Consider the following 115343-nt stretch of genomic DNA (forward strand, 5'->3'; position numbering starts at 1 on the left):
CCTGTTGCTCGGGCGTGATGCCGAGACGGCGAAACAGCTCGGCTGTCGCCTGGTGCGACGGCAGTGGATGACGACCGCCCACGCCGTCCTCGCGCACGGGCGCGGAAAGATCACGTTCCATATCGACATGGATGGCCCCTGGCAGGTGCCCTTCACGCCACATCCGCTCGCCCGCCTCGCCATCCTCGAGGCGAGCGCGGCAATCCAGTACCACGGGGGACTTGAGCCCTGCCATCGCCAGCTGGGTCACCAGCTGACTGGCGTCGATCAAGGGTGCCTGCCGCTGGTCCGGGGCCAGCAACGATGAGGTGGAGACGGAGGCTGCCGCCAGTGCGGCAGGATCGGGATACTGGGCCATGGGAACTCCTTTCCAGGGCTTGCTCTGTTGCTCGGCCCTGGGCCTGGGCGAGGCCTCAAGCGTCGGCGGCGTGATGCCATGACGTACCAACGGCAGGCGCGCCAGATAGGCCTCGCCAAGGGCTGGCGCGCTCACGCGCAGGGTCTCGGTATTTTCAGAGGACGCCTCGCGACTGGGTGCGTCGCCCTCACCGACCTGCTGGCGAGCGAGCTTGGCACGCTTGCCCGCACCGTGAATCCAGTCACCGAGGCGGGAGCAGTCCTCCACGCACAGTTCCGCCAGGAAGCGACTCGGCGCATGGGTCCCGCCATCCCGCCACAGATGCAGCTGTTCACGAGCACGGGTCACGCCGACATAGCACAGACGTCGCTCTTCCTCGAGGCGCTCCGGCGACAGCGGGTTGTCGCGCGAGTAGGCCGGGAAGTCCTCTTCGTTCATGCCCCAGAGGCCTACCAGCGGCCATTCCAGCCCCTTGGCGCCATGGACCGTGGTGATCAGCACGCCATCGGCGGCATCCTCGACCGGATTGCGCAGCAGGTTGACGAAGGCCTCGGGGTCGTTGGCAAGCTCCCCCGCCTGCTCGATCAGTACGTCCAGCAGACGCACGTCCTCCTCGCCCTTGTCCCGTCGGGCCGCGGCCCGTCTCAGCACCTTGTCGGCTTCCAGCTCATCGACCACGTGCCGCAGCAGCCGCGCGGGTGCCCAGTCGCCCAGCGAAGGGAGATCACACAACAGCTTCCAGCGCTTGTGCAGGTTGCGGCGCTGCAGCGGCTTGAGCCCTTCGAGCATCGGGTCTTCCTTGCGCGGCCAGCGCTGGCTGTCGGCCAGTTGCTGACACAGACGCTCGAGGCGCTCGCGCGCGACGAAGGCGGTGGGCTGGGTGAACAGCAACATCAGATGCGCCGGGTCACGCAGCCGCGTGGCGTCACGCGCAAGCTCCAGATAGCCTGCCAGCGCCTGCACCAGTGGCAGGCGGAACACGAAGCGATCGCCCTGCCCGAGACGGAAGGGAATCCCGGCCTTCAGCAACTGCAGCTGCACCGGCACCGACAGCGCCCAGCTGCGCACCAGCACGGCGGCCTCGGCACCGCTGCGCCCGGCGTCCCGCCAGGCGGTCAGCGCCGCGACCAGACTGGCGGCCCCCTGCCCTTCGAACAACCGTGTCGGCGGTGTGCCGGGTGCAGCCAGACACAGCTGATCCGGTCGGCGCGCATTGGCGGCAATGGCGTGATTGGCCGCCAATGCCAGACGATGACCATGGCGAAAGGTGTAACTGAGCGGGAAGTCCAGCGGGGACGGGAAACTCTCGGCGAAACGCGTCAGCATGTAATCAGGGCGGGCGCCACGCCACTCATAGATGCACTGGTTGGCGTCACCTACCGCCATGACTTCTGCCACGGTGCTGGATGATTCGCCGGTGACTGCCGGCGAGGAAGCCGCAGTGGACGGCGCACCGGCCAGCAGCGCCAGCATGCGCTGCTGCGCCTCATTGATGTCCTGATACTCATCGATGATGACGTGCTGCAGATGCCCCTGGATGCGCGCACGGGTCTCCGGCTCTTTCTCCAGCTGACGCAGCGGCCGGTAGAGCAGATCGGCATAGGTCATCTGGCCATGCTGCTCGAGCAGCTGCTCAAGCTGGGCGAAGGACTCGACGAAGTGACCGGTGTGCTCACCAAGGTTCATGCGCTCGTACAGCAGCGTCGGTTCGCACATCTCGGCCTTGACCAGATCACAGAACTGGGCAAGCGCTTCGAGACGCTCACCTTCCAGTGCCGCCTCACGATCGGCGCGGTCGGCATCGCCCAGAGCACGCTGGGCGGCCTGCTTGAGCAGCCGCTCCAACGCCCAGTCCTGCTGGATCAGCTCGCGCGGCGCCAGACACCCCCAGCGCACCAGCGTAGTGGTCAGGCGATGACCGATGGAGTGGAAGGTGCGGACATCCGGCAGGCGCGTACCCGGTGGCGCCGACTGCGCCAGCTTGGCGACGAAGTCCTCGCGCGCCGAGCGGTTGAACATCAGCACCAGAATCCGCTGCGCCGGAATGCCTTCCGCCAGCAGACTCAGCACTCGCGCCACCAGCGTGGTGGTCTTGCCAGACCCTGCCACCGCCGCGACCCGTGCGTGTCGTCCGCGATGTGCCACCACGGCACGCTGCTGATCCGTCAGCCGTTGCGTCAGCTGGCCGACGGCGCTGCGCGAGCGGCGAGACCGGGTGGCTCAGGTGTCGAGATCTCGGGCACTCAGTACGCCGAGCATCTGCCAGTGGCCGTCGCTCATGAAGCCCAGTGCCTGATCGCCATTGTCCAGCTCGCGCATCTCGGCCTCTTCCAGCAGACGATAGTAGAGATTGCGATGCAGACGAGCGGCGAGTCCGAAGCGCACCGGCGCTTCCGGCAACCACAGGCCATCCGGTGTCTCGCTGAGCGTCAGGCGGGTATCCCCTTCCAGCCGCACGATATCGCCCTGGTCGGTGACCAGCTGCCAGATGTCCGGCTGAGGCTGAGGCTCAGCCTCTCCGGGTGCTGCCTGTCCAGGCTGTGTCTGACCAGGCTGTGTCTGATCAGGTTCAGACTCGACACGGGAGCAATCCACCGCCAGGAAGGGGCGATCCTCGACCTGAATGGTGACCTTCTCCGCCGGCGTGACCAGGCAGTAGCTGCCATCGGGTTCGCGCCGCATGACCCGCGACAGCATGTGCACCAGCCGTGCACGACCGATCGGCGTGCCTTCATGCACCCAGCGACCATCGGCGCGGATGACGAGATCCATCTCGCCGCAGTGCTCCGGGTGCCAGGTCTCCACCGGTGGCAGTGGCCCATCCTTGCCGGCCCTGTCGCCCAATCGAGTGAGAATGGCGGCTGGATTCATGACATTTCCTCCCTGCCTGGCGTGTCACGCTGCCCGTGGGCGCTCATCCGTCGATGAGCATGCCGCTGCTGGCCAGCGCTTCGCGAACGTTGTCCGGGGCTTCCGGCGCGGCGGCGCGGAACAGACGATAGAAGTTGGCGGTGGTCTGCATCGCCAGCTCATCGACGGTGATGCCGCGCTCGGCGGCGATGCATTCGGCGACCTCGACCACGTTGCCCGGCACGTTGGAGGTGCCGCGGTACGGCACCGGCGCCAGGTAGGGGCTGTCGGTCTCGATCAACAGGCGATCCAGCGGGATGGCGCGCGCCAGCTCGCGGACATGCTCGGCATTGCGGAAGGTGACGATCCCGGAGATGGACACCATGAAACCGTGGCCCACCGCGACACGTGCCATGTCCAGATCTTCCGTGAAGCAGTGCAGCACGCCACCCACGGCGGGGTCGGTATGCTCCTTGATCAGCGCCAGGGTGTCCTCGCGGGCTTCACGGGTGTGGATGATGACCGGCAGCTCCAGCTCGCGCGCGGCAATCAGATGACGCGTGAAGCGCTCGTATTGCAGTTCACGGCTGACGCTCTCGTAGTGATAATCGAGGCCGGTCTCGCCGATGGCCACCGCACCGAAGCGCTCGGCACACTTCTTGATGTCCTCGACCGAGGGCTCCGGGTCTACCTGATGCAGCGGATGCACACCGGCGGAAATCACCACATCGTCATGCTGTCGGGCGATGGCCGAGATCTCGGGCACATCGTCCAGCGTGACCGCGATGGCGAGGAATTGATGCACGTGACGGGCGCGTGCGGCGTCCAGCACGGCGTCAAGGCTGCCGCCATGTTCTTCAAGCTTGAGGCGATCAAGGTGGCAATGCGAATCGACAAACATCCGGAAACTCTCAATAGCGTATAGGTGGCGTGGCCCTTGCCCAGCATGCCGGCCAGATGGTTCTCGATATGATCACGCACCTGGCGGTCCTCTTCACTGAAGTGGATGCCGATGCCTGCGGTACGGCGACCGCCGACACCCGAGGGGGAGATCCAGACCACGCGACCGGTGACCGGAATGCGCTCGGATTCTTCCGGCAACGTCAGCAGCAGGTAGACCTCCTGCCCCATGGTGTAGCGCTCGGTGGTCGGCACGAAGATACCGCCTCGCACGAGAGTCGACATGTAGGCGGCCAGCAATGTCTTCTGGTCGCGAATCGTCAGCGACAGTGCCTTCTGGCCTTGCTGTGGAGCGGTGTGCATCCTTCACCTCCGGCCGGTGATCCGGCGAATTCAGTCTCGTGGCATCACGAACGCAGCAGCGCTGCCCAACGCACCAGCCAGGACTCCAGCACCAGCTGCGGGTTGGGGTTGCCCCCCGCCGCCAGCAGACGGCGCTGCTCACGAGCAAAGTCCAGCAGCTTGAACCAGTCACGGGTGCGGCCATTCTTGACCGCCTGACGCAGCAAGGGCTCAAGACTCGGGTCACGCAGCTGCGCGGTATTGCCAGACAAGCCCATGCGAATCAGATCTTCCAGCCAGGCAATACCGTACCACAGCACCTGCGACAGCGGTTGGCGCTCCAGACGCCAGGCTTCCGCCACCGGCTCTCCCCCGCGCACCAGCGCGTCGAACAGTTCACGCAATGCCTGCCTGAGCTGGCGCTGGTCCGCCTCGCCCAGACGCACCGCCAGCTGCGGCAGGCCTCCTGCCATGCGCAGCAACGATTGGGCATCTTCGCCCAGCTGCTCGCTCAACCACGGCAGACTGTCTTCAGCCGACGGAATCACCAGGGGCCACTGCTGGCAGCGGGAGCGAATGGTCGGCAGCACGCGCGATGGCATGTCACTGAGCAGGATGAACAGGGTGTTGGCGCCGGGCTCCTCGAGACTCTTGAGCAGCGCGTTGGCCGAGGCGATGTTCATCGATTCCGCCGGCTGCAGGCGAATGACACGATAGCCGCCCTGCTGGGCCGTCTGGGCGACGAACCGATTGACGTCGCGGATCGGGTCGATACGGATCATCTTGCCGACGTCCTGAGGTGACACCGCCATCAGGTCAGGATGATGCCCTGCCGCCAGCATGTGGCAACCATGGCAGTCACCGCAGGCGGCAGCGCCGGGTTTGCCCTGTGCGGTGCGACACAGCACACGGGCGATCATCGCATCCGCGAGTTCCTGCTTGCCAAGCCCCGAAGGTCCGCTGAGCATCACCGCGTGCGGCAGGCGACCGCTGTCATGCACGGCGGTGAAGTGCTGCCACAGCGAGTGCTGCCACGGCAGCGGCGAGAAACTCGAGAGTGTCACGCCGCCTGCCAGGCGGCGATGCGGGCCGACAACACGCCGGCGATCTCGGCCTGTACCTCTGCCAGCGACTGATCGGCATTGATGGTGGCAAAGCGCTCGGGGTCTGCATCGCGCCGCTGGTGATAGCCGATTCGCACCGCTTCGAAGAACTGCTCGGCTTCCTGCTCGATGCGATCCGCGCCTTCGCCGGTCTCGGCGCGCCGTGCGGCCAGACGCCCTCGTGCGGCCTCGACCGGCATGTCCAGCAGCAACGTCAGATCCGGCTGCAGCCCTTTCTGCACCAGGGCTTCCAGTGTGGTGATGTCGGCCAGCGGCAAGCCACGCCCGCCGCCCTGATAGGCGAAGGTGGCATCGGTGAAGCGATCACACACCACCCAGGCACCACGTTCCAGCGCCGGGCGAATGGTCGCGGCCAGGTGCTGGGCACGCGCGGCGAACATCAGCAGCAGCTCGGCATCATCGCTCAAGGCCTCCGCGGGGGCCGGGTCCAGCAACAACCGGCGTATGGCTTCCGCCCGCTCACTGCCTCCGGGTTCCCGCGTGCGCACCACCTCGATGCCGTGCGCCTCGAGCTCGGCGACCACGAAGGCGACATTGGTGCTCTTGCCGACACCTTCTCCTCCTTCCAAGGTGATGAAACGCCCCGTCGATGGGCTCACCTCGAGGGGGGGGTGTGGCGAGAAGACGTCGTGCTTGCGGCGCTCGGACGTGAAGACATGAGGTTTCCTGATTCAGACGGCAGATGACTCGCGACGAAGGCCCTTCGCCTCATTCACGGCGTATTACCGGTTGAGAATATAGCGGCGCACGGCGTTGTTGTGCTCTCGCAGAGTGCGCGAGAAGTGGTGCTTGCCCTCGCCCTTGGCGACGAAATAGTAGGTGTCGCCTGGCTTGGGGTGTACCGCGGCTTCCAGAGCGGCACGCCCCGGCATCGCGATGGGTGTCGGCGGCAGGCCGGTGATCACGTAGGTATTCCAGGGGGTCGGCTTGCGCAGATCGGCACGCGACAGCGAGCCATCATAATCCTCCCCCAGCCCGTAGATCACGGTCGGGTCGGTCTGCAGGCGCATGCCACGCTCCATGCGACGCTTGAACACGCCGGCGATCTCGCCACGTTCTTCCGGGGCACCGGTCTCGCGCTCGATCAGCGAGGCCAGAATCAGGGCCTCGTACGCGGTGGTGATCGGCAGGTCGTCGTCACGCCCGGCCCACACGTCCTCCAGCGTCTTGCTCATGCGCGCGTAGGCCTGCTTGTAGAGCGACAGATCGCTCACGCCCTTGTGATAGCGGTAGGTGTCCGGGAAGAAGCGCCCTTCCGGCTTCTCGCCTTCTGCCCCTACGGCCGCCATCAGCTCCTCATCGCTCATGTCGCGAGTCGTGTGCTCAAGCTTGGGTGAGGCGTCCATGGCGGTACGCATCTGGGCGAAGGTCCAGCCTTCCGGCACGGTCAGGGTATAGCTGACGACGTCATCGCTGGACAGCAGTGCCACCAGCTCACGCCCGTTGAGGCCCGGCGTGAGACGGAATTCACCGGCGCGCAGACCATTGACGGCATCAGGCTCCAGACGTGCCCATACCTTGTACGGCCAGCTGGCCTCGATGATGCCTCGGGATTCCAGCTCGCTCACCACCTTGGAGAGACTGGCACCGCGCGGGACCTCGAACAGCTGTTCCTGCTCGATCGCCAGTGGTGACAGCAACTGTGCCTGCCAGTAACGAAAACCCACCATACCCGCAGCCACGGCCACGACGACCAGCATCAGAAGGATCTTGAATACACGCATAATCGGATTTCCAGTCTTCATGGCGAAGAAGGTGTCTGCTCGGGAACGCCCCCGCAGCCTGGACGCCTTCCATCAATACGCGGGCTCGCCCAGCAAGCGCGCGACAATGTCGTTCAGTGACGCAAGCGCCGGATGCCCCTCATCACTCCATTGGGCCAGAGGCTCTCCCGACGCCGCCAGCAAGGTGCGCAGCGGCCAGACGCCCTGCACGGAATTCATCACCACCACCACCTCGGCCGCCCTCAGTGATGACAGTCCTTCGCGCACTCGCATGACGGGGAGCTCGGCCTCTAGCGCCACCAGCAAGGTGCCCTCGACACCGGCGCGATCCAGGCATGGCGTGAACCATTGCCCGTCGCGATACCAGGCGAGGTTCATGCTGGTGGCCTCGACGAGCTCATCGCTTGCCGTCAGCAACAGCCCCTCCCGGATGGCGGGGTCTGTCCACTCACGGCGTGCCAGCACATTCTCGAGCCGGTTGAGATGCTTGAGTCCCGCCAGCGCCGGCTGCTCTGCCACGCGCAATTCGCACACGCGCGCCGTGATGCCCTGACGGGCCTCACGATTGACCACAAAGGGCATTGCGCGTGCCCGCAGACGAGGTTCGGGTGACTCGGGTGCCTTGTAGCCACGACCACCGGACCCGCCGGTGACGACCAGCTTGAGCACCTCCAGCCCCTCGCCCCGGCAGACGTCCAGACACACATCGAGCGCCTGCGACGAGGGCACGGGCAAGCCAAGTCGCCGGCAACCACGGGTCAGTCGCGCCAGGTGCCGTGACCATAGCTGCGGCTGGCCATCGCGCACCAGAATCGTCTCGAACACGCCCTCACCGTAGGCAAGGCCGCGATCCTCCATGGGCAGGCCCGCCGCAAGCGCAGGCAACGCCCCACAGACAGACGCGCCCCCGGATGGGAGCGCGTCAGAGGGGAGATCACGACAGCGTGCGACCTCAGTCCTTGAGCTTGCCGAACACCAACGAGCCGTTGGTGCCACCGAAGCCGAAGGAGTTGGACAGGGTGTACTCGATCTTCATGTCGCGTGCGACATTGGGAACGTAATCGAGATTGCAGCCCTCGGCCGGATTGTCGAGGTTGATGGTCGGCGGGGCGACCTGATCACGCATCGCCAGCACGCAGAACACGGCCTCGACGGCACCGGCGGCACCCAGCAGGTGACCGATCATCGACTTGGTGGAACTGACGGCCACATTGCGCGCCGCGTCGCCCAGCACGGATTCGACGGCCAGGCTCTCGGCCTTGTCGCCGGCATTGGTGGACGTGCCGTGAGCATTGATGTAATCGATCTCGCTCGGGTCCAGCTTGGCATCCCGAATGGCGTTGCGCATCGAGGCGGCCGCGCCACGGCCGTCTTCAGGCGGCGCCGTCATGTGATGCGCATCATCGGACATGCCGAAACCGAGCACCTCGGCGTAGATGGTCGCACCACGTGCCTTGGCGTGCTCATACTCTTCCAGCACCACGACACCGGCACCGTCGGACAGCACGAAGCCATCACGATCACGGTCCCATGGGCGGCTGGCCGCCTGAGGGTCGTCGTTGCGGGTCGAGAGCGCGCGCGCCGCGGAGAAGCCGCCCAGACCCAGCGGTGTGGTCGCCATCTCGGCACCACCGGCCACCATCACGTCAGCATCGCCGTAGGCGATGGTACGAGCGCTGTAACCGATGTTGTGCGTTCCGGTGGTACAGGCGGTGGTGATCGCGATGTTGGGGCCGCGATAACCGAACTGGATCGCCAGGTTGCCGGAGATCATGTTGATGATGGAGCCCGGCACGAAGAACGGCGAGATGCGACGCGCACCGCCTTTCTCCAGCGCCTTGTGATTGTGCTCGATCATCGGCAGACCACCGATACCGGAACCGATGGCAACACCGATGCGATCGGCATTGTCTTCCGTGCACTCGATACCGGAATCGGTGATGGCCTGATGGGCCGCCGCGATACCGTACTGGATGAAGAGGTCCATCTTGCGGGCCTCTTTCGGGTTCAGATACTGACCCACATCGAAATTCTTGATGGAACCGCCAAAACGGGTATTGAAACCGCTGACATCGAAATGCTCGATGGGTGCGATGCCACTCTTGCCCGCCTTGATGTTGCTCCAGCTTTCCTCGACGGTATTCCCTACCGGGGTCACCAGGCCTAGACCTGTCACCACTACCCTTCTGCGAGGCATCGTGTCTCCTCCAAAACTATCGACTTGGCACGCCTGGGCCAGCTGCACCTGGGCGGTAATTGAGCGCATTATACAGAAACCTTGCCAGTGATGGGCAGTCGGTTTTCCTGCGGTTTTCCAGACGCTGTCACAGTGCGGCTCTTGAACGTACAGACGATTGCATCACGACCCTGAGCCACGAAGGGCCCGCTGGTCGCTTCAATCCACCTTACTGGTGGTTGACGATGTAATCGATAGCTTCCTGCACGGTGGTGATCTTCTCTGCTTCTTCGTCAGGAATTTCAGTATCGAATTCCTCTTCCAGAGCCATCACCAGCTCAACGGTGTCCAGGGAGTCGGCGCCCAGGTCTTCAGTGAAAGAGGAAGAGTTCTGGATGTCTTCTTCTTTGGCGTTCAGGCGCTCGGCCACAACCTTCTTGACGCGTTCTTCAATGGTGCTCATTTAACAATCACTCCTAGTGGTACGGAATCCGCAGCTCGAAAAAGCTGGGCGTAGTTTATAGGCCACCCCAAAAGGACGCAACCACGTCCCCGCGCGGGGCTTAGCGCATGTTCATGCCGCCGTTTACCTGCAACGTCTCACCGGTAATGTAGCCTGCTGCATCACTGGTCAGGAAGCCGACTGCCGCAGCAATCTCTTCCGGCTGGCCAAGGCGCGCCAGCGGGATGTTGCCGAGCAGCGCTTCGTGCTGCGCTTCCGGCAATGCTTCGGTCATGTCAGTGGCGATGAAGCCCGGCGCCACTGAATTGACGGTAATGTTGCGCGACGCGACTTCACGCGCCAGCGAGCGGGCAAAGCCTTCCATGCCTGCCTTGGCGGCAGCATAGTTGACCTGACCGAGGTTGCCCATGGTCGCGACCACGGACGAGATGTTGACGATGCGACCGAAGCGCGCCTTGGTCATGCCGCGCAGGCAGCTCTTGCTGACACGGAAGACCGACTTGAGGTTGGTGTCGAGCACCGCATCCCAATCATCTTCCTTGAGGCGCATCAGCAGGTTGTCACGGGTGATGCCGGCGTTGTTGACCAGGATGGTCGGTGCGCCGAAGCGCTCGCCGATTTCCTTGAGCACGGCGTCGACGCTGGCCTGGTCGGTGACGTTGAGCAGCATGCCCGCGCCTTCGATACCGTGCGCCTCGAGGTCAGCGCCGATGGCGGCCGCCCCTTTTTCGCTTGTGGCCGTGCCGATCACGATACGGCCCTGACGGCCGAGTTCACGGGAGATGGCTTGGCCGATGCCACGACTGGCACCGGTTACCAGTGCGATTCTGCGTTCGCTCGTCATCTTGAGTCCTGAGTTGGCTGATCCAAGTCACATGACTGGCCGCGCGGGCCAATCACGAGCTTACTGATTCTGTTCGGCAGCGGTCTCACGGGCAAGTTCCAGCGCCGCTTCCAGGCTGTCCGGGTCGTTCACGGCCAGGCCACGGGCCTGACGCTGGATACGCTTGCCGAGACCGGTCAACACCTTGCCCGGACCGCATTCGATGAAGGTCCGCGCGCCGCTGTCGAACATGGCATTGACGCAATCCGTCCAGCGCACCGGCTGATAGAGCTGCTCGATCAGACGCTGACGCAGTGTCTCGACATCCTCATGGGCCTTGGCATCGACATTCTGGATGACGGTGTAGCGCGGCGCACGGAAGTCGATGTCGTTCATCGCCTCGGCCAGCTTGTCAGCCGCCGGACGCATCAGATCGCAATGCGAAGGCACGGAGACCGGCAGCGGCATGGCACGCTTGGCACCCGCCTCCTGACACGCCGCGATGGCACGCTCGACGGCAGCCGTGCCGCCCGCGATGACCACCTGACCCGGCGCATTGTAGTTGACTGCCGCGACCACTTCACCCTGCGCCGCACTGGCACAGGCAGCTTCGACCTGAGCATTCTCGAGACCGAGAATGGCCGCCATCGCGCCCTGCCCCTGAGGCACGGCAGTCTGCATGGCTTCGCCGCGCAGATTGACCAGCTTGACGCCTTCGGCAAAGCCGATCACGCCGGCGCAGACCATCGCGCTGTATTCGCCCAGGGAGTGACCGGCCATGCGCGCCGGACGCGGACCTTCCAGCTCCTGCCAGACGCGCCAGATGGCAACGCTGGCCGTCAGAAGCGCAGGCTGGGTCAACTCGGTACGATTGAGCTCCTCTGCCGGGCCTTCCTGCGTCAGATGCCAGAGATCGCGCCCCAGCGCGTCAGAGGCTTCTTCGAAGGTAGTGCGGACGACGCTGTAGCGCTCCGCCAGCTCCCGCAGCATGCCGACCTGCTGGGAGCCCTGTCCCGGGAAGATGAGGGCCAGGGAATCTGTCATTGCTGTCACCATTTCCATCTGTTCAGGTGGGACTGACACGGGTAAGGAAACCCGATTTCCGCTGGCCCGCCAGTGAATCCGACCAATTTACGCAATTAACCCGGCAGGCTGCCCTTGAGAGCATGCGCAAGACGCTCCGGCAAGCCTCGACGCGCCTCACTCGCCGCGCGCGAGACAGCATAGGCGAATCCCTCCGCGGCCGCCCCGCCATGACTCTTGACGACCACGCCGGCCACGCCCAGCAGACTGGCACCGTTGTAGCGCACCGGATCCAGCTGACGAGACAGGCGCGTCAATGCCGGACGTGCCAACCAGGCCATCAGGCGCGTACGCCAATCCGCCGCCAATGTCGCCCCCAGCTGTGCCGACAGCATCTGGGCCAGCCCTTCACTGCTCTTGAGCACGACATTGCCGACGAAACCGTCGCAGACCACGACGTCTACCTCTCCTGCGAAGAGGTCGCCCCCTTCAACGAAGCCGAGATAATCGAAATTCGCACCGCTGCCAGCCAGCAAGGCATGCGCTTCCTGCACCTGCGCCGTCCCCTTGCCGGATTCGACACCGACATTGAGCAGCCCCACGCGCGGGTTGGCGACACCTTCCACCAGCTGGCACCGCACGGCACCCATGCGAGCAAATGCCAGCAGATGCTGCGGCGCGACCGCCACATTGGCGCCAAGATCCAGCAGACTGCAGGACCGCTCTCCCTGCGTGGGTACCGCCGCACAGATGGCTGGCCGCTCCACTCCCTCGACCGTTCCCACGTCCCGCATGGCCAACGCCATCAAGGCGCCGGTATTGCCCGCACTGACGCAGGCATCGGCCTGCCCGCTCGCCACCAGGTCGAGCGCACGGGACATGCTGCTGGGCTCGCGACTGCGCACGACACGAGAGGGGCGAGCATCAGACGCGACAATGCCGTCGACAGCGAGTGTCTGAAGGCGATCACGAACACGGGAGAGTGAAACAGGGAGGGAATCAAGCTCGGCATCCAGAAGATGCCCTGGACCCACCAGCGTGGCGCTGAGTCGTGGGTCACGCAACAGTGCACTGGCAGTGCCCCGTAACGTAGCGCGGGGACCGAAGTCCCCGCCCATCGTATCGATGGCGATACGCACGGCGTTACGCCGTGCGCTGCATCAATGCTTTAGGCATCGACGACTTTACGGCCACGGTAGAAACCGTCGGCAGACACGTGGTGACGCAGGTGAACTGTACCGGTTTCCTTGTCCTGGGACAGGGTCGGTGCAGTCAGGGCGTCGTGGCTGCGACGCATGCCACGCTTGGAACGGGTTTTGCGGTTCTGCTGAACTGCCATGGGAATTACTCCAATCTTGTCGACAAATTGAGTTCAGTGCTTGTCCTTCAGGGTGCCAAGCACACTGAATGGATTCACAGCGGGTGCGTCCGAGGCCTCGGGTTCCACACCGCTGGCCAGCTGGTCGCGAGAGACGGCACAATCGGCCTCCTCGTGGTAGACCACCTGCGGCAGGACAAGGAGCACTTCATCCTCGATCACTGACAGGAGATCCAGCTGTTCGTTTTCCACCACTACCGGCTCGTACTCACCGGGCAGCTGCGATGCCAGTGCGTCATTGGTGACCAGTCCCAACAGGAATTCGCTGGAAAGCGGTTCCGGCTCGGTAGGTCCCAGGCAGCGCTGGCACAGCAGACTTGCCTCGAAGGCGATGCTGCCCTCGATGAAGCTGCGACGCTGAGTATCGATGTCAAAGGCCAACGTGATGCTCACGTCACCCTCCTGTGCACCGATCGCTTCAACTACACGGGGCATGTCCGCCAGAGGAATCACGCCTTCAAGGCGTTTTCCCGCTGACGCCAGCCGGTAGGGCTCGACCTTGGTCGGCAGTCTTGTGGTCAACATAGGCGCGCCATAATAGGGATTCCCCCTCCCGGTGTCAAAATGCATGAGCAACTTGTTCATTCTGCCAGCCCATGACACGACTGGTACTGGCTTCCAGCTCCCGCTGGCGCCGAGCCTTGCTTGATCGACTCGGACTCCCCTACACATGGGGGGCGCCTGACATCGATGAAACCCCTCGTCCCACGGAATCTCCCGACGCACTGGTCCATCGCCTGTCCCTGGGCAAGGCCAACGCCCTGGCGGAGGCCTATTCACACCACTTGATCATCGGCAGCGACCAGGTGGCCGTCTTCGAGGGCGAGATCCTCGGCAAGCCACAGGACCTGGCCGCCGCCCGCGCTCAGCTGACACGCTTCTCGGGACGCCGAGTCCGCTTCGTCACCGGCCTGGCGCTGTTGGATACACACAGCGCGCGACACTGGGTCTGCCATGAAAGCTACGACGTGGTGTTTCGCACGCTGAGCGAGCAGGAGATCACGCGTTACGTCGAGCGCGAATGCCCGCTGGACTCGGCCGGCAGCTTTCGCATGGAGGGGTTGGGCATCACGCTCTTCGAGCGTCTCGAGGGACGTGATCCCAACACCCTGATCGGCCTGCCGCTGATTCGCCTGTGCGAACTGTTGCGTGAGGCAGGCCTGGATCCACTGCTGGAGGACTAGGGCAGGCGATAGCTGACCGGCGAGACATTGGCGTCAAGCCCCAACGCGCTGGCCATCACACCGGCAAAGCGCCGCGTGAAGCGCTCGAAGGGATCCTGACGCGGCGTGTAATCATGCACGCCACCCTGCGGTGCCAGCTCGGCGGCCAGCTCCTCAAGCGTTGCGGTGCGATCCACAAGCCCGAGCGCGCGAGCCTGCTCGCCGGTCCAGATCAGTCCGGAGAACAGCGCCGGATCGTCCTTGAGCCGCTCACCGCGCCCGGCCTTGACCGCCGCGATGAACTGCTGGTGAGTCGTGGCCAGCACGTTCTGCCAGAAGTCGCGCTGCTCAGGCGAGATCTCGGAGAAGGGATCGAGAAACGCCTTGTTGTCACCTGCCGTGAACACACGTCGCTCGATTCCCAGCTCTTCCATCGGCCCCTTCAGCCCGAAGCTCGAGGAGATCACCCCGATGGACCCGACCAGACTCGACGGTGCCGCGAGAATCTCGCCGGCGCCAGCTGCCATGTAATAGGCGCCACTCGCCCCGAGATCCTCGATCACGGCGATCACCGGCTTGCCACCCTGCTCCCGCATGCGCATCAACTCGTCATAGACGCGCTGGGACTGCACGGGACTGCCGCCGGGGGAGTTGATATCCAGCACCACCGCCACGGAGGCCGGCGACTCATTGGCCGCTCGCAGACCCTTGATGATGCGCTCGGCATTGGCTTCGCCATCCGCCTCGATCACGCCCTTGACACGCACGACACCGAGGTGCCGTTCACCGGGCAAGGCTGCCGGCTGGCTGCCGAGCGTGAAGAGGGTCACGGATGTCGCGATCGAGGCAATGAACAACAACGCGAACAGGAAGCGAAAGAACAGCTTCCAGCGCCTGGAGCGCCGTTGCTCGGTGACCACGCCCTGCACCCAGCGGTCCATCATCTCGAGCTGCACGGTACGCTCACGCGCCTGCCAGTCCACCTCGCTGCTGGAGGTGGCAGCGCTGTCAGCGCCCTGTCCGCTCGCGCCCGCTCCCCCCTCGTCCTTGCCACCTGGCCCTTCACGCCAGGGATCCTGCGGCCTGTCACTCATCGCTTGCTGCTCCTGTCATGGGCAGGACACCGTCATCATCTGACCGCGCCAAGCCACTCCATCAATTCATCGAAGTGCGAGACGATGCGCTGTGGGGCACAGGCCTCGAGTCGCGGCACGCTGTGCACACCATAGGTGACACCGACACTGTGCATGCCCAGCGCACGCGCCATCTCGAGATCATATTCGGTATCGCCGACCATCAGCGCCTCATGCGCCTCAACGTTCAACTCGGCCAGCAGCTCTTCGAGCATCAGTGGATGCGGCTTGGACAGCGTCATGTCCGCGGTACGCGAGGCGTGGAACCAGTCACCGCAGTCATGGGCGTGGAACATCCGATCAAGCCCGCGACGACTCTTGCCCGTCGCGACGGCCAGCAGCTGCTCCGGGTGAGCTCGCAGACGCTCGATGCCATTTTCCACGCCCGGAAAGAAATCCAGCGGCGTGGTATCGACTGCCACGAAATGCTGCTTGTAGGCCTCGACCAGTGCCTCGCACTGGGCAGCCGAAGCTCCGGGGAACAGCCGCGCCATGGCCTCCGGCAATCCGAGACCGATGATGTCGCGCGCGGCATGCGCCGGAAGCTCTCCCATGCCGACCGCCAGCGAGGCCGCCTGCAGGCAATCGACGATGCGTGCCTCGGAGTCCATCAAGGTACCGTCCCAATCGAAGATGACCAGACGATAGCGAGGTAAAGGCAGTACCGCAGAGGCGTCAGTCATGACGGGCTCCCAATTCTCGGGCATTGGCAAGGACGCGCTTCATGCGCTTGTCCAGCGGCGCACGGACCGTCACGGTCCGCCCGTCGGTGGGGTCCGGGAAGCTGAGCTGAGCGGCATGCAGGAACAGGCGCTCCAGCCCGACCTTCTTCGCCAGCGCATTGCCGCGCTCGGTCCCGTACTTGGTATCGCCGAGCAGCGGGTGACCGGCATGCACGGAGTGCACACGAATCTGGTGGGTACGCCCGGTGATCGGCTCGGCCTCGACCAGCGTCATGCTGGGATAGGCTTCGCGCACCGCATAACGGGTACTGGCCGTCTTGCCGGCCTCGTCGACGCGCACGCGACGCTCCCCGTTGCCGCCGTCGTAACGCTCAAGCGGTGCATTGACGTAATCACGCCGCGAGTCCCAGCGCCCTTCCACCAGCGCCAGATACAGCTTGGTCATCTTGTGGGCCTTGAGGTCCGCATTGAGCTGCAGCAACGCCGCACGCGTCTTGGCCAGCAGGATGCAGCCGGAGGTATCACGATCCAGACGATGGACCAGCTCCAGAAACGGCAGTTCATCACGAATCTGACGCATGGCCTCGATCAGCCCGATCTTGACGCCGCTCCCGCCGTGCACGGCGAGACCGGACGGCTTGTTGATGACCATGAAATCATCGGTCTCGCGCACGATGCAGCCCGCCAGCACCTCACGCAGATTGCCACTGACTTCCTGCACCGCAGCTTCCGGCGACAGGCGCAGTGGCGGTACACGCACCAGGTCTCCCGCCTGCAGGCGATAGTCGACCTTGATGCGCTTCTTGTTCACCCGAACCTCACCCTTGCGCACGATGCGATAGATCAAGGCCTTGGGTGCCCCCTTGAGACGTGTACGCAGGAAATTGTCGATGCGCTGCCCGGCCAGTTCCGGGGCAACCTCGATCCACTGGACTGATTGGCCCTCGGCCATGTCTCGCTCCTTTCCGGCCTCGCCTTCGCGCGGCCTGTTCATCATGTTGCCGTACGCCGGGGCGCACTCAGACTGGCCATTCTACGGTGTCATGCGACCAATGGGGAATCATCCCGCCATCGGAGGGCTCTGGCTGCGCCGCTCAAGGCCGCGAAACCCGGGACGAATGGCGGGCATTCGGGCGAAGCATTTGATATGCCTGCCGAATTGCTGGCCCATACCTTTACTGGTATATTCGGGCCCAGTGAGATGGGCCTTCTCTATATGCCCGATCACCCGCGTCACGACCCCGCCGAGACGGCGAGGTAGACGGTGGGCCAATGACACACTACCGCCCGGGCATGATGCCCGGGCAATCATTCGATATCCGTGCCGAAGGCCGGCGTCGATGAATCGGCGAATGCCAGGTGTTAGGGAAGAGACCGCAGGGCCGGAGGAGTCAACGTTCCCCGCAACACGTCCTGCCTCTTTCCAGTACTCAACATGATCATGCCGCATGTGGCACGTCACGAGACGTGCCTGCATGCGAAAGACGCATCCCACGACATGCGCTGAGCACAACACGAAGCTGAAAACGGTTCCTCGTCGCCGACGCAAATGCGGCTGCCCTTCGGCACGCCCAGTCTAGCGAGACGACATGAAACGGATGCTCATCAACGCGACCCAGCCGGAAGAGCTGCGCGTCGCACTGGTCGACGGACAACGCCTTTACGATCTCGACATCGAGTCTGGTGCCCGCGAGCAGAAGAAAGCCAACATCTACCGCGGCAAGATCACCCGCATCGAGCCCAGCCTGGAAGCCTGCTTCGTCGATTTCGGCGCCGATCGCCACGGCTTCCTGCCGCTCAAGGAAATCTCCCGCGAGTACTTCAGCAAGGACCCGGGCCAAGGCCGCCCCAACATCAAGGAAGTGCTCAAGGAAGGCCAGGAAGTCATCGTCCAGGTCGACAAGGAAGAGCGTGGCAACAAGGGCGCCGCCCTGACCACCTTCATCAGTCTGGCCGGCCGCTTCCTCGTGCTGATGCCCAACAACCCGCGTGCCGGTGGCATCTCCCGCCGCATCGAGGGGGAAGAGCGCGCCCAGCTGAAAGAGGCGATGAACAGCCTCACCCTGCCGGACAAGATGGGCGTCATCGTACGCACCGCCGGTATCGGCAAGAGCGCAGAAGAGCTCCAATGGGACCTCGACTATCTGGCTCAGGTCTGGGATGCCGTCACCAAGGCTGCCGCCAGCCGCCCTGCCCCCTTCCTGATCTATCGTGAATCCAATGTCATCATCCGTGCCATGCGCGACTATCTGCGCAATGACATCGGTGAGGTGCTGATCGATTCCGGTGACGTCCAGGAAGAAGCCCTGTCCTTCGTCCGTCAGGTCATGCCGAGCTATCAGCAGAAGATCAAGCTCTACGAAGACGACGTACCGCTGTTCTCGCGCTTCCAGATCGAATCCCAGATCGAGACCGCCTATCAGCGCGAAGTGAAGCTGCCTTCCGGTGGCGCCATCGTCATCGACCACACCGAAGCTCTCGTCTCCATCGACATCAACTCCGCGCGTGCCACGCGTGGCAGCGATATCGAGGAAACCGCGCTGCAGACCAACCTGGAAGCGGCGGACGAGATCGCGCGCCAGCTGCGTCTGCGTGACATCGGCGGCCTGGTGGTGATCGATTTCATCGACATGACCCCGGCGCGCAATCAGCGTGAAGTCGAGAATCGCGTGCGAGACGCGCTCAAGATCGACCGCGCTCGCGTGCAGATCGGTCGCATCTCACGCTTCGGCCTGATGGAAATGTCGCGTCAGCGCCTGCGTCCGTCACTGGGCGAGACCAGCGGCGTGGTCTGCCCGCGCTGTGACGGCCAGGGCACCATCCGCGACGTGCGCTCCATGGCGCTCTCGATCATGCGCCTGATCGAGGAAGAGGCCATGAAGGAGCGCAGCTCGCAGATCCGCGCCATCCTGCCGGTGCCGGTCGCGACCTACCTGCTCAACGAGAAGCGCGCCACGCTGTTCGACATCGAGCGTCGTCAGGGCGTCAATGTCGTGCTGCTGCCGAACCCGGAACTCGACACGCCGCACTACGAAGTCGTGCGTCTGCGTGATGACCATGTCGATGAAGACGGTGCCGACAAGTCCAGCTTCGAGCTGTCCGTCGAGACCGAAGTCGGCAAGGAGCCGGATCCGAATTTCGACAAGCCACCGGCACGCACCGAAGCGGCGGTCAAGAGCGTGTCCCACACGACGCCTGCCCCCGCCTCCGCACCGGAAGGCGACGACAGCGCCAGCGCGACGCCGGCCAAGTCCAGCGAAGCCCGCAAGGCACTGGAAAAGGCACGCGAACCAACGATGGTCGCAACGATGGTCGCAACGACAGCCAGAGCGACAACCGCTCCGAGGGTCGCAGCAACAACAAGCGTCGTCAGCGCAATGACCGTGGCAATCGTCGCAAGTCCAGCGAGTCGCGTCAGGACAACGCTCAGGACATCGTGACCAACGACAGCAAGCCGCAGGCAGAAGCGACGGAGACGGCCATCTCTCCCAGTACGCGCGGTTCCTGCTCCAGCCAGACCCCGAAGCGCGCATGAACGCTCTCACGCACCTCCTGTGCCAGCGCCAGCAGCTCCGAGACCTGCCCGCCCCCAAAGTGAACCAGCACCAGCGCCTGGCGATCATGCACGCCGACATGACCCCGACGTGCCCCCTTGAGGCCACATTGGTCGATCAGCCAGCCGGCCGCCAGTTTCACGCTGCCATCGGCCTGCGGGTAGTGCGGCAAGGTCGGATGATGCGCCAACAGCTCGCGAGCCTCGTCGGCGGCAAGCTGAGGGTTCTTGAAGAAGCTTCCCGCATTGCCGAGCACCGCAGGGTCCGGCAGCTTTTCACTGCGCGTGGCAATCACGGCATTCGCCACGCTCAATGGCGTGATGGCCACCCCTTGCGGTGTGGCGGCATTGACGCGCTGAGCGAGGTCCCCATAGGCGAGTTGCGGTGTCGCTTCACGCGTCACCACGAACTCCAGGCGAGTGATCAGGACGCGATGCTCAAGCGACCCCTTGAAGAGACTGTCACGGTAGCCGAAGGCGCACTCCTCGCGACTCAGCCAGCGCGTGCTGCCATCCTCCAGCGACATGACTTCCAGTCGCAGCAGATGGTCGGCCAGCTCGACACCATAGGCACCGATGTTCTGGATCGGGGCTGCGCCACAGCAGCCGGGAATCAAGGCCAGATTCTCATAGCCCCACCAGCCAGCTGTCGCCAGCTCCATCACCAGGGCGTGCCAGCGCTTGCCCGCCTCGACACTCACGGTGGCGGTTCTGCCATCCGCTGCCGGCGTGATCGTCATGGCCTCGAAGGCCGGGCGCATCACATGGGCATCCAGCCAGGGCAGCAACACCAGATTGCTGCCCCCACCGATCACCACCAGACGCTCATCGGCCGCACGCGAGTCCAGAATCTGGCGACGCGCCTCGGCCACGCTGCGTGGCTCACTGAAGGTACGTGCGGTGGCGGCAAAGCCCAGGGTATTGCAGGCCGTCAGTGATGCTCTCGGCAGGGCATCGATCAATGCCTCACAGGCGATGTCGATCAGGTCCAGCACCTGCTCGAAGGCCTCAGGCCCCCCGGTATAGGGGTCCGGCACTTCGCGACTGCCTCGCGCCAGAGTCGGCAGCGGCGTCGGCAGCAGGTCCAGCAGACGGCCAAGCAGTGCCGGACTGTCCTGGGGTGCCAGACGCCGCGCGTCACTCAGGTTGGCATCATCCATCACCAGGATCAGATCGACGTCATAAAAGTCCTGCACGCACAGCTGGCGGGCGCGCAGGCCACTGATGTCGTACCCACGCTCAGCCGCATGCGCGATGGCACGTGAATCCGGCGGAGCGCCCACATGCCAGTCACTGGTACCACAGCTGTCGACCTCGATGAGCTCATCCAGCCCATGGCGTGCCAGCGCGGCACGCAGTACGCCTTCCGCGCTGGGGGAGCGACAGATATTGCCCAGACAGACCATCAGAATTCGTCTGACCGGCGGTCTGCGCGCCGCTATCCGCTCAAGCAACTCACTCATCACCGGCCTCTTGCGTCAGCCAGTCACGCACGCGCTCGAGATCTTCCTGGGTATCCACACCGGCAGGATGGGAGGTGCAGGCGATGGCGACCTGAATCGCATGACCATGATGCAGTGCGCGCAATTGCTCGAGCTGCTCGAGCTGCTCCAGCGGCGCCGGCAGCCAATCGACATAATCGCTCAGAAAGCTGGCGCGATAGGCGTAGAGACCGATATGGCGCAACCAGGAGTCGGTGGCCAGCACGGTCGGCGGCGTGGTGAAGTGCTCCCGATCCCACGGCAGCGGTGCGCGCGAGAAGTACAGCGCGCGACCACGCAGATCACGCACCACCTTGACCACATTGGGATTGAACAGGCTATCGACACTGGTGATGGGCTCGGCCAGGGTCGCGATGGAAGCCCCCTCGTCTTCCTCGAGACGCAAGGTGACCTGATCGATCAGCGCGGCAGGCAACAGCGGCTCATCTCCCTGCACGTTGACGACCAGCGTCTCGGGAGCCAGTGCCAGCCGCTCGACCACTTCCGCGAGACGATCGGTGCCACTGGGGTGATCGGCACGAGTCATCACGACCTCGGCACCGAAGCCCTCACAGACGGTGCGGATACGCTCATCGTCCGTGGCGATTACCACACGGCTTGCCTGACTGGCACATGCATTGCGCCAGACATGCTCGATCATCGGCCGACCATGGATGTCCGCCAACGGCTTGCCGGGCAGGCGCGAGGAGTTGAAGCGCGCCGGAATCACCACCACGGCGCCTCGCTCATCAGCCGCGACTCCCCTTGAGCTTCTCGTCGGCATCCATCACGCGCGCTTCTTCTTCCAGCATGACGGGGATGCCGTCACGCACGGGATAGGCCAGCCCATCATAGAAGCACTTGAGCTCGGCATTCGCCGCATCATAGGTCAGCTTGGCCTGACAAAGCGGGCAGACCAGCAGCGCGAGCAATTCCTTGTCCATCGAGACATCTCCGGGATAACAGCTAATAAGAAAGAAACAATCGGTCAGTCGCTCACAGCGCCTCGAGGCGGTTGGCGAGCCAATCCACCAGCGCCTGATCGGGACGCGCCTCGACATCCAGTGCCCAGCAACGCTCGTTGGCGAAGCGGCGACACTTCACGGCATCCTTGGCCGTCATCACCACCGGCAGGTTGTCGGAAAAGCGCAGATCCGTCGGCGTGAAGCGGTGATGGTCCGCCAGGGGATGGGGCTGATGCTCCACCCCCAGATTGGTCAAGGTACGGAAGAAACGCTGTGGATTGCCGATACCGGCCAGTGCATGCACCGAGCCACTGAATGGCTGATGAGTGGCGGGATAACGCACATCATCGATCAGATGGCGCCAATGGACCGGCGTCAGCGCCATGCAATGCGATTCCACCGGCAGGCGGGTGCAGTCGATCACCCCATTGGAGATCACGGCATCGACACTCGCCAGCCGTGACAGCGGCTCCCGCAGGGGACCCGCCGGCAGGCACCGCTGATTGCCGAAGGCGCGCTCGCCATCCACCACCACCAGCTCGATGTCGCGCCCCAGCGCATGGTGCTGCAAGCCGTCATCGGAGAGCAGGATGTCGCACCCCGCCGCGATCAGACGACGCGCGGCACTGGGACGGTCAGGGTCCACCGCCACCGGCAGGCCGGTCTGCTGAGCCAGCATCACCGGCTCATCTCCGGCGTGCTGCGGGTCCGTATCGGCCTGGACATACAGCGGGTAACGCGGCGCGTGGCCACCATAGCCCCGTGAGATGATGCCCGGGCGCCAGCCCTGCTCGCTCAACCAACGGCCGAGCCAGGCCACCAGCGGCGACTTGCCGGTTCCACCGACGGTGATGTTGCCGATCACGATCACCGGCACCGGCGCCTTCCAGACCTCACGCTTGCCAGTGAGATAGGCCTCACGTCGGCGTGCCACCACCCCTTTATAGACATGCTCCAGCGGACGTAACAGATGGAGCCAGGCGGCGCCCCGATACCAGGCGTCTACCAGTCGTTCACTCATGCGTCAGCCGTCTCCCGGAACTGGATGCGATGCAGGGCGGCGTAGGCCCCTTCCTGAGCGATCAACGCTTCATGCGTACCGTCTTCGATGATCTCGCCGTCATCCATCACCAGGATGCGATCCGCCTTCTCGATGGTGGACAGGCGGTGCGCGATGACGAAGGTGGTACGGCCCTGACAGACTTCCTCCAGCGCCCGCTGGATGTAGCGTTCCGACTCGGTGTCCAGTGCCGAGGTGGCCTCATCGAGCACCAGAATCGGCGAATCCTTGTAGATGGCACGCGCGATGGCGATGCGCTGACGCTGCCCCCCGAGAGCATGATGCCGTTGTCACCGACGATGGTGTCATAACCCTGGCTCATGCGTTCGATGAACTCGTGGGCATAGGCGGCGCGCGCCGCCTCCTCGACCCGCTGGACATCCGCTTCCCCGGTGCCGTAGGCGATATTGGCGGTGAGGTTGGCATTGAACAGCGTCACGTTCTGGGAGACCAGCGCGATCTGCTGGCGCATCGGGCGCAGCTTGTAGTCCTCGATGGCCACGTCGTCGATCAGGATGCGGCCCGTGGTAGGCGAGTAGAACCGTGGCAGCAGGCTCATCAGCGTCGACTTGCCGGAACCTGAGCGCCCGACGATGGCCACCATCTGCCCGGCCTCCACTTCCAGATCGATGCCCTTGAGCACATCCGGCTGGTTGTCGGCGTAACGGAAGTGGACGTTGTCGAAGCGCACCCGGCCCGCCAGGCGACCGTCCGGGACCACATTGCCGTTGTCGGGCTCCGCGGGCATGTCGAGCAGCCCGAACAGCTCCTCGGACGCCGCCATGCCCTTCTGGATCTCGCCGTTGACCTCGGTCAGCTGACGCACCGGCTTGGCCATCATCGAGGCCGCGGTGATGAAGCCGACGAATTCACCCGCCGACATGCCAGCCATCAATTCCGGCGCCATCGCCAGCCACACCAGGGTCGCCAGTGCCACGGCGATCAACAGCTGGATCACCGGCGTGGCGGTGGCCTTGGTCAACGCCTCCTTCATCTTCTGCTCGCGGTTGTACTCACTGACCGCAGCGAAGCGCGCCTTCTCGTAATCTTCCGCACCGTGGGTGCGGACCACCCGATGCCCGGACAGCGCCTCGGATGCCACATGTGTGACCTCCCCCATCGAGCCCTGGATACGCTTGGAGAGCTTGCGGAAGCGCTTGCTGGCATAGCTGACCACCCAGCCGATCAGCGGCGTGACCGCGATGAATACCAGCGTGAGTTTCCAGTTGGTCCAGAACAGATAGCTCAGCAGACCCAGCACGAAGAAGCCTTCGCGCATGATGATGGTCAATGCCTTGGTGGCGGCGCCGGTGATCTGCTCCACGTGATAGGTCACGCGGGTGATCAGGTGACCGGTGGAGTTCTCGTCGAAGTAACGTCCCGGCAGATGCAGCATGTGGTTGAACACGGTGGTACGCAGGGTATGCACCACGTTGCGTGCCACGTCGCTCATGCAGTAGGTCCCCAGGAAGGTCCCCACACCGCGTATCGCGAACATGCCGATCACGAACAACGGCAGGAACAATCTGAACTGGGCGTCAGGATTCTGAATGCCATCGATCAGGCGCTTCATCATCTCGGCCAGCGCCGTGCTCGAGGCACCATAGATGACGTAACCCAGCACGGCAGCCAGGAACATCTTCCAGTACGGACGGACATAGCCGAGCAGGCGGCGGTAATGAATCCAGGTGGAGTCGCGACTCACGGGGTCTCCATAGACTTGAGCGGCGCCCTCATGGGGCATCCGGTGGTGATGTATCGGTCCCGGTGCGCGTACTGATGCGCACTCGGGTAATGCCCACTTCGGCGGCAGCGTCCAACGCTTTCACCACCTTCGCATGTGGCGTACGGCCATCGGCTTCGAGGATCAACCCGAAGCGATCAGCCTGGTCCTTGTGTCGTGCAAGCGCAGCCCCCAATGCTGACTCGGTGAGCGAGGTGTCACCGAGCGTGAAATCTCCCTTGGCGCCGATGGTCATGATCAGCGGCGCCTGCTCCACGGCGCTGGCCTGACTGGATTGCGGCAGAATCAGGTCCAGGGCGCGTCGACTGTCAAACGTGGTCGAGACCATGAAGAAGATCAGCAGCAGAAAGACCACGTCGATCAGCGGCGTGAGATTGACCTCGACCGATTCACGCTGGCGACGAGGAAACCTCATGACGGCCTCCCGGAGCCCCACGCCGGATCATCCTCGTCCCGGCGCATGTAGGCCGGCAGGTCTTCCGGCAGACTCTCCCTCGGCGGCGCTGGCCCGTTGCGCTGGCCCGCGCGACGATCGAAGCCGTCATGACTCTCGGCCAGCCCCAGCTCCCCCTGATGGTGCGAGATGTATTCCACCACCTGCCCCGCCTGCTCTTCCATGGTCACGGTGATGTCTTCCACGCGACGCTGGAAATAGCGATGGAACATCAGCGCCGGAATCGCGACCGTCAGACCCGCCGCCGTGGTGACAAGCGCCTGGGAAATCCCGCCGGCCAGCTCCTGGGCACGCTCGGCGGACCCGGCGTCCACGATCACGGCGAAGACATCGATCATGCCGACCACCGTGCCCAGAAGGCCCAGCAGCGGGGTGATGGCCGCGATGGTCCCCAGGGGGCTCAGGAAGCGCTCCATGTCGTGGATTACCGCAACGGCCGATTCCTGAATGCGCGCACGCACCTGTTCATTGCCCAGGCGCGCATTGCGAAGCCCTGCCGCCAGCACCCCCCCAAGGGGCGAATGACTCTCCAACCAGTAGACATTGACCTGTCCCTGACTGATCAGTTCACACACCTGCTGTCCCAGACCGCGCGGCGCGATACGGCGCGTGCGCAACGTCCACAGACGTTCGAGGATGATGGCCAGTGCCACGACCGAACATCCCAGGATCGGGAGCATCAGCAGCCCCCCTGCGTACAAGGCTTCCAACATGTGACCTCTCCCTTGGTCTTGATGCAGCAGGGAGTCGATGCCAGCCAGCCCCCAGCCCAGCATCCCCAACGGCACGACCAGGAGGGTCGCGAGCGGAGCTATGGCGAGGTTCATCGGCATCGCAAGCCATGACAACTGACCACGCCCGACCAGCAGAGCGACCCCCATCACCAGCGTCAACACCCATTGACTGCGCAGCGTGGCGCGACACCAGCCCAGCGCGCCGCGGGGGCGCTCACACCCCTGCCAGGCCAGCAGCAGCGCTGCCACGGCAAGAAACGAATACCAGGTGCCGGGTCGCCACAAGGCCAGCGGATCAAGGCCGATCACCAGCGACAACGCCAGCATCCATATCTGCCAGACGCCCAGGCCGCTGCGCCCGCTGGCCATCCACAACCCAACACTTGTCATCAGCGCCGCTCGCAGCGCCGGCGGTGCCAGCCCCGCCAGTATCGCGAAACTCCAGGCCGCCAGACACGCCAGCCACCAGGGAGCGACGCTGAAACGCCAGTCGGCAGGACGAAGACGGCGCAGGACGCCAAAGCTCACCACCAGCACTAGGCTTGCCATCAGCCCGACATGCAGCCCTGACACCACGGCGAGGTGCGTCAACCCGGTGGCATTCAAGGACTCCCAGTCATCGCGAGTCAGCGCCGAGGCACGCCCCAGCGTCAGCGCCGCCAGCCAGCGGCAGGGCGAATGCGCCCATTGGATCGTTCAAGGAGGCAGATACCGCTCTTCATCAGGCATGACGGGGGCTGGCCTGCGTTCAGCATCATTTCAAGCACACAGGATTGCACGATGCGGGCCGCTTAACTGAGCTCACAGCATGGCAGTCCCGGGGACATGTATGGATAATGGCCGGCGTTGAATGCCAAATGGCCAAGCCATGCCTCGTCGTCTACTCAAGCGGTTCATGCCGGAACCGGATGCCCTCAGGCGCAAGAAATCCCTGCGCTTCATGCATCACCTGATCGCCGACCCCGCGTTGTGGGCGTTGTCGCGTCGAACCGTTGCCAATGCGTGCATGGTGGGCTTCTTCTGTGCCTTGCTGCCGATCCCCTTCCAGATGGTGGTGGCCGCCTTCGGTGCCTGGGCGTTGCGCTGCAACCTTGCGCTCTCGGTAGGTCTGGTATGGATCACCAACCCGTTGACCATGCCCGTGGTCTACTACGCGACCTATCGCGTGGGCGCCTGGATGCTCGATACGCCTGCCCGGGTGATGCCGGACCAGGTCTCCGCGGCCTGGTTCGCCAACCAGCTGGAAGATATCCTGCCGGCACTTGCGCTGGGCTCGCTGGTCAGCGCGGTGGTGGTCGCCCTGCTCGCCAACGTGCTGGTCCGGCTGCTGTGGCGTTATCAGGTCGTGCGCAGCTGGCGCAGTCGCCGCAAGGCGCGTCTGGCCGCCAGGCGTTGCACCAAGGCGCAGCGGTCCGACCAGAACGCTGCCCCGGATACCGACAAGTCCTGAAGGCTGACGACGCCGCCCATGAAAAAGCCCCGCCATCTCTCGATGGCGGGGCTTTTGGCTTTCTGGCATGGCGTGAGGCAGACATCCGCCACTCAGCGGTGGAGCTCAGTCCTCGTGCAGCTTGCCGCCATCCAGGCGCAGCACACGGTGCTGGTGCGCGGCCAGCCCATTGTCGTGGGTCACGATGATGAAGGCGGCCTGCGCTTCCCGAGCGATGTCGTCCATCAGCTCCAGAATGCGCGCCGCCGTGGTCTGATCCAGGTTGCCGGTCGGTTCATCCATCAGCACCAGGCTCGGGTCCGTCACCAGCGCACGCGCGATGGCGACGCGCTGACGTTCTCCCCCGGACAGCTCGCCCGGCTTGTGATCGGCGCGCGGCGCCATGCCGACACGCTCCAGCAGCTTGCGCGCCTTGACGGCGGCCTCGGCACGCTTGTGGCCCCGGATGATCAACGGCATCGCCACATTCTCTTCGGCGCTGAATTCCGCCAGCAGATGATGGAACTGATAGACGAAGCCGATGTGCTGATTGCGGAAGCTGCCAAGCGCCGACTCACTGAGCTCGGACAGGCGCTGGCCGGCCACCTTCACGATGCCCTGACTGGGATGATCCAGCCCGCCGAGCAGATTGAGCAGCGTGGTCTTGCCGGAGCCGGAGCTGCCGACGACGGCGACCCGTTCGCCGGCGTGCACACGCAGCTCCAGTTCGTCCAGAACCTGCACCTTCTGCGGGCCTTCGTCGTAGCTGCGACTCAGGCGCTCACAGATCAACATCGGCTTGCCGTGAGCCAGGTCAGTCGCACGGGTGTCAGAAGCCGGGGTCGGCATGGCGGAGTCTCCAGCAGCAGAGCGGGATGATGCATCGGTCGATGTCGGTAGATCATTCATAGCGCAGCACCTCGGCCGGCTGGATGCGGGAAGCGCGCCAGGCCGGATAGAGTGTCGACAGGAAGCTCAGCACCAGCGCGGAGCCGATGATGACGCCCATGTCGGACAGCTCGAGACGAGACGGCAGATAGCTGATGAAGTAGACGTTGGGATCCAGGAACTGGATACCGAAGGTCGACTGCACCCAGGCGATGATGTCGGAGACGCTCAATGCCAATGCCACCCCGGCGATGGCGCCGATGATGATCCCCATCACGCCGATGGTCAGCCCCTGGACGATGAAGATGCCCATGATGCTGCCGGGCTTGGCCCCGAGGGTGCGCAGGATGGCGATGTCGGCGTGCTTGTCGGTCACCATCATCACCAGCGTCGAGACGATGTTGAAGGCTGCCACGGCGACGATCACCATCAGTAGCAGGCCGATCATGTTCTTCTCCATCTGGATGGCGGCGAACAGGTTGCCGTGGGTACGCTTCCAGTCCATGCCGCGATACTGCGGCCCCAGCTGGCTGATGATGTCACGGGTGACGGCATCGGCACTGAACAGGTCATCGAGTTTCAGGCGTACGCCCTGCACCTCGCCTTCCTTGAAGCGTGCCAGCTTGGCCATGTCCGAGATGTCGGTGTAGGCGAGACTGGCATCCACGTCCGCGCCGACCTTGAAGATGCCGGTCACCGTGAAGCGCTTGAGGCGCGGGAAGATGCCCCCGGGCGTGATGGAGGCCTCGGGCACCAGCAGCGTGACGCGATCCCCGACGCCGACCCCGAGATTGCGTGCCAGCAGCTCCCCCATCACGATGCCCCAGCTGCCCGGCGTGAGGTCTGCCAGACTTCCTTGCACCATGTGCTCACTGATGATCGAGACCTGGTCCTCCGCGGACGGATCGATACCGGTGACCAGCGCGCCCTTGTTGCGACCATTGGTGGTGAACATGCCCTGCTGCTCGATGTAGGGAGCGGCACCGACGACATGCGGCTTCTCGCGCAACATGCCGGCGAGCGTCTCCCAGTCGGTGACGCTGTCGCGCGCCTCGACCCGCACATGCGGCACCATGCCCAGTACGCGGGTACGCAATTCGTGGTCGAAGCCGTTCATGACGGACAGCACCAGAATCAGCACGGCCACGCCCAACGACAGGCCGAGCATCGAGGTCAGGGAAATGAAGGAAATGAAATGGTTACGGCGCTTGGCGCGGGTATAGCGCAGGCCGATCAGAAAGGGTAGGCGATCCAGCAGCATCGAAGTCGATTCCTTGGGTCAGGGTCGCGGGCCATGATACGCATTCCGCAGGCTCGGCGCATGGGGCCACAATCGCGCCCAGTTTGCCAGCCCTCGCATGAGAACAGCATGAACCGCCAGTCTCGAGTGTCTGGCCATATGACGCACGCAGGGGCTAGCGTCGACGCATGGCTCTGCTATCATCGCGCGCCGAGTCCGCGGTATCGCGGCTCGCGGCATTACCGTCACTTCTTCATCAGGGAGATGCCCATGGCCACCCGTCTGCTTGCCGAATGGCACCCGCAGGATGCCATCCAGCTCAGCTGGCCCAGCCCCCACAGCGACTGGAACGAGATGCTCGAGAGCATCGAAGCCACCTGCGAGGCCATGGTGATCGCCATCAGCCGGTATCAGCACGTGCTGATCAGCGTCAGTGACGAGGCCACCCGCGAGCGCCTCACGTCACGCTTCGCCGGTTTCGGCGTGCCGGCCGAGCGTCTGCATCTGCATGTGGCGCCGCTGGATGACACCTGGACGCGTGACCACGGCCCCATCACCGTCGAACGTGATGGCCAGCCGGTACTGCTCGACTACACCTTCACCGGCTGGGGCGGCAAGTTCGAAGCCGCCCGTGACAACGCCCTGACCCGAGCGCTGGCCGCTCAAGGGGTCTATGCAAGCCCGGTGGAAAGTCGCGATTTCATTCTGGAAGGCGGCGGTATCGAGACGGATGGCCTGGGGACGCTGTTGACCACCGAGGCCTGCCTGCTCAACGACAATCGCAATGCCGGGCTGAGCCGCGAGCAGGTCGAGGCACAGCTCACGGCCGATTTCGGTGTCTCACGCATCCTGTGGCTGGCCAATGGCCATCTGGAAGGCGATGACACCGACAGTCATGTCGACACCCTGGCGCGCTTCTGCGACCCGCGTACCATCGCCTACGTGCGTTGCGATGATCGCGACGACCCGCACTACCCGGCGCTCAAGGCGATGGAAGCCGAGCTGGAAGACATGCTGGATGCCAATGGCGATCCGTACTTCCTGGTACCGCTGCCATGGCCAGAGGCCTGCTTCGATCCCGAAGATGGCCATCGCCTGCCGGCGACCTATGCCAACTTCCTGATCATCAACGGCGCGGTGCTGGTGCCGACCTATGCCGATCGTCACGACATGATCGCGCTCAAGGCCCTGGCGGGCGCCTTCCCGGGACGTGACATCATCCCGGTCGACTGCCGCGCCGTGATTCGCCAGCATGGCAGTCTGCACTGCATGACCATGCAACTGCCCAAGGGCACCCTGGCCACCTCGAACCTCACTCAAGGAGCACTGTGATGACCACTTCCCGCCGTACACTCAAGGTCGGTGTCGTCCAGCAGCAGGGCTGGCCCGACAAGGATACGAGCCTGGCGGCCAGCGAGGCGGCCATCCGCCGCCTGGCAGCCGGCGGTGCTGAGCTGGTGATGCTGCAGGAGCTGCATGCCAGCCACTATTTCTGCCAGACGGAAGACACCGCGATCTTCGATCTCGCCGAACCCCTCGAAGGCCCGACCACCCAGCGCCTGGCCAGTCTGGCCGCTGAACTCGGTCTGGTCATCGTCGGCTCCATCTTCGAGCGCCGCGCCGCGGGCGTATATCACAATACCGCCGTGGTGCTCGACAAGGCCGATGGCCTGGTCGGCACCTTCCGCAAGATGCACATCCCGGATGATCCCGGCTTCTACGAGAAGTTCTACTTCACGCCGGGTGATGCGCCCAGCGCACAGTCGCCGCGCCGCGGTTTCGAGCCCATCGATACCTCGGTGGGCCGCCTGGGCGTGCAGGTCTGCTGGGATCAGTGGTACCCGGAAGGCGCGCGGCTGATGGCACTGGCCGGTGCCGAGATGCTGCTCTATCCCACCGCCATCGGCTGGGACCCGCGCGATGATGAAGCCGAGCAGACGCGCCAGAAGGATGCCTGGACCCTGATCCAGCGCAGCCACGGCGTCGCCAATGGCGTGCCGGTGATCGTCGCCAATCGGGTCGGCCATGAAGCGGACCCGACGCCTGCCAGCGAAGGAATCCAGTTCTGGGGAGGCAGCTTCGTGTGCGGACCCCAGGGCGAACTGCTGGCGCATGGCGGCACCGAGCCCGAGGAGTTGCTGGTCGAGGTGGATCTGGCGCGTGGCGAGGACGTGCGCCGCATCTGGCCCTATCTGCGTGACCGCCGCATCGATGCCTATGGGGATCTCACCGAACGCTATCGCGATCGCTAGACGCAATCAGCGCAGCCGAACAGGTCATCACTGCCGTCGCGGAGGAGAATTCGCCGCTGTGGCGGCTGGATGGCGGCCATGCCGATCTCGATTGGCTACGGCTCGCGCTGCAGGATGTGTGGTATCAGGATGGGCAGGATGGGCGTGTCACCCGCCCCTATCTGGGCGTGGTGGCGGCAGGCCCGCAGGTGATCCAGGCGGTCGGCGCCCTCAATCTGGCCAAGGAGCATCTGGCGGGACTGTTTGCCGAACTGCGTGAGGCGTATCCCGATCAACTCGCGGAGCTCAAGGCCATCCTGCCCTTCCGCCACCCCGGCCTCAACCAGCACCTGAAGGGCGATGGCCTCGCTCGTCTGCATCTGAAGCAATGCTGGCGGCGCGTACCGGTCGCGGAAGCAGCGGTGGCGCGAGTGCGTTTCGCTTGGTACAGCTCCGGACGCTCCATTCAGCGCGTCAGTGTGCCGGAGTGCGAGGCGATGCTGATGAAACTGGATACCGAGGCCGATCACGTGCGCCTGCAGCTCAGACTGCTGGCGGGCCTGCCCTCTGACGAGATACTGGCACGCATCCAGCCTCAGGCGCCGCTGATGCGCGCCAATCTCTTCTATCGTGAGCCGGTCTTGCGCGAGGATGGCGAGCTGCGCACTCGCCGCGCGATGAACGTCTCGCTACCGCTGTTCCTGCCCCACGATGACCTGCGCCTTCCGGCGCTCAACCAACCCTCACCGACCCCGCCCGCACAGCGCACACGCGCCAGACGCGGAGATGTGCGCATCGAGGACACGCCCTTTCTCAAGAGCCTGCGCGTGCATCGCTATCGCTGATCTCTAGAGCCGGAGAGCCAGTGAGACAGAGAGACGGAGTGAAGTCGCCTGCTAGAGATCCAGCCCTGATTCCGGCAGGCGCTTGAGGTGCATGCGGCGCGCCAGGCGGATCAACGGCTTGAGCGTCAGCTGCAGCGAGCCGATCACGAACAGCCAGATCCCCAGCGTCATCCACTCATCCCAGAAGAAGCACACGCTGCCGATGGTGAACAACAGACCCAGCACCAGCTCGTTGATGATGCTGGCCAGCTCGTAACGGCGGTGGATGACCAGCTCCTCATGCCCCAGCCTCAGGGTCAGGTCCGTGGTCGGATCATCCTGCAGCGCCCTGCGTGAATGATTGCTTGTCTGCCGAGTGTCGCTTGTCTGCGATCAGAACAGACGATTCAGCCCGTTCATGGCAGCGACCCGATAGGCTTCCGCCATGGTCGGGTAGTTGAAGGTGGTGTTGACGAAGTACTTGAGCGTATTCGCCTCACCTTGCTGCTGCATGATGGCCTGGCCGATGTGCACGATCTCGGATGCCTGATCACCGAAGCAGTGGATGCCGAGGATTTCCAGCGTGTCGCGATGGAACAGGATCTTGAGCATGCCGACGGTGTCGCCGGTGATCTGGGCGCGTGCGGTGTCCTTGAAGAAGGCCTGCCCCACTTCGTAGGGAATGCGCGCTTCGGTCAGTTCGCTCTCGCCACGCCCCACCGAGCTGATCTCGGGGATGGTGTAGATGCCGGTCGGCACCTCATTGACGAACTTGAACTCCTCGCCCAGCAGGTTGGCCGAGGCGAAGCGGCCCTGATCATAGGCAGCAGAGGCCAGGCTCGGCCAGCCGATGACATCGCCCACGGCATAGACGTGGTCCAGCTCGGTGCGGTACTGATCATCGACCGTCAGCTGACCACGGCCATTGGCCTGCAGACCGATGTTCTCGAGCCCGAGGCTGTCGGTGTTGCCGGTGCGCCCATTGGCCCACAGGAAGGCGTCCGCACGCAGCTTCTTGCCGGACTTGAGGTGCACGACCACACCGGACTCATCGCCCTCGATGCGCTCGTATTCCTCATTGTGGCGCACCAGCACGCCGTTGTTGCGCAGGTGGTAGGACAGCGCGTCGGAAATCTCGTTGTCCAGGAACGACAACAGACGATCACGGGTATCGATCAGGTCCACCTTGACGCCCAGCCCCGAGAAGATGGAGGCGTACTCGGACCCGATGACACCGGCACCGTAGATGATCAACGTGCGCGGCGTGTGCGACAGACCCAGGATGGTATCGGAGCAATAGATACGCGGGTGGCGGAAATTGACGTCTGCCGGGCGGTAGGGGCGCGACCCGGTGGCGATCACGACCTTCTCCGCGTGCAGCTCCTCGGTCCCTTCATGGGCATCACGCACCAGCACGGTGTGCTCGTCCTTGAAGCGCGCGGTACCGAAGAACACGTCGATGCGATTGCGAGCATAGAAGCGCGTGCGCATCTCGACCTGCTGCTCGATGGTACGACGCGAACGTTCCAGCACCTTGGGGAAGGAGAACCAGCGCGGCTCACCGATGTCGCGGAACATGCGATTGGTGTTGAACTCGATGATCTGCTTGACCGCGTGACGCAGGGCCTTGGAGGGGATGGTGCCCTTGTGGGTGCAGTTGCCGCCCACGGAGGACTGGGCCTCGATCACGGCCACTCGCTTGCCATGCTTGGCCGCATTGACCGCCGCGCTCTCCCCTGCCGGACCGGTACCGATCACGACCACATCGTAGTTGTAGACTGCCATGAGACTCGCTTTGCTCCTTGGTTGTTCGTAGGCCGGCCCTGACACGCCACACTCTGCTCAGGGAGAGAATGGCATGCCAGGGCCGGCGGCTGGCCTTGCGGCCGGCGGGCTCTGAGTCATCAGAGCAGAAATCAGCGACGCGGGGCTTCGTAGGCCAGATCACTGGCCGGCTTGCCGCCGCTCTCGGCCATCAGACGCTGGCGCTCCTGCTCCTTCTCGCACTCGTCATCCTTGCCGCCACAGATGTCACAGCCATCCTTGAGCCCGAGGTTGTTGAGGCCGCCGCAGGAGCCGGCGATCGGCTTGCGCCCCATCAACACCCCGACAGCCATCGCGCCGATCAACAGCAGCATGGCGGCGAACACCAGTAACCAGATAGTCATGTCATTTCTCCCGGGGCATGGCCCCATGTTGGCCCACTCAGGCTCAGACGCTGGATTCCCCTGCGGGCTTCGTGTCGCCTGTCGCCGGCGCGTCCTTCAGATAGGGCGCGAATGCCGGACTCCAGGACTGCTTGAAGCCATCATCCGTTTTGACAATGAAATAGGCGGCAATGTTCTCGCGTCTTGCGATGGCCATTGCCTTCTCGGCGCCAAGCACGTTGAGTGCCGTGGCCCAGGCGTCCGCACTCGCACAATCTGGCGTGATGACCGTCACCGATGCCAGGGAGTGCTGAATGGGACGACCGGTACGCGGATCGATCGTGTGTGAGTAACGTACGCCGTCCTGCTCGAAATAGTTGCGGTAGTCACCGGAAGTCGCCACGGCAGCATTGCCGGGGTCGATGATCCGCTGCACGGAACGCTCGAAGGACTTCGGCGCTTCGATGGCGATACGCCACGGCTTGTGGCCGGGCTTCTCACCCTTGACGCGGATCTCGCCACCGACCTCGACCAGATAGTTCTCGATGCCATTGGCCTCGAGCACATCGGCGACTCGATCCACCCCATAGCCCTTGGCGATCCCCGACAGGTCGGCATACACCGGCTTGCGCTTGATCACCGTATTGCCATCGAGCTCCAGCGCCAGATGATCGACCTTCTCGAGCGCCTGCGCGATCTGTGCATCACTCGGTGCCTTGTCGAGACGCTCATCCGGGCCAAAGCCCCACAGATTGACGGCCGGGCCGACGGTGATGTCAAAGGCACCCTCGGAGCGCCTGCCGATATCCTGCGATTCGGCCAGCACCTGCGCCAGGCCATCCGACAGCGTGATCGGCGTATCCAGCGGTGCCTGATTGAGCTTCGAGAGCTCCGAGGTGTCCTTGTAGGTCGACATCTGCCAGTCGACCTTGTCCAGCGCCTCGACGCTCGCCTGCTTGAGTGACGCCACCTCATCGACATCCAGATCCCCTGCCACCGTGACATGGAATCCGGTGCCGAAGATGGGACCGGCGAAGCGATGCAACTCAGGGTTGCTGGAATTTTCACAGCCTGCAACCAGCAGGGCCAGCCCCATGAGGGCCGGCCCTGCCAGTCGTCTTGCGACGCGTGACATCATCGATCAACCACCGAAGTCATCGAGCAGGATGTTCTCCGGCTCCACACCCATGTCGGTCAGCATCTTGACGACGGCGGCGTTCATCATGGGCGGCCCGCACATGTAGTACTCGCAGTCCTCAGGGGCCGGGTGGTCCTTGAGGTAGTTTTCGTACAGGACATTATGGATGAAGCCCGTCGGGCCTTCCCAGTTGTCCTCAGGCTGCGGATCAGACAGCGCCAGGTGCCACTCGAAGTTCTCGTTCTCTTCGGCCAGCTGGTCGTATTCCTCGTTGTAGAACGACTCGCGCATGGAGCGCGCACCGTACCAGAACGACATCTTGCGCTTGGAATTCAGACGCTTGAGCTGATCGAAGATATGGCTGCGCATCGGCGCCATGCCGGCACCGCCACCGATGAAGACCATCTCGGCGTCGGTATCCTTGGCGAAGAACTCACCGAACGGCCCCATCACGGTCACCTTGTCACCCGGCTTCAGCGAGAAGACATAGGTGGACATCAGCCCCGGCGGATGCTGGGAATTCGGCGGCGGAGTGGCGATACGGATGTTGAACTTCAGGATGCCGTACTCTTCCGGATAGTTCGCCATGGAGTAGGCGCGGATGACCGGCTCTTCGTTCTTGTGCTGAACGTTGAACAGACCGAACTTCTCCCAGTCACCACGATACTCTTCTTCGATATCGAAGTCGGAGAACTTGATGTCGTAGGCCGGCGCTTCCAGCTGCACGTAACCGCCGGCGCGGAAGTTGACTTCCTCGCCTTCCGGCAGCTGCAGGTTCAGCTCCTTGATGAAGGTCGCGACGTTCGGGTTGGCGGTCACGGTGGTTTCCCACTTCTTCACACCGAAGATCTCTTCCGGCACTTCGATCTTCATGTCCTGCTTGACCGGGACCTGGCATGACAGGCGCCAGCCTTCCTTCTTCTCACCCATGGTGAAGTGGGATTCCTCGGTGGGCAGGATGGAGCCGCCGCCCTCCTCGATCCGACACTTGCACTGGGCACAGGAACCCCCGCCACCACAGGCGGAGGACAGGAAGATGCCATTGGCCGCCAGGGTCTGCAGCAGCTTGCCGCCGGCCTGGGTGGTCAGGGTGTTGGCGGGGTCGCCATTGATCTCGATCTGGACGTCACCGCTCGAGACCAGCTTGCTGCGTGCCGCGAGAATCACGAGCACCAGGCCGATCACGACCACGGTGAACATGACGACGCCGAGCACGATGATGGAGGTATCTACCATTTCGATTTCCTTATGCTCGGTTGCGTTACAGCTGGACGCCGGAGAAGGACATGAAGCCCAGCGACATCAGGCCAACGGTAATGAAGGTAATGCCGAGACCCTGCAGGCCAGCCGGCACGTCAGAGTACTTGAGCTTCTCGCGGATACCGGCCAGTGCGGCGATCGCCAGTGCCCAGCCGAAGCCGGCACCCACGCCATAGATCACGGACTCGCCGAAGCTGTAGTCACGCTGCACCATGAACAGGGCCGCACCGAGAATCGCGCAGTTGACCGTGATCAGCGGCAGGAACACGCCCAGCGCGTTGTAGAGCGCCGGCACGAACTTGTCGAGGAACATCTCGAGGATCTGGACGATCGCCGCGATGACGCCGATGTAGGACAGGTAACCCAGGAAGGACAGGTCGATGCTTTCCGCACCTTTCAGACCGGTCCAGGTCAGCGCGCCTTCACGCAGCAGATAGTTCAGGATCAGGTTGTTGACCGGGACGGTCACCGCCAGCACGACGATGACGGCCACGCCCAGACCGATCGCGGACTGGATCTTCTTGGACACCGCCAGGAAGGTGCACATGCCCAGGAAGAAGGCCAGCGCCATGTTCTCGACGAACACGGCCTTGATGAACAGGCTCAGGTAGTGTTCGAACATGTTACACGGCCTCCTTGATCTTGGTGTTGGCGGTAATCTTGTACTCCGCCTTCTCGACCTGCTCCGGATAGACGCTGCGCAGCACCCAGATGAACAGACCGATGACGAAGAACGCGGACGGCGGCAGCAGCATCAGACCATTCGGGATGTACCAGCCACCGTCGTTGACGGTCTGCAGGATGGTCACGCCGAACAGGGAGCCGGAACCGAACAGCTCACGCACGAAGCCGACCACCAGCAGGATCACGGTGTAGCCGAGACCGTTGCCGATACCGTCGATGAAGCTCATCGCCGGGCCATTCTGCATGGCGTAGGCTTCCGCGCGGCCCATCACGATGCAGTTGGTGATGATCAGACCGACGAAGACCGACAGCTGCTTGGAGGTCTCGAAGGCGAAGGCCTTGAGCGACTGATCGACCACGATGACCAGCGAGGCGATGATCGTCATCTGCACGATGATGCGGATGGACGACGGGATGTGATTGCGGATCAACGAGATGAACAGACTGGAGAACGCCGTCACCAGTGACACCGCGATCCCCATGATCAGGGCGGTGTTCATCGAGTTGGTCACCGCCAGCGCGGAGCAGATACCGAGGATCTGCAGCGCGATGGGGTTGTTCTTGAAGATCGGCGTCGTCAGGACACCTTTAGGAGTTTCGGCTGCCATCATTACGCTCCTTTGACGTCGCGGAACTGGGTCAGGTACTTGGCGAAGCCATTCTCACCCATCCAGAACTGCAGCAGGTTGGTCACGCCGTTGCTGGTGAGGGTAGCACCTGACAGGGCATCAACCTGGTACTTGGCATCCGGAGATGACGGATTGACACCGCCCTTCTTCAGGTGCACTTCCGGGTCCATGCTGTCTTCGGGATAGATCTTCTTGCCATCCCACTGGGCCTTCCACTTCGGGTTGTCGACTTCGCCGCCCAGCCCCGGAGTTTCCCCCTGCTGATAGAAGGACAGACCCACCACGGTGTTGCCGTCACCCTTGAGTGCCAGGTAGCCGTACATCATCGACCACAGGCCGTTGCCACGCACCGGGACGATGATCTCGTCCGGCTGCTCGACATCACCGACCAGATAGACCACCGAGTACTGCTCACGACGCTTGATGCCCGGCAGATCCTCATCACCGGACAGGGTACGTGAGGTGGCCGGGTCCTTGGACATCTTGGCCTGGTCGTACTTTTCCGGATCGATGTCGTCGACGTACTCACCGCTGTTCAGGTCGACGACCTTGGCGGTGACCTTGTCACGGAACTGCTGGCCGACATCCTCGCCCGGCTGCAGCAGCTCGGCGACCGCGAGGATGTTGCTCTTGCGGTCCAGCTCGGCATTGGTCATCTGCATCGGACGCAGCACGACCGCTGCGGTGGATACCACCACCGAGCAGACGATGCACAGCCCGAGCGCGACGCCGAGGGTCTTCTTGATGGAATTGTTGCTGGCCATGTCAGGCGGTCTCCTCGTTCGCGATGCCGGCAGCCTCGCGCTTGACGCGGCGCTTGATGTTGGCCTGCACGACGAAGTGGTCGATCAGCGGGGCGAACAGGTTGGCGAACAGGATCGCCAGCATGATGCCCTCCGGGAAGGCCGGGTTGGCGACACGGATCAACACGGTCATCACGCCGATCAGTGCACCGAAGATCAGCTTGCCCTTGTCGGTCATGGAAGCCGAGACCGGATCGGTGGCCATGAAGACCATGCCGAAGGCGAAGCCGCCGATGACCAGATGCCAGTACCACGGCATCGCGAACATGGCATTGGTGTCACTGCCGATGGCGTTGAACAGCGCCGAGGTCGCGACCATGCCCAGCAACACGCCCAGCATGATTCGCCAGGAGGCGATGCGCGTCCACAGCAGTACCGCCGCGCCGAGGAAGATGGCCAGCGTCGATACCTCACCCAACGAGCCCGGAATGAAGCCCAGGAAGGCATCGGTCCAGCTCATCTGCTGCATCAGGGCGCTCATGCCGTCCTGTGCCGCGGTGGACAGTGCGGTCGCACCGGTATAGCCGTCAGCCGGCACCCACACCGCGTCACCGGAAATGCTGGCCGGATAGGCGAAGTACAGGAAGGCACGACCGGACAGCGCCGGGTTGAGGAAGTTCTTGCCGGTACCGCCGAAGACTTCCTTGCCGATCACCACACCGAAGGTGATGCCGAGCGCGACCTGCCACAGCGGGATGGTGGCCGGCAGCGTCAGCGCGAAGAGCACGGAGGTGACGAAGAAGCCTTCGTTGACCTCGTGACCGCGACGCATCGCGAACAGCACTTCCCAGAAGCCGCCGACCGCGAAGGTCACCAGATAGATGGGCAGGAAGTAGGTGGCCCCCAGGATGAAGTTGGCCCACACGCTGCCCGCATCATGGCTGCCCGCCAGCATCATGACGATGGCTTCACGCCAGCCGCCCAATGCACTGTAACCGCCAGCGATGGCCTCGTTGGCCTGCAGACCGGCGTTGTACATGCCGAAGAACATGGCCGGGAAGGTACACATCCAGACCGTGATCATGATGCGCTTCAGGTCGATACCATCACGCACGTGCGCGGTGGTACGCGTGACACTCGCCGGCGCATAGAAAATCGTGTCCACGGCTTCGTAGAGCGCGTAGAACTTCTCGTACTTGCCACCCTTGTGGAAGTGCGGCTCCAGGTTATCCAGAGTCTGTCGAATACCCATCATCAGACCTCTTTCTCGATCGTGGTGAGGTTGTCACGCAGGATGGGACCGTACTCGTACTTGCCCGGGCACACATAGGTGCACAGTGCGAGGTCCTCTTCATCAAGCTCCAGGCAGCCAAGCTGCATGCCGGTCTCGATATCACCCACGATCAGCGAGCGCAGCAGCTGCGTCGGCAGAATGTCCAGCGGCATGACCTTCTCGTACGCCCCCACCGGCACCATGGCACGCTCGGAGCCATTGGTGGAGGTGTTGGGACGATAGTCACGCAGACCGGTCAGCTTCGACAGGTAGATACCCAGCACCGAGTGACGATTGGCACCGGTGGACAGCCAGCCCATGAAGGCACGCTTGTTGCCTTCTTCCAGCAGACTCACCTGAGTGTGATAGCGGCTGACGAAACGCAGCGCCCCTTCACAGGTCAGACCGGAGAACACGGAACCGGAGATCACACGGGTATCTTCCGGCTGCTCGACTTCCCCCTTGAGCAGTTCTTCAGTGCTCGCGCCCAGACGGGTACGCAGCAGGCGGGGCTTGGTCGCACGCGGGCCACCGACGGCGATGACACGCGTGGTGTCCAGACGCCCTTCCGCCAGCAGGGTACCGATGGCAACGACATCCTGATAACCGACATGCCAGACATGACGCTTCAGGCTGACCGGTGCGAGATGATGGATGTGCGTACCCGGCAGACCTGCCGGGTGCGGGCCCTTGAAGGACTCGCTGACCACGCCGGCCACATCGCCGCCCGGGATATCCGCGCCCGGTGCCTGGCACAGGAACACCTTGCCTTCGGTCAGACGCGTCAATGCGACGAGACCCTGACGGAACGCAACTTCCTGCCCCTTGAGCACCACGGCCGGATCTGCGGCCAGCGGGTGGGTATCGATGGCGGTGACGAAGATGGCTGCCGGGGTGGCATCCAGTGCCGGTACACGCGAGAACGGGCGGGTACGGAATGCCGTCCACAGACCGGAGTCGACCAGCTGGTCGACCACGACCTGACGCTCGAGACCGGCCAGCGCCGCCTCGCCATGCGCGGTGAATTCCACCGCTTCGCCCTGCGCATCGGTCTCGATGACCACGGACAGAAGCTTGCGCTTCTCGCCACGGTTGATCTCGACCACGGTCCCGGCAGCAGGCGCGGTGTAACGGACGCCCGGGGTCTTCTTGTCGGTGAACAGGAGTTGCCCCAGTTTCACCTTGTCCCCTTCACGGACTTCCATCGTCGGCTTCATGCCGACGTAGTCAACACCCAGGATCGCTACGCGACGAACGGGCTGCGCATCCTCGATACGCTGCTCCGGCGCCCCGGCGATGGGGAGATCCAGGCCACGTTTGACTTCGATCATAGACTCGCCCAATTGTCGGATCTGATGTTGTTCAGGAAAGATCACGCATCAATGACACGCCTCGAGGCCGACATACGGCCAGGCAACCTCGCGAGATTCGCGTTTCAGTTGATGTGAATGCTTTTCTTATCAGACGGTTGGAGGTGTAGCCCAGAGATTGGACCGGCCCAAAAAAATCCGCCTCATTATAAAGATGCGAGCCCCGAAAGACCATACGACACTAAAGTGGTGAGGGCATTCAACACGCCAACGCCCCTGCCATCGAGGATGGCAGGGGCGTTGTATTGACAGGCATTTTTTCCTCACCGTGCGTGAATCACGCCAGGGCGCGACCCATTGCCTCAGCGAGTGGGGAAATAGCTGAAACGCACGTTGGACATGTGCTGCAGGATACGCACGACCTGGCAGCTGTAACCGAACTCGTTGTCATACCACACATACACGACGGCCTGCTTGTCGGTGACGATGGTCGCCTGACCATCGACGATGCCGGAATGACGGTTGCCGACGAAGTCGGAAGAGACCACTTCACAGGAATCGACGTAGTCGATCTGCTTCTGCAGTGAAGAGTGCAGAGAGGCCGTGCGCAGGAAGTCATTCATGCGCTCGGCGTCGCTTGCGGTGTCCAGCGTCAGATTGAGAATCGCCATCGAGACGTTGGGCGTCGGCACACGGATCGCGTTGCCGGTCAGCTTGCCGGAAAGCTCCGGCAGCGCCTTGGCGACGGCCTTGGCGGCACCGGTCTCGGTCAGCACCATGTTGAGTGCCGCCGCGCGACCGCGACGGTCCCCGCTGTGGAAGTTGTCGATCAGGTTCTGGTCGTTGGTATAGGAGTGGACCGTCTCCACATGCCCCTGACTGACGCCGTATTCGTCGTGCAGCACCTTCAGTACCGGCACGATGGCGTTGGTGGTGCAGGACGCCGCGGAGATGATGCGATCATCGTCACGGATGTCGGTGTGGTTGACGCCATAGACGATGTTCTTCAGATCGCCCTTGCCCGGAGCGGTGAGCAGCACCTTGGCCACGCCCTTGCACTCGAGGTGCTGCCCAAGGCCGGCCTCGTCGCGCCACTTGCCGGTATTGTCGACCACGATGGCATTGTCGATGCCGTGCGCGGTGTAATCGATCTCGGACGGCGAGTTCGCGTAGATGATCTTGATGTAGTTGCCATTGACGATCAGCGCCGAATTCTCCTGATCGACCGTGATGCTGCCCTCGAAGGGGCCATGCACGGAATCACGACGCAGGAGGCTGGCCCGCTTCTCCAGATCCTCCTTGCTGCCACGCACCACGATGGCGCGCAGACGCAGCAGATTACCGCCACCGGCCTTCTCGATCATGATGCGCGCCAGCAGGCGGCCGATACGCCCGAAGCCATACAGGACGACATCCTTGGGATCGCCGCCCATGCCGCCTTCGACGTAGCCATCGACGATCTCGGCAAGCTCGCGTTTTAGGAAGGCAGTGATGTCCGTCTCGTCGGAGCGCTTGAAGGCCACCGCCAGCTTGCCGATATCGACATGGGCCGGCCCGAGATTCAGCTCGATCATGGCACGCACCAGCGGGAAGGTGTCCTCGACGGACAGCTCCACGCCTTCCGCCTTGCGCACCCAACGGTGGTTCTTGAGGATACGCACCATGGAGCGGTTGATCAGCGAACGCCCATAGATGGAGGGCACGACATTGAAGCGACGATAGAGGTCACCCAGCAGCGGGATCATCTGTTCGGCGAGGGCTTCATTGTCTTGCCACTGCTTGAAACAGGCTTCGAGATTCTCTTTGCTCACGGAGGAATTCGCAGCGTCGGACAAGGCCAGCTGAGTATGCGTAACGGGGGGCGGGGTCACAATGAAAGGATGGTCGCACGGAGGGTAGTAGTGCTACAGAATCAACGATTTGACTACAAGAGCCCTTCCTGCGCCCAAGCCCAGGACACAAGACACCAGAGCCCATGTTCGAGACTCCGCTGACGCCCCCGTTGCCACGCTCTCCCCGTGAGACCACCTACTGGACGCTGCAGGATGGCAGCGCTGCCGCCCTGGCGCTGGCGCGCCTGGCGGACGCCGATGAAGCGCCACTGATGGTGATCACGCCGGACACCGCCAGCGCCCAGCGTCTGGAGGCGGACCTGCACTTCTATACCCGCCACCCGGAGCGCCTGCTGCCATTCCCTGACTGGGAGACACTGCCCTACGACAGTTTCTCGCCCCACCAGGACATCGTCTCGGAGCGCCTGCGCACGCTGCGCACGCTGCAGGCCAGCCGCCGCGCCATCGTGCCGGTGCCGGTCAACACCCTGATGCAGCGCCTGGCGCCGGCGGATTACATCGCCGGCCAGGTCTTCAGTCTCGCCAGGGGAGACACTCTCGACCGCGAGAATTTCCGCTCACGCCTCTCACGTGCCGGATACCGTGCGGTGGAGACCGTCTACGAGCCCGGAGAGTATGCGTTGCGCGGCGCGCTGATCGACCTGTTCCCGATGGGCAGTGAGCAACCGCTGCGAATCGATCTGTTCGATGACGAGATCGACACCCTGCGCGCCTTCGACCCCGACACCCAGCGCAGCGGCGACAAGGTCGAGGCGATCGAGATCCTGCCCGCCCACGAATATCCTCTGACGCGCAGCGCCATCGCCTGTTTCCGCGAGGGCTTCGAGACACTGTTCGATGTCGACCCCCGCCAGTGCATCCTCTACAACGATGCCATCAAGGGCATTCCCTCACCGGGGCTCGAGCAGTATCTGCCGCTGTTCTTCGAGGAGACCGCGACGCTGTTCGATCACATGGGCGACAACCTGCGGATCGCCATGCTGCCGGGAGCTCGCGAAGCGGCCGAACATCATTGGGACGCCATCACCACGCGCTACGCCAATCTCGGCGTGGACCCCACGCGCCCGCTGCTGCCGCCGCATCGCGCCTTCGTGCCGGTCAACGAACTGTTCGCGTTGATCAAGCAGCACGAGCGCATCGAACTGCTGCGCGAGCCCAATGCGCACACCATAGAATTCGGCCAGCAGGCGCTGCCCAGCCTCGCCATCGATGCACGCAGCGCCGACCCCACCCAGGCGCTAGCGAGCTTCCTCAAGCAGCGACTCAACGGCCAGAGCGCACAGCGCATCCTGTTCGTCGCCGAGACCCAGGGTCGCCGGGAAGTCGTCGAGGAGCAGCTCGCTGCGCTGCTGCGCAGCTTCGGGCTACGCAGCCTGGAGGACTTCGCGAGCTTCCAGCACTTCGTCGACAGTCCCGCCGCGGTCGGCCTGACCGTCGGCGGCCTGACGCGTGGTGCCTGGGTAGCGGGTGAGCAGACCTCCCAGGCGCCCTCCCCCGAGCGCGAAGACGCCGCCAAGGGGCTGGTCATCGTCACCGAGACCGAGCTCTATGGCGAGGTAGTCCGCCAGAGCCGTCGTCAGGCGCGTGCCACCGATGACAACGAACTGGCCGTGCGTCATCTCTCGGAGCTGCGCGAAGGCGCACCGGTGGTACACCACACCCACGGGGTCGGTCGCTACCTGGGACTCGAGACCATCGACGCCGGCGGTCAGGAAGCCGAGTTCCTCGCCCTTGAATACGCCGACGGCGCCAAGCTCTATGTGCCGGTGGACAGCCTGCATCTGATCTCACGCTATTCCGGCGCCAGCGATGAGCTGGCACCGCTGCACAAGCTGGGGTCCGAGCAGTGGGAGAAGGCCAAGCGCAAGGCGGCCGAGAAGATTCGCGACACCGCCGCCGAGCTGCTGGATGTCTATGCACGGCGCGAAGCGCGTGTCGGCCATGCCTGCGACTTCCCCGCCGAGGACTACGCCCGTTTCGCGGCCAGCTTCCCCTTCGAGGAGACACCGGACCAGGCGCAGACCATCGGCGCGGTGATCCAGGACATGTGCTCTCCTCAGCCGATGGATCGCGTGGTGTGCGGCGATGTCGGCTTCGGCAAGACCGAGGTCGCGATGCGCGCCGCCTTCCTGGCCGTCAACTCCGGACGCCAGGTGGTGGTGCTGGTACCCACCACCCTGCTGGCCCAGCAGCATTACGACAACTTCCGCGATCGCTTCGCCGACACCGCGGTGGAGATCGCCCTGCTGTCGCGCTTCACCAGCGGCAAGGGCCAGGAAACGTCACTGGAGCGCATCCGCAAGGGGCAGGCGGATATCGTGATCGGCACCCACAAGCTGCTCTCCAAGTCGCTGGAATTGCCCAACATGGGACTGCTGGTCATCGATGAGGAGCACCGCTTCGGGGTCTCCCAGAAGGAGCGACTCAAGAGCCTGCGTGCCGAAGTGGACATCCTGACCCTGACCGCCACGCCGATTCCGCGCACGCTCAACATGGCGATGAGCGGCATTCGCGACCTGTCCATCATCGCCACGCCACCGGCGCGCCGCCTGTCGGTGAAGACCTTCGTCCAGCAGCGTAACGACGGCGTGATCAAGGAAGCCATCCTGCGTGAGCTGCTGCGCGGCGGACAGGCCTACGTGCTGCACAACGAGGTCAAGACCATCGAGGAAAGCGCGGCACGCATCGCGGAACTGGTGCCGGAGGCCATCGTCGGTGTCGCCCACGGGCAGCTGCCGGAGCGTAGCCTGGAGCGGCGCATGTCGGACTTCTACCACAAGCGCTTCAACGTGCTGGTCTGCTCGACCATCATCGAGACCGGCATCGACGTCCCGAGCGCCAACACCATCATCATCGAACGCGCCGACAAGTTCGGCCTCGCGCAGCTGCACCAGCTGCGTGGGCGCGTCGGGCGCTCGCATCACCAGGCCTACGCCTACCTGCTGACCCCGCACCCCAAGGCCATGACCCGCGATGCGGTCAAGCGTCTGGAGGCAATCAGCGAATCGCATGACCTGGGGGCAGGCTTCACCCTGGCCTCCCATGACATGGAGATCCGTGGCGCAGGCGAGCTGTTGGGTGATGAGCAGTCCGGCCAGATGGAAACCATCGGCTACTCGCTGTACATGGAGATGCTGGATCGCGCCGTGAAGGCCATCAAGGCCGGCAAGACGCCCAACATCGAATCGCCGCTGGATGAGGGCGTGGAAGTCGGACTCAATCTGCCGGCGCTGATTCCGGGTGACTACCTCCACGATGTCCAGCAGCGCCTGATGATGTACAAGCGCATCAGCAACGCCGAGAACGCCAGCGATCTCCGGGAATTGCAGGTCGAGATGATCGACCGCTTCGGCCTGTTGCCGGAGCCGGTCAAGACGCTGTTCCGCCAGACCCGGCTGCGCCAGCGCGCCCAGGCACTGGGCATCGTCAAGCTGGAAGCCGGTGCCGCACGCGGTCGCATCATCTTCGGCGCCCAGACGCCTGTCGATCCCTTGACGCTGGTGACACTCATCCAGCGCCAGCCCGATGTCTACAAGCTGGAAGGTGCCGACACACTGCGCTTCACCACCGAGATGGAAGACGCCGAGGCGCGCTTCAGCTTCTGCGAATCCCTGCTTGAGCTGCTCAACGCCAAGACCCAGGCGGCCTGACGCCCCCACTCACCTCTGTGCACGTGAAAATGCGCGGAACATGAAAACGGCCTGCATCGCTGATGCAGGCCGTTTTTCTGGCAGTCAGACCGCCTCACCTCCCAGGGACAAGCGCCTCACGCATGGCGTGCCAGCAGCGCCGCCAGCAAGCGCTGCACCTGCGGCATGCCTGCCTCGATCACCGATTCCGTTCCGGCCCTCGTCGGCTCCTCCTCCCCGACCCCGGCCGCGTGACTGATCACCAGGCACAGGCTGGCGTACTCCATCTCGAGTTCCCGGGCCAGCACGGCCTCGGGCATCCCCGTCATGCCCACCAACGTATTGCCATCGCGCGCCATCAGACGAATCTCGGCCGCGGTTTCCAGTCTCGGCCCCTGCACCACGCCCAGCACTCCGCCTGCCTGGATCACCAGTCCCGCGTCAGACGCCGCCGAATGCAGCTCCTCGCGCCAGACACGGTGATACGGCCAGGCGAATGCCACATGCTGGAACGGCTTGAAACGGCCATCGAAGAACGAGCCCTCGCGCCCCGTCGTGTAATCGATCAACTGATCCGGGACCACCAGCGTGCCCGGCGCAAGCGTCGGGTCGATACCTGACACGCAGTTGACGCCAACGACGTGAGTCGCCCCGGCCTGCTTGAGCGCCCACAGGTTGGCGCGATAATTGATTCGGTGCGGCGGCATCTTGTGGGGTTGACCATGCCGCGCCAGAAACAGGATCGACCTGCCGCCGAGCCGCCCCTGCACCACCCCGCAGGACGCCGCCCCCAAGGGAGTTTCCTGACCACCCCGCTTGAGCACCTCCAGACCCGGCCAATGGCCGAACCCGGTCCCCCCGATGACTGCCAGCATCCCCTGTCTCCTCGCCACCCATGTGCAGGAATCTCTCAAGAGCCGAACGCTTCGGCCCTGAGCGAACGCTACTCCGAGCCAACCGACAACGACAAGCACAATCGTCACGCTCTGCGCCAAGAGACGAGAAAAGGCCCCGAAAACGACACCACCCGCCGCGGTGGCCCGGGCGGGTGGTGATCACATGCAGGCGTGTTACAGCCCCTTGGGCGCGTAGATGCCCGGCGCGTTGCGCCAGTAGCCCTTGTAATCCATGCCGAAACCGAACAGGAAGCGGTCCTCGACATCCAGACCACAGAAGTCGGCCTTGAAGCCCGGATAGGCCTTGCGATCGTGCTTCTTGTCCACCAGCACACAGCTGGACACGCTGCGCGCACCCGCTTCACGGCAGTACTCGATGATGGCCGCCAAGGTGCCACCCTCATCGAGGATGTCATCGACGATGACCACGTCACGACCGGCCATCGGCAGTTCCGGATTGACGCGCCAGAACAGCTCGCCACCGCGCATGGCACCGCGGTAACGCGTCGCGTGCAGATAATCGACTTCCAGCGGGAACTTGAGTCGGGTCAACAGCTGACCTGCGGTAATCAGGCCGCCATTCATCACGCAGTAGAAGATCGGCATGCGATCACCAAGGCTGCGGGTCAACTCCCCGGCCATGCGATCGAGTGCGACCTCCAGCTCTGCCTGGGGAATCAGGCAGTCGGCGTTGTCCATCACGTCTCGCATTTCGGCATGCAGGGCGCTCAGGGAGTCAGGCGTCGGAGTCAGCATCGGGAGTTTCCTGGGTATCACTGGCCTCATCTCCACGTCGGGCGGACGTGGCAGAGGATGTAGCAGCGGAGGATGAAGCAGAACGGCGGCGCGATCAGCATTCGTGTCGCCTTGAGGAGCAGCGCCCTCGAGGGACAGCACGTCAGCGAAGTGCAGGCGCTGCCCCGGCAGGGCCACGCGTGCATCGTGCTCACGGATGATGTCATGGATGCGCAGCAGCACATCCTGCTTGATGGCGTGATACTTCACCCAGTCGGTGGTGCGCGTGAAGACGTACACGAAGAAGTCCAGAGAGTGTTCACCGTAGCTGTTGAAGTTCACGATCTGGGTCCGCGTCTGGTCGATCTCGTCATGCCCTTCCACCATCTCGCGGACCGCGGTGATGATGTCACCGACCCGGGTGGCATCTTCGTAACGCAAGCCGATGGTCTCGAAGATGCGCCGGTTGTACATCCGTGACGGATTCTCCACCGCGATGCTGGTGAAGATGGCGTTGGGGATGTAGAGCGGACGCATGTCGAAGGTGCGGATGCGCGTCAGCCGCCAGCCGATGTCCTCGACGGTGCCCTCGATCTCGCGGTCCGGCGAGCGAATCCAGTCACCGACCTTGAATGGGCGGTCGAGATGGATCATCAGGGCACCGAAGAAGTTGGCCAGCAGATCACGCGCGGCGAAGCCCACCGCGATACCGCCGACCCCACCGAAGGCCATCACGCCGGACAGTGACACACCGAGATTCTGCAGGATGGCCAGACCCACCAGCACGATCACGACGGCACGCAGCAGTTTGCTGATCGCCGAGGCCGTGGTGGCATCCATCGCATTGACGTTGGTGCCGGGCGGTGGCGTGGTACGCAGCGACTCGAAGCGCTTGATCATGCGAATCAACGCCCAGGCCAGCGCCAGCAGGGTGATGATCTGGCGCACCGTGCCCAGATAGGCCTCCAGGCTGCCGGGCGCGAACTGATGGGCAAGAATATCCAGCGCGACCAGCGACCCCATGCTGTAGAGCCACAGAGACAGCGGATGGCGCAGCCCGTGCAGCAGCGCGTCATCCCACAGGTTGCGACTCTTCTCGGCATGCACGGCCAGGCGACTGAGCAGAATGCGCTCGCTCAGATGCAGCACGACCACGGCCACCAGCACCAGGGCGAGGTTGATCCCCCAGAGTGGCAGACCGAAGGTCTGCTCCACCCAGTTGCGCAGCGGCTCGACCCAGTGATTGATCATCTCTTCGGCAGGCGCCGCCAGCTTGTCGGCAGCCGCCTCGGTGGCGGATTTCTCAGCCATGTGGAGTCCTTGGCGGCTGACTGGCCGCCAGCGCCTCGAGACGTGCATGGGTACGCCGCCAGCGAGACAGCCCCGCAAGGCCCTCGAGCGTGGGGCGGGCGCGCCCGTAGCGCAGACGCGCCTGACGCTTGCCGGCATTGCGCTGCTCATCCCCATCGAGGCTGTCGAGCACGGCACGTGCGGCGGCGGGATCATTGCACACCAGCGCCATGTCGCAGCCGGCATCCAGTGCCAGACGAGCGCGCACTTCCGGCTCGCCCTCGGCCACGGCAGCCGCCATGCCCAGGTCATCGGAGAAGATGGCGCCCTTGAAACCGAACTCCTCACGCAGCAGCCCCAGCCAGCTTGGCGAGAAGCCGGCGGGGCGCGCATCGAAATCGGGGTAGATGACATGAGCCGGCATCACGCCACCCAGGCGATCCGCCAGCGCCGCGAAGGGCTTGAGATCATGCTCGCGCAGCTCGCGGAAGGGGCGGGGGTCGATCACGCGCTCGCGGTGGGTATCCGCCGCGATGCCACCATGACCGGGATAATGCTTGCCGACCGCTGCCATGCCAGCTTCGCGCAGGCCCTCGATGAAGGCGGTACCGACGGCAATCACGTCCTCGGGAGTCGTCCCGAAACTGCGGTCGCCGATGATGGTGGAACCCGCGACATCGATATCCAATACCGGCGCGAAGGTGATGTCGCAGCCAATGGCGGCCATCTCCATGCCCAGCAACCAGCCGGCGTCACGGGCAAACCCGAGCCCTGACGACTGGGCATCATCACCGCAGCCGTCACAGTCACGTCCCAGGCAGCAATGTGCCAGGGCGCGCATCGGCGGCAGGCGGGTCACGCCTTCGCGCAGCCGTTGCACCCGTCCGCCTTCCTGATCGATGGCGATCAACAGATGTGGATTGACGCGGCGGATCTCACCGCACAGCGCCAGCACCTGCTCGGGAGAAACACAGTTGCGCGCAAACAGGATGACGCCGCCGACGGCGGGGCGTGCCAGTAGTTCACGTTCGTCAGACGTGAGGGTATGCCCCTCGACGTCGAGCATTACGGAGCCCAATGGCTGTGTCATGACATCCTTCCTGTCCATGGCCTGCTTACGGGGCTCGGCAGCCTGGAAGACAAGCCTCAGGACAGGCGGCCGGCGCGAGGAAAGGCGCAATTCTAGCCGACTGAGCGCGACTCGAACAGTCGCGAGCACCAGCCGCCAGGCAACGCAGCGTCAAAAGGCACAGCAGATCCTCATCGCGCAGACGAATGCACCCATGGGAGGCCGGGGTGCCCATCGGCTCGCTGGTCGGCGTGCCATGGAAGTAGATGTAGCGCCGCAGGCTGTCGACGCGCTGTCCCGCCGCGTTGCGGCCACGGTTGATGCCGGGCTCACGACCGCTGAGCCACAGGATACGCGTCAGGATCCAGTCGCGTTCGGGGTGCTCGGCGGCCAGTCGAGGCGTGAACACCTCTCCCGTGAAGCGCCGCCCACGATAGACGGCACCACGCGGATTGCCCTCCCCGATCGCGGCGCGAACCACATGCCAGCCGGTCGGCGTGCAACCGCTGCCATCGAGCTCGCCGATACCGTTGAGGCCGCTGGAGATCGCACAGGCATGCACCAGCGTGTCAGGGTCAGCCGCGGGGGGCGGCGCATCACGACTGCCACTCGGCGCGTCATTGCGTATCTCAAGACGCTGGCGGGTGAGATCCACCGCCACCCAGCAAGCCATCAGCTGGCCGCCTGGGTGACCGCTTCACCATCTCCGAGCGAGGCCGGCAGCGGAGCCGCCATCGCCGCCACCACCACCGGACGCATGTGCTGGATCAGCTCGCGCACACTGGTGTGATGGCCGTATTCGGCCTCTTCGATATCGCGCAGTGCGTCCAGTCCCGAGAAGGTGAAGATCACGCTGCCGAGCATGAAGTGCAGACGCCAGAAGCGCTCGTTGTCTGGCAGGTCCGGCGTCGCAAGCTTCAGGAGCTCGGCGAAGCGGCTGAAGACCGTGCCGTAATGCTCGCGGATGTAGCGACGCATGTGGCCCTGCCCCTGGGTATAGGCAAGCCCGAGCAGGCGCATGAAGGTACGCAGGCTGTTGCGCTCGGCCGGCACCTCCAGCACCGTGCGCGCCATCACTTCCAGCAGCGTTTCCAGCGGCACCTGACGACCGGCATGCTGCTGCTCGACACTGTCGAGTGCCGCATGGAAACGCTCGCTGAAGGGGTCGAGATAGCGGGCGAACACTGCCTGGATCAATGACTTCTTTGAGCCGAAGTGATAATTGACCGCCGCCAGGTTGACCTTGGCCTTGCTGGTGATATTGCGCAGCGAGGTTTCGGCGAAGCCTCGCTCGGCGAACAGGACCTCGGCGGTATCGAGGATACGGGTAACGGTATCGGTCTGGGCCATGGGCGGATGCCTTGTCAGGTCCACGATGCCTTGCATGACCGCCATGACTGGATACAATGACAGTTGTATGGATGCACACCCCGTGCCGTCAGCTCAGATGCCGCCCAGGCCAAAGGCAATGCCCATGACTCAGCCGCTTACTCCGCGCCAGCAGGATGTCTTCGATTTCATCATCAAGACCATCAAGTCCTCAGGCTATCCGCCAACGCGTGCCGAAATCGCCCAGGCACTGGGCTTTCGCTCACCGAATGCCGCGGAAGAGCATCTGCGTGCCCTGAAGCGCAAGGGAGCCATCGAGATGGTGCCGGGCACCTCGCGGGGCATCCGCGTGCCGTCTCTGGCCGAGGCGGAAGAGGATAGCGAGCAGGGCCTGCCGGTCATCGGGGAAGTGGCCGCTGGCAGCCCTATCCTGGCCAGCCAGCATATCGATCGCCATTGCCCACTGCCCAGTGACTACTTCTCGCCTGCCGCCGACTATCTGCTGCGCGTGCGCGGGGTCTCGATGAAGGATGTCGGCATTCTGGAAGGTGACCTGCTGGCCGTGCACCGCACGAGCAGCGTGCGTGACGGACAGATCGTGGTAGCGCGTCTGGGGGATGAAGTGACGGTGAAGCGCTTCCGTCGCGATGGCCATTACGTATGGCTGGAAGCCGAGAACGAGGACTTCGCTCCCATCAAGGTGGATCTGCGCACGGACAGCCTGGAAATCGAGGGCCTCGGCGTGGGCGTGATCCGCGATGGCGGCCTGCACTGATCTCATGGCTCGCAGTCAGTGCACCATGCCTTCCGACTGCTCGTCCTCATCATCCTCGCCATCCCACAGGCGGGTGCGGGTGATGGCGTGGTCGATCATCTCACGCGCGACCTCGAAGCGATTGTCACGCAGCAGATCGGCAGCTTCATCGGAGATGCGGATACTGAGAAGTGGCTCACCTTCACTCTCGGCGGCACGCAGGATCACTTCCCCATCTTCCATTTGCACGATTTCAAGTACGGCGGGATCGGACACGTCATTCCTCCTGCACGGCATCCTGGTCACTGGCGACAATGCAGAAAAAAGTACGACCACAGCCAGAGCCATGGTCGTACCGGAGAATGCAGGGCTTGCCACAATGCCGCCAGTCTAGCACCCGTCATGCCAGGGCGTCACCTGAATGACAGGTGCGTGACATCTACCACTCCACATTCGACTCGCGAAGGTGTGACAGCAACGCCTTCATGGCGCTGACTGCCGTGGCGAGACGCTCTGCCAGAGGCGCATTGGCCGCCGCGGCGATGATGAGACCATCGCCACGCGCCTGGCCTTCCTCACGCCGGGCAGCACCGCCCTCTTCATGCAGACGCGTGATATCGGCCACTAGCTGGCTCAACCAACTGTCCGGCTGCGCCTGCAGGCTTCGCAACTGCTCGATTTCCGCCACGGGAGTCGGCGGTGTGGCCAGCCGCTCGCGCCAGCTGCCCTCAGGCCAGCGTGCCGACGCGGCGCACTCCTCGATCAACGAGGCCAATGCCAGCTCCATCAACGCCAGCGCCCCTTCCTCACCGGCCATGCGCCGTGCGACGGCATGCTCATCACGCGTCGCGACGGCCGCCTGCTCCAGCAGCAACTCGGCCTGATACAGCAGTTGATTGGTGCGGCCACGCTGGCTCATCAGCTCTTGGCTCCCATGCGCTTGTCCTCGACGACCCAACGGCCGTTGTCGAAGGTCGCCTTCCACCCCGTCGCCTTGCCATCTTCGTCCGTCATCACGAACTGCTCCTTGGCCTTGCGCGAGAAACGAATCTGCGTCGGGCGGCCATCGGGGTCTTTCTCCGGCGCCTTGAGGATGAAGTGATACTTCTCCGGCAGCTCGTCGGCATGCGCCTTGAGCTCGCTGACCAGCGGCGGACGCGTCTCGCGATTCTTGGGGAACTGACTGGCGGCAAGGAACAGGCCACTGGCGCCATCACGCAGCACGTAGTGATCCTCGACCTTCACGCAGGCAAGTTCCGGCATGGGGATCGGGTCCATCTTCGGCGGCGCGACCTCCCCGGACTTGAGCAGCTTGCGGGTGTTCTTGCAATCCTCGTTGGTGCAGCCGAAGTACTTGCCGAAACGCCCGGTCTTGAGCTGCATGTCGGCACCGCACTTGTCGCACTCGATCACCGGCCCATCGTAGCCCTTGATGCGGAACTGACCCTGCTCGACTTCATGTCCCACGCAATCCGGGCTGTTGCCGCAGACGTGCAGCTTGCGCTGCTCGTCGATCAGATAGCTGTCCATGGCCGTGGCGCAGATCGGACAACGGCGCTTGGCACGCAGTGCATCGGTCTCGGCATTCTCATCCGCGTCAGCGGCGACCGCCTCATCCCCCGGCAACAGGTCGATGGTGGTCTTGCAGCGCTCCTTGGGCGGAAGGTTGTAACCGGAGCACCCCAGGAAGACGCCGGTGGAGGCGGTACGGATCTGCATCTCGCGACCACAGGTCGGGCAGGCGATATCGGTCGGCACCGGCTGATTCGGGCGCATGCCCTCTTCTGACTGGGCGTGATCCAGCTCGGCCTTGAACTCGGCGTAGAAGGCATCCAGCAGTTCACGCCAGTTGCGCTGACCGTTGGCCACCTCATCGAGGTAGTCTTCCATGCGCGCGGTGAAGCCGAAGTCCATCAGGTCCTTGAAGGATTCACTGAGACGATCAGTGACGATGTCACCCAGCTTCTCGGCGTAGAAACGCCGATTTTCCAGCGCCACGTAACCACGATCCTGAATGGTCGAGATGATCGCCGCATAGGTCGAAGGACGGCCGATGCCGCGCTTCTCCAGCTCCTTGACCAGACTGGCTTCGGTGTAACGCGCCGTCGGCTTGGTGAAGTGCTGCTGCGGGTCCAGCTCGACCAGCTCCAGCACCTCGCCGATGGCCAGGTCCGGCAGTGACTGGTCCTCTTCCTTCTTGCCCGCCGGCTTCATCACGCGGGTATAACCGTCAAACTTGAGCACCCGGCCCTTGGCGCGCAGCTCGTAGCCATCGACCTCGATGGTCAGGGTCGAGGACAGATACTCCGCCGGCACCATCTGGCAGGCGACGAACTGACGCCAGATCAGCTCATACAGACGCTCCGCGTCACGCTCCATGCCGGTGAGGTCCGTCGCGCGACGCGCCACCTCGGAGGGACGGATCGCTTCGTGAGCTTCCTGAGCGCCTTCCTTGCTGGAGTAGACGTTGGCGGCCTGCGGCAGATAGTTGTCGCCGAATTCCTCAGCGATGAAGTCCCGCGCGGTGGCCACCGCGTCCGCCGACAGATTGGTCGAGTCGGTACGCATGTAAGTGATGTAACCGGCCTCGTAGAGGCGCTGCGCCATCATCATGGTCTTCTTGACCGAGAAGCCGAGACGACTGCTGGCCGCCTGCTGCAGGGTCGAGGTGATGAAGGGGGCATTCGGCTTGGAGCGGGTCGGCTTGTCTTCGCGATTGGAAATCGCGAGCCGAGCGGTACGCAGCGCCGCGATGCGATCCAGCGTTTCCTTCTCGCTGGTCGGACGGAAGGCCTTGCCATCCTGACGCGCCAGCTCGAAACGGATCGCCTCGCCGCTGGTCGCGGCAAGCTCTGCGTGCACATCCCAGAATTCTTCCGGAATGAAGGCACGGATCTCACGCTCACGCTCGACGATCAAGCGCACGGCAACCGACTGCACTCGACCGGCCGACAGCCCACGAGCCACCTTGGCCCACAGCAGCGGCGAGACCATGAAACCGACGACACGATCCAGATAGCGACGCGCCTGCTGAGCATGCACGCGGTCCATCTTCAGATCGCCCGGCTCATCGAAGGCCGCCGTGATCGCCTTCTTGGTGATCTCGTTGAATACCACGCGCTTGTAGCGGGTATCGTCGCCACCGATGGTCTCGCGCAGGTGCCAGGCAATCGCCTCACCTTCGCGGTCCAGATCCGTCGCGAGATAGATGGTGTCGGCCTTCTCGGCCAGGCGCGTCAGCTCGGAGACGACCTTTTCCTTGCCGGGCAGGATCTCGTAATGCGCCTCCCAGCCGTTCTCCGGGTCTACCCCCATGCGACGGATGAGCTGCGTCTTGGCCTTCTTTTCCTTGTGAGCCGCCTTGGCTTCCGGCGACATCTTGCGCGTCTCGGCTGCCTGACGGGCACGCTCCTTGGGATCGGTGGCCTGCTTGCCGCTACCGCTGGTCGGCAGATCGCGGATATGCCCGACACTCGACTTCACCACGAAGTCGTTGCCGAGATACTTGTTGATGGTCTTGGCCTTGGCAGGCGACTCGACGATCACCAGTGACTTGCCCATGGTTGCTCGCATCTCCTGGCCGGCGCTGACTGCACCGGCGAATGACTCGTAGCGCTGGGTTTTATCCCAGCCTAAAAATGCGCCTACCCTACCCCAGCATTTCAGCGCTGACCAGCAATGTTGCCAGCACCACGCCATGTGGGTGGACACCAATCAACCACGACACTCGACAGGCTCCCTTTACGTCGTCAATGTAGTAAAATGACAACACAAACCGCCTGACCCCTCACGCAAGTGTTCAAGGAGTATGTTCTCATGCCGCACGCGTTCAACGGCCCGATCCGCCGCACCAAGATTGTCGCCACACTCGGTCCGGCCAGTGACAAGCCGGGCGTCCTCGACGCGATGATCCGTGCCGGAGTGGATGTGGTTCGCCTCAACTTCTCTCACGGCAGCCCCGAAGACCACCGCATGCGTGCCGAGGCCGTCCGTGCCGCCGCCGCCGCCCAGGGCCGCAGCGTCGCCGTGCTGGGTGATCTGCAGGGTCCGAAGATCCGCATCGCCCGCTTCAAGGACACCGCTGTCCAGCTTCAGGAAGGCCAACCGTTCATCCTGGACATCGGCCTGGGCCGCGATGAAGGTACCGTCGAGCGTGTCGGCTGTGACTATCAGCAACTGGCCGATGACGTGGTCGCCGGCGACGTTCTGCTGCTTGATGACGGTCGCGTGGTGCTTGAGGTCAACGAACTCAAGGGCAACGAGATCCACACCACCGTCAAGGTGGGTGGCAAGCTGTCCAACAACAAGGGCATCAACAAGCAAGGCGGTGGCCTGTCCGCCGAGGCGCTGACCGAGAAGGACAAGGCAGACCTCAAGACCGCCATCGACATCGGCGTGGACTATCTGGCCGTCTCCTTCCCGCGCAGTGGCGCCGACATGCAGCTGGCACGTGAGCTGCTGGGCGAGGAAGGTCGTGACATCGGCCTGATCGCCAAGGTCGAGCGCGCCGAAGCCGTCGCCGACGACGCCGTGCTCGACGGCATCATCCTCGCCAGTGAAGGCGTGATGGTGGCGCGTGGCGATCTGGGCGTGGAGATAGGCGACGCACAGCTGATCGGCGTGCAGAAGCGCATGATCCGCCGTGCCCGCAGCCTCAACCGCGTGGTCATCACCGCGACCCAGATGATGGAGTCGATGATCAGCGCCCCGCTGCCGACCCGCGCCGAAGTCTTCGACGTCGCCAATGCCGTGCTCGACGGCACCGACGCCGTGATGCTGTCGGCCGAGACCGCGGCAGGCGATTTCCCGGTCGAGACCATCGAGACCATGGATCGTGTCTGCCTGGGTGCCGAGCGTGAACGTGCCGCCCAGGAATCCCAGCACCGCATCCACGAAGGCTTCAGCAAGACAGATGAGACCATCGCACTGTCTGCCATGTACGCGGCCAACCACCTGACGGGTGTCGTGGCCATCGTCTGCATGACCGAATCCGGCTATACCCCGCTGATCGCCTCGCGCATCCGCTCGGGTCTGCCGATCGTCGGTCTCGCCCAGGACCAGAAGACCCAGCGCCGCATGGCTCTCTATCGTGGCGTGGTGTCACTGCCCTTCGATTCCAGCGAGCTGCCGGCGCAGGAGATCAACCGTCGCGCCATCGCCGAGCTGGAAGCGCGCGGCATCGCCAACCGTGGTGATCTGGTGATTCTGACCCGGGGCGATCAGATGAATGCCCACGGTGGCACCAACACCATGAAGATCGTCACTGTCGGTGGCACCATCGACTGAGCGACCGGCATGAGCGAGCAACGACCCAAGCGCCAGGCACGACGCACCCTGGCAGAACGCAAGCGGATTGCGCTGGTGGCTCACGATGGCAAGAAGGATGAGATGCTGGCCTGGGCCATGCGCTGGCGCGATGAGCTGTCACGCCACCAGCTGCTGGGCACCGGCACCACGGCCCGACGCATCAGCAAGGAGCTCGGACTTGAGGTCGAAGGCCTGATGAGTGGGCCGCTGGGCGGTGATCAGCAGATCGGTGCGCGCATCGCCGAAGGCAATCTCGACCTGCTCATCTTCCTGTGGGACCCGTTCGCTCCGATGCCGCACGACCCTGACGTCAAGGCGCTGCTGCGCCTGGCGACACTGTGGAACGTGCCGGTGGCCAACAATGTCGCGAGTGCCGACTTCATGTTCCACTCATCACTGATGTCGGAGTCGGTCGAGATCGCGGTCCCCGATGCCAATGACTGGGTCAGCACCCGCGCCTGACACTGGCACATTGCCGATACACGTAAACGCCCGCCCCTCATTTGAGTGGCCTGAGCTGGCTGGCGATGATCGCCCCGCGTGAGGCCATGCAATAGAGCCCGATGTGATGGGCGTCTCGCTGCGGGTGGATGGCGGGCGCAGGCAATCCAAGGGCAGCCACGCTTTCCGCACTCAGATCATAGGTGGCGCAGGCAGGCTCCAGCACCACGATGTCGCTCACCTCGCCCAGCAGACCATGATTGCGTGCAGAGAGAAGCGTCAGCACCAGGTCCATCACGCAGATGTCCGTGCAGATTCCCGCCACTACCAGCGTCTTCAGTCGCTGCCGGCCAACCCACTCCTGCAGCGCATTGACACCGCTTGCCGGGTCGATCGCGCCAATATATCCATTGATGCAATCCTTGCGCACCAGAGTGGCATGCGGATCGCTCTCCAGCCACGCAAGCTCGGCCACCAGCTCATCCTCACCACTACCCTGCTCACAGTGAGCGGGATAGGGCGGCTCCGGGACGCCGGGTGAGTGGGAGTCAATGAAGGCCAGCAGCGGGCGGGCGTGCGCCGAGAAACAGCGCGCCACGTCGTCACTGAGCGCCACCATGCGGGTTACCTGGGCATTGTCGGCCTGCGGGGCCAGAGCGCCTCCTTGCACCTGACAGAAGCCGTTGATCTCATCGACCAGAATCAGTCCGGCACTCGGCAGCGAAGGCGCACTCAGGCGAAACCACCATTGGCGCCGATGACCTGCCCGGTGACCCAGGCGGATTCCTCACCGGCCAACCAGGCCACGACGGCCGCGATATCCGCGGCATCCGCGATACGCCCCAGCGCTGCCATGCCCTTGAGGCGCTCGATGGTCTCCTCGCTCTTGCCATGCCGGAACAGCCCAGTATCCGTCGGGCCCGGCGCCACGGCATTGACGTTAATCCCGCGTGCGCCGACCTCCTTGGCCAGCACGCGAGTGAGCTGGTCCACCGCGGCCTTGGACGCCGCATAGGGACCATAGGTGGCGAACATCTGGCGCGTCACGGAGGTGGAGATATTGATCACGCGGCCCCCATCACGCAGCTTGCGCGAGGCTTCGCGCATCATGTTGAAGCTGCCGGTGAGGTTGACCTGCATCAGACTGGAAAAGTCCTCATCCGTGAACTCGGCCAGCGGCTTGTAGAGGCTCATCCCGGCATTGTTGACCAGAATATCCACTCCGCCATAGTGCTCAGTGGCCACCGTGAACAGCTGACTGGCCATCTTGCTGTCGCCGACATCGCCCTGGACGGCAAGCGCCTGCCCGCCAGCTGCCACTATCTCGGCCACCACCTGATTCGCCCCATCGACATCACTGCGGTAATTGACCACCACCCGGGCGCCGTCCGCCGCCAGACGCTGAGCGATGCCTGCGCCGATGCCGCGCGAGGCTCCGGTCACCACCGCCACCTTGCCGCTCAACTGCTGTGCATTCTCCGACATGGCTGTCTCCCCTTTCGTCATGGGCCATCGATTTCAAGGTCCCTCAATCTCAAGGTCCCTCAATCTCAAGGTCCCTCAATTTACATCGGAGGCCTGCCTCAGGCTTGGCCGTTGGCCTGACGCTCGAAGGTATCGGCACGCAGGATCTCGATCCAGTAGCCGTCGGGATCCTTCACGAAGGCCAGACCCTTCATCTTGCCATCATCGGGGCGCTTGACGAACTCGACACCCAGCGATTCGAAACGCTCGCTGGCGGCGTAGACGTCTGGCACGCTGACCCCGATGTGGCCGAAGCCCTGAGGCTGGGCGTTGCCATCATGATAGGCGAAGTCCGGGTCGTCCTCGGTCCCCCAGTTGTGCGTCAGCTCCAGCATCGCCTCACGCCCGAAGGTGTAAGTGGTGCGCTTGAGATCATCACTCGGCACGTCGCTGGCCTGGTCGTCGTCCAGATAGGCGAGGAAATAGAGGCTGAACTGCATTTCCGGGAAGTCGAGCTTGCGCACCAGGCGCATGCCGAGCACACGGGTATAGAAGTCCAGGCTACGTGTCGGATCCTTGATGCGCAGCATGGTCTGGTTGAAGACATAGCCTCGGGTAGCCGGATCAATCTGCTCACTCAGGCCGGGAACCTGCTCGAAATGTGTTGCCATGATGGTCCTTCCACAGGAAAGGACGGCAGGACATCCACGATGCCCGGCCGTCCCTGGTGATCGAATAGCAGTCAGATGGAGACGGCGAGCGGGTTTTGCAACCTCGCCGGCCGCGGCATCACTCGATTTCGATCAGTACTTCCCCCGGCGTGACGCGATCACCGCGAGCCACGTGGATGGCCTTGACGGTACCGTCGACGCGCGCCGTGATCTCGGTCTCCATCTTCATTGCCTCGCTGATCAGCACCGACTGGCCTGCCGTGACGCTGTCACCCACCGCCACCAGCACCTCGACGATATTGCCCGGCATCGCCGTGGTGACGTGCCCCGGCGCAGACGCACTCGCGCGCCCGCCGCTCTGGCCACCTGCCACGTAATCGTCCTTGGCTTCGAACACCACCTCTTCCGGCATGCCATCCAGAGTCAGATAGACGTGACGCTTGCTGCCCTTGGCACCGCCGACGCCGGTGATCTGCACCGCATAGGACTCGCCGTGAACGTCGATGACGAATTCGGTCGGCACGCCGGAAGACACCGGACGCTCCGCCTCGCCCTGTGGGATGATTTCCGGCGTGAGGGTGCCGGCGCGGCGCTCGCTGAGAAAGTCACGCCCCAGCTCCGGGAACATGGCGAAGGTCAAGACATCCTCAGGGGACTCGGCCAGCTCGCCCAGCTCCTCGGTGAGACGCGCCATTTCCGGGCTCAGCAGGTCTGCCGGACGCGCCGCGCACCGGAGAATCGTGAGGGCCGGCGCCGCCATACCCCTAGCTCACTTCATTGGTGATGCTCTTGTAGCGCTCACCGGTCAGCACGTTGAGCACCGCCTGGGTACCGACGATCTGTGAGGTCGGGGTGACCAGCGGCGGATAGCCCAGATCGGCACGCACACGCGGAATCTCGGCGAACACCTCACGAATGCGCTCCAGCGCATTCTGCTCCTTCAACTGACTGGCCAGGTTGGACATCATGCCGCCGGGAATCTGGCTGATCTGGACCGAGACATCCTCACGGGTGAATTCGCTCTCGAAGGCCGAATACTTGCGGCGCACCTCACTGAAGTAGTCGCCGATCTCACGCAGCGACTCCAGTTCCAGTCCGGTGTCCCAGCGAGTGTCACGCAGCGAGGCGACGAAGGATTCGGTGGCCGGGTGGCTGGTGCCACCGGCGAAGGCCGAGATGCAGGTATCGATGTGGCGGCAGCCCGCCTCGACAGCCTTGATCTGACACTGCGGTGCCAGGCCTGCCGTGGCATGGCTGTGCAGGTGGATCGGCACTTCGACAGCCTCGACCAGCGCACTGACCAGGTCGAAGGTGGCATACGGGGTCAGCAGCCCGGCCATGTCCTTGATCGCGATGGAATCGGCGCCCATCTCGACCAGCTTGCGTGCCTGCTCGACATACATCTCCAGCGTATGCACCGGGCTCACGGTGTAGCAGATGGTGCCCTGGGCGTGCTTGCCGGCCTTCTTGACCGCGCGCATGGCGGTTTCCATGTTGCGCAGGTCATTCAGGGCATCGAACACGCGGAAGATATCGATGCCGCCGGCCGCGGCACGCTCGACGAAGGCCTCCACCACGTCATCGGCATAATGACGATAGCCGAGCAGGTTCTGACCGCGCAGCAGCATCTGCAGCGGCGTGTTGGGCATGGCTTCCTTGAGCGACTTCAGACGCCCCGAGGGGTCTTCCTTCAGAAAGCGCACACAGGCATCGAAGGTCGCACCGCCCCAGACCTCGAGGCTGTAGAAGCCGGCCTGATCGAGACGTGCCGCGATGGGCAGCATATCCTCGGTGCGCATGCGCGTGGCGATCAATGACTGGTGGCCATCACGCAGGACGACTTCGGTGACCTTGACGTCAGAGACCGGCGTGCGCCGCGATCGCCGCCGCGATCGCCAGTGCCGTCTGTTCCGGCAGGCGCTTGACCGAGTACTGGGTCAGCTCCGGATGCGCCGCCACGAAACCGGTATCGAAGCGCGCGTTGCGGAAGTCCGGATGCTTGAGGATTTCCTGATAGTAAGGCGCGGTGGTCTTGACCCCCTGCAGGCGCATGTCATTGAGGGCGCGTGACCCGCGATTGATGACCTCTTCCCATGTCAGCCCCCACACGATGAGCTTCAGGCACATGGAATCGAAATACGGCGGGATGGTGTAGCCGGTATAGATCGCGGTATCGGTTCGCACGCCAGGCCCGCCGGGGGCGTAGTAACGCGTGATGCGCCCGAAGCTGGGCAGGAAATCGTTCTTGGGGTCCTCGGCATTGATGCGGAACTGGATGGCATAGCCATGATGGCGGATGTCTTCTTGACGGAAGGCCAGCTTGTGGCCCCAGGCGATGCGGATCTGCTCGCGCACGATGTCCACGCCGGTGATCGTCTCGCTGATGGTGTGCTCCACCTGGACGCGGGTGTTCATCTCCATGAAGTAGATCTCGTTGCCCTTGACCAGGAACTCCACGGTACCGGCATTGCGATAGCCCACGGCCCGCGCGGCGCGCACCGCCATCTCCCCGACGTAGGAGCGCTGCTCCGGCGTCAGCTGAGGGCTGGGGGCAATCTCGATCAGCTTCTGGTTGCGGCGCTGGATGGAGCAGTCACGCTCGAACAGATGGATCACGTTGTCGTGACTGTCGGCCAGAATCTGGACCTCGATGTGATGCGGGTCGACCACGCAGCGCTCCAGGAAGACATCCGCACTGCCGAAGGCCTTGGTAGCCTCCGAGATCACGCGACCCCAGGCCTGCTTGAGCTGCTGGGCATCATCACAACGCCGGATACCCCGCCCCCCACCACCTGAGGTAGCCTTGAGCATCACCGGATACCCCACCTGCTCCGCCACGCTCAAGGCTTCCTCGACATCGGCCAGATTGCCCTTCGAGCCCGGCGTGACCGGCACGCCAGCCGCTTTCATGGCGGCGCGGGCTTCGGTCTTGTCTCCCATGCGCGCGATGACATCACTGGACGGGCCCACGAAGGCAATGCCCGCCGCTTCGCAGATTCTCGCGAACTCAGCATTCTCGGAAAGGAAACCATAGCCCGGATGAATGGCATCACAGCCTGTCTCGCGGGCCAGATCCACCAGGCGACGGGGGTCCAGGTAGCCGGCCAGCGGATCTTCGCCGATGAAATGCGCTTCATCGGCACGCTTGACGTGAAGCGAGAAACGATCGGCTTCGGTGTAGACCGCGACAGAGCGGATGTCCATCTCGGCACAGGCGCGTACAATGCGCACTGCGATTTCCCCTCGGTTGGCGATCAGCAACTTGCGGAACATGGTGACTCTCCCTGACGGAACGCGCAGGCTTTCCACGCTACCCAGCGAGAGACCAATAGAAAAGTTGATATTTTTTTGCCAATCTATAAGTAAAACCTTATGACTGGGTGTGTCATGTCGCGTCCAAATCTGCTAAACCGATTAACTTTCAGACAGTTACAGGTATTTCAGGCCGTCCATCGCCAGCAGTCCTACTCGCGTGCGGCTGAGCAACTCGGACTGACACAGCCCGCCGTCAGTGCCCAGATTCGCCAATTGGAGCAGGCGCTCGAGCAATCGCTGTTCAAATATGCCGGCAAGACGCTGCATATCCTGCCGGCGGCGGATGCGCTGGCAAGCTCGGTACAGTCGATCTTCGGGGAAGTCTCGAGCCTGCAGATGGAGCTGTCGGAAATCGCCGGCACCATCCGTGGCGAGCTGAATCTGGCGGCCGTGTCCACGGCCCAGTATGTGGTGCCGCACATTCTGGCGCGCTTTCGTGCCCGCTACCCGGAAGTCTCGGTGCGCCTGCGCGTCTGCAATCGCGGCCAGGCACTGGAACGCCTCGCCGAGCGACGCGATGACCTGGTGATCATGGGCATGGTGCCCGATGACGCCAACCTGGCCTTCATGCCGATCCTGGACAACGAGCTGATCCCCATCGTCTGGCCCGGCCACCCGCTGCTGGACGTCAAGGGCGTCACGCTGGAGGATCTCGCCCAGTACTACATGCTGATGCGCGAGCCTGGCTCCGGCACGCGTACCGCCTTCGAGGAATTCGCCGCCCGCGAGCGCGTCTCGCTGCGCCATACGCTGGAGCTGGGCTCCAACGAGGCAATCAAGCAGGGCGTGATGGCGCATCTGGGCGTGGCGATCCTGCCGCGGCTGGCCGTCCAGCTGGAGCTGGCCTCCGGCCTGCTGGCCTCGCCGTCCCTGCCGGGCTTCCCGCTCAGACGCTCCTGGTGCACGGTCTATCCCAAGGATCGCTACCCCACGCCGGTCACCGAGCTGTTCCTGCGTTTCGTGCGCGAGCTGCTGCCGGAGCTCAACGCACACTTCAGCGCGCCGATGGAGCCGATTCCCGGGCACAGCGTCGCCTGCCTGCCGCTGGCCACGGAGCAGTGACAGTCCGGCTTATTTCACTTCCACACCATGCGCCTGCTTGTCGGCGTGATAGGAAGAGCGCACCAGCGGACCGGAGGCGACATGCGAGAAGCCCATCTCGCGCGCCTTCTGACCGAGCCAGTCGAAGGTATCCGGGTGGACCCAACGATCGATCGGCAGGTGGCTGCGTGACGGCTGCATGTACTGCCCGAGGGTCAGCATGTCGACGCCGTGATTGCGCAGGTCCTGCATGACCTCGAGCACCTGCTCGTCAGTCTCGCCCACCCCCAGCATCAGACCGGACTTGGTCTTCACTTCCGGGCGGCGCTCCTTGTAGCCCTTGAGCAGATCCAGCGACCACTGATAGTCGGCACCCGGACGCACGCGGCGGTACAGGCTCGGCACGGTCTCCAGATTGTGGTTGAAGACATCCGGCGGTGTCTGCTCGAGCACGTCCAGCGCGACCTGCATGCGGCCACGGAAGTCCGGTACCAGCACTTCGATCTCGGTACCTTCACACTTCTCGCGGATCTCGCGGATGCACTCGGCAATGTGGTTGGAGCCACCGTCACGCAGGTCATCACGGTCAACGGAGGTCACGACGACGTAATTCAGGCGCATCTCGGCGATGGCTTCGGCCAGCTCGCGCGGCTCGTCGGCATTCAGCGCATTGGGACGACCGTGGGCCACGTCACAGAACGGGCAGCGACGGGTACAGATATCGCCCATGATCATGAAGGTCGCGGTGCCGCCGCTGAAGCACTCGCCCAGGTTCGGGCAGGAGGCTTCTTCACACACCGTGTGCAGGCCGTGCTTGCGCAGGGTCTGCTTGATGCGGCTCACCTCAGGGGAGGCAGGCATGCGCACGCGCAGCCAGTCCGGCTTCTTCGGCAAGGTCTCGGTGGGAATCACCTTGACCGGAATGCGAGCGACCTTCTCGGCGCCACGCAGCTTCACGCCACGCTCCTTGCGAGCAGGAGCAGCGGAGGGAGCGGGCTTCGGGGTAGCGGTGGTCTCGGTCATCAGTTCTGTCCTGCTGTTCGAGAAATGTCAGCCAGTGCCGCGGGCAGCCCGCTCACCGGAGTCAGGGTCACGTCCCCTAGGCTTGCGCCCAGACAACGCACCAGGCGGTCACGCTCAGCGGCAAGATCCACCGGCTCGCGCGTCAGGTCGCGTAGCTGGGTCATCGCCATGCCGGCATAGCCGCAGGGATTGATGCGCCCGAAAGGCGCAAGGTCCATGTCCAGATTGATCGCCACGCCATGGAAACTGCATCCACGTCGGATGCGCAACCCCAGCGAGGCAATCTTGGCCTCTTCCATCGAGCGGCGCGGATCATCCATGCGCTGCGCCGATTTCTTCACGTAGACCCCCGGGGCATCGGGGCGTGGATACGCCTCGATGCCGTGCTCGGCCAACGCCGCCACCACCGTCTCTTCCAGCGCAGTCACCAGCTGGCGAACACCGATGCCGCCACGCTTGACGTTGAGCAACGGGTAGAGCACCAGCTGGCCGGGGCCGTGATAGGTCACCTGGCCACCCCGGTCGGTCTGCACCACCGGGATATCACCCGGCATCAGCAGATGTTCCGGCTTGCCAGCCTGTCCCTGGGTAAAGACGGGGGCGTGCTCCACTACCCACAGCTCATCCGGGGCCTCCGGCGAGCGGGTATCGGTGAAGTCACGCATCGCCGACCACACTTCCTCATACGGCAGCACGCCGAGGTGGTGGACGTGAATCGTGTTCATGCATGCGCTCCTGTGCTCATGGCGCAAGCCAGTGAAGTCGCTCGTCTCACGCGAACGTCACAATACCATGTGGATGCGACCGGTGGCCTTGAGGTCACGGTGCAAGGCATCCAGCTGGTCGGTTCCGGTGGCTCGGATCACCACGCGGATGCTGCGATAGTTGCCATTCTTGCTGTCCTGCCAGGTGATGGCCGTGGCGTCGAAGCCGGGCGCATGCACTTCCAGGACATTGCAGACCACTTCGACGAGATCTTCGGCGGCATTGCCGACGATCTTGAGGGAGAAATCGCAGGGGAATTCGATCTTGGGGGGTGTCTTCTCACCCGCTTTTGGCGTGTTGGCCATGGGAAAGCCCTTCCAGTGATTCTATTTCCGACCATTCTACTCAACAAAGGGCGATCCGTCAGCCGGATCGCCCTTCGTGAAAGACGCATCCCCGGGTTTCAGGGGCGCGTGGCGGGCACCGTCCTCAGTTGAACAGGCCGTGGAAGAACAGCATCAGGGCGTCCCACAGACGCTTGAAGAGACCGCCCTGCTCGACTGATTCCAGGGCAACCAGCGGCTCTTCCGCCAGCACCTTGTCCTCGAGCTTGATCTGCAGGGTGCCGTACTGCTCGCCGACCTGCACCGGTGCCTTGATGGTGTCCTTCAGATCAAGACGGGCGGTCAGCTTGTCGGCCTGGCCACTCGGCAGGGTCAGATAGACTTCCTTGGCCATGCCAAGACGCACCTGATCCTTCTCGCCGCCCCAGACACGGGCCTGATTGAGCACGGCACCCTTGTCATAGAGCTTCTTGCTCTCGAAGTAGCGGAAGCCGTAGGTCAGGAGCTTCTGGGATTCCTGGGCACGCGCCTCTTCGGAGCTGGTGCCCATCACCACGCTGATCAGACGTGTGTCTTCCTTCTTGGCAGACGCCACCAGGCAGTAACCCGCTTCATCGGTATGACCGGTCTTCAGGCCGTCGACGTCCTTGTCACGCCACAGCAGCTTGTTGCGATTGGGCTGCTTGATGCCATTCCAGGTGAAGTACTTCTGGGAATAGATCTGATAGTGATCCGGATAGTCGCGGATGATGTGGCGCGCCAGAATCGCGAGATCATGTGCCGTGGAGTAGTGCTCCGCGTGCGGCAGACCGGTGGCGTTCATGTAATGGGTATTGTTCATGCCCAGACGCTTGGCGTGCTGGTTCATCAGGTCGGCGAAGGAGCCCTCGCTGCCGCCGATGTGCTCGGCAAGCGCGACGCTGGCGTCATTGCCTGACTGGATGATCACGCCGTGCAGCAGATCATCGACCGAGACACTGGTGCCCTCGCGGATGAACATGCGCGAGCCGCCGGTCTTCCAGGCGTTGACGCTGATACGCACGTTCTCGTCCGGCGTCAGCTTGCCGTCATCGATTTCATTCTCGACCAGATAGGCCGTCATCATCTTGGTCAGACTTGCCGGCGGCAGACGCTTGTCGGCATTGTGCTCGACCAGGATGCGACCGGAATTGGCATCCATCAGAATCCAGGAGGACGCGGCCAGTTGCGGCGCCGCCGGAATCAGGGTGTCGGCCTCGATGGCCCGGGCCGGCGTGGAGGTGACGCTGGTCAGCAGCGCGATACCGCTGGCCGCCATCAGCCCGGCAAGACGGCGCCGCAATGGAAGAAGTCTGGCTTTCAGGGACATGTTGAAATCTCTTTGACACTCATGCGTTAGCCGGGGCACAAGCCCCGGCCATGTTGCACCACCGCTAGCGCGGTGCCTGTACGCTGAAGGCGCCGGAGAAGCCGGCATCGGCGATCGCGGACTTGAGCGACTCGATACGCACGCTTTCTTCAAGCGGGCCCACCTGCACCTTGTAAAGATTGCCACTGCCCAGCACTCGGACCGGGCGATCAAGCGCCGCGCTGACGCGCTTGCTGATGCGGTCTGCCGTTTGCAGGTCACTGACCGCCGCCACCTGCAGGAAGCTGGCATCAGCGCCGCAGAGGCTACCACGGGCTTGGCGGCAACGCTCGTGCTGGACGTCTTCGCCGCCACGGAATCGCCGGTTGCGCCCATTTCCTCAAGCCCTGCGATGCCCTGCTCGCGACGCACCGCCTGACTGCGGGCCAGCAGACGCTCGGACTCGACCGTGCCCTGGGTCGGGCTCGGCCCCGGCCGCCAGGTGCTGGCGTCCAGCGTCTCGACGCGCACATGACCGGTACCATGGCCAAGCATGTCGAGACGCCACGCCGCACTGTAGGACAGGTCAATCAGGCGATCATCATGGAAGGGCCCACGATCGTTGACCTTGACGATGACCTGCTTGCCGTTGTCCAGATTGGTGATTCGCGCGTAGGTCGGCAGCGGCAGCGACTTGTGGGCCGCCGTCATGGTGTACATGTCATAGATCTCGCCGCTGGCGGTGGCGTAGCCATGGAACTTCTTGCCATACCAGGAGGCGGTACCTTCCGCCACGTAGCCGCGCGGGTCATCCATCACATGATAGGTCTTGCCCCACACCTCATACTCGCTGCGGTTGCCGCTGCGCGTATAGGGCTCGGGCTTCGGCACGGCATCCGGCACCGCGGAGACGTCCGGCGCGTCGTCGGGATAGGCATCCGAATCCATCTCGTAACGCCCATTCTTGCCCGCCTTCTTGCCCGTGCTCGGCGAAGCACCGTCGCTGACCGTGGTGCCACCACTGCTGGCACAACCGGCCAGCAGGGCAAGCGCCAACGTCAACGGCAGCGCGCGTGACCAGCTCATCCGGCACCCCCATCCTCGAGACGGCGCTTGATCGCCTGGGACAGCTCATTCACGGCCATCGCATACAGATGGCTGTGGTTGTAGCGAGTGATGACGTAGAAGTTGTCATAGCCCACGGCGTAGCGATACCCCTGCTTGAGGTCCAGCGCCAGCGGGATGATCTGGGTATTGCCTGCCACGCCACCCGCGACCTCGACCCCTGCCGCCTCAAGTGCCGAGACGCTCATGTAGGGTTTCTTGGTCTTGTTGAAGGTGACGGAAGACGGCGGAGTACCGGGGCCATCGGCTGCGCTGACGACCGGTGCACCGGCCTTCCAGCCGTGACGGGCGAAATAGTTGCCGACACTGCCGATGGCATCGACGGGGTTGTGCCACAGGTCCCGCACGCCATCGCCATCGAAATCGACGGCATAGGCCTGATAGCTGGTAGGGATGAACTGTGGGTAGCCCATCGCACCGGCATAGGATCCCTTGATGGAGAGCGGGTCGATGCCCTGCTCCAACGTCAGCTGCAGGAAGGCGGACAGCTCACCACGGAAGAACTTGCCACGACGCGGATGATCGAAGGCCAGCGTGGAGAGTGAGTCGATCACGCGGTGGGTGCCGGTGTGCTTGCCGAAGAAGGTCTCGACGCCAATGATGGCGGCGATGACTTCCGGCGGCACGCCATATTCGGCCTGGGCGCGATCGAAGGTCTCGCGATGCTCGGCGATGAACTTCACGCCGGCCTCGATGCGAGATTCCTTCATGAAGATGGCGCGGTACTGGTCCCAGCGCAGGTGCCCTTCCGCCGGGCGCGACATGGCATCCAGCACTTTCTGGCTGTAATCGGCCTGATTCATCAGCTCGGTCACGCGAGCGCGATCCAGCCCCTTGGCCACCAGCTCATCCACCAGCTTGGCCGTCTCCGGGTGAGTTGCGGGAGCAAAGCCATCCGGCGCCGCCATGGCCGCCCCTGACATGCCCAGCAACGGCGCGATCATCAGGGCTGCGCCCCAGTGCTTCAGACGCCGCCCACGTGCGTTAATCACCGTCATCGACTCTCTCCTTGCCTGTCTGCGGGCGTCGGCCCGCGAATGTCCTTGCCATCCGGTAGCTGCAAAGGCCGCGTCAACGCGACAGCAGGCGCCGGTGGGTATGAATGCTCATGAGAATACCGAAGCCCGCCAGCAAGGTCACGCTGGAGGTCCCACCATAACTGACCAGCGGCAGCGGAACGCCCACCACCGGGAGAATGCCTGACACCATGCCGATGTTGACGAACACATAGACGAAGAAGGTCAGGATGATGGCTCCCCCTGTCAGGCGCGCGAAGCTGTCCTGACCATGGTTGGCCATCACCAGCCCGCGCAGCACGATCAACACGTAGAGGGCGAGGAAGAAACTCATGCCCAGCAGCCCGAGTTCCTCCCCGATCACCGCGACGATGAAGTCGGTATGCCGCTCAGGCAGAAATTCCAGCTGCGATTGGGTCCCCAGGGTATAGCCCTTGCCCAGCAAGCCTCCGGAGCCGATGGCGGTCTTGGACTGGATGATGTTCCAGCCGGCTCCCAGCGGGTCGGACTCCGGATTCAGGAAGGTCAGCACACGCCGGCGTTGATAGTCATGCATCACCATCCACAGAAGCGGCAGCGCCGAGGCGATCAACGCCCCGAAGAAGGCGATCAGTTTCCAGGAGAGTCCCGCCAGCAGGATGACGAAGACCCCGGCCGCCGCGACCAGCAGCGAGGTTCCCAGATCCGGCTGCCGGGCGATCAGCAGCACCGGCGTGACGATGATCACCCCACAGATGACCAGATCGCGCCAGCGTGGCGGCAGCGGCCGCTGCCCCAGCCAGCAGGCGACCATCATCGGCATCGCCAGCTTCATGAGCTCCGACGGCTGGAAGCGCACGACGCCGGGAATCACCAGCCAGCGCTGGGCCCCCATGCCGACATCCCCCAGTACCTCCACCGCCACCAGCATCAGGAAACCGCCGCCGTAGGCGACAGGTGCCCAGCGGTACAGCGTGCTCGGAGAGAGCTGCGCCAGGCCGATCATGACCCCCAGCGCCAACGCCTGACGTGACGCCTGGCGCAGCGTGAAATCGATATCCTGACCGCTGGCGCTGTAGAGCACGATCAGACCGCACCCCAGCACGATCAGCAGCAACAGCAGCAGCCAGGGGTCCAGATGGATCCGCTCCCACAGACTGGTGCGACGCCGGCGATTGAGCTCGCCTCCCACGCTGCGCATCGAGCGCTGATAATCAGTCGGCATCATTGACTCCTGCAGGGGTTTCGCTCTGCTCGGCCTGCGCCGCCGTCTCTTCCAGGGCCGCCGCCAGCGTCAGGGCGGCATCACGGGCGACAGGATCAATGCGCGGCAACAACCAGTAATCCGTGATGGCACGTGCCATGGGGCCGGCCACCGAGCTTCCGCCCTGACCGTTCTCCACCACCACGGACACGGCGATCTCGGGATTCTCGACCGGCGCGAACGCCGCAAACAGGGCATGGTCGCGCAGACGTTCCGCCAGCTCGTGACCGTTGTACTTCTGGTCCTGCCCCAGGGTGAAGACCTGCGCCGTACCGGACTTGCCGGCCATGCGATACTTGAGCCCGGGACCGACGTACTTGCGCGCCGTGCCCTCGCGGCCATTGACCACGTCCTCAAGCGCGCCGATGACCTCGTCCCACCAGGCCGGATTCTCAACCACCACGTCAGGCTTCTCTTCGCTGCGCGGCAACAGCACCGTCTCATCGCCGATGCGCTTGGCCAGATGAGGCGTCACATGCCGGCCACGATTGGCCAGCACCGCCTCGGCGGAGGCGAGCTGCAGGGGCGTCGTCAACCAGTAGCCCTGGCCGATCCCGATGGAGATGGTCTCGCCGGGATACCAGGGCTTGTCGTAGCGATTGCGCTTCCATTCCTTGGACGGCATCAACCCCGGCAAGGCACCCTGCACGTCCAGCGCGGTCTGCTCACCGAACCCGAACTTGTGCATGTACTCGCTGATGCGATCGATGCCCAGTCGATAGGCGACATTGTAGAAGTAGGTGTCATTGGAGACGGCGATACCGCGCCGCATGTTGACCCGTCCATGCCCCCAGCGCAGCCAGTTGCGATACTTGTGGCTGTCATTGGGCAGCTGGAAATACCCCGGGTCGAAGAAGGTGGTCTGCGGCGTGATGACACCATTGTCCAGCCCCGCCAGCGACATGAAGGGCTTGACCGTCGAGGCAGGCGGATACTGTCCCCGTATCGCCCGATTGAACAGCGGCAGGTCGATGTCGGACTGCAACGCACGGTAACTCTTGACGCTGATGCCGGTGACGAACTCGTTGGAATCAAAGCCCGGCACCGAGGCCATGGCGAGGATCTCGCCGCTCTCCGGCTCGATGGCCACGATCGCCCCACGGCGCCCCTTGAGCAGTCGATAGGCCAGATCCTGCAGGCCACGGTCGATGGTCAGCGTCAAGTCCTTGCCGGGCTGCGGGTCGATACGCGACAGCTCACGCAGCACGCGGCCGCGCGCATTGGTTTCCACCTTGCGCAGCCCGGCCTGACCATGCAGCGCCTCTTCATAGAAGCGCTCGATCCCGGTCTTGCCGATGAAGTGCGTTCCCGAATAGTTGCCCTTGTCGAGGGTCTTGAGCTCCGCCTGATTGATGCGCCCGACATAGCCCAGCGTATGCGAGAGCGGCTTGGCATCCGGGTAGTAACGCAGCAGCTGGGCCTCGACCTCGACACCTGGCAGGCGATAGCGATTGACCGCCAGACGCGCGATCTGCTCTTGGCTCAGCTCACTCATCAACAGGGCTGGCTGATAGGGGCGCTGTCGCTGACGCGAGCGTTCCTTGAAGTCTTCGATTTCATCAGGGGGGAGATCGAGAATCTCGACCAGACGCTCAAGCGTCGTCTCCAGATCACCGGCGCGTTCGCGCACGATGGTCAGGTTGTAATTGGGACGATTCTCGGCAAGCAGGCGACCGTTGCGGTCATAGATCAGGCCGCGCGTCGGCGGCAGGGGTTCGACACGCACACGGTTCTTGTCCGAGCGCGTGGTATAGATATCGTGTTCCACGACCTGAAGAAAGACCAGCCGTGCCAGCAGGCAACCGGCCAGCACCAGCACCAGGCCGGCGGCCACGATACTGCGAAGGCGAAAGATCCGCACTTCCTGTTGGGGATTCTTGATCGTCGCCCGGCGTTGGCGCATGGCGGGTCTCGCAACTCGTGTCTTGTCGCAAGCGGCAGGCGCTTAACGGTGATAAGGATGCCCGACCAGCAGTGTCCAGGCGCGGTAGAGCTGCTCCGCCAATACGATGCGCACCAGCGGGTGCGGCAGGGTCAGCGCGGAGAGCGACCAGCGCTGATCCGCGCGGGCCAGCAGGCGTGGATCGAGCCCGTCAGGACCGCCGATCAGGATGGCCACATCGCGACCGCCCAGGCGCCAGTCATCGGCGTGCTGAGCCAGCTGCTCCGTGCTCCACGACTTCCCTAGGACATCAAGGGCGACAACATGTTCATTTCCCTTGAGTTTTTCGAGCATCCGATCACCTTCACTGGCCATGGCACGGGCAATGTCCGCGTTCTTGCCACGGTTTCCGGGCGCCAGTTCGATGAATTCGAGGGAAAAGTCTCTTGGCATGCGCTTGAGATATTCCCGGCTACCCTTCTCCACCCAGTCAGGCATCTTCTGCCCGACCGCCAGTACTCGGATCTTCATGTCCTGTCCCGTGTCGTCAGTGGCCAACGGGCATGCCCGCTGACCCTCGCGGAATCAGCTGCGCTGTTCGAACTCTTCGCTCGTCTCGCGGGGCAGATCGCTCCACAGGCGCTCGAGGTCATACAGGGCACGGGTTTCGGCCAGCATGACGTGGACGACGACATCGCCCAGATCCAGCAACACCCAGTCGGAACCGTTGTCGCCTTCGCAACCCAGCGGCTTGACGCCGGCTTCTTTCACCGTGACCTGCACATTGTTGGCCAGAGCGGCGATATGACGGCTGGAAGTCCCCGTCGCGATCACCATGACATCGGTGACGCTGGTCAGCTTGGAGACATCGATCTCGCTGATTTCCTGGGCCTTGAGGTCGTCAAGGGCGTCGATCACCAGGTTTTTAAGAGCTTCGGTCTGCATGATTCCTCGGAAGTTTGTTCGGCAGGGGGCGCATTCTACCCGTTGGTGATGCGCTCGCCTATGGGCATCGTCAATCTACGCGTCACGAACCCTCACTCACAGGGCGGGCAGTAAAGCGACCGGGCCTCGATATGGCGGATGACCGTCTCGGGCAGCAGGTAGCGCACGCTATCCCCCAGCGCGAGCCGCTCGCGCACGAAGGTCGCGCTGATCGCCATGCGGGTCGGCAATGACAACCGCAGCAACAGGCCGCCGGGACGCGCCATCAGCTCGGCCACCGTCTGCACTTCCCGCCCCTCGATCAAGGCCTTCAACGCCTCTGGCAGAGGAGCATCATGATCAGGGCGCTCGATCACCACGACATGGGCATCATCGAACAGTCGCTCGGCGGCATGCCATTCGCCAAGCTTGAGAAAGGCATCATGGCCGATGGCCATCACCAGCCGCGCCTGAGGGCCATATTCGCCGCGCAGGCTCGCCAGGGTGTCGGCACTGTAGGACGGCCCATCCCGGAAAAGCTCGCGGGCATCCGCCTTGAGCCCCGGCTCACCGGCAATCGCAGCCTCCAGCATGGCCAGACGCTCCTCGCTGCTCACCCCGGGTGCGGCACGATGTGGCGGCTGATGGCAGGGAATCATCAACACATGATCCAGGCCCAGCGCCTCACGCAGTTCGATGGCGCTGCGAAGGTGCCCGTGGTGTACCGGGTCGAAGGTGCCCCCGAGCATCGCCACCCGGGGGACCGGCCCGAGACAGCCCTCGAAACCGGGCTGTGGCTTCTCGTCAGTCACTGACGAATCTGCCCATCGCCGAACACGACATACTTGCGTGTGGTGAGCCCTTCCAGCCCCACGGGCCCGCGAGCGTGCAGCTTGTCGGTGGAAATGCCGATCTCGGCACCCAATCCGTATTCGAAGCCATCGGCAAAGCGGGTGGAGGCATTGACCATCACGGAGCTGGAATCCACTTCGGCCATGAACCGGCGCGCCAGCGCATAGTTGTCGGTGATGATGGCTTCGGTATGTCCGGAGCTGTGACGCTCGATATGCGCCATCGCCGCTTCCACGCCCTCGACGACCCGAATCGCCAGAATCGGTGCCAGATACTCGGTATCCCAGTCCTGATCCGTGGCGGCCATGGCCTCGGACAGGATGTCACAGGTGCGTTCACAGCCACGAATCTCGACCTCATGGACCGCCAGACGCTCGGCGATGCGCGGCAGCACCTCGGCCGCGACAGCCGCATCCACCAGCAGGGTCTCCATGGTGTTGCAGGTACCGTAACGGTGCGTCTTGGCGTTCTCGGCGATGCTCACCGCCATGTCGAGATCTGCCGTGGCGTCGATATAGACGTGGCAGATACCGTCGAGATGCTTGATGACCGGCACGCGCGCCTCATTGGTGATGCGCTCGACCAGACTCTTGCCCCCACGCGGGATGATGACATCGACGTACTCGGGCATCGCGATCAGACGGCCCACCGCGGCACGGTCCGTGGTGGCCACCACCTGCACCGCCGTCGCCGGCAGCCCGGCCGCCACCAGCGCCTCGCGGATGATCTCACCCAGCGCACGGTTGCTGGACGCCGCTTCGGAACCACCACGCAGGATGCAGGCATTGCCGGACTTGAGGCACAGGCTGGCGGCTTCGATGGTGACGTTGGGCCGTGATTCGAAGATGATGCCGATCACGCCCAGTGGCACACGCATGTGACCGACCTGGATGCCGCTGGGACGATATTTCAGGCCATCGATCTCACCGACCGGGTCCGGCAGGGCCGCGACCTGCTCGAGCCCCTCGATCATGGCGTCGATACGCGCCGGCGTGAGGGCGAGGCGGTCGACCATCGCCTCCGACAGGCCATTGTCACGCGCTCGCGTCAGGTCATCGGCATTGGCGGCGGTCAGCGACTCGCGGCGCTCGTCGATCAGTCGTGCCATGATCTGCAGCGCCCGGTTCTTGAGGCCGCTGTCGACACGACGCATCACCACGCTCGCTGCGCGGGCATCGCCGCCCAGACCGTTCATGTAAGCCACGACGTCCGTGGTGTCGTGCTTGCCCAGCTCGCTCATGTGCCTTGTCTCATTCGTCCATCCGACCGGGGAGTCTGGTCGGATTCATGTCATCCACGGGAAAGGTGCCAATATAAGTCACCATGGAGATCAAGTTCAAAGTCCGGGTCAGTCAGTTCATCTGTCTGCTCGGCTCTGTGCTGTTGCTGCTGGAAGCGGCGCGCCAGATCAGCCTCGCCCTGACCATCACCGGACTGCTGCTGGCCATCGGCGGCACCTTGCTGCTGGTGGTCTCCCTGGCACACGAACTCTTCACGCTGGGCTGGTTCCGGACCACGGCCATGCTCAGCGTGGCGGTGATCATGGCGCTGCTGGTGCTGCTGGCACCCGAGCAGCACATGATGTGGCTATGGGGGTTTGCCGTGCTGCTGCTCTATCCGCGCCCCTCGTGGCTGGCGCCGGCCTGCGCCATCATCGGGCTGATCACCACCTGGCTGGCACTCACGCCGCTGGGCAGTGACTGGCTGAGCCTTGGCATCGGCATCACGGCCACCTTGATGGCGCTGGGCGCCATCGCCGGGCAGCGTCAGCAGGAGGTCTGGCGTCAGCTGGAGCGGCGCGGTCGCCGTGACGCGAATCGTGCCATCTGGTCACAATACCAGCTGCTCCGGGATCTGCCGCGGGAAATTTCCCGGGCAGATCGTGAAGGCATCCACATCGAGCTGATCCTGCTGGAGCCAGCCACCCCCACCCGCCTCACGCGTCGCCGTCTGCTGAATACGCTGGACAGCGCGGCGCTGCCCCATGAGACACGCTATCAGCTTGACGACGGCTGCCTGGCGTTGCTGTTGGTGGCACGCAGCGAACACGCCGCCAACCTGCGGCGTCGGCAGCTCATGGAGCATCTTGCCATGCCAGTGCGGGCGCGGGTCCAGCCGCTGAACGATACCGAGGCCGACCATCTCGACCTGCAGGCGGCGAGCGCCAACCTCAGCGAGGAGCGAGCGCCGCCGGCTGGCCAATCGCAAGACCCTGATCATGCTGCTGGCGACCCTGGTGCTGGCCACCTACGCGCTCTGGCGTTATCTGGTCGGGGACTACTCCCACATCCTGACACCGGTGCTGGCCACCTTGCTGATGGGGATCGCGACCGCTCTGCACCTCCTGGATGAAGAGCAGCCGCTTCCCGCCTATCTGGCGCTGATCGGCGGTTATCTGATGCTGGCGCTGGAGGCCCCCAGCGCGCACATCGGAATGTCGCTGTGGCTGGGATTGCCGAGCATCCTGACGCTGCTGCTGCTGCCATTGGCGCCGGCGATGCTCTTGAACGTGGTACTGGCCCCGCTGTGGCTATGGCTGCTGGGTCAGCCGGATGACAACTTCGGCGAGGTACTGCGCTATGTCTGCCTGCTGCTGGTCGCCAGCCAGCCCTTCGTGATCAACAACCTGCAGTCAGGTGTCATGCGCATGACCGCCAGCGAGGAAGTCGAGTGCAATGCCTACAATGCGCGCACCGGCCAGCAGCGGCTGACCAGCGAGGCCGCACGCGCCAGTGCGCTGGAGCAGCCGTTGAGCATCCTGGTCATCTACCTGCCGCAGCTGGAGATGCTCGGTGAGCAATTCGGGGAAGACCGCCGCATCGAGTGTCTCTCCTCGGCCTGCGATGTCATGCAGGGCATCTCGCGTCAGGGCGATCTGCTGTGTCGCAGTGACAAGGCCACGTTCTGGCTGATGCTCCCCAATACCGGCGAGGCCGGCGCTCTGATCATGCGTGAACGCCTGACGGCCGCCCTGGCGGCGACGACACAGCCCGAGACCGGCTCGATCATCGCTCACGCTCGTCTCGTCAACTACAAGGCGGGCGACACGGTACAGAAACTCGAACAACGCCTGCTGGCCGCCCAACTCACCCTGATGGACCTCAATGAATGAGCAACACCCTTGCCACACTGACTCACTGGCTGGACCCCACCTCCCTGATGGCCACCTGATGGCCACGCTGAGCGAGCACCCCGTGGCGCTGATTGTCATCATCGGCTTCACCTCCCTGCTCGAATCCCTCGCCATCGTCGGACTGCTGGTCCCCGGCGTGGTCATGCTGACGGCCGGCGCCTCGCTGGCGGGGCACCTTGAGCTTTCCCTGCCACTGGTGCTGCTTTCCGGTGCGCTGGGGGCCGTGATCGGCGATGGCGTGAGCTTCTGGCTCGGCGTCCATCATCGGGATCAGTTACCGCAACGCTGGCCCTTCTCGCGCCACCCCGAATGGATCGAACACGGTCAGCGCTTCTTCCATCGTCACGGCAGCTGGTCGATCGCCTTCGGGCGTTTCGTCGGCCCGGTACGCCCGATCATCCCGCTGGTCGCGGGCATGCTGGACATGCCGGCCTCGCGCTTCTTCATGGTCAATGGTCTCTCGGCACTGGCGTGGTCTCCCGCCTATCTGTTGCCGGGCTACCTGCTGGGCCAGACCTGGCAATCGCTGTTCACGCTGCCACCGGGCGCCAACGGCCTGCTGATCGGCCTGGCCAGCGGCCTGATCGCCTGCGCCTTTGCCTTCTCCTTTCTGCGCCGCCAGCTGGGCCGCGAAGGCCGCCTCTATCACTGGCTGGCGCGCCGCATGCGTCGCTCGGCATCCGGCCGTCGCCTGTGGTGGCAGCTGCGCCACCCCGACCCGGAAGGCGAGTTCCCGCTGGCCTCGATGGCACTGCTGGTCTTTGCCGTCATCAGCGTGCCCGCGATGAGTCTGGCGGCACTCGCTCACCCCGGGCCCTGGCAGATCGACGTCGTCGCGGCCTCGCTCGCCGACAGACTCCACACCCTGCTGCCCGAGAACCTTCTGCACCAGGCCAGCCTGTGGCTGTCGCAGCTCGGCGATGGCACGGGGCTAGCGGCACTCGTGGCGCCCTGGCTCGTGTGGCTGGCACTCACGCGCCGCCATGCGATATGGATCCATCTGAGCGCCGCCTGGGTCGGCATCGCCTGCGCCAATACCGTGCTCAAGTATCTGATCCAGCGCCCCCGTCCGGACACTCCCGCCTTCCTCGAGGGCTCGATGTCGTTCCCCAGTGCCCACACGGCCGGTGCCGTCGCGGTATTCGGCCTGGCAGCCGCCTTCATCGCCGAACGGCAACCCTCTCCACGCCGACGCTGGATCTACTGGAGCGCCATCATCGCCTGTAGCGTGATCGGGCTGTCTCGCATCTTCCTCGGCGTGCACTATCTGAGCGATATCCTGGGCGGCGCCTGTCTGGGACTGCTGGCGTGTGCTCTGGTGCGCATCAGCTACCCTGCCTTCGTCCAGCAACCCTCCTTCTGCCCAAGAGGATACCCATGCCCGGTCCTGCCGCTCCCCCTGCCAACCAGCCCCAGGCGCTCATGTCGATTCATCTCGGCATCGCGCTGCTCGGCGGCACGGCGCTGTTCTCGAAGGGCCTGCCACTCTCGGCGCTCGACATCACCACCTGGCGCAGCCTGCTGGCCGGCCTGTTCCTTCTGTGGATCGCACGGCTGAAGTGGCAGGTCTCGCTGCGCCTGAGCGGCCGCGACTGGGCGCTGGTGGGCGTGGCCGCGGCGTTGATGGCCGCTCACTGGGTCAGCTACTTCCACGCGATGCAGGTCTCGTCCGTGGCCACCGGCATGCTGGCACTGTTCACCTATCCCATCTTCATCGTGCTGCTGGAACCCTGGGTGGAGGGCACGCGCCTGAAAGCCGGGGATCTGGCGGCGGCAGGGCTGGTGTGCATCGGCGTCTGGCTGCTGGTTCCCGGCGGCGACAGCAGCGCGCAGGGCGATAGCCTGGCGGGAGTGTTGTGGGGCGTGTTCTCGGGCCTGCTGTTCGCGGCGCGCAATCTGCTGGTGCGCTACCGTCTCAGCCACCTCAACCCGGTGCTGTCGATGAGCCTGCAGGCGCTGGGCGTGGTGGTGCTGACATTGCCGTTCGCCTCCGGCGAGATCATGGACGCAAGCCCGGGAACAGGCATCGCCATGCTGGTACTGGCCGTCGTGTTCACGGCCACCCCCCATGCCCTGATGACCTTCGCCCTGGGCGGCCTCAGGGCCAAGACCGTCGGCATGATCGGCTGTCTGCAGCCGGTGTATGGGGTGCTGCTTGCCTGGTTGATTCTCGGCGAGGCCCCCACCTGGATGACGCTGGTGGGCGGCAGTTTCATCGTGGCGGCGGCGGCACTGGAGACCCTGCGACGCAATTGACTCGCCGGCGAACACACGAAGGCCCGCCATTGGCGGGCCTTCGTGTGTTCGGGGGGTGTCGGTCAGCGCCTTGGCATGCCGAGGTCAGCCGGTGGCGAGCCAGATGCCCACGCCGACCATCAGGGTCCCCGCGACCCGGTTCATGAGCCGCACGCGCGAACCACGACCGAGCCAGCGCGCCAGTCCACTGCCGCCACCGGCATACAGCATCAGACAGCTGAATTCGAGCGTGAGAATGATGCCCACCAGCGCCACCAGCTGTGGCGTCATCGGCAGGCTCGCGTCCAGAAACGGTGGCAGCAGCGCGATGAAGAACGCCCAGCCCTTGGGATTGGCGATGGCGGTGACGAAGCCCTGTGCCGCCAATGTCCGCCGCGAGGCGCGTGGTGCAGCACTGGCCTCGCCCACGGCCCCCAGCGCCAGGCGCCCCCGCGAGCGCCACATCTGGATGCCGAGCCACACCAGATAGGCGCCCCCAGCCAGCTTGAAGGCCGAGAACACCAGCGGATAGCGCAGCATGATGGTCGCGACCCCGATCACGGCCGAGACCGCCACCAGCCCGACCCCCAGCAGCTCGCCCACCATCATCCACAGGGTGCGGCGCACCCCTTGCGTCATCCCCAGGGTCATGGCCAGCGTCATGCACATGCCCGGTGTCAGCGACACCAGAAAGAAGGTCGGCACGAACACCGACAACAATGACCAATTCAGCATTCCCTGCTCTCCCTGCACAATCCGATGATCAAGATGACGACACTAGTCACCACTGACATGCCCTTCGCCCCAGCGCGGCATCAGCGCATGCGCGATTCCCAGCTGATTGAGAATGCGCGCGACGATGAAGTCGATCATGTCATCGAGTGTCTGCGGGCGGTGATAGAAGCCGGGGGCGGCGGGCAGGATGACGGCCCCCATGCGCGTCAGGCTCAGCATGTGTTCGAGATGGATCGCCGAGAACGGCGTCTCGCGCGGCACCAGAATCAGCGTGCGACGCTCCTTGAGGGCGACGTCGGCGGCGCGTTCGATCAGATTGTTGCTGGCGCCGGTCGCGATGGACGAGAGCGAGCCGGTGGAACATGGACATACCACCATGGCACTCGGCGCGCCGGAGCCGGACGCCACGGGCGCCATCCAGTCCTCGCGGCCGAAGCAGCGAATCTGACCGGGCCTGGCGGCGTAGCGCTGGGTGAGCACCTCGGTGAGGCGAACCGGGCGCGCCGGCAGTTCTTCATCGGTCTCGGTGGCGATCACCATGTGGGCGGCCTTGGAGACCATCACCATCACCTCATGACCCGCCGCGACCAGGCATTCGATCAGCCGCAGGCCATACTGGGCACCCGAGGCCCCGGTCAGCGCGACGGTGACCGCTGACTTGAACTCCCCTTCGGGGGCTTTCGCTTGCTGGCTCATGCCTCACCTTCCCGTGCTGCCAGTGCACTCAACAGACGTTCGTGGATACCGCCGAAGCCACCATTGGACATCACCACCACCCAGTCGCCGGCGCGGGAGTCATTGGCGATCTTGGCGATCAGGGCGTCGAGGTCCTGCTCGACATCGGCTTCAACGCCGAGGGCACGACACTCGCTGACCGTCTCGTCCAGTGACCAGCCCAGTGTCGGGCCCGCGAACCAGCTGACCCGATCCGCTGCGGTGACCGCTGCCGGCAGGCGCGCCTTCATGGTGCCAAGCTTCATGGTGTTGGAACGCGGCTCGATCACCGCCCACAGACGACCGCCCTGCCCTTCGGCTGCCACGCCCGGCGCCAGGCCCTCAAGCGTGGTGGCGATGGCGGTCGGGTGGTGCGCGAAGTCATCGATGACCTTGACGCCGGCCACCTCACCGCGCAGCTCCTGGCGGCGCCTGGGCGGCGCGAAGCGCGCGAGCGCCTGCAGCGCCGCCTCGACACTCACGCCGCACTCGACGGCAGCGGCCACCGCGGCACAGGCATTGGCCACGTTGTGGCGTCCGCGCATCGCCCACTGGCACTCGACGAAGCGGTCCGCCTCGCCGGACACGGCGGCCGGCGCCGCCAGCGCGAAGTGGCTGCCATCGGCACTGATCAGACGATAGCGCCAGTCGCCACCGGCGTTCTCGATGCCACCTTCATCGCCGAAGCGTGTCACCGGCGTCCAGCAGCCTTGATCCAGCACGCGCTCCAGCGCCTCGGCACCGGCGACGGCGTCCGCCGCGACCACCAGCTTGCCGCCAGCCGGCACGGTACGCACCAGGTGATGGAACTGCCGTTCAATGGCCGCGAGATCCGGGAAGATGTCGGCGTGGTCGAATTCGAGATTGTTGAGCACGGCGATGCGCGGACGGTAATGCACGAACTTGGAGCGCTTGTCGAAGAAGGCCGTGTCGTACTCATCGGCCTCGACCACGAAGGGTGCCTGCGGGTCGCCGATACGCGCGGAATCGCCCAGCTGCGGCGGCACGCCCCCGATCAGATAGCCCGGCGTGAGGCCCGCGCATTCGAGAATCCAGGCGGTCATGGTCGCGGTGGTGGTCTTGCCGTGGGTGCCGGCGATGGCGATCACCGGTCGTCCCGTCAGCACCTCGTCACACAGCCATTGCGGGCCGGAGGTGTAGGCCAGGCCGCGCTCGAGCAGCGCCTCGACTTCAGGATTGCCGCGCGAGACGGCATTGCCGACCACCGTGAGCTCTGGCGCGGGCTCGAGATTGTCGGCGGCATACCCTTCCATCAGGGTGATACCGGCCTCGGCCAGCTGTGTGCTCATGGGCGGATAGACATTGGCATCGCTGCCGGTGACGCGATGGCCGCGCGCACGCGCAAGCAGTGCCAGAGAGCCCATGAAGGTACCGCAAATACCGATGACGTGAAGGTGCATCTGTTTCTCCAATCCGGAAGCCCGAGCAGCCTAGCATGCCCGCCAGGCGGCGAGTAGCACGGGCGTGTCGGGGCAGAACGACAGACACGTGGCATCCGGGCGTCGTGCAGGGGTCATGTCTTTCGGATATGATGCGGCGGGTAAGCGCCAGCCCGTTCAAGACCATGACAAGGAAGCAGAGACGAGAAGCCCATGCCCCAGCACAATGCCTTCTACGCCCAGTCCGGTGGCGTTACCGCCGTCATCAATGCCAGCGCCTGTGGCGTGATCGAAGCCGTGCGTGAACACGGCGACCAGATCGGCAAGCTCTACGCCGGTCACAACGGCATCATCGGCGCCCTGACCGAAGATCTGATCGATGTCAGCCAGGAAAGCGACGAGAACATCGCCGCCTTGCGCCACACCCCGGGCGGTGCCTTCGGCTCCTGCCGTTACAAGCTCAAGAGCATCGAGGATCACCGTACCCAGTACGAGCGTCTGATCGAGGTGTTCAAGGCCCACGATATCCGCTACTTCTTCTACAACGGTGGCGGCGACAGCGCCGATACCTGCCTGAAGGTCTCCCAGCTGGCCGAGACCATGGGCTACCCGATCCAGGCCATCCACGTGCCCAAGACCGTGGACAACGACCTGCCGATCACCGACAACTCGCCGGGCTTCGGCAGCGTGGCCAAGTACATCGCCACCTCCACCCGCGAGGCCGGCCTCGACATCGCCTCCATGTGCGCCACTTCCACCAAGGTGTTCATCCTTGAGGTCATGGGACGTCACGCTGGCTGGATCGCCGCCGCCGGTGCCCTGGCTGGCGAAGATGCCACCCAGCCGCCGCACATCGTGGTCTTCCCGGAAGTCGCCTTCCACCGCAAGGACTTCATGGCGCGTGTCGACCAGTGCGTCAAGGACCACGGCTACTGCGTGGTGGTGGTCTCCGAGGGTGCCCGCTATGAAGACGGCACCTTCCTGGCCGATGCCGGCAACACCGATGCCTTCGGCCACCGTCAGCTGGGCGGCGTGGCGCCGACGCTGGCCGGCATGGTCAAGCAGGATCTCGGCTACAAGTATCACTGGGCCGTGGCCGATTATCTGCAGCGCGCGGCACGCCACATCGCCTCGAAGACCGACGTCGAGCAGGCGTACGCCACGGGTCGTGCTGCCGTGGAAATGGCCCTGGCCGGCAAGAACGCCGTGATGCCGGCGATCCGTCGCCTCGGCGATGGCGCTGACTACGCCTGGGACATCATCGAGGCACCGCTGGAGCAGATCGCCAACCATGAGAAGTTCATGCCGCTGGAGTTCATCAGCGAAGACGGCTTCTACATCACTGACGCCTGCCGCCAGTACCTGTCACCGCTGATCCAGGGCGAGGACTTCCCGCCCTTCGTCAATGGTCTGCCGGCGGTCGCCCGCCTCACGCTGGCCAAGGTCGAGAAGAAGCTCACGCCGTTCTCGATCTGATCGATTTGAGCAACCAGGACAGCACCAGCAGCAACAGCAGGATGCCGGCGACGCCCTGCCAGAAATTGGCTGGTTCGCGCATGGCCTCGGATGGCGTGATGGCCTTGCCGGGGTCCTGCTGTGGCAGGCGCAGTGCATAGAGCAGCTCCGACAGACGTCGGAAGCGCAAGGTGCGCTGAGGGTCCAGCGCACGCCTCAGGGCATCGTCCAGCATCTGGGGAACCTGCGGGTTGCGCATGCGTGCCGGCTGATACTCCAGCAGCTCGAGGTCCGTCTGGGTGCGCAGCTGATCCATCGACTGAGCGTAGGGCTGCATGCCGGTCAGCAGCCAGTAGATCACCGACGCCAGCCCGTACTGATCGCTGCGGCGACTGACCTCGGCCCCCAGCGCATATTCCGGCGCACTGTGCTCGGTCAGCCCGACCTGGCGCACCAGGGGACCGGCACTCTCGTGCCCATCCCCTTCGCGCAGATGACAGGCCCCGAAGTCCACCAGCACTACCTTGCCGTGACGGTCGATCATCACGTTGTCGGGGTGGATCAACTGATGCAGCACTTCACGCCGATTGAGTGCGTGGACCGCCTTGCCCAGCTGGCGGGCGATATCCAGGCGCTGCTCGAGATTGGCCTGGGGATGCTGGCGCGCCCAGTCGGTCAGCGTCTGCGCCTCCAGATGCTCGAGCAGATAGTAGAGGTGATCCCGCGGGCGCGAGGGTTCCACCACCTTGACGACGAAGGGCGAGTTGACGCGATCCACCACCCACTGCTGGAGCAGGAAGTGCTCGAGATAGGCGTTCTTGAGCGAGAGTTCCGGACTCGGCGCCTTCATCACCATCACGCGCCGGCTCTTGAGATCGCGGACCTTGTAGACGCGCACCCGCGCACTGCGTGACATCACCTCCAGCACTTCCAGCCCATCGATGCGATCCCCCGGCTCCAGCTCGCGCGGCACCGGCAGATCCCCATAGATGCGCCCCGGCGTGTCCTCGCTGGCACTGGCCAGGCGATCGATACGCACCAGCTGGAAGCAGAACTGATCCGCGGTATAGCCACGTTCGTCGGCACGGTCCGCCGCGGCATGCGCGAGACGCTCGCTGGCGGCGTCCAGATCCGAGACATCGTCACGAATCAGTGACACGAAGTCCGAGGGCAGCAAGGTGCCGCGCACCGCCTGGGTGGTCAGCAGGAAGATGTCGCCCTGCTTGAGCGGCAATTCGATGTAATCGATGTCGAGACTGACATCCATGCCCAGAGCCCGTGAGGGATAGCGATAACCGCCCAGGTCCGTGACATGATCACGCGAGATCTGTTCGAACTCGCCACCACGCAGACGGAACACCACGGTATCGCCGGCATGGAACAGATGCGCCGACTGGCCACGGAAGATGACCGCGGAAATCGAGGTGACGTAACTGCCGCCACGCACGAAGCGACTCTGGCTGTAGCACCAGCTGTTCAGCGCTCGCAGCACACGAGTCGCGGAATACTTGACACTCCAGTTGTCGGGCGTGGCGAAGTAGTCGGCCAGAAAGCCACGCACGGCCAGATCGCCCGCCTGCTTGGCGATGGCGTTCTTGCTGGTGGTATCCGCGATCAACGCACAGCCGCCCTTGGTCGCCAGCGGGCCACGCTCGACAGGAATTTCCAGCGACATCGAGCTGCGGTGGCGCTTGCGGTCCGGTGCCACGAAGGCCTGACCATAACTGAGTGAAAGCTCTGCATCCGCCAAGGCGGTCTCCTTGCATGTCTGTCCTGCGGTGACGCCAAGTGTTACCCGAGTCAGCCTGCAGTGCCACCACTCGTTGGTGCAACGCAAGGCGATCGAGCGTGGCATAATGGCAAAACGGTCTGCCAGTTCGTATAATTCAGCGGAATTTTGACCCGCAGGCCTTCAACCCGCAAACCCAAGGACTCGACAATGAGTTTCGACAAGATCCCCGCTGGCAAGGAATTGCCGAACGACGTCTACGTAGCGATCGAGATTCCGGCCAATCACGCGCCGATCAAGTACGAGATCGACAAGGACATCGATGCACTCATGGTGGATCGTTTCATGGCCACTCCGATGTTCTACCCGGCCAACTACGGTTACATCCCGAACACCCTGGCTGACGATGGCGATGCCCTCGACGCGCTGGTCGTGACTCCGTATCCGGTCGCGCCGGGCAGCGTCATCCGTGCGCGTCCGGTCGGCGTGCTCAACATGAGCGACGAAGCTGGCGAAGACGCCAAGCTGGTCTGCGTGCCGCACCAGAAGCTGACCTCCCTGTACGACGACGTCCAGGAAGTCACTGATCTGCCGGAACTGCTGCGTCAGCAGATCGCGCACTTCTTCGAGAACTACAAGGATCTCGAGAAGGGCAAGTGGGTCAAGATCGATTCCTGGGACGGCGCTGATGCCGCGCGTGCCGCGATCGAGAAGGCAGCAGCTGCCTACCAGAAGGACTGATCCTTCCCGTGACGGTTCAGCCCTTCTCGAGCAGGCTGCGCAGGTCACTGATCGCGGAATTGGCGCGTGCGATGTAGTTGGCCATGACCAGCGAGTGATTGGCGAAGAAACCGAAGCCGGAACCGTTGAGGATCACCGGGCTGCCGATATCGGTCTGGGTCGACTCCAGCTCACGGATGATCTGGTCGATGGAGGTCAGCGCGTTCTTGTCTTCCAGAACGCCCTGGAAGTCATGACGCACCGCCTTGAGCAGATGGATCAACGCCCAGGAGGTGCCGCGCGCCTGATAGAAGACATCGTCGATCTCGAGCCACGGCGTCTTGATCTCTTCTTCCGTCTGGGTGCTCTTGGCCGAGGTCGCGTTCTTGTCACCGGCCAGACTCAGATTGAGCTGAGACTTGCCGACGCTCGCGGACAGTCGCTGTGACAGGGAACCGAGACGATTCTCGACATCCGACAGCCAGGCCACCAGATTGTCGGCGCGCGCATAGAACTGGCCGTTGTTCTGGGTATCATCGCTCAGACGCTTGAGGTAGTCCCCCAGCTGGCGGTTGGCATCGGCATATTCATGCTCGGCTTCCGGCAGCATCCAGGCATTGGCGTCGATGAACAGCAGCGATTCCGCCTTGCCCAGCGCCTTGTCATCACTGGACTGGGACTGTGAACGACTGAATTCCTTGCGCAGCTCGCGCGTCATGTCGCGCACCTGCACCAGCACGCCATATTCCCAGTTGGGCATGTTGTCCAGCCACAGCCCCGGGGGTGCCACGTCATTCTTCAGATAGCCGCCGGGCTTGTGCAGCAGGGTATCGTTGAGTTTCATCAGGGTCGCGACAGTCGCCGTGCCCGTCGGCAGCACCTCGAAGGCCGGTGCCGGCTGCTCGCCATCGACACTGGCAACGGGTGCCGCCAGCCCATGTACGCGGGCCAGTTCGGTGCGCGTGGCCTGGTCGACATTGAATTCGTCCGGCTCGCTGCTCCAGTAGATCCCAAGGCCAACGCAGACCAGCAGGTAAATGACGAACAGCCCGACCAGTGGTTTCCAGATCCAGCCATACTGAGGTGTTTCCAGCACGTCGCGACCCGCGCCACGCTTGCTGCCTTTACCGAATAGGGCCATGCGTTCTTCCTTGTATGAAGCCTTGTAAAAAGCCGTGTGAAAAAAGACGAGTCAGAAGACCGTGAACCGGTGTCGATACCCGCGTTGCCTCCAGCGCCGGTACTCATGACGTACGTCCTATCCTATCATGCGTCCCTGCGTGTGCCAGTCGCGCTCGGGACGGATGGCAGCTTTCGGGCATTGTTCACGGACGCCGGCCTCGTCACCTTGCTCGGGCTGTTCTTCCTGGCAGGCCTCGGGCTGACCTTCACGCCCTGCGTGCTGCCGATGATCCCGATTCTCAGCTCGATCATCGTCGGCCAGCGCCCCAGCCGCCCGCGCGCCTTGCTGCTGTCGTCAAGCTACGCCCTGGGCATGGCGCTCACCTACGCCGCGGCCGGCACGCTGATGGGTCTGTTCGGCGCCGGCCTCAACCTGCAGGCCCAACTGCAATCTCCCGTCGTGCTGATTCCCTTTGCCGCCCTGTTCGTGCTGTTCGCGCTGGCCATGTTCGGCACCTTCAATCTGCGCCTGCCCGGCCGCCTGCATTCGCGCCTCGACACGCTGCAGGGGCGCCTGATGAATACCGGCCCGGGGGGATTGGCGCTGGCAGGCGCGTTATCGGTACTCGTGGTATCGCCCTGCGTGTCGGCACCTCTGGCCGGAGCGCTGGTCTATCTCTCCGCCAGTGGCGATGCCACCAGTGGCGGGTTGGCGCTGTTCGCGCTCGGGCTCGGCATGGGGGTGCCGCTGGTACTGGTCGGCACCTTCGGCGCCAGTCTCCTGCCCAGGGCCGGCGGCTGGATGGAAGGCATCAAGCAGGCCTTCGGCATTCTGCTGCTGGGCGTGGCGCTGTGGCTGGTAGAGCGCTTGCTGCCGGCCTCGCTGGCGGTGCTGGGCTGGGCGGCATTGGCCATCGGCACCGGGGTGGCGCTCGGCGCGATCAGCTCCTCAAACCACGGCTGGGCCCGCGCCCGTCAGGCACTGGGGCTGCTGGCACTCGGCTGGGGGATGATCAGCCTGCTGGGCGTGGCCGGCGGCGCAAGCGATCCGCTACGCCCATTGGCCCCCTTCACCGGAGGCGGAACTGCCTCGGGACAGGCAACCGAGCAGACGCTGGACTTCACCACCGTCACTGACATGGCTGCCCTCAAGCGCGAGCTGGCACTGGCTGACCGTCGTGGGCAGCCGGTCTTCGTCGATTACTACGCCGACTGGTGCATCTCCTGCAAGGTGATGGAGCGCGAGGTCTTTCCGCGCGTCGCGAGCCAGCTGCGCCAGTTTCATCTGATTCGCGCCGATGTCACTCAGACGGATGCCACCACCCGTGAGCTGCTGTCATCGTTCGGCCTCTTCGGACCGCCCAGTCTGCTGTTCTTCGCAGGACAACAGGAAATGACCGAAGCGCGGATTCAGGGAGAGGTCGATGCCGAGCAGCTGGGCGAGCATCTCGACAAGGTGCTGCGTCACCATCGCGATAAAAGCGGCAGGAAATCCGGTTCGGTGCCAAACTGGACAGCGTTCGAGAATTTCGGCAGAATCCGCGTCACTGCGACAACAGTCTAGGCTCAATAGGTAAACGTCGCGGATAGTGACGGTATCTTTGCATTTTCACCCAGGGTTAACAGCTCAGCGAGTCACGCACTTGCTTCCGCTGACAAGAGGACTTTCATGGCGCGCATCCTGGTACTCAACGGCCCCAACCTCAATCTGCTGGGCACCCGCGAGCCCGAGGTGTACGGCACGACCACCCTGGAAGATATCCGCTCACGTCTGGAGACACGGGCCAGCCAGGCTGGCCACCAGCTGGACTGGCTGCAATCGAATGCCGAGCATGTGCTGGTAGATCGCGTGCATGCGGCCCGTGAGGATGGCACCGCCATCATCCTGATCAATCCCGCGGCCTTTACCCATACCAGCGTAGCGCTGCGCGATGCCCTGCTGGGGGTCGCACTGCCCTTCATCGAGCTGCACCTGTCCAATACCCATGCCCGCGAGGCGTTCCGCCATCATTCCTATCTTTCCGATGTGGCACGCGGCGTGATCATGGGGTTTGGCGCTCGAAGTTACGACATGGCGCTTGATGCCGCCCTGGCCGATCTTGCCTAGCAGGAACCCCCATTTCCAGCCACCTTTATATCGGGATGAATTTCATGGATATCCGCAAGGTCAAGAAGCTGATCGAGCTGCTCGAAGAGTCCAACATCAGCGAAATCGAGATCCAGGAAGGCGAAGAGTCCGTTCGCATCAGCCGCCATCCGCAGGGCTTCGCCCAGCAGCCGATGATGCAGGCCCCGATGATGATGCAGCAGCAACCGATGCAGCAGCAGGCCGCACCGGCAGCCGGCAGCGTCGAGGCACCGGCAGCCGCCGCTCCGGCAGCGCCGCAGGGCCACACCATCAATTCGCCGATGGTCGGCTCCTTCTATCGCTCTCCGGCACCGGGCTCCAAGGCCTTCATCGAAGTCGGCCAGAGCGTCAAGAAAGGTGATACCGTCTGCATCGTCGAAGCCATGAAGATGATGAACCAGATCGAAGCCGACAAGGATGGTGTGGTGGAAGCCATTCTGATCGAAGACGGCGAGCCGGTTGAATTCGACCAGCCCATGATCGTCATTTCCTGATCCCAACGGACACGTCACCATGCTCGACAAGGTACTGATTGCCAACCGCGGCGAGATTGCACTTCGCATCCTTCGCGCCTGCAAGGAACTGGGCATCAAGACGGTAGCGGTGCACTCCAAGGCCGACCGCGATCTGATGCACGTCCGCCTGGCCGACGAAGCTGTCTGCATCGGCCCGGCCTCCTCTGCCAAATCCTATCTGCACATCCCGGCGCTGATCGCAGCCGCCGAGGTGACGGACGCCGACGCCATCCATCCGGGCTACGGCTTCCTGTCGGAAAACGCCAACTTCGCCGAGCAGGTCGAACGCTCAGGCTTCGCCTTCATCGGCCCGCGCGCTGACACCATCCGCATGATGGGTGACAAGGTCGCGGCCATCGAAGCGATGAAGCTGGCCGGCGTCCCGACCGTACCGGGCTCCGATGGTCCGGTGCCGCAGGATGAAGACGAGATGTTCGCCATCGCCGAGCGTATCGGCTACCCGGTGATCATCAAGGCCGCCGCTGGCGGTGGTGGTCGCGGCATGCGCGTGGTGCACTCCAAGGCCAGCCTGCTGTCCTCGGTGAGCATCACCCAGGGTGAAGCCGCCGCGGCCTTCGGCGACGGCACGGTGTACATGGAGAAATTCCTCCAGAACCCGCGTCACGTCGAAGTCCAGGTGCTGGCCGATGGCCAGGGCAACGCCATTCACCTGTATGACCGCGACTGCTCCCTGCAGCGTCGTCACCAGAAGGTGCTGGAAGAAGCGCCGGCACCGCAGCTGGATGAGGAAGCCCGTGCCAAGGTCCTCAAGTCGTGCACCGATGCCTGCATCGAGATCGGCTATCGTGGCGCCGGCACCTTCGAATTCCTGTACGAGAACGGCGGGTTCTACTTCATCGAGATGAACACCCGCGTTCAGGTCGAGCACCCGGTGACCGAGATGGTCACGGGCGTCGACATCGTCAAGGAGCAGCTGCGCATCGCCTCCGGCCTGCCGCTATCCATCAAGCAGGAAGACGTCAAGCTGCGTGGCCACGCCTTCGAATGCCGCATCAATGCCGAAGACTCGCGCACCTTCATGCCGTCTCCGGGCAAGGTCGAGCTCTATCACGCGCCGGGCGGTCTGGGCGTGCGCATGGACTCGCACCTGTACTCCGGCTACACCGTGCCGCCGCACTACGATTCCCTGATCGGCAAGCTGATCACCTGGGGCGAGAGCCGCGAGATCGCATTGACGCGCATGCGCAATGCCCTCGATGAGCTGCTGGTGGAAGGCATCAAGACCAACACTGACCTGCAGAAGGATCTGGTGCGTGATGCCGGCTTCCAGGAAGGTGGCGTCAACATCCATTATCTGGAGAAGAAGCTGGGCCTGTAATCTGCCCTGCTTGAGACTGGCAGCGCAACTCAAGACGCGTATCGCCCCCGACCACGCCGAGATTCTCGAGCATCTGCTGATGGAAGAAGGTGCCTGCGCCATCACCCTGCAGGACGCCGAGGATCAGCCACTGTTCGAGCCGGATCTCGGCAGCACGCCGCTGTGGAGCGAGACAGTGCTTACCGGCCTGTGGGATGGCACCGAAGGCATCGAGACCATGCGCGAGCGGGTCAAGGCCGGCTGGGCGGCACTGATTCCCGATGAGCCCTGCCCGGAGATCGAGGTCGAGATTCTCGAGGACCGCGACTGGACACGTGAGTGGATGGACGGCTTCGAGCCACTCAAGATGGGCCAGCGGCTGTGGATCGTGCCCAGCTGGCATGACGCGCCGGAACAGGACGCCGTCAACCTGATGCTCGACCCGGGCCTGGCCTTCGGCACCGGCACTCACCCGACCACCGCCCTGTGCCTGGAATGGCTCGATGGCCTGGCCGTGGAGGGCAAGCTCGCCCGGCACAGCGTGCTGGACTTCGGCTGCGGCTCCGGCATCCTGGCCATCGCCGCACTCAAGCTCGGCGCGGTGGATGCCATGGGCACCGATATCGATCCCCAGGCCCTGCAGGCCTCCCGCGACAACGCCCAGCGCAACGAGGTCAGCGACAGGCTGACACTGTGCTACCCGGACCGCCTGCCGGACGCGGGCTATCAGATCGTGGTCGCCAACATCCTGGCCGGCCCGCTGGTCGAGCTGGCCCCGCAGATCGCGGGCAGTGTGGCCCCGGGTGGCCTCCTGGCGCTTTCCGGCATTCTCGCGCCCCAGGCGGGAGACGTGCTCGAGGCCTATCGTGAGGCCGGCCTGATCATGGAAGAGCCCACCGAGCGCGATGGCTGGGTGCGCCTCAACGGCCAGCGCCCGCTCGAGGGCTGAGCCACGCGATGAAGACCTCCGGAACGCGCCACGGATGAAATAGCCCTTCAAACCCTGCGGCGCTCTAGGTATCATGACGCCCCCGTGATGCCTGCATCGCGCGCCACCCCACTGCATGACACGAGCCCCATGACCGAGACATCCCTTCACGCCGAGCTCCCGCGCATCGGTGTGCACCAGTTGCCCAATCGCGTGATTCTGGCCCCGATGGCCGGCGTCACCGATCGCCCGTTCCGACAGCAATGTCGTGAGCTGGGCGCGGGGCTCGTGGTCTCGGAGATGGTGACCAGTGACAAGCGCCTGTGGAACACCGTCAAGTCGCGCACGCGCATGAATCATGCCGGTGAACCCGGCCCGCGTGCCGTGCAGATCGCCGGGGGCGATGCCGCGATGCTGGCCGAGGCCGCCGCGCTGAATGCCGAGATGGGTGCCGAGATCATCGACATCAACATGGGCTGCCCGGCCAAGAAGGTCTGCAACAAGGCCGCCGGGTCTGCCCTGATGCGCGATGAGCGTCTGGTCGGCGAGATTCTCGAGGCCGTGGTGCGTGCCGTGAAGGTGCCGGTCACGCTGAAGATGCGCACCGGCTGGTGCGAGGAAACACGCAACGCCATCACCATCGCGCGCATGGCCGAGAGTGCCGGCATCCAGGCGCTCTCCGTGCATGGTCGCACCCGTCAGCAGAAATATACCGGTGAGGCCGAATACGACACCATCGCTGCGGTGAAGGCGGCAGTCTCGATTCCGGTCTTCGCCAATGGCGATATCGACAGCGGCGAGAAAGCGCGACATGTGCTTGACTATACGGGCGCCGATGCCGTGATGGTCGGCCGTGCGGCCCAGGGCAACCCCTGGATCTTCCGCGAGATCAATCACTATCTGGCCACTGGCCAGGTAGCTTCCGGCCCGAGCGATGCGGAGCGTGCCCAGGTGATGCGCACCCATCTCGAGGCCCTGTATGAATTCTACGGTGACTACATGGGCGTGCGCATCGCGCGCAAGCATGTGGGCTGGTACCTGGCGACCCGCGAGGATGGCAGTGAGTTGAAGCGCAGCTTCAATCCTCTCGAGGAGCCCGATGAACAGCGCCAGTTCCTGACCCGCCTGTTCGGCGAGCCGGAAGGCATCGCCCGCACCGAGACGCAAGGAAGTCACGCAGCATGACCAGCAGGCACCCTCTATCCCCTGACGACGCAAGCCAGGCCACGCTGATGACGCCCGTTCGGCACCATCAGACCCTGCGCGAAGCCGTCGAGCATTCCATGGCGCGCTACTTCGCCCACCTGGATGGCGAGCAGGTCACCGACCTGCATGCCATGGTGATGGCCGAGGTCGAGGCGCCGCTGCTGGAAGCGGTGATGGCCCACGCCCAGGGCAACCAGACCCGCGCCGCCGATATGCTGGGCCTCAATCGAGGCACGCTGCGCAAGAAGCTCAAGCAGTTTGATCTGATCTGACCCCGCCGGGGCATCCTCACAGGTGCCCCGGCGTCTTTTTGTTGATCCACGAGTGGAGCATCATGCAAGCCAAGCCCCAAGCCATCCGTCGCGCCCTCCTGAGCGTTTCCGACAAGACCGGCATCGTCGAATTCGCCCGTGCCCTCGACGCCCGTGGCGTCGCCCTGCTGTCTACCGGCGGCACCTTCCGTCTGCTCAAGGACAACGGCCTGGCCGTGACCGAAGTCTCCGAGCACACCGGCTTCCCGGAAATGATGGATGGCCGGGTCAAGACCCTGCATCCCAAGATCCACGGCGGTATTCTCGGTCGACGCGGTCAGGATGATGCGGTGATGGCCGAGCACGGCATCGACCCCATCGACATGGTCATCGTCAACCTGTATCCGTTTGCCGCCACCGTGGCCAACCCGGATTGCTCGCTGGAAGACGCCATCGAGAACATCGATATCGGCGGCCCGACCATGGTACGTTCTTGCGCCAAGAACCACGCGCACACCACCATCGTCGTCAACGCGGCCGACTACGACCGCGTGATCGCCGAGATGGACGCCAATGACAATGCCGTCAGCGACGAGGCGCGCTTCGACCTGGCCGTGGCAGCCTTCGAGCACACCGCCGCCTACGACGGCGCCATCGCCAACTGGCTGGGTCAGCGGGTCGAGGGTGGCAGTGAAGGTCTGCCGCGTCAGTACAACGTCAGCCTGAGCAAGAAGCAGGACATGCGTTACGGCGAGAACCCGCATCAGCAAGCGGCCTTCTACGTCGAGGACGGTGCCACCGAGGCCAGCGTCGCCACGGCCGTGCAGGTCCAGGGCAAGGCGTTGTCCTACAACAACGTCGCCGATACCGATGCCGCCTTCGAGTGCGTCAAGGCCTTCGACGAGACCGCCTGTGTCATCGTCAAGCACGCCAACCCGTGTGGTGTCGCCATCGGCGAGTCTGCCCTGGCCGCCTACGAGCGCGCCTATCAGACCGACCCGACCAGCGCCTTCGGCGGCATCATCGCCTTCAACGTGCCGCTGGACGCCGAGACTGCGCAGGCCATCGTCTCGCGCCAGTTCGTCGAGGTGATCATCGCCCCGGGAATCAGCGACGAAGCCGCTGCCATCGTCGCCACCAAGGCCAACGTGCGTCTGCTCGACGTCGCGGAGGCCTGGGCGGCCGAGCGTACCGGCGGTCACGACTTCAAGCGCGTCACCGGCGGTCTGCTGGTGCAGGACCGCGATCAGGGCATGGTCGGCCGTGATGAACTCAAGATCGTCACCGAGCGCGCGCCGAGCGAGCAGGAACTCAACGACCTGACCTTCGCCTGGAAAGTGGCCAAGTTCGTCAAGTCCAACGCCATCGTCTACATCAAGGATGGCCAGACCATCGGTGTGGGCGCCGGTCAGATGAGCCGCGTCTATTCGGCCAAGATCGCCGGCATCAAGGCCGCCGATGAAGGGCTGGAAGTGCCGGGCTCCGTGATGGCCTCCGATGCCTTCTTCCCGTTCCGTGACGGCATCGACGCCGCGGCGGCGGCCGGTATCACGGCCGTCATCCAGCCGGGTGGCTCCATGCGTGATCAGGAAGTCATCGATGCGGCCAACGAAGCCGGCATCGCCATGGTCTTCACCGGCATGCGTCACTTCCGTCACTGATCATTCGACAGGCAGTCTGACCAGGCGCAGGAAGTTGTCACGGGCGACATTGTGCGCCGTCTGTGGCGACAGGGCATCGAGGAATGGCGTGTAACTTGCCAGGATATCGCCCACCGAGCCGAAGCGCCCGACCACGTCACTGCCAAGCACGAAGCGCTGTGGGAAGCGCTCGACCAGCTTGACCCAGCGCGCACGCGGCTGGCCCTTGTCATCCAGCAGATACGGCTCCAGCACTGACCAGGACAGGTCGATATTCAGGTTGGGATAGGTTTCCAGCATGCGCTCGATCTCGCCGTGCAGCCATGTCATGCGCCCCAGGCGACGATTGAGCTCGGCACTGGTACCCGCGTGTGCCCAGATGAAGGTCGTGTCCGGATTGTCGCGCACCGCACTCTCGAATTCCTCGAGATACAGCCCCTCATGCCCCTCACGCTTGCTGGTGACATTGGAATGCACCATCACCGGCAGGCCCTTCTCCGCCGCCAGCGCATAGACCTTTCTCAAGGCGGGATGATTGGCTCGTGGCGTCTCGCCCTCGGTCAGGCGCGTCAGGTCATCATGACGCGTGAAGACCTCGCCGATGCCTTTCCAGAAGCCGGGATAGATCGCCATCAACTGGCGAATCTCATCGGCAGCATTCAGATCAGTGGGGTTGAAGCCGGTGATGAACGGCGAGAAACGCGCCTGGACCGGCTCGGGAGCGCGAGTCAACGCCTCGGCCAGAATGTAATCGGTACCGGAGTACCAGTAGACCGGCCCATCATCACCCATGTAGTAACGCGGCTTCTTGGGCGCGTCCTGCTGCCATTTCTTGGCGACACCGATGCCCGTGATCAGGGCATGATCCACCTGCGCCTCATCCATGACATCCAGCAAGGCCCCCAAGCCATCGCCCTGCTGGAAGAAGTCGACGAAGTGCAGGTGGGCGTCGCTGTAGTGATAATCGCGTGTCTCATCGGCAGCCACGGGCTCGGCGACAGCCATGCTGCCGGCAAGCCCCAACAGCAACGCCAGCGCCCCCTGGAGGAGAGGACGCTGGCGCAGACAGGACAGGCGAGAGAAACGGACGGGGCGAGAGGCCCCTTGCCGGCGCAAGTGTCCTCAGCTCGCCAATACCGCACCATTCATGCCGGAGGGGCGGCTGGCCTGTTGTTCAGCTGCCTGCTGACGACGGGCAGTCACACGATTCCAGACCTTCTCGTGGAAGAAGAAGGCGACGGTGTTGACCGCAGGCTCGACGATGGCGACCAGACCGCCGACCACGATGTCACCGGTCAGCAGGTAGGTGACACCGAAGGCGATGGAGAAGTGCATGCTGGCAAAGGTCAATGTCTTGATCATGTTGGCTGCCCTCCGGGCGGTCTCCTCAAGGTCGCCATGACGCCGCCACTCGACTCTGATGCCCTCCAGACGCTGCTTGAACGCCTGTCCAATGATGCCAGCCGCTGCTTCAACGAGGGCAAGGTCGCGGATTACATCCCGGCCCTGGCGCAGGTGGACCCGGATCAGTTCGGGATTGCCGTCTGTCATGTCGATGGCCGCGTCCAGTATGCCGGGGATGCACACACGCGCTTCTCGATCCAGTCGATCTCCAAGGTCCACGCGCTGGTACTGGCGATGCAGCGTCTGGAAAGCGACGAGATATGGTCACGCGTGGGACGTGAACCCTCTGGCCAGGCGTTCAATTCGATCATGCAGCTGGAGGTCGAGAACGGCATTCCACGCAACCCGTTCATCAATGCCGGGGCACTGCTGATCACGGACCTGCTGGTCTCGCGCATCGTCTCGATCCAGAACACGCTGCGTGAACAACTCAGACGCCTGTCCGGCAGCCCCGACATCGGCTTCGACGAGAAGGTGGCGCGCTCCGAGATGGACCACAAGGCACGCAATGCCTCGCTCGCCTACCTGATGCAGGCCTATGGCAACGTGCACTCCGATGTGGATGACCTGCTGGACACCTACTTCCACAGCTGTTCGGTATCGATGAACTGCGTGGAGCTGGCCCGCAGCTTCGCCTTCCTGGCCAATCGTGGCGTCAATCCGCTGGATGGCAAGGAAGTGGTCTCACCCTTGGAGACACGCCAGCTCAATGCGCTATTGCTGACCTGTGGGCTCTATGACGCGGCGGGAGACTTCGCCTGGCGCGTGGGCCTGCCGGGCAAGAGTGGTGTCGGCGGCGGCATCATCGCCATCCTGCCGGGACAGATGAGCATCTGTGTGTGGTCGCCGCGCCTGGACGGCTATGGCAACTCGATTGCCGGCCGGCATGCATTGGAAGGATTGGTGGCGGGAATGGGGCTGTCACCGCTGGGCTGAGGAGTGAGGAGTGAGGAGTGAGGGCTGAGAAGGGAGAACTGAGAAGTGCGGGCTGACAATACTGAGCTGGGAACCGGCCATAAAAAAGGGCAAGTCGCGTCCGCCACGCCACTCGCCCTGTCTTCAATCCTTGAAGACTATCACCACAGGTCCCGCTCTTTGACTGTAGCGTAAATAAGCATATCCACAAGTAAGAGAATGCCGACAAAGCACACCTGTCTTTGTCCCTGATCTGCGGTAAACGACAGCGGCATACCGCTTTGGTCTGACACACGCAGCGCGATCAATGCCCGAGACACCTCACCTCTACGACCAATGACGCATGGGCCTCTTGTCGCGAGATTGCTCTGAATGACATGAAAAAGCCCGCCCGGTGTCCCGGGCGGGCTTTTTGGCATCTGATGTCATGTCCGGTCATTGCCTTGAGCGCTGGCCATCCATCGACGATGCCACGTTCAAGGATGCAACGGCTCAGCCAAGTGAGAGACACAGATACTTGGTTTCCATGTACTCCTCGAGGCCATACTTGGAGCCCTCACGGCCCAGCCCCGATGCCTTGGTGCCGCCGAAGGGCGCGGCGGCGTTGGAGATCAGTCCGGTGTTGATACCGACCATGCCGTAATCCAGACCTTCCGAGACGCGCCAGACACGCTTGAGATCCGTGCTATAGAAATAGCTGGCCAACCCGAACTCGGTATCGTTGGCCATCTCGATGGCCTCTTCCTCGCTCTCGAAGGGGAAGATGGCTGCCAGCGGCCCGAAGGTTTCCTCACGGGCCACCTTCATCTCCGGCGTCACCTGCGAGATCAACGTCGGGGTGAAGAAACTGCCACCCAGCGGATGCGGATGGCCGCCCAGCAACAGCTCGGCCCCCTTGTCGAGCGCATCCTGCACGTGATCCGTGACCTTCTCGACGGCGTCACCATCAATCAGTGGGCCGACCTTGACGCCCTCTTCCATGCCGTTGCCCACGGTCAACTCGGCATTCATCGCCGCTGCCAGCTTCTCGCTGAAGGCATTGACCACGCTGGACTGCACCAGGAAACGGTTGGTGCAGACGCAGGTCTGGCCGGCGTTGCGGAATTTGGCTGCCATCGCGCCTTCCACCGCCGCATCGAGATCGGCGTCTTCGAACACCAGGAAGGGCGCATTGCCGCCAAGCTCGAGCGAGATCTTCTGGATATGCTGTGAGGCATTGGCCATCAGTCCGCGGCCAACTTCGGTGGAGCCGGTGAAGGTGACCTTGCGCACGAGACGCGAATCGGTCATCGCCTTGGCGATATCCCTGGCCGAGCCCGGCACCACGTTGAAGACACCACGCGGCACACCAGCGCGCTCCGCCAGCACCGCCAGCGCCAGCGCCGAGAAGGGAGTCTGACTGGCAGGCTTGACCACGATGGGGCAGCCCGCCGCCAATGCGGCACCCGCCTTGCGGGTGATCATCGATGACGGGAAGTTCCACGGCGTGATCGCCCCCACGACACCCACGGGTTGCTTGAGCACCATGATGCGCTGATCACGCTTGGCTGCCGGAATGGTGTCACCGTAGACTCGCTGCCCTTCCTCGGCGAACCAGCGCAGGAAGCTGGCGGCATACTGGATCTCACCGGCGGATTCGGCGAGTGGCTTGCCCTGCTCCAGGGTCATGATCTGCGCCAGGTCATCCTTGTGCTCCTGCATCAGGGCGTACCACTTCATCAGGATGTCGGCACGTTCCAGCGCGGGGGTTTCCTTCCAGTCAGCGAAGGCATTCTGGGCCGCCTCGATGGCACGCTCGGTTTCCGCATAGCCCAGACGAGGCACTCGGCCGATGATCTCGCCGGTGGCCGGATTGTCGACCTCTATCTGCTCACCGGAATCCGCGGCGACCCAACCACCATCGATATAGGCAAAGGGGCGAAAGAGACTGGTATCGTTGAGATGTTCCATGAAGACTCCAGAGGCATGCAGGTGGATCGAGGCGGCGTCCGACACTTGCCGTCTGGATATGGTCTTCCCGGCTGTCCGACAGGGTGATGGACACCGAATCGGAGAAGCGCAGCGCATGCGGCTTGTCGATCTCGACCTGAGCCGTCAGCACCTGCTCATGCTGCATCACGATATCCAGCACTTCCCGCGTCATGCGCTCGAGCAATGCGAAACGCCCGTCCTCGACATGCGCGATCAGCTGCTTGGTGATGGTGCGATAGTTGAGGGCTTCGCTGATGTGGTTGAACTGTACCGCACGCGCGGCGCGGTAACGGATCACCACATTGATCACGACGTCCTGACGATTCTGGATCTCGTCATCGTTGATCCCGATATAGGTGCGCAGACGCAGGTTCTTGATGCGAATGGTGGCGAGATCATGATCGAGATGTTCATCGTGCAAGGCATGCATCGGCATCGACGGGGACTCCTGAACAAGAGATGTCAGACAAACGACTCACAGACGACGACGCCGCCTCGAGAGGCGGCGTCGTGGCTATCGGATCAGCTGATCAGGGTCAGGAATTCCTGACGGGTCGGCTGATTCTCGCGGAAGGCCCCCAGCATCACGGAGGTCTTCATGCTGGAATTCTGCTTTTCCACGCCACGCATCATCATGCACATGTGGCGCGCCTCGACCACCACCGCCACACCCCGTGCGCCGGTCACCTGCTGGACCGCCTCAGCGATCTGCTTGGTGAGGTTTTCCTGGATCTGCATGCGGCGCGAGTACATGTCGGTGATGCGCGCGAACTTGGACAGCCCCAGCACCTTGCCCGCCGGCAGATAGGCGATATGGCACTTGCCGATGAACGGCAGCATGTGATGCTCGCACATCGAGTAAAGCTCGATGTCCTTGACCAGTACCATCTCGTCGGTGTCCGAGGTGAAGACGGCGCCGTTGACGATCTCCTCCAGCGACTGATGATAGCCATGGGTCAGGAACTGCATGGCCTTGGCAGCACGCATGGGCGTGTCCTGCAGGCCCTCGCGCTGCGGATCCTCACCCAATGCAGTGATGATCTGGCGGTAATGGTTGGCAATCTCTTCGGTCATCCGTCTGCCTATGGTATCGGTCAGGGGCGCGCATGAGCGCACGCATAGCAGGGGTAAAGCACATAACTTATACAGCCAGCCAGCGAGGAGCATCAAGCACGACTCGCTGCTGCTCAAGACTGCGGATGTGGTCATCCCAGTACCCCAGGCTCGCGACATGCGAGAAGGCCTGCGGGAAGGCGGGATCCGTCCAGCGCCGTACCACCCAGGCACTGTGACGCACCATGCGCAGCGTACGCAGTGTCTCGATCCACTTCAGCTCCCCGCGATTGAAGTCGCAGTGCTGCTCATATCCTTCCAGCACCTCGGACAACTGCATGTGGAGCTCGGGGTCACTCTCTCCCGTCAACAGCATCCACAGATCCTGAATGGCAGGCGCATTGAGACAATCATCGAAATCCACCAGCGCGAAGCTGTCATCCCGCCCCAGCATGTTGCCGATATGGCAGTCACCATGCGCACGCAGCAAGCCACTCTGCGGCCAGCTCTGCTCCGCCACCAGGGGGCGCAACGCCTCGATGACACGCTGATAGCTTTCACTCTGACGCTCACTCAGCCAGTCGGAGGCCAGCACGCTGTCACGACTCTCGTCGAGGATGCGCAGTGGCGTGAGCGTTTCACGCTCCTGGAAGAGGCCTTGACGTCCGACGGCGTGCACGCGACCGATCAGCTCTCCCAGATGGTAGAGGTGCTCGGGAGATTCGAGTTCGGGAGCCCGCCCGACCACATGGGGAAACAGCGCGAAGTCGAAGCCTTCGTGATGATGCAGGGTCTCCCCCTTGGCATCCGCCCAGGCGGGCGCACCGGGAACGCCCTCGGCTTCCAGCTCGGCCAGAAAGGCGTGTTCCTCGAGGATCTGGGCGCGGCTCCAGCGATCCGGACGATAGAACTTGGCGACCCAGCGCCGCCGGTCATCATCGGCCAGGTGATAGACCCGATTCTCATAACTGTTGAGCGCGAAGGGCTCGCCGGGCAACCAGAAACCAAGCGACTCGACGGCGGCCACGACACGATCCGGCGCAAGCGCATCAAAGGGATGTGAACGCTTGTCCAGTTCGCCTTCCCGGGATGACGCAGCCTCCCAGGTGTTGCCGTTGGCGCGCTCATCAAGCTCGCGCGAGGTGCCGGATGATTGCGAATCAGCAGGTGTAACAGGATCAATAGGCATGGCAATTCCTCGGGCATGGACCAGCAAACGGCTGCCGGACCTTGCATGCTATGAGATTAGACCCTCACACCGCCAGTCCCGCAGGCCATAGACCAATAGCATCATGGCGAACCAGGCGGCGTACGCGCTAGCACACAGGCGACGACCTCTCGAGCCCCCGCCCGCTGACAGGCCTGCGCCAGGCTGTCGAGGGTCGCGCCACTGGTCATGACATCATCGATCAACAGCACGCTTTCCGGCAGAGTCTCACTGCCTGCCTGAAGAAGGATCTCACTCCCATGACCGTAGAAGCCCCGAGCGTGACCACGCAAACCTCGCACGACGAACGGACCAACGCAGATGGCGAGGTACGTCACGACTGGCGCGTCGAGGAAATCGAAGCGTTGTTCGCCCTGCCCTTCAATGACCTGCTGTTCCGGGCCCAGCAGATCCACCGCCAGCACTTCGATCCGAATGCCGTCCAGGTCTCGACCCTGCTGTCGATCAAGACCGGCGCCTGCCCGGAGGACTGCAAGTACTGCCCGCAGTCAGGCCACTACAACACTGGCCTGGGTAAGGAAAAGCTGATGGAGATCCAGAAGGTGGTCGAGCAGGCCCGCGCCGCCAAGGATGCCGGTGCCAGCCGTTTCTGCATGGGCGCCGCCTGGAAGAGCCCGCGGGAGCGCGATCTCGAGGTGGTCACCGAGATGGTGCGTCAGGTGAAATCACTGGGACTGGAAACCTGCATGACGCTGGGAATGGTCGATACCGATCAGGCCAGAAAGCTCGCGGATGCCGGCCTCGACTACTACAACCACAATCTGGACACCTCACCGGAGTACTACGGCGAGATCATCACCACGCGCAGCTACAGCGAGCGCCTGGACACCCTGGCCAGCGTGCGCGAAGCCGGCATGAAGGTATGCTCCGGCGGCATTCTCGGCATGGGGGAAACCACCACGGATCGTGCCGGCCTGCTGCGCCAGCTGGCCAATCTGCAACCACAGCCGGAATCGGTGCCGATCAACATGCTGGTCAAGGTGGCGGGCACACCGCTGGAAAATGTCGAGGATCTCGATCCCATCGAGTTCATCCGTGCCATCGCCGTGGCGCGCATCATGATGCCGAAGAGTCACGTGCGCCTGTCCGCCGGTCGCGAGCAGATGGACGATTCCACCCAGGCATTGGCCTTCCTCGCCGGCGCCAACTCCATCTTCTATGGCGAGCGTCTGCTGACCACCGGCAATCCGCAGGCCAACCGTGACCGCGAGCTGTTCGAGCGCCTCGGCCTGCACCCGGAAACCCGCCAGGAAGTCGCCAGTGACGATGTGCGGGAAGCGGCGCTCAAGGCGGCCATGGAAGAACAGGCGCGCGCCAACGTCGAAGGCAGCCTGTTCTACGATGCCACCCGCGAGGCGACGCCCGCCAGCAGTGAAGGCCAGGTGCGTGAACGCAAGCCCTGCGGTCTGGTGGTCTGATCTCACGTGGCCACCCGCTCACGCTCACGCACGCGCTCCAGTACCGGCGCAAGCGCAAGCTTCGCCCACCTGGACGATCTGCTCGCCAGACGCGAGCAGGTCGGGCGCTATCGCCGGCGCCTGACACTGGACTCCCCACAGGGGCCCAACGTCAGCCTCTCCGGGCAGGCGGCAGATGAAGAGGCACGTCCGCTGCTCAACTTCGCCGCCAATGATTATCTGGGACTGGCCAATCATCCCTCGCTGATCGAGGCCGGCTGTCGTGCAGCCCGGGAATTCGGTGTCGGCAGCGGCAGTGCCCATCTGGTCAATGGTCACCAGACGCTTCATCACCGACTGGAAGCCCGTCTGGCCGAATTGACCGGACGCCCGCGTGCGCTGTTGTTCTCCACCGGCTTCATGGCCAATCTCGGCGTGATCGATGCGCTCGCGAGCGCCTCGCGCGAGGCCGGGCGCACTCTCGAGATCTTTCATGACCGTCTCAACCACGCCAGCCTCCTCGATGGCGCGCGGCTGGCATCCTCCGGCAACTCAGCCGTGCGCTCGCGCCGCTTCCATCATCGCGACCTCGAGGATCTCGAGCGCCAGCTGGCACGCTCCCGGGCCGATGACAGGCTGGTGATCAGCGATGGCGTGTTCAGCATGGATGGCGACTGTGCCGATATCACGGGCCTGGCTCGGGCATGTGCTCGCCATGGCGCCTGGCTGATGATCGACGATGCGCATGGGGTGGGCGTGCTGGGCGAGCACGGCGAAGGACTGGTCGGACGGGACACTCCGCTGGCCGAAGTGCCGGTATTGGTGGGCACGCTGGGCAAGGCCCTGGGCAGCGCTGGCGCCTTCGTCGCCGGCAGCGAGGCGTTGATCGAAAGCCTGATCCAGCTGGCCCGCCCATATATCTACACCACGGCGCAACCCCCGCACGTCGCTGCCGCCACCCTGGCAGCGCTGGATATCGTCGAGCAGGAACCACAGCGACGCGAGCACCTGGCGGCGCGCGTACGACAGTTTCGCGAGGGGTGTGCAGCTCTGCTGGCAGGCAGTGGTCTGGCGCTCGGCCTGCCTGACACGTCTGGTGCTGTTCAACGGCTGGGGTATCGATGCCCGCATCTGGCAACCCTTGACACGGCATCGCGGCCTTCGTGACCGGCACCGACACGGAAATCGGCAAGACCTTCATCGCAAGCGCCTTGCTGGCTCGTGCCCGCATGCGGGGCCTGAGCACTCTCGGACTCAAGCCCGTGGCGTCAGATTGTTTCGAGAGTCACGACGGGCTGGTCAATGCCGATGCCCTGTCGCTGCAGGCACAGTGCGAGCCGCCCGCGGATTACGAGAGCATCAATCCCTGGCGATTCGCTCCGGCCATCGCGCCGCATATCGCCGCACGCCAGGCAGGCGTGAGTCTCGAAGTGGCCAAAATCTCTCGACACATTCGTCACCAGCGCGAGAGGGCCCCGCGTGACCTGACCTTGATCGAGGGAGCAGGCGGCTGGCGCGTTCCGCTCAATGACGAGGAAGATTTCTCGGATCTGGCCATCGCCTTGGAGCTACCGGTGATCCTGGTGGTAGGCCTGAGACTCGGGTGCATCAATCATGCACGTTTGACCCTGGAAGCCATCGAGCGCGATGGGCTTGAGGTGGCAGGCTATGTCATCAACCATCTGGAAGCCGACATGGAAGTCAGTGAAGACAACATGGCGACGTTGTCGCGCACGCTGAAAGCGCCCTGTCTCGGCGTGGTGCCTTGGGTGCGTGATGATGACCTCACTGACAGCCGCCATGCGGCAGAACGCGCCGCGAGCTATCTGCAATTGCCCTGCGGACTCGAGTCACGCAGCCAACATGAGGGATAATTGGCCACAAGCGATTGACTTGAAAGGCATCGCAGGTAAAATGCACGCCAGCTTCTCGCGGAAGTGGTGGAATTGGTAGACACGCCAGATTTAGGTTCTGGTGCCGCAAGGTGTGGGGGTTCGAGTCCCCCCTTCCGCACCATCAGCACATCCTGCTGATGCCCTCACAATGCCAGGATTGGCGACGTCTTGCGGCGCAGCATAGCGCGACGCGACGTGATGACAAGGAACCTGCAGATGACTCGGCCACGTCTGATCATCAACCGTCTGGATGCGGATCGCATTCAGCGCCTGATCGATAGCCAGCAGCATGATGACGAGCTGGCAACCCGCCTGGAAAGCCGCCTGATTCAGGCGGAGATCGTGCCACCGGATGACTTTCCGAACAATCACGTCAGCATGCGCAGTCATCTGCGCCTCACCGGCTCTCGCTCTGGCCATCATGAACTGATGCTGCGTTATCCAGACCCCGCAAGCGATGAATGCATTCCGTTTCACTGCGCCGGATCGAAATCCTCGAGACGGAAGGCCATCAGCGGTGCAGCACCTGCCGCGATCTGGGCTTCCAGCGCGACGGCGCGCGGCAAGACCCGCTGGACGAAGTAGTTGCCCATGGCCAGCTTGCGACGGTAGAAATCCTCCCCGCTGGCACCCGATGTCGCCAATCCCTGTACCGCGGCACGCGCCATGCGCAACCACAGATAGCTGTAGACACACAGCCCGGCCAGGTCGAGGAAATCGCAGGCTGCCGCCCCCAGCTCCTCGGGATTGTCATCCGCACGGGCCAGCAACTGCTCGGCGACACACTCCAGGCGCGCCAGTTCCTGCTGGCAGGCCTCGGCGAACGGCCGGGTCCGCTCGTCGTCATCCTGTCCCTCAAGCTCGGCCCTGACCTGCTCGGCAAAGCGTGCCACGTACGCCCCGCGATTGCGGTAGAGCTTGCGTCCGACCAGATCCATCGCCTGGATCCCATTGGTGCCTTCGTAGATCATCGCGATGCGGGCATCGCGCACGTACTGCTCGGCACCCCACTCCACGCAATAACCATTGCCGCCATAGAGCTGTTGCGCCATGACGGTGGCATCGAAGCCACGATCCGTCAGCAGCGCCTTGGCGATCGGCGTCAGGAATTGCACCAGTGCATCCGCATCAGCCTTCACCGCTTCATCGGCGTGATACTTGACGCGATCCAGCTGCTGACCGACGAAGACGGCAAAGGCCCGCCCGGACTCGTTCCAGACACGGGTTTCCAGCGCCATGCGGCGAACATCAGGATGAACCAGAATCGGATCAGCCGGCTTGTCTGGTGCCTGTGCGCCCGTCGGTGCGCGGCTCTGCAGACGTTCAGCAGCGAAATCCATCGCACTCTGATAGGCCACTTCCCCCAGTCCCAGCCCTTGCAGGCCGATGGAGAGGCGCTCGTAGTTCATCATGGTGAACATCGCCGCCAGCCCCTGGTGCGGCTCGCCGATCAACACCCCTTCGGCACCATCGAAGTTCATCACGCAGGTCGCGCTGCCCTTGATGCCCATCTTGTGCTCGATGGACCCACAGCTGACCGCATTCGATGCCGCGGGCTGTCCCTCGGCATCGAGCAGTTGCCTGGAGACCAGAAACAGCGAGATGCCGCGGGTGCCGGAAGGCGCATCCGGCAGCTTGGCCAGCACCAGATGCACGATGTTGTCGACCATGTCGTGCTCGCCACCGGTGATCCAGATCTTGGTGCCGGTAATGCGATAACGTGGCAGCCCCAGCAGTGGGTCATCACCCTCGAGGGGCTCGGCACGAGTGCGGATCATGCCCAGGTCCGTCCCGCAGTGAGGCTCGGTCAGACACATGGTGCCCAGCCAGTCGCCGGCGTACATGCGCGGCAGAAAGACCCGCTTGACGGATTCAGGGGCATGACTGTCCATCGCCAGACAGGCCCCGGCATTCAGTGCCGGGTAGAGCGCGAAGCTGGTATTGGTGGCGTAGAGCATTTCCTCGAAGGCCACGGTGAGCATCTTTGGCATGCCCTGACCGCCGTATTCAGGGTTGCCACCCAACCCCATCCAGCCACCCTCGGCGAGCACCCGATAGGCTTCCTTGAAGCCCTTGGGCGTGGTGACACGCCCCTCTGCGAAGCGCGCGCCCTCGGCATCACCACTCAGGTTCAGCGGCAGCAGCTCTGCCTGGGTCACGCGCGCGCCTTCCTCGAGTATCGCCTCGGCCAGTTCCGCATTCACCTCGGAAGTGGCCTCCATGGTCGCCCATTCCTGCTCGGCCGCGAATACCTCGTTGAGCACGAAACGTGCATCCTTGAGCGGTGCCTGATACTTGGCCATGTGACTCTCCTTGCGATTCAAACGATTGCTTGAAACAATAGGCGCAATCGCTGTCTGCGTCATCTCGACCTTGGCCCAAGCACCTGGGCCAGCGGCGTCGGGTGCTTGCCATCTTCCCAGCCAAGGCTGCTGTCGGCCGTCGGCGAGAACCACTTGAGGGAATCATGCAGCCTGACGACATCCCCGACGATGATCAACGTCGGCGGCTTGAGCCCCTGCCCCGCCACCTGTGCCGGCATCTCCGCCAGAGTCGCCACATGCACGCGCTGACGCGCGGTAGTGCCCTGCTCCACCAGAGCGATCGGCGTGCTGGCCGCCAGACCATGGTGGATCAGCTGCTCGCAGATCAGCGCCAGACTGCCCAGCCCCATGTAGAACACCAGGGTCTGGGCGGGGCGTGCCAGCGCCTCCCAGTCCAGGTCACAGCTGCCATCCTTGAGGTGCCCGGTGACGAAACGCACCGACTGGGCATGATCGCGGTGGGTCAGCGGAATCCCGGCGTAGGCGGCGCAACCGGAGGCCGCGGTGATACCTGGCACCACCTCGAAACTGATCCCGGCATCCGCCAGCGTCTCGAGTTCCTCACCACCACGCCCGAAGATGAAGGCATCGCCTCCCTTGAGGCGCACGACGCGATGGCCAGCGCGCGCATAGTCCACCAGTGCCTGATTGATGCCTTCCTGGGGCACGCTGTGGTCACTGCGCGCCTTGCCGACATACAGCCGGCGGGCTTCAGGCCTGGCCAGTGCCAGAATCTCGTGACTCACCAGCCGGTCATGGATGATCACGTCGGCCTGCTGCAGATGACGCAATGCCTTGAGGGTCAGAAGCTCCGGGTCGCCGGGGCCGGCGCTGACCAGCGCCACCTGACCATGCGTGCCGGTGAAGCGATCCTCCTCCTTCACCGGCAACACCGCCTCGCCCGCGACCAGCCGGGGCGGAAGACGCACGCTGGAGTCCGCCGGATGACGCGGCGCAAACACCATGACATGCTGCTCACGCGCGTGGCGCAGGATACCGCGGTCCCGGCCCTCGCTGCCCGTGACGACCAGCCACAGCTGGCCGGGTGCAGGCACCGGCAACAGCGTATCGGCCACTTCCCAACCCTCTTGACCGCACAGTCTCTCCAGCGCCGGCATTCGGGCATCGCCGTAGACACACAGATCCGCCCCCAGGCCGGCAAAGCGCTCGGCCAGCGCCAGCGCCTCCTGGCCACCGCCGATCAGGCACAGCTGGAGTCGTGAAGGATCACAAGAGAGATTGAGAAATTCCATGGGGCATATCCACAAACGGGGCGAGGCTGGGTAGCAGCCTTCGATGAACGGCATTTTAGAGCATAAGAAACACTCTCTAAAATAACCAATAAGCATAACGACCCCGAAGGCACGTTGTAGCAGAGCCGGGCCTCAGACGTTGAGGGTGTCCACACCGCCCATGTAGCTGCGCAGCGCCTGCGGCACGCTGATGGAACCATCCGCATTCTGATGGTTCTCGAGCACCGCGACCAGACAACGTCCCACCGCCAGGCCGGAGCCATTCAGTGTGTGTACCAGCTGCGGCTTCTTCTGTCCTTCGACACGGGCGCGTGCCTGCATGCGACGTGCCTGGAAGTCTTCGCAGTTGGAGATGGAAGAAATCTCGCGATAGGTATTCTGGCTCGGCAGCCAGACTTCCAGGTCATAGGTCTTGGCCGCCGCGAAGCCCATGTCGCCGGTGCACAACGTCACGGCACGGTACGGCAGCTCCAGCGCCTGCAGGATGGCCTCGGCATGGCCACGCATCTCTTCCAGTGCGTCATAGCTCTTGTCCGCCTCGACCACCTGCACCATCTCGACCTTGTCGAACTGATGCTGGCGAATCATGCCGCGGGTATCGCGACCATAGGCACCCGCCTCGCTGCGGAAGCACGGCGTATGCGCGGTGAACTTGAGCGGCAGGTCGCTGGCGTCGAGAATCTCGTCGCGCACCATGTTGGTCAGCGGCACTTCGGCGGTCGGGATCAGGAAGAATTCGCGATCGTCATTGAGCTTGAACAGGTCTTCCTCGAACTTGGGCAGCTGGCTGGTGCCCATCAAGGAATCACGGTTGACGATGTAGGGCACGTAGAACTCTTCGTAACCGTGCTCGAGGGTCTGCTTGTCGAGCATGAACTGCACCAGCGCACGATGCAGGCGTGCGATGGAGCCGTGCATGATGGCAAAGCGTGAACCGGTGATCTTGGCGGCGAGCTCGAAGTTGAGCTGCCCCTTGAGTTCCCCGAGGTCAACGTGATCACGCACCTCGAAATCGAACTCACGCGGGGTGCCCCAGCGATGCAGCTCGACATTGTCATTCTCGTCGGCGCCTTCCGGCACGTCCGCGTTGGGCAGGTTCGGGATGCTGGCGGCCATGGCCTCCGCCTTGCTCTGCAGCTCGGAGAGCTCTTTCTTGGCGGCGTCGAGGCGCTCGCCCAGATCACTGACTTCCGCCAGCAGCGGTGCGATGTCTTCACCGCGAGCCTTGGCATTGCCGATGGACTTGGAGCGAGTGTTGCGCTCGTTCTGCAGCGATTCGGTCTCGATCTGCAGATCACGGCGACGCGCTTCCAGGGCGGCGAAGGCCTCGGTATCCAGCTGATAGCCACGACGTGCGAGGCGCTCGGCGGTCGCGTCAAGATCGGCGCGCAGAAGTTTCGGGTCCAGCATGTGGGAAGGCTCTCTCGTCAGTTCACTCAGGCCGCATCGCGGCACGGTAAGGTCATGCGCACTAGTCTACCTCAGCCACGCCCCGCTTCGCAGGCCGTCGCTCACAGCAGGGCGCGGGCGAGCTTCATGCCGAGCGCCACCATGCCCAGACAGGCCACCACGCTCACCGCGACGTAGATCAGCCCTGCCAGCATGCGCCCGCTGATCATCAGATTGAGCGCTTCGAGGGCGAAGGTGGAAAAGGTGGTGAAGGCGCCGGTGAAGCCGGCCACCATGATCGCCTGCCAGACAGGCGCAAGCTTGAGCTCCTGGGTGACCCAGATGAACAGGAAGCCCATCAGGCAGCTGCCGAGGAGATTGACCCCGAGCGTCCCCCAGGGGAACCCTCGACCCGCCGTTCCCGTGATCCAGCCACTGACCAGATAACGTCCAAGAGCGCCGATGGCGCCGCCCGCTGCTACTGCCAACCAGGTTCCCATGTCTCGCATCTGCCTCATGCGGACTGCCGGACTGAGCAGGTCCCGCGTGAGGGGGTCTTCCGGATAGAGCGTGAGCGCGCGCCAGCGCTTCCAGCTGCTGCGGTCGGACCCCGACCAGCACACAGAGGCTGGCTTCGCACACCGCGACGTTGCTGGCGTGGCGGACGGCACCGAAACGCCAGCCCAGGCGGTGGCTGCGGACATCATTGCGCGGCGAGAGGTGGAACTCCAGATCATGCCGCGAGATGCCCCTTGAGGCTGGGGCCACGCCTTCAGCTCAGGTAAGCTTAGGCACATCGGCCCACGTGGCCTGCCTGACGCGACTCACTGCCCGAGCGAGATCATGACCGAACGCCTGCTGGATACGCCTGCCCCCGTCGATGCCCTCTACCTGGACTTCCTGGCCGCCCTGCGCGATGCAGGCTTTGCCGGTGACATCAGTCCGGACTACGCCAACCGTACCGTGTTGTCGACTGACAACTCACTGTATCAGGTACTGCCTCAGGCCGTGGTCTATCCACGTCATGCCGAGGACATCCAGTGCATCGCGCGGCTGTCCAACGACCCCCGCTTCGCGGCGGTCACCCTGGCACCGCGTGGCGGCGGTACCGGCACCAATGGCCAGTCACTCAATGATGGTGTGCTGGTGGATGTGTCGCGCCACATGAACCGCATTCTCGAGATCGATGTCGAGAAGCGTCGCGTACGGGTCGAGGCCGGCGTGGTGAAGGATCAGCTCAATGCCGCGCTCAAGCCGCATGGTCTGTTCTTCGCCCCGGAACTCTCGACCTCCAATCGTGCCACCATCGGCGGCATGATCAATACCGATGCGTCCGGCCAGGGGAGCTGTGAATACGGCAAGACTCGTGACCACGTGATCACGCTCGACAGCGTCCTGCTCGACGGGACACGCCTGTCGAGCCATGCCATCGACGATGCCGAGCTCGAGGCACTGTGCGCACGCGAGGATCGCGTCGGTGAAATCTACCGCACCGCGCGCGCCATCGCCGATGAGCGTGCCGAGGAAATCGCCGACATCTTCCCACCGCTCAATCGCTGCCTGACCGGCTACGATCTCGCCCACCTGCGCGAGGTCGATGGGCGCTTCAACCTCAACAGTCTGCTGTGCGGCGCCGAGGGCACGCTGGGCTTCGTGGTCGAGGCCGAGCTGAATGCCCTGCCCATCGCGCCTTGCTCGACGCTGATCAACCTGCGCTACGCGAGCTTCATGGACGCGCTGCGCGACGCCAAGACACTGATGGCGGTCGAGGGCAACCGTCCGACTTCCATCGAGACGGTGGATGACACCGTGCTCAACCTGGCCATGCAGGATTTCGTGTGGGACAGCGTCGAGGAATTCTTCCCGGCCAGTGCCGAGGGCTCCCCGGCCATCGGCGGCATCAACCTGATCGAATTCAATGCCGACAGCGAAGCGGCACTGGACGCCAAGGTGGCCGCCTTCAGCGAGCATCTGGCCAGTGACACCAGCGTCGAGCGCCTCGGCTTCACCGAAGCGCGTGGGCGTGCGCAGATCAGTCGCGTCTATGGCATGCGCAAGCGCTCGGTGGGCTTGCTGGGCAATGTCGAGGGAGAAGCCCGTCCGCTGCCCTTCGTCGAGGACACGGCCGTTCCGCCGGAGCATCTGGCGGACTACATCGCCGAATTCCGCGCCGCTCTCGATGCCCGCGGCCTGCGTTATGGCATGTTCGGGCATGTCGATGCCGGCGTGCTGCACGTACGCCCGGCACTCGACATGAAGGACCCCGCCCAGCAGGCGATGATTCGCGAGATCTCCGACGAGGTCGCCGCCCTCACCCACAAGTACGGTGGCCTGCTGTGGGGCGAACACGGCAAGGGCGTGCGCTCGGAATATGCCCCCCGCTTCTTCGGCAGCCTCTATGGGGCGCTGCAGGACGTGAAGGCGGCCTTCGACCCGCGCAATCAGCTCAATCCGGGCAAGATCACCTCGCCCCGCCTGCCAGCCACACTGGTCGACGACGCTGGCGCCAGCGAAGGTGGTGAGAGCGAGAGCGAGAGCGAGAGCGACAAGCGTGATCACGCTGACAGCGCCGTCGAGGCCTTCGACCCCCGCTTGATGCGCATCGATGACGTGACCATGCGCGGCGATCTCGATCGCCAGATCGATGAGCGCGTGTGGCAGGAATACGCCAGCGCCGTCTACTGCAACGGCAACGGTGCCTGCTACAACTACGACCCCAACGACGCCATGTGCCCGTCCTGGAAGGCGACGCGTCAGCGCATCCATTCGCCCAAGGGACGCGCCAGCCTGATGCGTGAATGGCTGCGCCTGGAAGGCAATGCCGGACGGGACGTGATCGCCGAGGCGCAGGCCGCCCGGACGCCGGGCCTCAAGGGGGCCGGCCTGTGGCTGGCGCGTCTGCCGACCCGCATCGGCGCTTCGCTGAAGGCGCGTCGTGGTGGACAGACGCAGACTGGCGCTCAGGAGGTCGGCTTCGATCAGCAGGTCTATCAGGCGATGGCCGGCTGTCTGGCGTGCAAGTCCTGCGCGGGCCAGTGTCCGATCAAGGTCAACGTGCCGGATTTCCGCAGCCGCTTCCTCGAGGTCTATCACCATCGCTATCAGCGTCCGCTGCGCGATTAC

The 115343-nt window shown here is 63.8% G+C and carries 103 protein-coding genes, 1 tRNA gene and 9 pseudogenes (2 of these 113 only partly in view); 31 read left to right on the plus strand and 82 right to left on the minus strand.

The window, feature by feature from the left end:
• From CU110_RS11285 to CU110_RS11360, 16 genes and pseudogenes are all read right to left on the minus strand, one after another.
• A protein-coding gene (locus CU110_RS11285) for a sulfurtransferase (RefSeq protein WP_084209130.1) crosses the window boundary here: on the minus strand, positions 1-358 show its 5' portion. 584 nt of this gene lie to the left of the window's left edge; 358 of the gene's 942 nt are visible here — the first part of the coding sequence; the start codon lies at positions 356-358; its stop codon lies beyond the left edge, outside the window.
• A gap of 273 nt (positions 359-631) precedes the next feature.
• Positions 632-2539 (minus strand): annotated as a pseudogene (locus CU110_RS11290) (ATP-dependent helicase); the annotation flags it as partial.
• A 39-nt stretch (positions 2540-2578) separates the two neighbouring features.
• Positions 2579-3229 carry a DUF1285 domain-containing protein gene (locus CU110_RS11295; protein ID WP_084209131.1) on the minus strand — a complete coding sequence of 217 codons (651 nt, stop codon included), beginning with the start codon at positions 3227-3229 and terminating at the stop codon, positions 2579-2581.
• A gap of 43 nt (positions 3230-3272) precedes the next feature.
• The gene (locus CU110_RS11300) at positions 3273-4109 is read right to left on the minus strand and encodes a TatD family hydrolase (protein ID WP_084209132.1); all 837 of its coding nucleotides are present in this window, start codon (positions 4107-4109) and stop codon (positions 3273-3275) included.
• Between the two features lie 41 nt (positions 4110-4150).
• Positions 4151-4471: pseudogene (locus CU110_RS11305) on the minus strand (PilZ domain-containing protein); the annotation flags it as partial.
• A 44-nt stretch (positions 4472-4515) separates the two neighbouring features.
• Positions 4516-5514: a DNA polymerase III subunit delta' gene (locus CU110_RS11310; RefSeq protein ID WP_205694035.1), complete on the minus strand. Its 999-nt coding sequence runs from the start codon at positions 5512-5514 to the stop codon at positions 4516-4518.
• Entirely contained in the window at positions 5511-6173 is a 663-nt protein-coding gene (tmk, locus tag CU110_RS11315) for a dTMP kinase (protein WP_127736055.1), read from the minus strand. The genes CU110_RS11310 and tmk overlap by 4 nt, the downstream gene beginning before the upstream one ends.
• Before the next feature lie 123 nt (positions 6174-6296).
• A complete protein-coding gene (mltG, locus tag CU110_RS11320; protein ID WP_346427132.1) occupies positions 6297-7274 on the minus strand; it encodes an endolytic transglycosylase MltG in 978 nt (325 codons plus the stop codon).
• A gap of 96 nt (positions 7275-7370) precedes the next feature.
• Positions 7371-8156 (minus strand): aminodeoxychorismate lyase, encoded by a 786-nt coding sequence (gene pabC, locus CU110_RS11325; RefSeq protein ID WP_127736058.1) that lies wholly within the window; start codon positions 8154-8156, stop codon positions 7371-7373.
• 94 nt (positions 8157-8250) lie between these two features.
• Positions 8251-9495 (minus strand): beta-ketoacyl-ACP synthase II, encoded by a 1245-nt coding sequence (gene fabF, locus CU110_RS11330; protein ID WP_077372085.1) that lies wholly within the window; start codon positions 9493-9495, stop codon positions 8251-8253.
• 208 nt (positions 9496-9703) lie between these two features.
• Entirely contained in the window at positions 9704-9937 is a 234-nt protein-coding gene (gene acpP / locus CU110_RS11335; protein WP_065392587.1) for an acyl carrier protein, read from the minus strand.
• Between the two features lie 100 nt (positions 9938-10037).
• Positions 10038-10781: a 3-oxoacyl-ACP reductase FabG gene (gene fabG / locus CU110_RS11340; RefSeq protein WP_043331893.1), complete on the minus strand. Its 744-nt coding sequence runs from the start codon at positions 10779-10781 to the stop codon at positions 10038-10040.
• A gap of 60 nt (positions 10782-10841) precedes the next feature.
• Positions 10842-11804, minus strand: a complete 963-nt coding sequence (gene fabD / locus CU110_RS11345) for an ACP S-malonyltransferase (RefSeq protein ID WP_077372081.1) — start codon at positions 11802-11804, stop codon at positions 10842-10844.
• A gap of 95 nt (positions 11805-11899) precedes the next feature.
• Positions 11900-12922, minus strand: coding sequence for a phosphate acyltransferase PlsX (plsX, locus tag CU110_RS11350; RefSeq protein ID WP_084209135.1), 1023 nt, complete (start codon positions 12920-12922; stop codon positions 11900-11902).
• A gap of 29 nt (positions 12923-12951) precedes the next feature.
• A complete protein-coding gene (gene rpmF / locus CU110_RS11355; protein ID WP_065392644.1) occupies positions 12952-13122 on the minus strand; it encodes a 50S ribosomal protein L32 in 171 nt (56 codons plus the stop codon).
• Between the two features lie 33 nt (positions 13123-13155).
• Entirely contained in the window at positions 13156-13554 is a 399-nt protein-coding gene (locus CU110_RS11360) for a YceD family protein (protein ID WP_308457318.1), read from the minus strand.
• Positions 13555-13757: 203 nt separating this feature from the next.
• On the opposite strand from CU110_RS11360, the gene CU110_RS11365 reads away from it, so the two are divergent.
• Entirely contained in the window at positions 13758-14345 is a 588-nt protein-coding gene (locus CU110_RS11365; protein ID WP_084209136.1) for a nucleoside triphosphate pyrophosphatase, read from the plus strand.
• Here CU110_RS11365 and sppA read toward each other — a convergent pair.
• Genes sppA through rluC form a run of 3 tightly spaced genes read right to left on the minus strand, consistent with a single transcriptional unit; the run spans position 14342 to position 17092 of the window.
• The gene (sppA, locus tag CU110_RS11370) at positions 14342-15418 is read right to left on the minus strand and encodes a signal peptide peptidase SppA (RefSeq protein WP_077372070.1); all 1077 of its coding nucleotides are present in this window, start codon (positions 15416-15418) and stop codon (positions 14342-14344) included. The genes CU110_RS11365 and sppA overlap by 4 nt on opposite strands.
• Positions 15419-15453: 35 nt before the next feature.
• Positions 15454-16140 carry an HAD-IA family hydrolase gene (locus tag CU110_RS11375; protein WP_084209786.1) on the minus strand — a complete coding sequence of 229 codons (687 nt, stop codon included), beginning with the start codon at positions 16138-16140 and terminating at the stop codon, positions 15454-15456.
• A complete protein-coding gene (gene rluC / locus CU110_RS11380) occupies positions 16133-17092 on the minus strand; it encodes a 23S rRNA pseudouridine(955/2504/2580) synthase RluC (protein WP_077372067.1) in 960 nt (319 codons plus the stop codon). The genes CU110_RS11375 and rluC overlap by 8 nt, the downstream gene beginning before the upstream one ends.
• A 637-nt stretch (positions 17093-17729) precedes the next feature.
• On the opposite strand from rluC, the gene rne reads away from it, so the two are divergent.
• Positions 17730-19580 (plus strand): ribonuclease E, encoded by a 1851-nt coding sequence (gene rne / locus CU110_RS11385; RefSeq protein WP_240665368.1) that lies wholly within the window; start codon positions 17730-17732, stop codon positions 19578-19580.
• On the opposite strand, the gene murB is transcribed toward rne, so the two are convergent.
• From murB to CU110_RS15835, 8 genes and pseudogenes are all read right to left on the minus strand, one after another.
• A complete protein-coding gene (gene murB, locus CU110_RS11390) occupies positions 19567-21156 on the minus strand; it encodes a UDP-N-acetylmuramate dehydrogenase (protein WP_346427133.1) in 1590 nt (529 codons plus the stop codon). The genes rne and murB overlap by 14 nt on opposite strands.
• Positions 21149-21958, minus strand: a complete 810-nt coding sequence (kdsB, locus tag CU110_RS11395) for a 3-deoxy-manno-octulosonate cytidylyltransferase (RefSeq protein ID WP_127736061.1) — start codon at positions 21956-21958, stop codon at positions 21149-21151. The genes murB and kdsB overlap by 8 nt, the downstream gene beginning before the upstream one ends.
• Positions 21924-22118 (minus strand): Trm112 family protein, encoded by a 195-nt coding sequence (locus CU110_RS11400; protein ID WP_077372055.1) that lies wholly within the window; start codon positions 22116-22118, stop codon positions 21924-21926. Before CU110_RS11400 ends, kdsB begins: the two co-directional genes overlap by 35 nt.
• 52 nt (positions 22119-22170) lie before the next feature.
• The gene (lpxK, locus tag CU110_RS11405; RefSeq protein ID WP_084209142.1) at positions 22171-23160 is read right to left on the minus strand and encodes a tetraacyldisaccharide 4'-kinase; all 990 of its coding nucleotides are present in this window, start codon (positions 23158-23160) and stop codon (positions 22171-22173) included.
• Positions 23157-24943, minus strand: a pseudogene (gene msbA, locus CU110_RS11410) (lipid A export permease/ATP-binding protein MsbA). The gene lpxK and the pseudogene msbA overlap by 4 nt, the downstream one beginning before the upstream one ends.
• Positions 24933-25358, minus strand: a complete 426-nt coding sequence (locus CU110_RS11415; protein ID WP_077372047.1) for a biopolymer transporter ExbD — start codon at positions 25356-25358, stop codon at positions 24933-24935. Before CU110_RS11415 ends, msbA begins: the two are co-directional and overlap by 11 nt.
• A 143-nt stretch (positions 25359-25501) precedes the next feature.
• Positions 25502-26110 (minus strand): annotated as a pseudogene (locus tag CU110_RS15830) (MotA/TolQ/ExbB proton channel family protein); the annotation flags it as partial.
• A 63-nt stretch (positions 26111-26173) separates the two neighbouring features.
• Positions 26174-26824, minus strand: a pseudogene (locus CU110_RS15835) (ComEC/Rec2 family competence protein); the annotation flags it as partial.
• 175 nt (positions 26825-26999) lie between these two features.
• Here CU110_RS15835 and CU110_RS11425 point away from each other — a divergent pair.
• A complete protein-coding gene (locus CU110_RS11425; RefSeq protein WP_077372037.1) occupies positions 27000-27581 on the plus strand; it encodes a DUF2062 domain-containing protein in 582 nt (193 codons plus the stop codon).
• A gap of 105 nt (positions 27582-27686) precedes the next feature.
• Here the strand turns inward: CU110_RS11425 and CU110_RS11430 are convergent, their stop codons facing one another.
• Positions 27687-28409, minus strand: coding sequence for an ATP-binding cassette domain-containing protein (locus CU110_RS11430; RefSeq protein WP_077372034.1), 723 nt, complete (start codon positions 28407-28409; stop codon positions 27687-27689).
• 52 nt (positions 28410-28461) lie between these two features.
• Entirely contained in the window at positions 28462-29706 is a 1245-nt protein-coding gene (locus CU110_RS11435; RefSeq protein WP_077373141.1) for a lipoprotein-releasing ABC transporter permease subunit, read from the minus strand.
• Positions 29707-29958: 252 nt separating this feature from the next.
• On the opposite strand from CU110_RS11435, the gene CU110_RS11440 reads away from it, so the two are divergent.
• The 3 genes from CU110_RS11440 to CU110_RS11450 all read left to right on the plus strand — a co-directional run bounded on the left by CU110_RS11440 (position 29959) and on the right by CU110_RS11450 (position 32764).
• A complete protein-coding gene (locus CU110_RS11440) occupies positions 29959-31020 on the plus strand; it encodes an agmatine deiminase family protein (protein ID WP_084209144.1) in 1062 nt (353 codons plus the stop codon).
• Positions 31020-31940 carry a carbon-nitrogen hydrolase gene (locus tag CU110_RS11445; RefSeq protein WP_077372028.1) on the plus strand — a complete coding sequence of 307 codons (921 nt, stop codon included), beginning with the start codon at positions 31020-31022 and terminating at the stop codon, positions 31938-31940. Before CU110_RS11440 ends, CU110_RS11445 begins: the two co-directional genes overlap by 1 nt.
• 116 nt (positions 31941-32056) lie before the next feature.
• Positions 32057-32764: a DNA replication terminus site-binding protein gene (locus CU110_RS11450; protein WP_127736067.1), complete on the plus strand. Its 708-nt coding sequence runs from the start codon at positions 32057-32059 to the stop codon at positions 32762-32764.
• 51 nt (positions 32765-32815) lie between these two features.
• Here CU110_RS11450 and CU110_RS17175 read toward each other — a convergent pair whose 3' ends face one another.
• From CU110_RS17175 to CU110_RS11505, 11 genes are all read right to left on the minus strand, one after another.
• Positions 32816-33088: a YrhK family protein gene (locus CU110_RS17175; protein WP_127736070.1), complete on the minus strand. Its 273-nt coding sequence runs from the start codon at positions 33086-33088 to the stop codon at positions 32816-32818.
• A gap of 48 nt (positions 33089-33136) precedes the next feature.
• Positions 33137-34528 (minus strand): Si-specific NAD(P)(+) transhydrogenase, encoded by a 1392-nt coding sequence (sthA, locus tag CU110_RS11460; RefSeq protein WP_077372019.1) that lies wholly within the window; start codon positions 34526-34528, stop codon positions 33137-33139.
• Between the two features lie 131 nt (positions 34529-34659).
• Positions 34660-34911: a (Na+)-NQR maturation NqrM gene (gene nqrM / locus CU110_RS11465; protein WP_077372016.1), complete on the minus strand. Its 252-nt coding sequence runs from the start codon at positions 34909-34911 to the stop codon at positions 34660-34662.
• A gap of 43 nt (positions 34912-34954) precedes the next feature.
• Positions 34955-36028: an FAD:protein FMN transferase gene (locus CU110_RS11470; protein ID WP_240499576.1), complete on the minus strand. Its 1074-nt coding sequence runs from the start codon at positions 36026-36028 to the stop codon at positions 34955-34957.
• A gap of 3 nt (positions 36029-36031) precedes the next feature.
• Entirely contained in the window at positions 36032-37264 is a 1233-nt protein-coding gene (gene nqrF / locus CU110_RS11475; protein WP_077372013.1) for an NADH:ubiquinone reductase (Na(+)-transporting) subunit F, read from the minus strand.
• Positions 37265-37289: 25 nt separating this feature from the next.
• On the minus strand, positions 37290-37910 hold the full coding sequence (nqrE, locus tag CU110_RS11480) for an NADH:ubiquinone reductase (Na(+)-transporting) subunit E (protein WP_084209147.1): 621 nt from the start codon (positions 37908-37910) through the stop codon (positions 37290-37292).
• A gap of 1 nt (position 37911) precedes the next feature.
• A complete protein-coding gene (locus CU110_RS11485) occupies positions 37912-38580 on the minus strand; it encodes an NADH:ubiquinone reductase (Na(+)-transporting) subunit D (RefSeq protein WP_077372008.1) in 669 nt (222 codons plus the stop codon).
• A gap of 2 nt (positions 38581-38582) precedes the next feature.
• Positions 38583-39365: a Na(+)-translocating NADH-quinone reductase subunit C gene (locus tag CU110_RS11490; RefSeq protein WP_077372005.1), complete on the minus strand. Its 783-nt coding sequence runs from the start codon at positions 39363-39365 to the stop codon at positions 38583-38585.
• A gap of 1 nt (position 39366) precedes the next feature.
• The gene (locus tag CU110_RS11495) at positions 39367-40599 is read right to left on the minus strand and encodes an NADH:ubiquinone reductase (Na(+)-transporting) subunit B (RefSeq protein WP_077372002.1); all 1233 of its coding nucleotides are present in this window, start codon (positions 40597-40599) and stop codon (positions 39367-39369) included.
• A complete protein-coding gene (locus CU110_RS11500) occupies positions 40599-41948 on the minus strand; it encodes a Na(+)-translocating NADH-quinone reductase subunit A (RefSeq protein WP_084209148.1) in 1350 nt (449 codons plus the stop codon). The genes CU110_RS11495 and CU110_RS11500 overlap by 1 nt, the downstream gene beginning before the upstream one ends.
• 341 nt (positions 41949-42289) lie before the next feature.
• A complete protein-coding gene (locus CU110_RS11505) occupies positions 42290-43738 on the minus strand; it encodes a glyceraldehyde-3-phosphate dehydrogenase (protein WP_084209149.1) in 1449 nt (482 codons plus the stop codon).
• A 164-nt stretch (positions 43739-43902) separates the two neighbouring features.
• On the opposite strand from CU110_RS11505, the gene mfd reads away from it, so the two are divergent.
• Complete coding sequence (gene mfd / locus CU110_RS11510) at positions 43903-47430, plus strand: transcription-repair coupling factor (protein ID WP_084209150.1); 3528 nt, start codon at positions 43903-43905, stop codon at positions 47428-47430.
• Between the two features lie 116 nt (positions 47431-47546).
• Here the strand turns inward: mfd and CU110_RS11515 are convergent, their stop codons facing one another.
• The 6 genes and pseudogenes from CU110_RS11515 to CU110_RS11535 all read right to left on the minus strand — a co-directional run bounded on the left by CU110_RS11515 (position 47547) and on the right by CU110_RS11535 (position 52749).
• A complete protein-coding gene (locus tag CU110_RS11515) occupies positions 47547-48284 on the minus strand; it encodes an S-methyl-5'-thioinosine phosphorylase (RefSeq protein ID WP_077371990.1) in 738 nt (245 codons plus the stop codon).
• A 195-nt stretch (positions 48285-48479) separates the two neighbouring features.
• Complete coding sequence (locus CU110_RS16270) at positions 48480-49061, minus strand: hypoxanthine-guanine phosphoribosyltransferase (RefSeq protein WP_077371987.1); 582 nt, start codon at positions 49059-49061, stop codon at positions 48480-48482.
• A 192-nt stretch (positions 49062-49253) separates the two neighbouring features.
• Positions 49254-50399, minus strand: a pseudogene (locus tag CU110_RS18030) (mechanosensitive ion channel family protein); the annotation flags it as partial.
• A complete protein-coding gene (gene nagZ / locus CU110_RS11525) occupies positions 50344-51420 on the minus strand; it encodes a beta-N-acetylhexosaminidase (RefSeq protein ID WP_127736077.1) in 1077 nt (358 codons plus the stop codon). The gene nagZ and the pseudogene CU110_RS18030, both read right to left, overlap by 56 nt.
• A gap of 25 nt (positions 51421-51445) precedes the next feature.
• The gene (locus tag CU110_RS11530; RefSeq protein WP_127736080.1) at positions 51446-52072 is read right to left on the minus strand and encodes a L,D-transpeptidase; all 627 of its coding nucleotides are present in this window, start codon (positions 52070-52072) and stop codon (positions 51446-51448) included.
• Entirely contained in the window at positions 52072-52749 is a 678-nt protein-coding gene (locus CU110_RS11535; protein WP_077371978.1) for a TetR/AcrR family transcriptional regulator, read from the minus strand. The genes CU110_RS11530 and CU110_RS11535 overlap by 1 nt, the downstream gene beginning before the upstream one ends.
• A 124-nt stretch (positions 52750-52873) precedes the next feature.
• On the opposite strand from CU110_RS11535, the gene lexA reads away from it, so the two are divergent.
• The gene (gene lexA, locus CU110_RS11540; RefSeq protein WP_077371975.1) at positions 52874-53503 is read left to right on the plus strand and encodes a transcriptional repressor LexA; all 630 of its coding nucleotides are present in this window, start codon (positions 52874-52876) and stop codon (positions 53501-53503) included.
• 15 nt (positions 53504-53518) lie between these two features.
• On the opposite strand, the gene CU110_RS11545 is transcribed toward lexA, so the two are convergent.
• The 3 genes from CU110_RS11545 to topA all read right to left on the minus strand — a co-directional run bounded on the left by CU110_RS11545 (position 53519) and on the right by topA (position 57043).
• Entirely contained in the window at positions 53519-53758 is a 240-nt protein-coding gene (locus tag CU110_RS11545; RefSeq protein WP_103751365.1) for a hypothetical protein, read from the minus strand.
• A gap of 163 nt (positions 53759-53921) precedes the next feature.
• On the minus strand, positions 53922-54401 hold the full coding sequence (locus tag CU110_RS11550; protein ID WP_077371969.1) for a DUF6586 family protein: 480 nt from the start codon (positions 54399-54401) through the stop codon (positions 53922-53924).
• Entirely contained in the window at positions 54401-57043 is a 2643-nt protein-coding gene (topA, locus tag CU110_RS11555; protein WP_084209153.1) for a type I DNA topoisomerase, read from the minus strand. Before topA ends, CU110_RS11550 begins: the two co-directional genes overlap by 1 nt.
• A gap of 255 nt (positions 57044-57298) precedes the next feature.
• Here topA and pyk point away from each other — a divergent pair, with 255 nt between their 5' ends.
• Together pyk and CU110_RS11565 are read left to right on the plus strand one after the other, a co-directional pair.
• Positions 57299-58768: a pyruvate kinase gene (gene pyk, locus CU110_RS11560; protein ID WP_077371963.1), complete on the plus strand. Its 1470-nt coding sequence runs from the start codon at positions 57299-57301 to the stop codon at positions 58766-58768.
• A 9-nt stretch (positions 58769-58777) separates the two neighbouring features.
• Positions 58778-59251 carry a methylglyoxal synthase gene (locus CU110_RS11565; RefSeq protein ID WP_077371960.1) on the plus strand — a complete coding sequence of 158 codons (474 nt, stop codon included), beginning with the start codon at positions 58778-58780 and terminating at the stop codon, positions 59249-59251.
• A 37-nt stretch (positions 59252-59288) separates the two neighbouring features.
• Here the strand turns inward: CU110_RS11565 and CU110_RS11570 are convergent, their stop codons facing one another.
• From CU110_RS11570 to CU110_RS11590, 5 genes and pseudogenes are all read right to left on the minus strand, one after another.
• On the minus strand, positions 59289-60014 hold the full coding sequence (locus CU110_RS11570) for an isochorismatase family protein (RefSeq protein WP_346427194.1): 726 nt from the start codon (positions 60012-60014) through the stop codon (positions 59289-59291).
• Complete coding sequence (locus CU110_RS11575; RefSeq protein ID WP_084209156.1) at positions 59963-60715, minus strand: SDR family oxidoreductase; 753 nt, start codon at positions 60713-60715, stop codon at positions 59963-59965. The genes CU110_RS11570 and CU110_RS11575 overlap by 52 nt, the downstream gene beginning before the upstream one ends.
• Positions 60716-60813: 98 nt before the next feature.
• A complete protein-coding gene (gloA, locus tag CU110_RS11580; RefSeq protein ID WP_077371949.1) occupies positions 60814-61365 on the minus strand; it encodes a lactoylglutathione lyase in 552 nt (183 codons plus the stop codon).
• A gap of 118 nt (positions 61366-61483) precedes the next feature.
• Positions 61484-63200 (minus strand): annotated as a pseudogene (gene oadA / locus CU110_RS11585) (sodium-extruding oxaloacetate decarboxylase subunit alpha).
• A gap of 22 nt (positions 63201-63222) precedes the next feature.
• Positions 63223-64638 carry an acetyl-CoA carboxylase biotin carboxylase subunit gene (locus CU110_RS11590; RefSeq protein WP_084209157.1) on the minus strand — a complete coding sequence of 472 codons (1416 nt, stop codon included), beginning with the start codon at positions 64636-64638 and terminating at the stop codon, positions 63223-63225.
• A 114-nt stretch (positions 64639-64752) separates the two neighbouring features.
• Here CU110_RS11590 and CU110_RS11595 point away from each other — a divergent pair, with 114 nt between their 5' ends.
• Positions 64753-65742: a LysR family transcriptional regulator gene (locus CU110_RS11595; RefSeq protein ID WP_077371939.1), complete on the plus strand. Its 990-nt coding sequence runs from the start codon at positions 64753-64755 to the stop codon at positions 65740-65742.
• A gap of 9 nt (positions 65743-65751) precedes the next feature.
• Here the strand turns inward: CU110_RS11595 and lipA are convergent, their stop codons facing one another.
• From lipA to CU110_RS11655, 13 genes and pseudogenes are all read right to left on the minus strand, one after another.
• Positions 65752-66744 (minus strand): lipoyl synthase, encoded by a 993-nt coding sequence (gene lipA / locus CU110_RS11600; RefSeq protein WP_077371936.1) that lies wholly within the window; start codon positions 66742-66744, stop codon positions 65752-65754.
• On the minus strand, positions 66744-67469 hold the full coding sequence (lipB, locus tag CU110_RS11605; protein ID WP_084209158.1) for a lipoyl(octanoyl) transferase LipB: 726 nt from the start codon (positions 67467-67469) through the stop codon (positions 66744-66746). The genes lipA and lipB overlap by 1 nt, the downstream gene beginning before the upstream one ends.
• Before the next feature lie 57 nt (positions 67470-67526).
• Complete coding sequence (locus CU110_RS11610; RefSeq protein WP_077371930.1) at positions 67527-67814, minus strand: DUF493 domain-containing protein; 288 nt, start codon at positions 67812-67814, stop codon at positions 67527-67529.
• Between the two features lie 124 nt (positions 67815-67938).
• Positions 67939-69141: a D-alanyl-D-alanine carboxypeptidase family protein gene (locus tag CU110_RS11615; protein ID WP_084209159.1), complete on the minus strand. Its 1203-nt coding sequence runs from the start codon at positions 69139-69141 to the stop codon at positions 67939-67941.
• Positions 69142-69205: 64 nt separating this feature from the next.
• Positions 69206-69415 (minus strand): SPOR domain-containing protein, encoded by a 210-nt coding sequence (locus tag CU110_RS18035; RefSeq protein ID WP_240665570.1) that lies wholly within the window; start codon positions 69413-69415, stop codon positions 69206-69208.
• Positions 69416-69681: 266 nt separating this feature from the next.
• Positions 69682-70206, minus strand: a pseudogene (locus CU110_RS18040) (septal ring lytic transglycosylase RlpA family protein); the annotation flags it as partial.
• Complete coding sequence (gene mltB / locus CU110_RS11625; RefSeq protein WP_077371920.1) at positions 70203-71243, minus strand: lytic murein transglycosylase B; 1041 nt, start codon at positions 71241-71243, stop codon at positions 70203-70205. The pseudogene CU110_RS18040 and the gene mltB, both read right to left, overlap by 4 nt.
• Before the next feature lie 73 nt (positions 71244-71316).
• Positions 71317-72465 carry a rod shape-determining protein RodA gene (gene rodA / locus CU110_RS11630; RefSeq protein WP_077371918.1) on the minus strand — a complete coding sequence of 383 codons (1149 nt, stop codon included), beginning with the start codon at positions 72463-72465 and terminating at the stop codon, positions 71317-71319.
• Positions 72455-74407: a penicillin-binding protein 2 gene (gene mrdA, locus CU110_RS11635; RefSeq protein WP_084209161.1), complete on the minus strand. Its 1953-nt coding sequence runs from the start codon at positions 74405-74407 to the stop codon at positions 72455-72457. Before mrdA ends, rodA begins: the two co-directional genes overlap by 11 nt.
• Positions 74408-74449: 42 nt before the next feature.
• Positions 74450-74917 carry a 23S rRNA (pseudouridine(1915)-N(3))-methyltransferase RlmH gene (gene rlmH / locus CU110_RS11640; protein ID WP_077371912.1) on the minus strand — a complete coding sequence of 156 codons (468 nt, stop codon included), beginning with the start codon at positions 74915-74917 and terminating at the stop codon, positions 74450-74452.
• 54 nt (positions 74918-74971) lie between these two features.
• A complete protein-coding gene (gene rsfS, locus CU110_RS11645; RefSeq protein WP_077371908.1) occupies positions 74972-75331 on the minus strand; it encodes a ribosome silencing factor in 360 nt (119 codons plus the stop codon).
• A 92-nt stretch (positions 75332-75423) separates the two neighbouring features.
• Positions 75424-76059 (minus strand): nicotinate-nucleotide adenylyltransferase, encoded by a 636-nt coding sequence (gene nadD / locus CU110_RS11650; RefSeq protein WP_077371905.1) that lies wholly within the window; start codon positions 76057-76059, stop codon positions 75424-75426.
• Positions 76060-76118: 59 nt separating this feature from the next.
• Positions 76119-77402: a glutamate-5-semialdehyde dehydrogenase gene (locus CU110_RS11655; protein WP_084209162.1), complete on the minus strand. Its 1284-nt coding sequence runs from the start codon at positions 77400-77402 to the stop codon at positions 76119-76121.
• 83 nt (positions 77403-77485) lie between these two features.
• Between CU110_RS11655 and CU110_RS17195 the strand changes: the two genes are divergently transcribed.
• The 4 genes from CU110_RS17195 (at position 77486) to CU110_RS11670 (ending at position 81551) form a co-directional block, all read left to right on the plus strand.
• Complete coding sequence (locus CU110_RS17195) at positions 77486-78514, plus strand: hypothetical protein (RefSeq protein ID WP_240665370.1); 1029 nt, start codon at positions 77486-77488, stop codon at positions 78512-78514.
• A 295-nt stretch (positions 78515-78809) separates the two neighbouring features.
• A complete protein-coding gene (locus CU110_RS17200) occupies positions 78810-79274 on the plus strand; it encodes a diguanylate cyclase (protein ID WP_240665571.1) in 465 nt (154 codons plus the stop codon).
• Positions 79275-79332: 58 nt separating this feature from the next.
• Positions 79333-80853, plus strand: a complete 1521-nt coding sequence (locus CU110_RS11665) for a bifunctional DedA family/phosphatase PAP2 family protein (RefSeq protein WP_164850362.1) — start codon at positions 79333-79335, stop codon at positions 80851-80853.
• A complete protein-coding gene (locus CU110_RS11670) occupies positions 80775-81551 on the plus strand; it encodes a DMT family transporter (protein WP_240665572.1) in 777 nt (258 codons plus the stop codon). Before CU110_RS11665 ends, CU110_RS11670 begins: the two co-directional genes overlap by 79 nt.
• An 84-nt stretch (positions 81552-81635) precedes the next feature.
• On the opposite strand, the gene CU110_RS11675 is transcribed toward CU110_RS11670, so the two are convergent.
• From CU110_RS11675 to mpl, 3 genes are read right to left on the minus strand one after another with little or no spacing between them, the layout of a single operon-like run.
• A complete protein-coding gene (locus CU110_RS11675; RefSeq protein ID WP_077371890.1) occupies positions 81636-82265 on the minus strand; it encodes a LysE family translocator in 630 nt (209 codons plus the stop codon).
• Positions 82266-82307: 42 nt separating this feature from the next.
• A complete protein-coding gene (locus CU110_RS11680) occupies positions 82308-82961 on the minus strand; it encodes a flavin prenyltransferase UbiX (RefSeq protein WP_084209165.1) in 654 nt (217 codons plus the stop codon).
• Positions 82958-84400, minus strand: a complete 1443-nt coding sequence (mpl, locus tag CU110_RS11685; RefSeq protein ID WP_084209166.1) for a UDP-N-acetylmuramate:L-alanyl-gamma-D-glutamyl-meso-diaminopimelate ligase — start codon at positions 84398-84400, stop codon at positions 82958-82960. The genes CU110_RS11680 and mpl overlap by 4 nt, the downstream gene beginning before the upstream one ends.
• 192 nt (positions 84401-84592) lie before the next feature.
• Between mpl and CU110_RS11690 the strand changes: the two genes are divergently transcribed.
• Positions 84593-85855 carry a 6-phosphofructokinase gene (locus CU110_RS11690; RefSeq protein ID WP_077371881.1) on the plus strand — a complete coding sequence of 421 codons (1263 nt, stop codon included), beginning with the start codon at positions 84593-84595 and terminating at the stop codon, positions 85853-85855.
• Here the strand turns inward: CU110_RS11690 and CU110_RS11695 are convergent.
• Entirely contained in the window at positions 85836-87584 is a 1749-nt protein-coding gene (locus CU110_RS11695) for a bifunctional protein-serine/threonine kinase/phosphatase (protein WP_127736092.1), read from the minus strand. The genes CU110_RS11690 and CU110_RS11695 overlap by 20 nt on opposite strands.
• A 189-nt stretch (positions 87585-87773) precedes the next feature.
• On the opposite strand from CU110_RS11695, the gene ppa reads away from it, so the two are divergent.
• Complete coding sequence (gene ppa, locus CU110_RS11700; RefSeq protein ID WP_043331979.1) at positions 87774-88304, plus strand: inorganic diphosphatase; 531 nt, start codon at positions 87774-87776, stop codon at positions 88302-88304.
• A gap of 16 nt (positions 88305-88320) precedes the next feature.
• Here the strand turns inward: ppa and CU110_RS11705 are convergent, their stop codons facing one another.
• Positions 88321-89424, minus strand: coding sequence for a DUF2333 family protein (locus CU110_RS11705; RefSeq protein ID WP_077371875.1), 1104 nt, complete (start codon positions 89422-89424; stop codon positions 88321-88323).
• A 141-nt stretch (positions 89425-89565) separates the two neighbouring features.
• Here CU110_RS11705 and dsbD point away from each other — a divergent pair, with 141 nt between their 5' ends.
• The 8 genes from dsbD (at position 89566) to purH (ending at position 97412) form a co-directional block, all read left to right on the plus strand.
• Positions 89566-90969, plus strand: coding sequence for a protein-disulfide reductase DsbD (gene dsbD / locus CU110_RS11710; RefSeq protein ID WP_346427134.1), 1404 nt, complete (start codon positions 89566-89568; stop codon positions 90967-90969).
• Positions 90970-91074: 105 nt separating this feature from the next.
• Positions 91075-91512, plus strand: a complete 438-nt coding sequence (gene aroQ / locus CU110_RS11715) for a type II 3-dehydroquinate dehydratase (RefSeq protein WP_077371872.1) — start codon at positions 91075-91077, stop codon at positions 91510-91512.
• Positions 91513-91556: 44 nt separating this feature from the next.
• A complete protein-coding gene (gene accB, locus CU110_RS11720) occupies positions 91557-92027 on the plus strand; it encodes an acetyl-CoA carboxylase biotin carboxyl carrier protein (protein WP_077371869.1) in 471 nt (156 codons plus the stop codon).
• Between the two features lie 19 nt (positions 92028-92046).
• Entirely contained in the window at positions 92047-93387 is a 1341-nt protein-coding gene (gene accC / locus CU110_RS11725) for an acetyl-CoA carboxylase biotin carboxylase subunit (protein ID WP_077371866.1), read from the plus strand.
• Between the two features lie 10 nt (positions 93388-93397).
• Positions 93398-94315 carry a 50S ribosomal protein L11 methyltransferase gene (gene prmA / locus CU110_RS11730; protein WP_240665371.1) on the plus strand — a complete coding sequence of 306 codons (918 nt, stop codon included), beginning with the start codon at positions 93398-93400 and terminating at the stop codon, positions 94313-94315.
• A gap of 129 nt (positions 94316-94444) precedes the next feature.
• Positions 94445-95479 carry a tRNA dihydrouridine synthase DusB gene (dusB, locus tag CU110_RS11735; RefSeq protein WP_077373125.1) on the plus strand — a complete coding sequence of 345 codons (1035 nt, stop codon included), beginning with the start codon at positions 94445-94447 and terminating at the stop codon, positions 95477-95479.
• A gap of 47 nt (positions 95480-95526) precedes the next feature.
• Entirely contained in the window at positions 95527-95772 is a 246-nt protein-coding gene (gene fis / locus CU110_RS11740) for a DNA-binding transcriptional regulator Fis (RefSeq protein WP_225348107.1), read from the plus strand.
• Between the two features lie 62 nt (positions 95773-95834).
• Positions 95835-97412 (plus strand): bifunctional phosphoribosylaminoimidazolecarboxamide formyltransferase/IMP cyclohydrolase, encoded by a 1578-nt coding sequence (gene purH, locus CU110_RS11745; RefSeq protein ID WP_084209168.1) that lies wholly within the window; start codon positions 95835-95837, stop codon positions 97410-97412.
• On the opposite strand, the gene CU110_RS11750 is transcribed toward purH, so the two are convergent.
• Positions 97413-98507, minus strand: a complete 1095-nt coding sequence (locus CU110_RS11750; protein WP_240665372.1) for an amidohydrolase family protein — start codon at positions 98505-98507, stop codon at positions 97413-97415.
• A gap of 6 nt (positions 98508-98513) precedes the next feature.
• Positions 98514-98753: a DUF2061 domain-containing protein gene (locus tag CU110_RS11755; protein ID WP_077371853.1), complete on the minus strand. Its 240-nt coding sequence runs from the start codon at positions 98751-98753 to the stop codon at positions 98514-98516.
• 36 nt (positions 98754-98789) lie between these two features.
• On the opposite strand from CU110_RS11755, the gene glsB reads away from it, so the two are divergent.
• Positions 98790-99731, plus strand: a complete 942-nt coding sequence (gene glsB / locus CU110_RS11760) for a glutaminase B (RefSeq protein WP_077373122.1) — start codon at positions 98790-98792, stop codon at positions 99729-99731.
• 471 nt (positions 99732-100202) lie between these two features.
• Here glsB and CU110_RS11765 read toward each other — a convergent pair whose 3' ends face one another.
• The 4 genes and pseudogenes from CU110_RS11765 to CU110_RS11780 form a co-directional block, all read right to left on the minus strand.
• Complete coding sequence (locus CU110_RS11765) at positions 100203-101660, minus strand: NAD-dependent succinate-semialdehyde dehydrogenase (protein WP_084209170.1); 1458 nt, start codon at positions 101658-101660, stop codon at positions 100203-100205.
• Between the two features lie 67 nt (positions 101661-101727).
• Positions 101728-102117 (minus strand): annotated as a pseudogene (folX, locus tag CU110_RS11770) (dihydroneopterin triphosphate 2'-epimerase); the annotation flags it as partial.
• A gap of 86 nt (positions 102118-102203) precedes the next feature.
• Positions 102204-102755, minus strand: a complete 552-nt coding sequence (gene folE / locus CU110_RS11775) for a GTP cyclohydrolase I FolE (protein ID WP_077371842.1) — start codon at positions 102753-102755, stop codon at positions 102204-102206.
• Positions 102756-102822: 67 nt separating this feature from the next.
• Positions 102823-103923 carry a serine/threonine protein kinase gene (locus CU110_RS11780; protein WP_127736104.1) on the minus strand — a complete coding sequence of 367 codons (1101 nt, stop codon included), beginning with the start codon at positions 103921-103923 and terminating at the stop codon, positions 102823-102825.
• 278 nt (positions 103924-104201) lie between these two features.
• Here CU110_RS11780 and bioB point away from each other — a divergent pair, with 278 nt between their 5' ends.
• The 4 genes from bioB (at position 104202) to CU110_RS11805 (ending at position 107375) form a co-directional block, all read left to right on the plus strand.
• Positions 104202-105380, plus strand: a complete 1179-nt coding sequence (gene bioB, locus CU110_RS11790; protein ID WP_084209174.1) for a biotin synthase BioB — start codon at positions 104202-104204, stop codon at positions 105378-105380.
• 192 nt (positions 105381-105572) lie between these two features.
• A complete protein-coding gene (locus CU110_RS11795; RefSeq protein ID WP_127736888.1) occupies positions 105573-106526 on the plus strand; it encodes an 8-amino-7-oxononanoate synthase in 954 nt (317 codons plus the stop codon).
• Positions 106523-107233, plus strand: coding sequence for a dethiobiotin synthase (gene bioD, locus CU110_RS11800; RefSeq protein WP_240665373.1), 711 nt, complete (start codon positions 106523-106525; stop codon positions 107231-107233). The genes CU110_RS11795 and bioD overlap by 4 nt, the downstream gene beginning before the upstream one ends.
• Positions 107234-107290: 57 nt before the next feature.
• Positions 107291-107375 (plus strand) — tRNA-Leu (locus CU110_RS11805).
• 352 nt (positions 107376-107727) lie between these two features.
• Here CU110_RS11805 and CU110_RS11810 read toward each other — a convergent pair.
• From CU110_RS11810 to crcB, 4 genes are all read right to left on the minus strand, one after another.
• Positions 107728-109557 (minus strand): acyl-CoA dehydrogenase C-terminal domain-containing protein, encoded by a 1830-nt coding sequence (locus CU110_RS11810; protein WP_084209180.1) that lies wholly within the window; start codon positions 109555-109557, stop codon positions 107728-107730.
• A 59-nt stretch (positions 109558-109616) separates the two neighbouring features.
• The gene (gene cobA / locus CU110_RS11815) at positions 109617-110831 is read right to left on the minus strand and encodes a uroporphyrinogen-III C-methyltransferase (protein ID WP_346427135.1); all 1215 of its coding nucleotides are present in this window, start codon (positions 110829-110831) and stop codon (positions 109617-109619) included.
• A gap of 132 nt (positions 110832-110963) precedes the next feature.
• Positions 110964-112241 (minus strand): serine--tRNA ligase, encoded by a 1278-nt coding sequence (gene serS, locus CU110_RS11820; protein WP_077371807.1) that lies wholly within the window; start codon positions 112239-112241, stop codon positions 110964-110966.
• Between the two features lie 101 nt (positions 112242-112342).
• Positions 112343-112720, minus strand: a complete 378-nt coding sequence (gene crcB / locus CU110_RS11825) for a fluoride efflux transporter CrcB (RefSeq protein ID WP_084209182.1) — start codon at positions 112718-112720, stop codon at positions 112343-112345.
• Between the two features lie 343 nt (positions 112721-113063).
• On the opposite strand from crcB, the gene CU110_RS11830 reads away from it, so the two are divergent.
• Positions 113064-115343, plus strand: partial view of an FAD-binding and (Fe-S)-binding domain-containing protein gene (locus tag CU110_RS11830; protein ID WP_127736113.1) — the 5' portion only. It continues 951 nt past the right edge of the window; the window shows 2280 of its 3231 coding nt (coding positions 1-2280); the start codon lies at positions 113064-113066; the stop codon falls past the right edge of the window.

The sequence above is a fragment of the Cobetia sp. ICG0124 genome (genome assembly GCF_004006355.1).
Lineage (GTDB): Bacteria > Pseudomonadota > Gammaproteobacteria > Pseudomonadales > Halomonadaceae > Cobetia > Cobetia marina.

Coding starts and splice junctions, on each gene's coding strand:
- CU110_RS11295 (WP_084209131.1), bottom strand. CDS start 3,229: ATGAATCCAGCCGCCATTCTCACTCGATTGGGCGACAGGGCCGGCAAG.
- CU110_RS11300 (WP_084209132.1), bottom strand. CDS start 4,109: ATGTTTGTCGATTCGCATTGCCACCTTGATCGCCTCAAGCTTGAAGAA.
- mltG (WP_346427132.1), bottom strand. CDS start 7,274: ATGCTGGTCGTCGTGGCCGTGGCTGCGGGTATGGTGGGTTTTCGTTAC.
- pabC (WP_127736058.1), bottom strand. CDS start 8,156: ATGGAGGATCGCGGCCTTGCCTACGGTGAGGGCGTGTTCGAGACGATT.
- fabF (WP_077372085.1), bottom strand. CDS start 9,495: ATGCCTCGCAGAAGGGTAGTGGTGACAGGTCTAGGCCTGGTGACCCCG.
- acpP (WP_065392587.1), bottom strand. CDS start 9,937: ATGAGCACCATTGAAGAACGCGTCAAGAAGGTTGTGGCCGAGCGCCTG.
- fabG (WP_043331893.1), bottom strand. CDS start 10,781: ATGACGAGCGAACGCAGAATCGCACTGGTAACCGGTGCCAGTCGTGGC.
- fabD (WP_077372081.1), bottom strand. CDS start 11,804: ATGACAGATTCCCTGGCCCTCATCTTCCCGGGACAGGGCTCCCAGCAG.
- rpmF (WP_065392644.1), bottom strand. CDS start 13,122: ATGGCAGTTCAGCAGAACCGCAAAACCCGTTCCAAGCGTGGCATGCGT.
- CU110_RS11365 (WP_084209136.1), top strand. CDS start 13,758: ATGACACGACTGGTACTGGCTTCCAGCTCCCGCTGGCGCCGAGCCTTG.
- sppA (WP_077372070.1), bottom strand. CDS start 15,418: ATGAGTGACAGGCCGCAGGATCCCTGGCGTGAAGGGCCAGGTGGCAAG.
- CU110_RS11375 (WP_084209786.1), bottom strand. CDS start 16,140: ATGACTGACGCCTCTGCGGTACTGCCTTTACCTCGCTATCGTCTGGTC.
- rluC (WP_077372067.1), bottom strand. CDS start 17,092: ATGGCCGAGGGCCAATCAGTCCAGTGGATCGAGGTTGCCCCGGAACTG.
- rne (WP_240665368.1), top strand. CDS start 17,730: ATGAAACGGATGCTCATCAACGCGACCCAGCCGGAAGAGCTGCGCGTC.
- murB (WP_346427133.1), bottom strand. CDS start 21,156: ATGAGTGAGTTGCTTGAGCGGATAGCGGCGCGCAGACCGCCGGTCAGA.
- kdsB (WP_127736061.1), bottom strand. CDS start 21,958: ATGCCGACGAGAAGCTCAAGGGGAGTCGCGGCTGATGAGCGAGGCGCC.
- CU110_RS11400 (WP_077372055.1), bottom strand. CDS start 22,118: ATGGACAAGGAATTGCTCGCGCTGCTGGTCTGCCCGCTTTGTCAGGCC.
- lpxK (WP_084209142.1), bottom strand. CDS start 23,160: ATGAGTGAACGACTGGTAGACGCCTGGTATCGGGGCGCCGCCTGGCTC.
- CU110_RS11415 (WP_077372047.1), bottom strand. CDS start 25,358: ATGAGGTTTCCTCGTCGCCAGCGTGAATCGGTCGAGGTCAATCTCACG.
- CU110_RS11425 (WP_077372037.1), top strand. CDS start 27,000: ATGCCTCGTCGTCTACTCAAGCGGTTCATGCCGGAACCGGATGCCCTC.
- CU110_RS11430 (WP_077372034.1), bottom strand. CDS start 28,409: ATGCCGACCCCGGCTTCTGACACCCGTGCGACTGACCTGGCTCACGGC.
- CU110_RS11440 (WP_084209144.1), top strand. CDS start 29,959: ATGGCCACCCGTCTGCTTGCCGAATGGCACCCGCAGGATGCCATCCAG.
- CU110_RS11445 (WP_077372028.1), top strand. CDS start 31,020: ATGACCACTTCCCGCCGTACACTCAAGGTCGGTGTCGTCCAGCAGCAG.
- sthA (WP_077372019.1), bottom strand. CDS start 34,528: ATGGCAGTCTACAACTACGATGTGGTCGTGATCGGTACCGGTCCGGCA.
- nqrM (WP_077372016.1), bottom strand. CDS start 34,911: ATGACTATCTGGTTACTGGTGTTCGCCGCCATGCTGCTGTTGATCGGC.
- CU110_RS11470 (WP_240499576.1), bottom strand. CDS start 36,028: ATGATGTCACGCGTCGCAAGACGACTGGCAGGGCCGGCCCTCATGGGG.
- nqrF (WP_077372013.1), bottom strand. CDS start 37,264: ATGGTAGATACCTCCATCATCGTGCTCGGCGTCGTCATGTTCACCGTG.
- nqrE (WP_084209147.1), bottom strand. CDS start 37,910: ATGTTCGAACACTACCTGAGCCTGTTCATCAAGGCCGTGTTCGTCGAG.
- CU110_RS11485 (WP_077372008.1), bottom strand. CDS start 38,580: ATGGCAGCCGAAACTCCTAAAGGTGTCCTGACGACGCCGATCTTCAAG.
- CU110_RS11490 (WP_077372005.1), bottom strand. CDS start 39,365: ATGGCCAGCAACAATTCCATCAAGAAGACCCTCGGCGTCGCGCTCGGG.
- CU110_RS11495 (WP_077372002.1), bottom strand. CDS start 40,599: ATGATGGGTATTCGACAGACTCTGGATAACCTGGAGCCGCACTTCCAC.
- CU110_RS11500 (WP_084209148.1), bottom strand. CDS start 41,948: ATGATCGAAGTCAAACGTGGCCTGGATCTCCCCATCGCCGGGGCGCCG.
- mfd (WP_084209150.1), top strand. CDS start 43,903: ATGTTCGAGACTCCGCTGACGCCCCCGTTGCCACGCTCTCCCCGTGAG.
- CU110_RS11515 (WP_077371990.1), bottom strand. CDS start 48,284: ATGCTGGCAGTCATCGGGGGGACCGGGTTCGGCCATTGGCCGGGTCTG.
- CU110_RS16270 (WP_077371987.1), bottom strand. CDS start 49,061: ATGCTGACTCCGACGCCTGACTCCCTGAGCGCCCTGCATGCCGAAATG.
- nagZ (WP_127736077.1), bottom strand. CDS start 51,420: ATGACACAGCCATTGGGCTCCGTAATGCTCGACGTCGAGGGGCATACC.
- CU110_RS11530 (WP_127736080.1), bottom strand. CDS start 52,072: ATGGCTTGCTGGGTGGCGGTGGATCTCACCCGCCAGCGTCTTGAGATA.
- CU110_RS11535 (WP_077371978.1), bottom strand. CDS start 52,749: ATGGCCCAGACCGATACCGTTACCCGTATCCTCGATACCGCCGAGGTC.
- lexA (WP_077371975.1), top strand. CDS start 52,874: ATGACTCAGCCGCTTACTCCGCGCCAGCAGGATGTCTTCGATTTCATC.
- CU110_RS11550 (WP_077371969.1), bottom strand. CDS start 54,401: ATGAGCCAGCGTGGCCGCACCAATCAACTGCTGTATCAGGCCGAGTTG.
- topA (WP_084209153.1), bottom strand. CDS start 57,043: ATGGGCAAGTCACTGGTGATCGTCGAGTCGCCTGCCAAGGCCAAGACC.
- pyk (WP_077371963.1), top strand. CDS start 57,299: ATGCCGCACGCGTTCAACGGCCCGATCCGCCGCACCAAGATTGTCGCC.
- CU110_RS11565 (WP_077371960.1), top strand. CDS start 58,778: ATGAGCGAGCAACGACCCAAGCGCCAGGCACGACGCACCCTGGCAGAA.
- CU110_RS11575 (WP_084209156.1), bottom strand. CDS start 60,715: ATGTCGGAGAATGCACAGCAGTTGAGCGGCAAGGTGGCGGTGGTGACC.
- gloA (WP_077371949.1), bottom strand. CDS start 61,365: ATGGCAACACATTTCGAGCAGGTTCCCGGCCTGAGTGAGCAGATTGAT.
- CU110_RS11590 (WP_084209157.1), bottom strand. CDS start 64,638: ATGTTCCGCAAGTTGCTGATCGCCAACCGAGGGGAAATCGCAGTGCGC.
- CU110_RS11595 (WP_077371939.1), top strand. CDS start 64,753: ATGTCGCGTCCAAATCTGCTAAACCGATTAACTTTCAGACAGTTACAG.
- lipA (WP_077371936.1), bottom strand. CDS start 66,744: ATGACCGAGACCACCGCTACCCCGAAGCCCGCTCCCTCCGCTGCTCCT.
- lipB (WP_084209158.1), bottom strand. CDS start 67,469: ATGAACACGATTCACGTCCACCACCTCGGCGTGCTGCCGTATGAGGAA.
- CU110_RS11610 (WP_077371930.1), bottom strand. CDS start 67,814: ATGGCCAACACGCCAAAAGCGGGTGAGAAGACACCCCCCAAGATCGAA.
- CU110_RS11615 (WP_084209159.1), bottom strand. CDS start 69,141: ATGTCCCTGAAAGCCAGACTTCTTCCATTGCGGCGCCGTCTTGCCGGG.
- mltB (WP_077371920.1), bottom strand. CDS start 71,243: ATGACGGTGATTAACGCACGTGGGCGGCGTCTGAAGCACTGGGGCGCA.
- rodA (WP_077371918.1), bottom strand. CDS start 72,465: ATGCCGACTGATTATCAGCGCTCGATGCGCAGCGTGGGAGGCGAGCTC.
- mrdA (WP_084209161.1), bottom strand. CDS start 74,407: ATGCGCCAACGCCGGGCGACGATCAAGAATCCCCAACAGGAAGTGCGG.
- rlmH (WP_077371912.1), bottom strand. CDS start 74,917: ATGAAGATCCGAGTACTGGCGGTCGGGCAGAAGATGCCTGACTGGGTG.
- rsfS (WP_077371908.1), bottom strand. CDS start 75,331: ATGCAGACCGAAGCTCTTAAAAACCTGGTGATCGACGCCCTTGACGAC.
- nadD (WP_077371905.1), bottom strand. CDS start 76,059: ATGCTCGGGGGCACCTTCGACCCGGTACACCACGGGCACCTTCGCAGC.
- CU110_RS11655 (WP_084209162.1), bottom strand. CDS start 77,402: ATGAGCGAGCTGGGCAAGCACGACACCACGGACGTCGTGGCTTACATG.
- CU110_RS17195 (WP_240665370.1), top strand. CDS start 77,486: ATGGAGATCAAGTTCAAAGTCCGGGTCAGTCAGTTCATCTGTCTGCTC.
- CU110_RS17200 (WP_240665571.1), top strand. CDS start 78,810: ATGACCGCCAGCGAGGAAGTCGAGTGCAATGCCTACAATGCGCGCACC.
- CU110_RS11665 (WP_164850362.1), top strand. CDS start 79,333: ATGGCCACGCTGAGCGAGCACCCCGTGGCGCTGATTGTCATCATCGGC.
- CU110_RS11675 (WP_077371890.1), bottom strand. CDS start 82,265: ATGCTGAATTGGTCATTGTTGTCGGTGTTCGTGCCGACCTTCTTTCTG.
- CU110_RS11680 (WP_084209165.1), bottom strand. CDS start 82,961: ATGAGCCAGCAAGCGAAAGCCCCCGAAGGGGAGTTCAAGTCAGCGGTC.
- mpl (WP_084209166.1), bottom strand. CDS start 84,400: ATGCACCTTCACGTCATCGGTATTTGCGGTACCTTCATGGGCTCTCTG.
- CU110_RS11690 (WP_077371881.1), top strand. CDS start 84,593: ATGCCCCAGCACAATGCCTTCTACGCCCAGTCCGGTGGCGTTACCGCC.
- ppa (WP_043331979.1), top strand. CDS start 87,774: ATGAGTTTCGACAAGATCCCCGCTGGCAAGGAATTGCCGAACGACGTC.
- CU110_RS11705 (WP_077371875.1), bottom strand. CDS start 89,424: ATGGCCCTATTCGGTAAAGGCAGCAAGCGTGGCGCGGGTCGCGACGTG.
- aroQ (WP_077371872.1), top strand. CDS start 91,075: ATGGCGCGCATCCTGGTACTCAACGGCCCCAACCTCAATCTGCTGGGC.
- accB (WP_077371869.1), top strand. CDS start 91,557: ATGGATATCCGCAAGGTCAAGAAGCTGATCGAGCTGCTCGAAGAGTCC.
- accC (WP_077371866.1), top strand. CDS start 92,047: ATGCTCGACAAGGTACTGATTGCCAACCGCGGCGAGATTGCACTTCGC.
- dusB (WP_077373125.1), top strand. CDS start 94,445: ATGACCGAGACATCCCTTCACGCCGAGCTCCCGCGCATCGGTGTGCAC.
- fis (WP_225348107.1), top strand. CDS start 95,527: ATGACGCCCGTTCGGCACCATCAGACCCTGCGCGAAGCCGTCGAGCAT.
- purH (WP_084209168.1), top strand. CDS start 95,835: ATGCAAGCCAAGCCCCAAGCCATCCGTCGCGCCCTCCTGAGCGTTTCC.
- CU110_RS11755 (WP_077371853.1), bottom strand. CDS start 98,753: ATGATCAAGACATTGACCTTTGCCAGCATGCACTTCTCCATCGCCTTC.
- glsB (WP_077373122.1), top strand. CDS start 98,790: ATGACGCCGCCACTCGACTCTGATGCCCTCCAGACGCTGCTTGAACGC.
- CU110_RS11765 (WP_084209170.1), bottom strand. CDS start 101,660: ATGGAACATCTCAACGATACCAGTCTCTTTCGCCCCTTTGCCTATATC.
- folE (WP_077371842.1), bottom strand. CDS start 102,755: ATGACCGAAGAGATTGCCAACCATTACCGCCAGATCATCACTGCATTG.
- CU110_RS11780 (WP_127736104.1), bottom strand. CDS start 103,923: ATGCCTATTGATCCTGTTACACCTGCTGATTCGCAATCATCCGGCACC.
- bioB (WP_084209174.1), top strand. CDS start 104,202: ATGACCGTAGAAGCCCCGAGCGTGACCACGCAAACCTCGCACGACGAA.
- CU110_RS11810 (WP_084209180.1), bottom strand. CDS start 109,557: ATGGCCAAGTATCAGGCACCGCTCAAGGATGCACGTTTCGTGCTCAAC.
- cobA (WP_346427135.1), bottom strand. CDS start 110,831: ATGGAATTTCTCAATCTCTCTTGTGATCCTTCACGACTCCAGCTGTGC.
- serS (WP_077371807.1), bottom strand. CDS start 112,241: ATGCTGGACCCGAAACTTCTGCGCGCCGATCTTGACGCGACCGCCGAG.
- crcB (WP_084209182.1), bottom strand. CDS start 112,720: ATGGGAACCTGGTTGGCAGTAGCAGCGGGCGGCGCCATCGGCGCTCTT.